116 protein-coding genes, 1 tRNA gene and 1 pseudogene (2 of these 118 cut by a window edge) are annotated in these 115343 nt (G+C 51.5%); 25 read left to right on the top strand and 93 right to left on the bottom strand.

The annotated features are described in order from the left end of the window. Positions 1 to 185, top strand: a pseudogene (locus H3M12_RS08830) (zinc-binding alcohol dehydrogenase family protein); it begins 824 nt to the left of the window's first position. Between the two features lie 43 nt (positions 186 to 228). Here H3M12_RS08830 and rpsU read toward each other — a convergent pair. Beyond that, positions 229 to 417, bottom strand: coding sequence for a 30S ribosomal protein S21 (gene rpsU, locus H3M12_RS08825; RefSeq protein ID WP_024746218.1), 189 nt, complete (start codon positions 415 to 417; stop codon positions 229 to 231). Between the two features lie 179 nt (positions 418 to 596). Between rpsU and H3M12_RS08820 the strand changes: the two genes are divergently transcribed. Beyond that, positions 597 to 1424 (top strand): pyruvate, water dikinase regulatory protein, encoded by an 828-nt coding sequence (locus H3M12_RS08820; RefSeq protein WP_129031497.1) that lies wholly within the window; start codon positions 597 to 599, stop codon positions 1422 to 1424. Between the two features lie 77 nt (positions 1425 to 1501). Here H3M12_RS08820 and H3M12_RS08815 read toward each other — a convergent pair whose 3' ends face one another. From H3M12_RS08815 to hisS, 8 genes are all read right to left on the bottom strand, one after another. Continuing rightward, on the bottom strand, positions 1502 to 2440 hold the full coding sequence (locus H3M12_RS08815; protein ID WP_129031498.1) for a deoxyribonuclease IV: 939 nt from the start codon (positions 2438 to 2440) through the stop codon (positions 1502 to 1504). A 1-nt stretch (position 2441) separates the two neighbouring features. Continuing rightward, positions 2442 to 3665 (bottom strand): CDP-glycerol glycerophosphotransferase family protein, encoded by a 1224-nt coding sequence (locus H3M12_RS08810; RefSeq protein ID WP_182150636.1) that lies wholly within the window; start codon positions 3663 to 3665, stop codon positions 2442 to 2444. A 20-nt stretch (positions 3666 to 3685) separates the two neighbouring features. Then, positions 3686 to 4495 carry an ABC transporter permease gene (locus H3M12_RS08805; RefSeq protein WP_129031500.1) on the bottom strand — a complete coding sequence of 270 codons (810 nt, stop codon included), beginning with the start codon at positions 4493 to 4495 and terminating at the stop codon, positions 3686 to 3688. Between the two features lie 21 nt (positions 4496 to 4516). Then, a complete protein-coding gene (locus tag H3M12_RS08800) occupies positions 4517 to 5680 on the bottom strand; it encodes a CDP-glycerol glycerophosphotransferase family protein (protein WP_182150635.1) in 1164 nt (387 codons plus the stop codon). Positions 5681 to 5874: 194 nt separating this feature from the next. Continuing rightward, a complete protein-coding gene (locus tag H3M12_RS08795) occupies positions 5875 to 6750 on the bottom strand; it encodes a YitT family protein (RefSeq protein ID WP_129031502.1) in 876 nt (291 codons plus the stop codon). 80 nt (positions 6751 to 6830) lie between these two features. After that, positions 6831 to 7358 (bottom strand): peptide-methionine (S)-S-oxide reductase MsrA, encoded by a 528-nt coding sequence (gene msrA / locus H3M12_RS08790; RefSeq protein ID WP_129031503.1) that lies wholly within the window; start codon positions 7356 to 7358, stop codon positions 6831 to 6833. 155 nt (positions 7359 to 7513) lie between these two features. Further along, on the bottom strand, positions 7514 to 9304 hold the full coding sequence (aspS, locus tag H3M12_RS08785) for an aspartate--tRNA ligase (protein ID WP_129031585.1): 1791 nt from the start codon (positions 9302 to 9304) through the stop codon (positions 7514 to 7516). A 25-nt stretch (positions 9305 to 9329) separates the two neighbouring features. Next, positions 9330 to 10625, bottom strand: coding sequence for a histidine--tRNA ligase (gene hisS / locus H3M12_RS08780; RefSeq protein ID WP_129031504.1), 1296 nt, complete (start codon positions 10623 to 10625; stop codon positions 9330 to 9332). A 362-nt stretch (positions 10626 to 10987) separates the two neighbouring features. Here hisS and H3M12_RS08775 point away from each other — a divergent pair, with 362 nt between their 5' ends. Next, positions 10988 to 11839, top strand: coding sequence for an N-acetylmuramoyl-L-alanine amidase (locus H3M12_RS08775; RefSeq protein ID WP_182150634.1), 852 nt, complete (start codon positions 10988 to 10990; stop codon positions 11837 to 11839). A 26-nt stretch (positions 11840 to 11865) separates the two neighbouring features. Then, positions 11866 to 12708: a fructosamine kinase family protein gene (locus H3M12_RS08770; RefSeq protein ID WP_129031506.1), complete on the top strand. Its 843-nt coding sequence runs from the start codon at positions 11866 to 11868 to the stop codon at positions 12706 to 12708. 86 nt (positions 12709 to 12794) lie between these two features. Here H3M12_RS08770 and H3M12_RS08765 read toward each other — a convergent pair whose 3' ends face one another. The 8 genes from H3M12_RS08765 to H3M12_RS08730 form a co-directional block, all read right to left on the bottom strand. After that, a complete protein-coding gene (locus H3M12_RS08765) occupies positions 12795 to 13439 on the bottom strand; it encodes an HAD-IA family hydrolase (RefSeq protein WP_182150633.1) in 645 nt (214 codons plus the stop codon). Positions 13440 to 13498: 59 nt separating this feature from the next. Beyond that, positions 13499 to 13942 carry a D-aminoacyl-tRNA deacylase gene (gene dtd / locus H3M12_RS08760; RefSeq protein ID WP_129031508.1) on the bottom strand — a complete coding sequence of 148 codons (444 nt, stop codon included), beginning with the start codon at positions 13940 to 13942 and terminating at the stop codon, positions 13499 to 13501. Positions 13943 to 13955: 13 nt separating this feature from the next. Next, on the bottom strand, positions 13956 to 16184 hold the full coding sequence (locus tag H3M12_RS08755) for a RelA/SpoT family protein (protein WP_182150632.1): 2229 nt from the start codon (positions 16182 to 16184) through the stop codon (positions 13956 to 13958). 17 nt (positions 16185 to 16201) lie between these two features. Continuing rightward, entirely contained in the window at positions 16202 to 16504 is a 303-nt protein-coding gene (locus H3M12_RS08750) for a hypothetical protein (RefSeq protein ID WP_225423482.1), read from the bottom strand. Positions 16505 to 16602: 98 nt separating this feature from the next. Then, a complete protein-coding gene (locus H3M12_RS08745; protein WP_129031510.1) occupies positions 16603 to 17364 on the bottom strand; it encodes an RsmE family RNA methyltransferase in 762 nt (253 codons plus the stop codon). Positions 17365 to 17367: 3 nt separating this feature from the next. Then, positions 17368 to 18318 carry a 50S ribosomal protein L11 methyltransferase gene (prmA, locus tag H3M12_RS08740; protein WP_129031511.1) on the bottom strand — a complete coding sequence of 317 codons (951 nt, stop codon included), beginning with the start codon at positions 18316 to 18318 and terminating at the stop codon, positions 17368 to 17370. A 95-nt stretch (positions 18319 to 18413) separates the two neighbouring features. Continuing rightward, positions 18414 to 18731, bottom strand: a complete 318-nt coding sequence (locus H3M12_RS08735) for a hypothetical protein (RefSeq protein WP_170954933.1) — start codon at positions 18729 to 18731, stop codon at positions 18414 to 18416. 365 nt (positions 18732 to 19096) lie between these two features. Continuing rightward, positions 19097 to 19357, bottom strand: coding sequence for a hypothetical protein (locus H3M12_RS08730; protein ID WP_129031513.1), 261 nt, complete (start codon positions 19355 to 19357; stop codon positions 19097 to 19099). Positions 19358 to 19614: 257 nt separating this feature from the next. Between H3M12_RS08730 and mscL the strand changes: the two genes are divergently transcribed. The 3 genes from mscL (at position 19615) to H3M12_RS08715 (ending at position 20827) form a co-directional block, all read left to right on the top strand. Next, positions 19615 to 19989 (top strand): large-conductance mechanosensitive channel protein MscL, encoded by a 375-nt coding sequence (gene mscL / locus H3M12_RS08725; protein ID WP_129031514.1) that lies wholly within the window; start codon positions 19615 to 19617, stop codon positions 19987 to 19989. 136 nt (positions 19990 to 20125) lie between these two features. Continuing rightward, entirely contained in the window at positions 20126 to 20488 is a 363-nt protein-coding gene (locus H3M12_RS08720; protein WP_129031515.1) for a hypothetical protein, read from the top strand. A gap of 132 nt (positions 20489 to 20620) precedes the next feature. Continuing rightward, on the top strand, positions 20621 to 20827 hold the full coding sequence (locus H3M12_RS08715; RefSeq protein ID WP_129031516.1) for a hypothetical protein: 207 nt from the start codon (positions 20621 to 20623) through the stop codon (positions 20825 to 20827). A 77-nt stretch (positions 20828 to 20904) separates the two neighbouring features. Here the strand turns inward: H3M12_RS08715 and lepA are convergent, their stop codons facing one another. From lepA to rpsB, 29 genes are all read right to left on the bottom strand, one after another. Beyond that, positions 20905 to 22737: a translation elongation factor 4 gene (gene lepA / locus H3M12_RS08710; RefSeq protein ID WP_129031517.1), complete on the bottom strand. Its 1833-nt coding sequence runs from the start codon at positions 22735 to 22737 to the stop codon at positions 20905 to 20907. 122 nt (positions 22738 to 22859) lie between these two features. Further along, on the bottom strand, positions 22860 to 24149 hold the full coding sequence (dltD, locus tag H3M12_RS08705) for a D-alanyl-lipoteichoic acid biosynthesis protein DltD (protein ID WP_129031518.1): 1290 nt from the start codon (positions 24147 to 24149) through the stop codon (positions 22860 to 22862). A 3-nt stretch (positions 24150 to 24152) separates the two neighbouring features. Next, on the bottom strand, positions 24153 to 24386 hold the full coding sequence (gene dltC, locus H3M12_RS08700) for a D-alanine--poly(phosphoribitol) ligase subunit DltC (protein ID WP_129031519.1): 234 nt from the start codon (positions 24384 to 24386) through the stop codon (positions 24153 to 24155). Between the two features lie 36 nt (positions 24387 to 24422). Then, positions 24423 to 25634 (bottom strand): D-alanyl-lipoteichoic acid biosynthesis protein DltB, encoded by a 1212-nt coding sequence (gene dltB / locus H3M12_RS08695; RefSeq protein ID WP_129031520.1) that lies wholly within the window; start codon positions 25632 to 25634, stop codon positions 24423 to 24425. Then, on the bottom strand, positions 25634 to 27157 hold the full coding sequence (gene dltA, locus H3M12_RS08690; RefSeq protein WP_182150631.1) for a D-alanine--poly(phosphoribitol) ligase subunit DltA: 1524 nt from the start codon (positions 27155 to 27157) through the stop codon (positions 25634 to 25636). Before dltA ends, dltB begins: the two co-directional genes overlap by 1 nt. 41 nt (positions 27158 to 27198) lie before the next feature. Next, entirely contained in the window at positions 27199 to 27348 is a 150-nt protein-coding gene (locus tag H3M12_RS08685; protein WP_129031522.1) for a teichoic acid D-Ala incorporation-associated protein DltX, read from the bottom strand. A 300-nt stretch (positions 27349 to 27648) separates the two neighbouring features. Beyond that, entirely contained in the window at positions 27649 to 28797 is a 1149-nt protein-coding gene (dnaJ, locus tag H3M12_RS08680) for a molecular chaperone DnaJ (RefSeq protein WP_182150630.1), read from the bottom strand. Positions 28798 to 28924: 127 nt separating this feature from the next. Further along, positions 28925 to 30805: a molecular chaperone DnaK gene (dnaK, locus tag H3M12_RS08675; protein WP_129031524.1), complete on the bottom strand. Its 1881-nt coding sequence runs from the start codon at positions 30803 to 30805 to the stop codon at positions 28925 to 28927. A 49-nt stretch (positions 30806 to 30854) separates the two neighbouring features. Further along, complete coding sequence (grpE, locus tag H3M12_RS08670; RefSeq protein ID WP_129031525.1) at positions 30855 to 31466, bottom strand: nucleotide exchange factor GrpE; 612 nt, start codon at positions 31464 to 31466, stop codon at positions 30855 to 30857. 21 nt (positions 31467 to 31487) lie between these two features. After that, entirely contained in the window at positions 31488 to 32525 is a 1038-nt protein-coding gene (gene hrcA / locus H3M12_RS08665; RefSeq protein WP_129031526.1) for a heat-inducible transcriptional repressor HrcA, read from the bottom strand. 162 nt (positions 32526 to 32687) lie between these two features. Continuing rightward, on the bottom strand, positions 32688 to 33641 hold the full coding sequence (ribF, locus tag H3M12_RS08660) for a riboflavin biosynthesis protein RibF (protein WP_129031527.1): 954 nt from the start codon (positions 33639 to 33641) through the stop codon (positions 32688 to 32690). A gap of 26 nt (positions 33642 to 33667) precedes the next feature. Next, entirely contained in the window at positions 33668 to 34588 is a 921-nt protein-coding gene (truB, locus tag H3M12_RS08655) for a tRNA pseudouridine(55) synthase TruB (RefSeq protein WP_129031528.1), read from the bottom strand. Between the two features lie 149 nt (positions 34589 to 34737). After that, positions 34738 to 35094: a 30S ribosome-binding factor RbfA gene (rbfA, locus tag H3M12_RS08650; RefSeq protein ID WP_129031529.1), complete on the bottom strand. Its 357-nt coding sequence runs from the start codon at positions 35092 to 35094 to the stop codon at positions 34738 to 34740. A 19-nt stretch (positions 35095 to 35113) separates the two neighbouring features. Beyond that, positions 35114 to 37492, bottom strand: a complete 2379-nt coding sequence (gene infB, locus H3M12_RS08645; protein WP_129031530.1) for a translation initiation factor IF-2 — start codon at positions 37490 to 37492, stop codon at positions 35114 to 35116. Positions 37493 to 37536: 44 nt separating this feature from the next. Then, the gene (locus H3M12_RS08640; RefSeq protein ID WP_129031531.1) at positions 37537 to 37842 is read right to left on the bottom strand and encodes a L7Ae/L30e/S12e/Gadd45 family ribosomal protein; all 306 of its coding nucleotides are present in this window, start codon (positions 37840 to 37842) and stop codon (positions 37537 to 37539) included. After that, complete coding sequence (rnpM, locus tag H3M12_RS08635; RefSeq protein WP_129031532.1) at positions 37835 to 38131, bottom strand: RNase P modulator RnpM; 297 nt, start codon at positions 38129 to 38131, stop codon at positions 37835 to 37837. The genes H3M12_RS08640 and rnpM overlap by 8 nt, the downstream gene beginning before the upstream one ends. Positions 38132 to 38159: 28 nt before the next feature. After that, a complete protein-coding gene (gene nusA, locus H3M12_RS08630) occupies positions 38160 to 39440 on the bottom strand; it encodes a transcription termination factor NusA (RefSeq protein ID WP_129031533.1) in 1281 nt (426 codons plus the stop codon). A 22-nt stretch (positions 39441 to 39462) separates the two neighbouring features. Continuing rightward, positions 39463 to 39936, bottom strand: a complete 474-nt coding sequence (gene rimP / locus H3M12_RS08625) for a ribosome maturation factor RimP (RefSeq protein ID WP_182150629.1) — start codon at positions 39934 to 39936, stop codon at positions 39463 to 39465. A 127-nt stretch (positions 39937 to 40063) separates the two neighbouring features. Beyond that, a complete protein-coding gene (locus tag H3M12_RS08620; protein WP_129031535.1) occupies positions 40064 to 40336 on the bottom strand; it encodes a hypothetical protein in 273 nt (90 codons plus the stop codon). Between the two features lie 120 nt (positions 40337 to 40456). Further along, positions 40457 to 44803: a PolC-type DNA polymerase III gene (locus tag H3M12_RS08615; protein ID WP_182150628.1), complete on the bottom strand. Its 4347-nt coding sequence runs from the start codon at positions 44801 to 44803 to the stop codon at positions 40457 to 40459. Between the two features lie 74 nt (positions 44804 to 44877). Beyond that, positions 44878 to 46590: a proline--tRNA ligase gene (locus tag H3M12_RS08610; protein WP_182150627.1), complete on the bottom strand. Its 1713-nt coding sequence runs from the start codon at positions 46588 to 46590 to the stop codon at positions 44878 to 44880. A gap of 32 nt (positions 46591 to 46622) precedes the next feature. Then, entirely contained in the window at positions 46623 to 47900 is a 1278-nt protein-coding gene (rseP, locus tag H3M12_RS08605) for an RIP metalloprotease RseP (protein WP_129031538.1), read from the bottom strand. 110 nt (positions 47901 to 48010) lie between these two features. Then, positions 48011 to 48799 carry a phosphatidate cytidylyltransferase gene (locus H3M12_RS08600; RefSeq protein ID WP_129031539.1) on the bottom strand — a complete coding sequence of 263 codons (789 nt, stop codon included), beginning with the start codon at positions 48797 to 48799 and terminating at the stop codon, positions 48011 to 48013. Positions 48800 to 48835: 36 nt separating this feature from the next. Next, positions 48836 to 49612, bottom strand: coding sequence for an isoprenyl transferase (locus H3M12_RS08595; RefSeq protein ID WP_170954934.1), 777 nt, complete (start codon positions 49610 to 49612; stop codon positions 48836 to 48838). A 102-nt stretch (positions 49613 to 49714) separates the two neighbouring features. Then, positions 49715 to 50137, bottom strand: a complete 423-nt coding sequence (locus tag H3M12_RS08590; protein WP_129031541.1) for a hypothetical protein — start codon at positions 50135 to 50137, stop codon at positions 49715 to 49717. A gap of 29 nt (positions 50138 to 50166) precedes the next feature. Further along, positions 50167 to 50724, bottom strand: coding sequence for a ribosome recycling factor (frr, locus tag H3M12_RS08585; protein WP_129031542.1), 558 nt, complete (start codon positions 50722 to 50724; stop codon positions 50167 to 50169). 6 nt (positions 50725 to 50730) lie between these two features. Next, a complete protein-coding gene (gene pyrH / locus H3M12_RS08580) occupies positions 50731 to 51456 on the bottom strand; it encodes a UMP kinase (RefSeq protein ID WP_129031543.1) in 726 nt (241 codons plus the stop codon). A gap of 151 nt (positions 51457 to 51607) precedes the next feature. Then, positions 51608 to 52492 (bottom strand): translation elongation factor Ts, encoded by an 885-nt coding sequence (gene tsf, locus H3M12_RS08575; RefSeq protein WP_129031544.1) that lies wholly within the window; start codon positions 52490 to 52492, stop codon positions 51608 to 51610. 151 nt (positions 52493 to 52643) lie between these two features. Continuing rightward, a complete protein-coding gene (gene rpsB / locus H3M12_RS08570; RefSeq protein ID WP_129031545.1) occupies positions 52644 to 53444 on the bottom strand; it encodes a 30S ribosomal protein S2 in 801 nt (266 codons plus the stop codon). 238 nt (positions 53445 to 53682) lie between these two features. On the opposite strand from rpsB, the gene H3M12_RS08565 reads away from it, so the two are divergent. Continuing rightward, positions 53683 to 54399, top strand: coding sequence for an HAD family hydrolase (locus H3M12_RS08565; protein WP_182150626.1), 717 nt, complete (start codon positions 53683 to 53685; stop codon positions 54397 to 54399). Between the two features lie 71 nt (positions 54400 to 54470). Here H3M12_RS08565 and H3M12_RS08560 read toward each other — a convergent pair whose 3' ends face one another. The 3 genes from H3M12_RS08560 to H3M12_RS08550 all read right to left on the bottom strand — a co-directional run bounded on the left by H3M12_RS08560 (position 54471) and on the right by H3M12_RS08550 (position 56630). Next, a complete protein-coding gene (locus H3M12_RS08560) occupies positions 54471 to 55466 on the bottom strand; it encodes a D-2-hydroxyacid dehydrogenase (protein WP_129031547.1) in 996 nt (331 codons plus the stop codon). A gap of 146 nt (positions 55467 to 55612) precedes the next feature. Continuing rightward, a complete protein-coding gene (locus tag H3M12_RS08555) occupies positions 55613 to 55888 on the bottom strand; it encodes a GIY-YIG nuclease family protein (RefSeq protein WP_129031548.1) in 276 nt (91 codons plus the stop codon). Further along, positions 55878 to 56630 carry a tRNA1(Val) (adenine(37)-N6)-methyltransferase gene (locus tag H3M12_RS08550; protein ID WP_129031549.1) on the bottom strand — a complete coding sequence of 251 codons (753 nt, stop codon included), beginning with the start codon at positions 56628 to 56630 and terminating at the stop codon, positions 55878 to 55880. Before H3M12_RS08550 ends, H3M12_RS08555 begins: the two co-directional genes overlap by 11 nt. Positions 56631 to 56734: 104 nt before the next feature. Here H3M12_RS08550 and H3M12_RS08545 point away from each other — a divergent pair, with 104 nt between their 5' ends. After that, a complete protein-coding gene (locus H3M12_RS08545; protein ID WP_129031550.1) occupies positions 56735 to 57373 on the top strand; it encodes a lysophospholipid acyltransferase family protein in 639 nt (212 codons plus the stop codon). Between the two features lie 46 nt (positions 57374 to 57419). Here the strand turns inward: H3M12_RS08545 and H3M12_RS08540 are convergent, their stop codons facing one another. From H3M12_RS08540 to H3M12_RS08525, 4 genes are all read right to left on the bottom strand, one after another. After that, positions 57420 to 59216: an ABC transporter ATP-binding protein gene (locus H3M12_RS08540; protein ID WP_129031551.1), complete on the bottom strand. Its 1797-nt coding sequence runs from the start codon at positions 59214 to 59216 to the stop codon at positions 57420 to 57422. Beyond that, positions 59206 to 60966 carry an ABC transporter ATP-binding protein gene (locus H3M12_RS08535; protein ID WP_129031552.1) on the bottom strand — a complete coding sequence of 587 codons (1761 nt, stop codon included), beginning with the start codon at positions 60964 to 60966 and terminating at the stop codon, positions 59206 to 59208. Before H3M12_RS08535 ends, H3M12_RS08540 begins: the two co-directional genes overlap by 11 nt. A gap of 136 nt (positions 60967 to 61102) precedes the next feature. Next, positions 61103 to 61339, bottom strand: a complete 237-nt coding sequence (locus H3M12_RS08530) for a YneF family protein (RefSeq protein ID WP_129031553.1) — start codon at positions 61337 to 61339, stop codon at positions 61103 to 61105. 98 nt (positions 61340 to 61437) lie between these two features. Beyond that, positions 61438 to 61686: a DUF896 domain-containing protein gene (locus H3M12_RS08525; protein WP_129031554.1), complete on the bottom strand. Its 249-nt coding sequence runs from the start codon at positions 61684 to 61686 to the stop codon at positions 61438 to 61440. A 184-nt stretch (positions 61687 to 61870) separates the two neighbouring features. Between H3M12_RS08525 and lexA the strand changes: the two genes are divergently transcribed. Further along, complete coding sequence (gene lexA / locus H3M12_RS08520; RefSeq protein WP_129031555.1) at positions 61871 to 62500, top strand: transcriptional repressor LexA; 630 nt, start codon at positions 61871 to 61873, stop codon at positions 62498 to 62500. 71 nt (positions 62501 to 62571) lie between these two features. Here the strand turns inward: lexA and H3M12_RS08515 are convergent, their stop codons facing one another. From H3M12_RS08515 to H3M12_RS08505, 3 genes are all read right to left on the bottom strand, one after another. After that, positions 62572 to 63012 carry a nucleoside 2-deoxyribosyltransferase gene (locus H3M12_RS08515; protein ID WP_129031556.1) on the bottom strand — a complete coding sequence of 147 codons (441 nt, stop codon included), beginning with the start codon at positions 63010 to 63012 and terminating at the stop codon, positions 62572 to 62574. 133 nt (positions 63013 to 63145) lie between these two features. Beyond that, complete coding sequence (locus H3M12_RS08510; RefSeq protein ID WP_129031557.1) at positions 63146 to 64327, bottom strand: hydroxymethylglutaryl-CoA synthase; 1182 nt, start codon at positions 64325 to 64327, stop codon at positions 63146 to 63148. Positions 64328 to 64471: 144 nt separating this feature from the next. Further along, the gene (locus H3M12_RS08505; RefSeq protein WP_129031558.1) at positions 64472 to 65338 is read right to left on the bottom strand and encodes a PPK2 family polyphosphate kinase; all 867 of its coding nucleotides are present in this window, start codon (positions 65336 to 65338) and stop codon (positions 64472 to 64474) included. A gap of 169 nt (positions 65339 to 65507) precedes the next feature. Here H3M12_RS08505 and H3M12_RS08500 point away from each other — a divergent pair, with 169 nt between their 5' ends. The 4 genes from H3M12_RS08500 to H3M12_RS08485 all read left to right on the top strand — a co-directional run bounded on the left by H3M12_RS08500 (position 65508) and on the right by H3M12_RS08485 (position 67505). Further along, complete coding sequence (locus tag H3M12_RS08500) at positions 65508 to 66170, top strand: histidine phosphatase family protein (RefSeq protein WP_129031559.1); 663 nt, start codon at positions 65508 to 65510, stop codon at positions 66168 to 66170. Positions 66171 to 66195: 25 nt separating this feature from the next. Further along, positions 66196 to 66381, top strand: coding sequence for a PspC domain-containing protein (locus H3M12_RS08495; RefSeq protein WP_129031560.1), 186 nt, complete (start codon positions 66196 to 66198; stop codon positions 66379 to 66381). A 135-nt stretch (positions 66382 to 66516) separates the two neighbouring features. After that, entirely contained in the window at positions 66517 to 66969 is a 453-nt protein-coding gene (locus H3M12_RS08490; protein ID WP_129031561.1) for a MarR family winged helix-turn-helix transcriptional regulator, read from the top strand. A gap of 17 nt (positions 66970 to 66986) precedes the next feature. Beyond that, on the top strand, positions 66987 to 67505 hold the full coding sequence (locus H3M12_RS08485; protein WP_129031562.1) for a GNAT family N-acetyltransferase: 519 nt from the start codon (positions 66987 to 66989) through the stop codon (positions 67503 to 67505). Positions 67506 to 67570: 65 nt separating this feature from the next. Here H3M12_RS08485 and gnd read toward each other — a convergent pair whose 3' ends face one another. Then, complete coding sequence (gnd, locus tag H3M12_RS08480; RefSeq protein WP_182150625.1) at positions 67571 to 68473, bottom strand: phosphogluconate dehydrogenase (NAD(+)-dependent, decarboxylating); 903 nt, start codon at positions 68471 to 68473, stop codon at positions 67571 to 67573. A gap of 238 nt (positions 68474 to 68711) precedes the next feature. Between gnd and H3M12_RS08475 the strand changes: the two genes are divergently transcribed. Then, on the top strand, positions 68712 to 69380 hold the full coding sequence (locus tag H3M12_RS08475) for a histidine phosphatase family protein (RefSeq protein ID WP_182150624.1): 669 nt from the start codon (positions 68712 to 68714) through the stop codon (positions 69378 to 69380). A gap of 66 nt (positions 69381 to 69446) precedes the next feature. Here the strand turns inward: H3M12_RS08475 and H3M12_RS08470 are convergent, their stop codons facing one another. Continuing rightward, the gene (locus H3M12_RS08470; RefSeq protein ID WP_129031565.1) at positions 69447 to 70151 is read right to left on the bottom strand and encodes an MIP/aquaporin family protein; all 705 of its coding nucleotides are present in this window, start codon (positions 70149 to 70151) and stop codon (positions 69447 to 69449) included. Between the two features lie 304 nt (positions 70152 to 70455). Beyond that, on the bottom strand, positions 70456 to 71454 hold the full coding sequence (locus tag H3M12_RS08465; RefSeq protein WP_182150575.1) for an IS30 family transposase: 999 nt from the start codon (positions 71452 to 71454) through the stop codon (positions 70456 to 70458). A 213-nt stretch (positions 71455 to 71667) separates the two neighbouring features. Between H3M12_RS08465 and H3M12_RS08460 the strand changes: the two genes are divergently transcribed. After that, positions 71668 to 72108, top strand: coding sequence for a hypothetical protein (locus tag H3M12_RS08460; protein ID WP_129031566.1), 441 nt, complete (start codon positions 71668 to 71670; stop codon positions 72106 to 72108). Positions 72109 to 72765: 657 nt separating this feature from the next. Then, positions 72766 to 72963, top strand: coding sequence for a hypothetical protein (locus H3M12_RS08455; RefSeq protein WP_129031567.1), 198 nt, complete (start codon positions 72766 to 72768; stop codon positions 72961 to 72963). Between the two features lie 269 nt (positions 72964 to 73232). On the opposite strand, the gene H3M12_RS08450 is transcribed toward H3M12_RS08455, so the two are convergent. The 6 genes from H3M12_RS08450 to rnz form a co-directional block, all read right to left on the bottom strand. Beyond that, a tRNA-Ser gene (locus H3M12_RS08450) sits at positions 73233 to 73320 on the bottom strand. A gap of 63 nt (positions 73321 to 73383) precedes the next feature. Beyond that, a complete protein-coding gene (locus H3M12_RS08445; RefSeq protein ID WP_129031568.1) occupies positions 73384 to 73773 on the bottom strand; it encodes a TIR domain-containing protein in 390 nt (129 codons plus the stop codon). 171 nt (positions 73774 to 73944) lie between these two features. Next, positions 73945 to 74463 (bottom strand): adenine phosphoribosyltransferase, encoded by a 519-nt coding sequence (locus H3M12_RS08440; protein WP_129031569.1) that lies wholly within the window; start codon positions 74461 to 74463, stop codon positions 73945 to 73947. Between the two features lie 17 nt (positions 74464 to 74480). Continuing rightward, entirely contained in the window at positions 74481 to 76802 is a 2322-nt protein-coding gene (gene recJ, locus H3M12_RS08435; RefSeq protein WP_182150623.1) for a single-stranded-DNA-specific exonuclease RecJ, read from the bottom strand. A 66-nt stretch (positions 76803 to 76868) separates the two neighbouring features. Next, positions 76869 to 77273, bottom strand: coding sequence for a LapA family protein (locus H3M12_RS08430; RefSeq protein WP_129031571.1), 405 nt, complete (start codon positions 77271 to 77273; stop codon positions 76869 to 76871). Continuing rightward, positions 77270 to 78220 (bottom strand): ribonuclease Z, encoded by a 951-nt coding sequence (gene rnz, locus H3M12_RS08425; RefSeq protein ID WP_129031572.1) that lies wholly within the window; start codon positions 78218 to 78220, stop codon positions 77270 to 77272. Before rnz ends, H3M12_RS08430 begins: the two co-directional genes overlap by 4 nt. Positions 78221 to 78383: 163 nt before the next feature. Between rnz and H3M12_RS08420 the strand changes: the two genes are divergently transcribed. Continuing rightward, a complete protein-coding gene (locus H3M12_RS08420) occupies positions 78384 to 78656 on the top strand; it encodes a hypothetical protein (protein WP_129031573.1) in 273 nt (90 codons plus the stop codon). A gap of 14 nt (positions 78657 to 78670) precedes the next feature. Beyond that, the gene (locus tag H3M12_RS08415) at positions 78671 to 79429 is read left to right on the top strand and encodes a hypothetical protein (RefSeq protein ID WP_129031574.1); all 759 of its coding nucleotides are present in this window, start codon (positions 78671 to 78673) and stop codon (positions 79427 to 79429) included. 110 nt (positions 79430 to 79539) lie between these two features. Here the strand turns inward: H3M12_RS08415 and H3M12_RS08410 are convergent, their stop codons facing one another. Continuing rightward, entirely contained in the window at positions 79540 to 81027 is a 1488-nt protein-coding gene (locus H3M12_RS08410) for an amidase (protein ID WP_182150622.1), read from the bottom strand. A 196-nt stretch (positions 81028 to 81223) separates the two neighbouring features. Between H3M12_RS08410 and H3M12_RS08405 the strand changes: the two genes are divergently transcribed. Continuing rightward, the gene (locus H3M12_RS08405; protein ID WP_129031576.1) at positions 81224 to 82102 is read left to right on the top strand and encodes a transporter substrate-binding domain-containing protein; all 879 of its coding nucleotides are present in this window, start codon (positions 81224 to 81226) and stop codon (positions 82100 to 82102) included. 18 nt (positions 82103 to 82120) lie between these two features. Further along, positions 82121 to 82816: an amino acid ABC transporter permease gene (locus H3M12_RS08400; RefSeq protein ID WP_182150621.1), complete on the top strand. Its 696-nt coding sequence runs from the start codon at positions 82121 to 82123 to the stop codon at positions 82814 to 82816. Between the two features lie 67 nt (positions 82817 to 82883). Here H3M12_RS08400 and obgE read toward each other — a convergent pair whose 3' ends face one another. Together obgE and uvrC are read right to left on the bottom strand one after the other, a co-directional pair. Then, positions 82884 to 84176, bottom strand: a complete 1293-nt coding sequence (obgE, locus tag H3M12_RS08395; protein ID WP_182150620.1) for a GTPase ObgE — start codon at positions 84174 to 84176, stop codon at positions 82884 to 82886. A gap of 84 nt (positions 84177 to 84260) precedes the next feature. Beyond that, entirely contained in the window at positions 84261 to 86081 is a 1821-nt protein-coding gene (gene uvrC, locus H3M12_RS08390; protein ID WP_129031579.1) for an excinuclease ABC subunit UvrC, read from the bottom strand. Positions 86082 to 86229: 148 nt separating this feature from the next. Between uvrC and H3M12_RS08385 the strand changes: the two genes are divergently transcribed. Continuing rightward, entirely contained in the window at positions 86230 to 86412 is a 183-nt protein-coding gene (locus tag H3M12_RS08385) for an SPJ_0845 family protein (RefSeq protein WP_129031580.1), read from the top strand. A 118-nt stretch (positions 86413 to 86530) separates the two neighbouring features. On the opposite strand, the gene H3M12_RS08380 is transcribed toward H3M12_RS08385, so the two are convergent. Both H3M12_RS08380 and yihA read right to left on the bottom strand, forming a co-directional pair. Beyond that, a complete protein-coding gene (locus tag H3M12_RS08380) occupies positions 86531 to 86830 on the bottom strand; it encodes a nucleoside triphosphate pyrophosphohydrolase family protein (protein ID WP_129031581.1) in 300 nt (99 codons plus the stop codon). Between the two features lie 2 nt (positions 86831 to 86832). Further along, a complete protein-coding gene (yihA, locus tag H3M12_RS08375) occupies positions 86833 to 87426 on the bottom strand; it encodes a ribosome biogenesis GTP-binding protein YihA/YsxC (RefSeq protein ID WP_129031582.1) in 594 nt (197 codons plus the stop codon). A gap of 282 nt (positions 87427 to 87708) precedes the next feature. Between yihA and H3M12_RS08370 the strand changes: the two genes are divergently transcribed. Beyond that, complete coding sequence (locus tag H3M12_RS08370) at positions 87709 to 88707, top strand: IS30 family transposase (protein WP_182150575.1); 999 nt, start codon at positions 87709 to 87711, stop codon at positions 88705 to 88707. A 63-nt stretch (positions 88708 to 88770) separates the two neighbouring features. Here H3M12_RS08370 and clpX read toward each other — a convergent pair whose 3' ends face one another. The 6 genes from clpX to rpsO form a co-directional block, all read right to left on the bottom strand. Beyond that, positions 88771 to 90021, bottom strand: coding sequence for an ATP-dependent Clp protease ATP-binding subunit ClpX (clpX, locus tag H3M12_RS08365; RefSeq protein ID WP_182150619.1), 1251 nt, complete (start codon positions 90019 to 90021; stop codon positions 88771 to 88773). Positions 90022 to 90221: 200 nt separating this feature from the next. Continuing rightward, on the bottom strand, positions 90222 to 91529 hold the full coding sequence (tig, locus tag H3M12_RS08360) for a trigger factor (protein WP_129031915.1): 1308 nt from the start codon (positions 91527 to 91529) through the stop codon (positions 90222 to 90224). A gap of 319 nt (positions 91530 to 91848) precedes the next feature. Further along, positions 91849 to 93039, bottom strand: coding sequence for an elongation factor Tu (gene tuf, locus H3M12_RS08355; RefSeq protein WP_182150618.1), 1191 nt, complete (start codon positions 93037 to 93039; stop codon positions 91849 to 91851). 173 nt (positions 93040 to 93212) lie between these two features. Beyond that, on the bottom strand, positions 93213 to 94142 hold the full coding sequence (locus H3M12_RS08350) for a hypothetical protein (RefSeq protein ID WP_129031911.1): 930 nt from the start codon (positions 94140 to 94142) through the stop codon (positions 93213 to 93215). A 154-nt stretch (positions 94143 to 94296) separates the two neighbouring features. Beyond that, entirely contained in the window at positions 94297 to 96144 is a 1848-nt protein-coding gene (locus H3M12_RS08345; protein ID WP_182150617.1) for a ribonuclease J, read from the bottom strand. 208 nt (positions 96145 to 96352) lie between these two features. After that, positions 96353 to 96622: a 30S ribosomal protein S15 gene (rpsO, locus tag H3M12_RS08340; protein ID WP_129031907.1), complete on the bottom strand. Its 270-nt coding sequence runs from the start codon at positions 96620 to 96622 to the stop codon at positions 96353 to 96355. A 278-nt stretch (positions 96623 to 96900) separates the two neighbouring features. Here rpsO and rpsT point away from each other — a divergent pair, with 278 nt between their 5' ends. Then, the gene (gene rpsT / locus H3M12_RS08335) at positions 96901 to 97155 is read left to right on the top strand and encodes a 30S ribosomal protein S20 (protein ID WP_182150616.1); all 255 of its coding nucleotides are present in this window, start codon (positions 96901 to 96903) and stop codon (positions 97153 to 97155) included. Between the two features lie 74 nt (positions 97156 to 97229). Here the strand turns inward: rpsT and holA are convergent, their stop codons facing one another. The 17 genes from holA to pdhA all read right to left on the bottom strand — a co-directional run bounded on the left by holA (position 97230) and on the right by pdhA (position 114702). Next, positions 97230 to 98264, bottom strand: a complete 1035-nt coding sequence (gene holA, locus H3M12_RS08330; RefSeq protein WP_129031903.1) for a DNA polymerase III subunit delta — start codon at positions 98262 to 98264, stop codon at positions 97230 to 97232. After that, positions 98261 to 100525 carry a DNA internalization-related competence protein ComEC/Rec2 gene (locus H3M12_RS08325; protein WP_182150615.1) on the bottom strand — a complete coding sequence of 755 codons (2265 nt, stop codon included), beginning with the start codon at positions 100523 to 100525 and terminating at the stop codon, positions 98261 to 98263. The genes holA and H3M12_RS08325 overlap by 4 nt, the downstream gene beginning before the upstream one ends. Beyond that, complete coding sequence (locus tag H3M12_RS08320) at positions 100522 to 100998, bottom strand: ComE operon protein 2 (RefSeq protein ID WP_129031899.1); 477 nt, start codon at positions 100996 to 100998, stop codon at positions 100522 to 100524. The genes H3M12_RS08325 and H3M12_RS08320 overlap by 4 nt, the downstream gene beginning before the upstream one ends. 46 nt (positions 100999 to 101044) lie before the next feature. Further along, positions 101045 to 101743: a helix-hairpin-helix domain-containing protein gene (locus H3M12_RS08315; RefSeq protein ID WP_129031897.1), complete on the bottom strand. Its 699-nt coding sequence runs from the start codon at positions 101741 to 101743 to the stop codon at positions 101045 to 101047. A 128-nt stretch (positions 101744 to 101871) separates the two neighbouring features. Beyond that, entirely contained in the window at positions 101872 to 102885 is a 1014-nt protein-coding gene (locus H3M12_RS08310; RefSeq protein WP_129031927.1) for a SepM family pheromone-processing serine protease, read from the bottom strand. Positions 102886 to 102932: 47 nt separating this feature from the next. After that, entirely contained in the window at positions 102933 to 103421 is a 489-nt protein-coding gene (gene coaD / locus H3M12_RS08305; RefSeq protein WP_129031895.1) for a pantetheine-phosphate adenylyltransferase, read from the bottom strand. A gap of 2 nt (positions 103422 to 103423) precedes the next feature. Next, positions 103424 to 103981 (bottom strand): 16S rRNA (guanine(966)-N(2))-methyltransferase RsmD, encoded by a 558-nt coding sequence (gene rsmD / locus H3M12_RS08300; protein WP_129031894.1) that lies wholly within the window; start codon positions 103979 to 103981, stop codon positions 103424 to 103426. Beyond that, on the bottom strand, positions 103978 to 104262 hold the full coding sequence (locus H3M12_RS08295) for a YlbG family protein (protein WP_129031892.1): 285 nt from the start codon (positions 104260 to 104262) through the stop codon (positions 103978 to 103980). The genes rsmD and H3M12_RS08295 overlap by 4 nt, the downstream gene beginning before the upstream one ends. A 20-nt stretch (positions 104263 to 104282) precedes the next feature. After that, complete coding sequence (locus H3M12_RS08290; protein ID WP_129031890.1) at positions 104283 to 105437, bottom strand: FtsW/RodA/SpoVE family cell cycle protein; 1155 nt, start codon at positions 105435 to 105437, stop codon at positions 104283 to 104285. A gap of 149 nt (positions 105438 to 105586) precedes the next feature. After that, on the bottom strand, positions 105587 to 107431 hold the full coding sequence (typA, locus tag H3M12_RS08285; RefSeq protein WP_182150614.1) for a translational GTPase TypA: 1845 nt from the start codon (positions 107429 to 107431) through the stop codon (positions 105587 to 105589). A 135-nt stretch (positions 107432 to 107566) separates the two neighbouring features. Continuing rightward, positions 107567 to 108361, bottom strand: coding sequence for an inositol monophosphatase family protein (locus H3M12_RS08280; protein WP_129031886.1), 795 nt, complete (start codon positions 108359 to 108361; stop codon positions 107567 to 107569). Then, positions 108358 to 108657, bottom strand: a complete 300-nt coding sequence (locus H3M12_RS08275; protein ID WP_129031884.1) for a UPF0223 family protein — start codon at positions 108655 to 108657, stop codon at positions 108358 to 108360. The genes H3M12_RS08280 and H3M12_RS08275 overlap by 4 nt, the downstream gene beginning before the upstream one ends. Continuing rightward, positions 108657 to 109562 (bottom strand): Rossmann-fold NAD(P)-binding domain-containing protein, encoded by a 906-nt coding sequence (locus H3M12_RS08270; protein WP_129031882.1) that lies wholly within the window; start codon positions 109560 to 109562, stop codon positions 108657 to 108659. The genes H3M12_RS08275 and H3M12_RS08270 overlap by 1 nt, the downstream gene beginning before the upstream one ends. A 202-nt stretch (positions 109563 to 109764) precedes the next feature. Beyond that, positions 109765 to 111192 (bottom strand): dihydrolipoyl dehydrogenase, encoded by a 1428-nt coding sequence (gene lpdA, locus H3M12_RS08265; RefSeq protein ID WP_129031880.1) that lies wholly within the window; start codon positions 111190 to 111192, stop codon positions 109765 to 109767. A 7-nt stretch (positions 111193 to 111199) separates the two neighbouring features. Continuing rightward, positions 111200 to 112525 (bottom strand): 2-oxo acid dehydrogenase subunit E2, encoded by a 1326-nt coding sequence (locus tag H3M12_RS08260; RefSeq protein WP_182150613.1) that lies wholly within the window; start codon positions 112523 to 112525, stop codon positions 111200 to 111202. An 81-nt stretch (positions 112526 to 112606) separates the two neighbouring features. Further along, the gene (locus H3M12_RS08255) at positions 112607 to 113584 is read right to left on the bottom strand and encodes an alpha-ketoacid dehydrogenase subunit beta (RefSeq protein ID WP_129031877.1); all 978 of its coding nucleotides are present in this window, start codon (positions 113582 to 113584) and stop codon (positions 112607 to 112609) included. Positions 113585 to 113586: 2 nt separating this feature from the next. Beyond that, positions 113587 to 114702 (bottom strand): pyruvate dehydrogenase (acetyl-transferring) E1 component subunit alpha, encoded by a 1116-nt coding sequence (gene pdhA / locus H3M12_RS08250; RefSeq protein ID WP_129031875.1) that lies wholly within the window; start codon positions 114700 to 114702, stop codon positions 113587 to 113589. A gap of 276 nt (positions 114703 to 114978) precedes the next feature. Here pdhA and def point away from each other — a divergent pair, with 276 nt between their 5' ends. Then, positions 114979 to 115343, top strand: the 5' portion of a protein-coding gene (def, locus tag H3M12_RS08245; RefSeq protein ID WP_129031873.1) for a peptide deformylase. 196 nt of this gene lie beyond the right edge of the window; 365 of the gene's 561 nt are visible here — the first part of the coding sequence; the start codon lies at positions 114979 to 114981; its stop codon lies off the right edge, out of view.

Genomic DNA, 115343 nt, shown 5'->3' with positions numbered 1-115343 from the left:
TCGAAACGCCAGACATGGGCAGCCAGCACCAAATCCTAGAACAGATTCGCGCCCTATTAGACACGGGCACGTTGGTCTCCACGCTGACTAAGACGCTGCAACCGATCAACGCCCAAAATGTGATGGCCGCCCACCGGCTATTGAATAACCACCACATGCGCGGCAAGCTAGTCATTCAAAATTAGGTCAGAAAAAAATCCTTGATGCCGAGACATCAAGGATTTTTTATTAGAAACGACGCTTCTTAGCTTTACGCTTCCGCGCTGCTTCTGACTTTAACTTTTTCTTCACACTTGGTTTTTCGTAAAATTCACGCTTACGGTATTCTTGTAAAGTACCGCTACGGGAAACCGTACGTTTGAAGCGCCGAAGAGCGTCGTCAAAAGACTCGTTTTTGCGAACGACTGTCTTTGCCATTTGAAATTCCCTCCCTCCGAGCACAAGTAATGACGCCGGTTAGAATTCTTCTACCAGCGTTACGGTTCTTAACCATTATACATAATCAACCAAACCGCGTCAATAATCCAACTCAATTAATTTGAACCGTTTCCGGGCAACGAGTACACTAAAGGAAACTAACCAGAGGAGGCCCCATTATGGCGCCTATTACTATCTTTATTATCTCCGATTCGTCGGGAGAAACTGCCCTGACCGTGGCCCAAACGGCCGTCTCTCAATTTCCGGCCGTCCACGCGACCTATCAACGGTTTCCGTTCATCCAAACCGATTCCATCCTAGGTGGTATCCTATCCTTAGCCAAGAAACAACACGCCATGCTGTTCCACACCTTGGTGAACCGTAAACTCAGTGACCACGTGAGTCAATTCGCCGAAGACAATCAGTTGCAACACTTCGACTGTATCCAACCGGCCATGAAAATCGTGGCCTCCGCGACGGACTTACAACCCGAGGGCGTCCCCGGCTTGGTCCACAACCTGACCAGCACCTACTTCGACCGCATCGCCGCCATGGAATTTGCGGTCGCCTACGATGATGGTAAGGATCCAACTGGCTTGTTAAAAGCCGACATTGTGATTCTAGGTGTTTCCCGAACATCAAAGACCCCACTATCTTTGTTCTTGGCTAACCGGAACTTACGGGTGGCTAACCTGCCGCTCTCGCCTAAGACCCAATTGCCAGAAGAACTTTGGCAGGTCGACCCGAAACGCATCTTCGGGCTGACCAACCAACCCGATATTCTGCGGCGGATTCGGCGTGAACGGATGATTTCCTACGGGCTCCCCGCGGATGGCGCCTATTCTGATACCCAAAAAATCAGCGAGGAACTGGCCTACGCTAAAAAACTCTACCAAAAAATCGGGTGTTTAGTGATCGACGTGTCCAACAAGTCCATTGAAGAAACGGCCACGCTGATTATGGAGAGTTTGGACTACGACCAGCGGCCGCATCCCCTCGGCGATTAAGTTTAAGCCTATTCCCATCTGAAAGATAAAAGCGAGTGCCCCAAACTGGGGTGCTCGCTTTTTAATCTCTCTAATTTTTAGCGGTCCAAATAAGCCGTAAACGGCCGCTGATCCAAGGCATCGGCTTCCAAATCGGGATTGAAGCGCTGTGCCTTTAACATCGCCACTTCATACCCGTGGGGGTCGGCACCGGTCTTGCGGTCCGGCCCCACTGGTGGGGTCTCCATGATTTTCGGCACCGCCGCTAATTGGGGGTGATGGGCGACGGCGTTTAAGACCGTGAAACCCAACGTCCCGAACCCAATATTGGTGTGGCGGTCCTTATGACTGCCCTGCGGATTCTTCGAGTCGTTCAGATGAACCACCTTGAGCCGGTCTAAGCCCACGACTTGGTCGAACTCCGCCAGGACACCGTCAAAGTCGCTGGCGATGGCGTAACCGGCATCGCTCGTATGGCAAGTGTCAAAACAAACCGATAGCCGGTCGTTGGTCGGCGTTTGGTCGATGATACTGGCCAATTCTTCAAAGGTCCGACCCACTTCGGTCCCCTTGCCCGCCATGGTCTCTAAGGCAATCTGGACGGGTTCGTCGGCCGTCTCCCGAAGAATCTGGTCGAGGCCCTGGGCAATTTGGGCAATCGCCGCTGGGGCACCGGCCCCAACGTGTGCGCCCGGATGCAAGACGATTTGTCGTGCCCCAATCGCGGCTGCCCGGTGGATCTCCGCCGTCAAGAATTCCACGGCAAAGGCAAAGTTTTGCGGCTTTTTGGTGTTACCCAGGTTGACCACGTAAGGAGCGTGGACCACCACCGCGCGTTGGTCATGAGCTGCCATAAAAGCTTTGCCGGCTGGTCCGTTAAGCTTCTCAATGGCCTTACGGCGCGTGTTTTGCGGGGCCCCTGTGTAGACCATAAAGACGTTCTCACCGTTTTTTGCGGCGAGTTGCGCCGAGCCCAATAACATGGCGTCGCCCTTCATACTGACGTGCGAGCCAATCAAGAATTCTGTGTCTGCCATTTTAGTCTTCCTTTCCAGTCTGAATTAACCGCGCGACCCGTTGACTGGCCGTCCCCGTTTCCCAGGCACAGAAGCGGTGGTTAAAGGCCGCTTGCTGGCGGGCATACGCGGGAAAGTTTCCGGCTTGTTGCCAGACGTCCAACTGATCATAGAACGCCCTGGCCGTGGTGACCAAGGGTCCGGGCAACGCCGCGGACTTGTACGCAAAGTAAAAGCCCCGGAGCTGGTCGCGGTAATGGGCCAAATCGTAAGCGAAAAACAATTGCGGCCGGTTGAGGTTGGCAAAATCAAACATTACCGAGGAGTAGTCCGTAATCAAGAGATCCGTGATTAAGTACAAAGAAGCAATGTCGGCTTCCGCAAGCACCGTGACCCGGTCCTCATAACCATCAATATTGACTTGGTCCTTTACTAAGTAATGGGGCCGGATAATCAAATGAGTGCCCTCCGGTACGTGTTGGAAGAACTCACCGAGGTCAAATGGTAACTCGAACCGGTAGACCCCGGGCCGCACGGCGGTATCGTCCCGCCAGGTCGGGGCATAGGTGACGATGGGCCCCGTCACGTCTCCGAGTAGTTGGCGTTTCAAAGTCGCAATGTGCGTTGGGGTATTCGCGGTATACAGCACGTCGTTGCGGGGATACCCAATGGGCAAAAAGTTTCCTTGGTACCCGAAGGCCCGTTTAAAAATCTTTTGAGAATATTGGTTAGGGGCAATCAGGTAATCCCACCGACTGGCTGCTGTCACAAAATCCGTGTGGTACTGGGCTGTAGTGGTCCCTGGCATCGCCACGTGGTCAATATCGACCCCCAATTTTTTCAGCGGCGTCCCGTGCCAGGTTTGAATCGTGGTGGTCCGTCGGTTGGCGTGCCACCAATTCGGCAACCGGGAGTTCAAAACCCAGTATTCCGCCCGGGCCATCAACCAGACCCAGCGCGGGGTGAAGCGTTTGACCAAGCGAATCTCGGGATACTTGGCGTGCAAGGTCGCGTATTCGCGGAGCTTTACACTGAAGTACGCCGTTTGTCGGTACTGCGGGTCGGCCCGGACAAGGGCACGGTAAATGGCCGCTGGATTATCGTTGACGTCCTTACCGTTAAAGCTTTCAAAGATCACTAAGCGTTGCTTAATGGGTAAACAAATAAGCCCACCGTTCAACACGATGAGCCCATAGCGAGCAACGAGCTTTAATGACTGGACCAGGCGTTGTCGACTGTTCGTCATTTTCAGTTGCTCCTTTCAATCTAGATTAAGTCCACGAAACGGGACCGGAACTTGTAATGCAAGTGAGAGCCAAGCAGTAAAACGAAGAACACGAAGGCCCAGAATTCAAGCGTCAGTAAGGGGTTCTCCCAGAACCAACCGGTCCCTAAGAACGACTCCCGGAACCCATTGACCACGTAATAGTACGGGTTGAGTTCCAATAAGTGCACGAATGGTGCCGGAAACGACGTCGTCACGAAGTTGAACAGCACGCCGGACACGTAGAACAACATCCGCATCACGGATTGTAACAGGATGTGGTAGTCACGAACTAACACACTAATACACGAATTAAAAATCCCTAACGCCACTAACAAACAAATCATGGCGAAGAAGTAGTAGATCCACTGGAACCAGGAGACCTTCGGGTAGACGCCGTTCAACAACCCGATAAAGATGGAAAAGACCATCATCGTCCAAAAGGAACTCAGGTTGCTGACCACTTTAATGGTTGGTAACGCGGACACAGGGAACTTCATTTTAGCCACCATATTGACCCGTTGGTAGATACTCTTCGACGCGTCCAACGTGGCTCGATTCATAAAGAACCAGGGTGAAATCCCAATGACCATCCAGGGCAAATAACTGACCCCGTTCAATGGTTGACCATGCTTCAAGCCAACCCCGAAAACTAACCAATAAATTCCGATTTGAATCAACGGGTACAGGTACTCCCACATCAAGCCCAAATAATGGCTTTGATAACTGGCTTGGTCCTCGTAACGAGAAATTCGAAAAATAATCCCCAAGCTTGATACTTGCTCTTTAAATAAGGTCATGACCTCTTTCAAGGCGCTGCACTCCTTTAACTTTTAATCATTACCGCGAGTCGCAGACCCGTGATAACGTGCGACGACCCGGGCGGTCGCCTGACCGTCATTGGCCGTATTCCACTGCTGATTGAAGTGGCGTAGGTCGGTCGTTTGGTCGGCAATAATCGCCGCCGCCAACTCTTGGCTATTCCGCAAAGCCCGACCAGGTAACCAGGACAAAAAGTCAGCTTGAATCCCCGGCTCACGTTGGTAAGCCGACAAATCAAACAAGTAGAACAATAAACTATGGGCGTTGGGTAACAGACTGTAGTCAAACGCCACTGAAGAATAATCCGTCACCAGTGTTTCCGTAACTGTCAGCAATTCCGAAGTGCTGAGCTGATCAGCCACGACCACTTGCGTCCCCAATTGAGCCTGCAACGTCGTGGCCGTCTGGGCTAACGCTGGGTGGAGTTTGACCACCACTTTGGCTTGCGGGTCGGCTGTAAGGGCCTGCGCCAAGTCTTGGGGCGGCGTAAACGTCACCCCGGGTCGATACGTCGGCGCATATAAGATGACTCGGCTCCCCATAAGTTCCGGGGCCACGCGGGCCACCTTAGCGCGGGCTTGCGCAACCCACTGCGGCGATAATAATCGGTCCGAACGTGGGTACCCCAACACCTGCATCCGGTGTGCGGGAACCCGATAACTGCGCGTGAACACTTGGCCCATGGCCGGTGACGCCACCACGTACTCGTCGAAGTGGTCGTAAACGGCCTGAAACCGGCGCTGGTCACTGGCTGAACGCAGCGGTGTGGTCGGGTCTTCCCAGCCAAACTTCTTGATTGCACCGACAGCATGCCAAAGTTGCACGATCCGCATGTTACGCGGATGCGCTAAGCCGCCCAAAAAGGCATAGTAGTTATCACAATACAAGACCCGGGCACGCATTACCCGCGGAATTCCGGTCAATGCAAACCGCAGACCGTCTCGAAACAAAATCGTTCGGACCCCCTGCTGGGCCAAGTACTGGGCACTGGTGGCTTGTTGTGGGCGATAAAATACGATTAACGGCTGGTCAGCCGGTAACGCCGCCTTGACTGCTAGGATAAAGGGCAGGTTATCGTTGAAGCTCAACAGATACACCACCGCATCGCGTCGCCGGTGACACCACAACATGGACACGCACCGGACTAACCATAAATAGAATTCTTTCACATTCATCACCAATATCACTTATTTTTAACAGCCCACAACATCGAAAATTATACCACATCTGCCCGCCGAACCTAGAGAAATTTAAGAAGCTTTAAGAAAGCCAAGCGAGTTTTCCCTCTTTACCGGGCCCAACACCTAACAAACCGGGCCAAGAAGCTATCTTGGACCCGGTTAAGATTGCTGAATTTAAATGTTGTTTTTCACCATTTAGGTTCGTAGAAGTGCCCCAGCACCTTGACGGTATCGGAAATGCTGACGAAGGCCTTTGGGTCGGCTTCTTCCATGGCGACCTCTAAGGCATCCATCTCGTAACGGGTGATCACGGTAAACAGAATCGTTTTTTCATCGTGATGGTAAGCCCCTTCGGCCCCATGGACGATGGTGATTCCTCGCCGCATATGGTTTTGGATACTGTCAATGACCGTCTTGGGCCGGTTAGTAATGACCATGACCTGCATCCGTTGCTGCCGGGTGAAGGTCAAATCAATCACTTTGGCGTTGACGAACAAGCCCAATGCGGAGTAAAACGCGTACGGCCAGCCGTAGACGAAACCGGCACTAATGACGATTAAACTGTTGAACGCCATGTTGATGGTCCCCATACTGCGGCCAGTCTTACGCCGGACCACGATCCCAATGATGTCGAGTCCCCCGGTAGAGATGCTGTTCTTTAGGGTGAACCCAGTCCCGTACCCGTTGACCGCCCCACCAAAAATCGCACAGATAATGGGATCGGTGGTCAAGTGAACGGGCTGGATGATTCGAATCATGACGGACGCAAAGAGCACGCAGATGAAGGTAAAAATCGTAAAGGACTTGCCAATCTGCTTCCACGCCAGGACGAATAGCGGCACGTTAATCAGAAACAACCCCAACGCCGTGGTAATCTGTACCGGTGCGTATCGGCCCGTCAAGGTGTTGATCAATTGGGCCAACCCGGTCGCCCCGGACGAATAGATATGGCCGGGCGTCCAAAAGAAGTTGACCGCAATGGACACCAGAACCCCGTAGAAAAAAGCTACCGAAATTTTAGCCGTATAGGTGTGCCGTTTGAATAGCTGCTGTACATCATCCATGATTTACTCCCCCGACCTCGCTTTTAGGTGTGCTGCGCCGACTGATTAGTTGACTAGTCGTTGTCATATTCACCGCCGGCCTAACCTTGCGTCCAGTGGGCCTGGATAAAGGCGGCCCGACCGCCAGCTTCCTGTTCAGCCATGCGTTGCGGTTGCTTCTTATAGAACTGCTGATGCCGTTCTTCTGCCGGGTAGAAAGATTGGACCACTTGAATCTGGGTCACGATGGGCTGGTCGAACTGTTCGCGGTCCTGCAAGGCCTGCTTGGAGGCTTCCGCGACTTGGCGCTGGGCAGCACTATTCACGAAAATCACCGGCCGGTAATTATCGCCGCGGTCCTGGAACTGTCCTGAAGCATCGGTCGGGTCAGTCTGTTGCCAGTAGAGATCGACCAACTGTCGATAACTGACTTGCTCAGCATCGAACCAAATCTTGACGGCCTCGGTGTGACCAGTCTTACCGGTCTTAACTTGTTCGTAGGTCGGATCAGCCACCGTCCCACCCGTGTAGCCCGACAGGACCCTTTCGATGCCTGGTTGTTCTTCAAAGGGCTGGACCATGCACCAGAAGCAGCCCCCCGCAAACGTTGCGGTTTCTATTTTACTCATCAACATCCCTCGCTTTTTTACTAATGGCTCTATTTAACGGCTTTTAGCCGCAAAGGTCAAGCCGCTTACCCGCTGCGACCGCCAAAAAGGCGTTGAGTGTGCCAATTGACATCACCCAACGCCCCCTTAGCGTTTTTTCATGTAGCTTACTTCAACTATTTTTCGTCGTCGGTATCCAACTTAGCGATTTCTAAGTCTAAATCATCCAGTTGCTTGTCCGTGACGGTACTTGGTGCCTGAGTCATCGGTTCCGTTGCCTTGGAGTTCTTCGGAAAGGCAATGACGTCCCGGATATTGTCGCGCTTAGCCAGTAAGCGGGCAAAGCGGTCGAGTCCGATAGCCAAACCACCGTGAGGCGGGAAACCGTAGTCTAAAGCTTTCAACAGGAAACCAAATTGCTTTTCGGCCCGTTCTGGCGTAAAGCCTAACGCCTTCAGCATCTTCATCTGTAAGTCGCGGGTGTGAATCCGGATGGACCCACCACCGAGTTCCAACCCGTTCAAGATGATGTCGTAACTTTGAGCGTAGGCCTTGTGCGGGTCTTCGCCGTCGTTTAGGTAGTGCGCATCGCCTTCGGCTGGCATCGTGAACGGGTGATGGGCTGGGACCCAGCGCTTCAAATCCACGTCGTAGTCGAACAATGGCCAGTTGACGATCCATAAGAAGGCCCACTTGTTTTGGTCGATCATGTCTTGTTCCTTAGCAATCGCCACTCGCAGGTAACCCAAAGTCTGGGCCACGACGCGTTTGGAATCGGCTGCGAACAATAACAGGTCGCCACTCTTAGCACCCGTAGCTTCAGTGATTTTAGCAAAATCACCATCGTGCTTGAAGAACTTGGCAATTGGTCCACTGAAGCTGTCATCAGTGACCTTCAACCAAGCTAAGCCCTTCGCGCCAAAGCGTTCGATATATTTCGCGTACTTGTCGAGGTCCTTACGGCTGTACAGGTCGGCCCCACCGGGAACGGCGATGGCTTTGACTTGGCCCCCGTTGGCAACGGCCCCGGAGAAGACCTTGAAGTCGGTATCCTTCATGATAGCCGACAAATCTTTCAATTCCATGCCAAACCGTACATCTGGTTGGTCGGTCCCATAACGGGCCATGGAGTCATCCCAGTCCATCCGCGGGAACGGTAAGGTAACGTCAACGTTCAAGGTATCCTTCATGACCTTGGCGATCAAGCCCTCGGTCAGGTCCTGAATCTCTTCGGCGGTTAAGAAGGACGTTTCCAAGTCAATCTGGGTAAATTCCGGTTGCCGGTCTCCCCGCAAGTCTTCGTCTCGGAAGCACCGGGCAATCTGGTAGTACCGGTCAAAACCGGACCCCATCAATAATTGCTTGAAGAGTTGCGGCGATTGCGGCAAGGCGTAGAAGTGACCATGGTAGATTCGAGAAGGCACCAGGTAATCCCGGGCCCCTTCTGGCGTCGACTTGGTCAAATCGGGCGTTTCGATGTCGATAAACCCGTTGTGGTCGAAGTAGCTGTGAACGGATTGCACGATTCGGTTCCGCAGCATGATGCCCTGTTGCATTTCCGGCCGGCGTAAGTCCAAGTAGCGGTATTGCAGCCGCAGGTCATCGGACGCCGTGATACCGTCACGAATATCGAACGGTGGCGTCTTGGCCTTGTTCAAGAGGTTGATGCCCGTGACCCGGACCTCGACCTTTCCGGTACGCATGTCCGGGTTGATTTCCTTTGCGACCCGAGCGACGACGTGACCTTGAATCTCGATCACGTATTCACTCCGCAACTGTTCGGCAACCGCTAAAGCTTCCGGACTGTATTCTTCACTAAAGACCAGTTGGACTAAGCCTTCGCGGTCTCTGAGGTCAACAAAGATCAAGCCCCCCAGGTCGCGGCGCTTTTGCACCCAACCCTTTAAAACAACGGTCTGGTCGAGATATTGCTCGTCGACGAGACCCGCGTACGTGGTCCGTTTCAAATTCTTTTCCATCTAATTTCCCCTCTTATTTGGTGGTAAACCGTTGTGCCACAACGGCTTGAAAATCTTGGTAAATGTCGGCTAGGGGCACGTTGATTTCTTCGCCCGTCGCCATGGCCTTCAAGTTGGCCGTTTGCGTCTCGAGTTCCTTTTCCCCAATCGTTAAGGTGTAACGCGCCGTTAAGCGGTTAGCCGTCTTGAATTGGGCCTTGGGTTTACGTCCCAGGTAATCCCGGTCCGCCGTTAAGCCGGCCGCTCGAATGGCTTGGACCAGCTTCAAGGTCTCAATCGACGTCTGCTCGCCAATGCCCACGACGTACACGTCTAATGGGTGGTTATTCGGGACTGCGACCTGTTCAGCCTGCATCAATAAGACCAGGCGTTCCACGCCCATGCCGAAACCGACTCCCGGCATCTCGGGGCCGCCGAGTTCTTCGACTAAGCCGTTGTAGCGGCCACCGGCCAACACCGTGGTGTAGCCTTCGCCCAAGGCCGGTGAATCGGCCATAATTTCGAAGATGGTGTGGTTGTAGTAGTCCAACCCCCGGACCATGGTTGCATCGACGTCGTAAGCGATGCCTAAAGCATCTAAACTAGCCTTGACCTGGTTAAAATGCGTCGTCGCGTCCGGCGTCAAAAAGTCCAAAATGGACGGTGCGTCGGCCACGATGGCCTGGTCGTGCTTGTCCTTACTGTCTAAGACCCGTAACGGGTTCTTGTGCAGCCGGACCTTGGAATCGTCACTCAAGTCATCGTAGTGGGGTTCCAAGAAGTCGATCAATGCTTGGCGGTAAGCCGCGCGGGTCTCCTGATCCCCCAACGTGTTCAACGCTAAGCGCAGGTGCTTTAAGCCCAGTTTACTAAGTAACGCCATGCCCAAAGCGATGACTTCGACGTCAAGTTCCGGCGCATTACTGCCGAAGGCCTCCACCCCGATTTGGTGAAATTCCCGTTGCCGCCCGGATTGGGGCCGCTCGTAGCGAAACATCGGGCCCATGTAGTAGACCTTGTATGGCTTTTGCGTTTCGGGACCATATAATTTATTTTCTACGAAGGCCCGCACGACACCGGCCGTGCCTTCTGGACGTAAGGACAGGTGTCGGTCGCCCTTATCCTTGAAGTCGTACATTTCCTTGGTGACGATATCGGACGTATCGCCCGATGTCCGGGAGAACACCTCGAAATTTTCAAACATTGGCGTGCGGATCTCGTCGAACCGGTAACGGGCGAACAAATCGCGCGCCGTTTTTTCGACGAACTGCCAGGTTTCAGACGTCCCCGGTAGGATATCTGCCGTCCCTTTTGGCCGTTGGTAACGCATAAACATTCTTCCCTTCCTCAACCGCTAAACAAATAAAAAACGCCCCTGTCAATTGACAAGGGCGCAGGTATGCACGGTACCACCTTTTATTTTTCTCAGCAGGATAACGTTGCAAACGAATGACGCCAAGCGTCACTAGCCTCAAAAGTGTCTTCGCCAGCCCCCGTTAGTCGCTTTCAGCTCCGCGACCTCTCTGCAAGCGGGCATGCCTGCTACTGATCTTTCTCATCGGCTTCTATATTAGATTCTTCTTTAGAATACTGAACCCGCTTGAAAAAGTCAAGGGGCCGCTTTGGGCCGACCTTCGCCGCGGGTCAATCGACGTGGTATAATTGATTCAATTTGAAGCAAGGAGTGCCGCCATGCATTTTAAACCTAAAAACTGGATTGGCTTAATCGTCAGCCTCATCATCTTAATCATCGCGGGAGGCGTCCTGTGGGCGTTTACCCAGCACAACGCGGTCACTGCGACCGTCAACAACCTGCGTCTGCGGGAGGGCCCCGGTCTGACTTACGACGTCACCACCCGGGTCAAAAAAAATAGTCGCCTGACCATCTTAGGCGAAAAGAACAATTGGTACCACGTTCGCGACAGTCATAATCGTTTCGGCTGGGTCGCCAGCTGGTTGGTCGACCACCCCGGTAAGTTAAAGACCGCTACGACCCTCTCCGAAGCGACCATCGTGCTGGACCCCGGCCACGGGGGCAGCGATTCTGGCGCGTTGTCGATCAATCAAAAGCACGACGAAAAGACTTACACCCTTCAGTTGGCCAAACGAGTCGCCGCAAAATTACGGGCTAAAGGGACTCACGTCATCATGACTCGGGACAGTGACAAGAGCGTCAGTCTTGCTGATCGCCCGGCTTTAGCCAACGACAACCAGGCCAGTGCCTTCATCAGTTTCCACTTTGATTCGTCGCCCACCAATAACCTGGCTTCGGGCACCACGACCTACTATTACCACCGGAGCACCTCTTACGCTTTGGCACAGGACATCAATCAAGAGATGAGCGACCTGCCGTTAACCAACCGGGGCATCCGCTTCGGCAACTTCGAGGTCATCCGCGACAATAGCCGCCCGTCATTGCTCCTCGAAATGGGATATATTAATACTAAAAAGGATTTTCGTGAAATCGAATCCGCTAAGTACCAACGGGCCGTGGCGACCCGCGTTGTGGCCGGTCTCACCCAATACTTCAAAACTCAGCATTAATTTAATGAAAGAAGTGCGATTATTTTATGACTTTAACTGCTGATTGGCTCAAACAATTACCGTTACGCCAAGTCACCTCCGCCACCCCCGTTTCCGGGGGCGACATCAACGAAGCCTTTCGCTTGAGCACCCCCGAGGGACCCTACTTTTTGCTGGTCCAACCACGGACTCCAGCAAGTTTCTACCAACACGAAGTTGCCGGCTTAAAGGCGCTAAGTCAGGCCGCTAACGTCCCGGAAGTCTTCGGGACCGGCACCATCGACGGCGACGCCTACCTGCTGATGGAATTTCTAGAGACCGGCCACGGCAGTCAGTACGCGCTGGGCGAAACGGTCGCCCGAGTCCACCACGTGACGGCCCCGCAGTTTGGGTTCGACCAGGATAACGCGGTCGGCAAACTCCCTAAAAATAACCACTGGCAAAGCGACTGGACCACCTTTTATCTTGAGCAACGGCTCGACCCGTTAGTGCAACGGGCCCAAACCCATAACCTGTGGAACGACCGGCGCCAGGCCGGCTACGACCAGGTCCGCCAACACATCATCACCGAAAATAAGGGCCGGGACATCACCCCGTCACTGTTACACGGTGATCTCTGGGCTGGTAACTACCTGTTCACCGCCGACGGCACACCGACCTTGATCGACCCAGACACCCTCTATGGGGACCGTGAGTTTGATTTGGCCATGACCACCATCTTCGGCGGCTTCACCCAGGACTTCTACAAGGGCTATCAAGCCGCGTACCCGTTACCGGCTGGATACGCGGAGCGGTTACCCCACTATCAGTTGTACTACCTATTAGCTCACCTAAACCTCTTCGGTGAAGCATACGGTGGGGCCGTCGATGACCTGTTAGCTCGCGGTTAACCACCACGCCAAACAATCAATCTGAAAACGAAATGGGACCAGCGCACTAATTCGGCGTTGGTCCCATTTTGTTGTGGTTACGGTCCTTAATCGGCCAATAGCCAAGCCTGCAGCTCGGCTAACCGAATGACCCGGACCTCAGATTGACTCTCATCAACAATCAGATGTTCCGGATCGAACAGTGCTCCGGCCATCCCCGCGCGGTGCGCCGCCTGGATATCGAGATTGCGGTCGCCGACCATCAAAGCATCTTGCGGAAGCACGCCGTATTCTTGACACAGCGCATTCAAGCTGGTCGGGTCAGGCTTGCGTGGGTAATCGTCACTAGCGGTCACGGCCCCACTGAACTCGCCCCATAGACCTAAGTCTTTGAGTCGGTCAATGGCCCGCTGGTCGCGGTGGGTAAATAAGAAATTGCGCCCACCGTGCATGGTCACGGTCTGTAAAATGGCCGCGCTACCGGCAAAGGCTGGCGCCGTCGCTAATTTCGGGGCAGCCTGTCGTTGGTACAGGTTGGTCAAGCGATCCTGACTCACCCCGTACTCGGCACTGAACTGCCGCAATGCCGTCCCCATACTGTGTTGCCGCATGGCTTGGTAGATGGCCGGCTGGTCGATTTCAAAGGCGTTCACGCCCGTCTGGGTCAACGCCGTGGTAAACGCCGCGACCATCCCCGGGTAAGTATCGACTAACGTCCCGTCAAAATCCCAAAATAACTGTTGATACCGCATTACTGATGTCCCCCTAAAAAAGGAGCCGGTTTTTGACCGACTCCCGTTTTAATTTTAGTTTAATCGTCCGTGTCGAACCAGATGGTGCACGGTCCGTCGTTGACCAGTGCCACCTGCATATCGGCCCCAAAGACCCCGGTCTCGACCGAAATCCCCGTCGCTGCTAGCTTTTGGTTGAACTCGTCGTACATCGCTTGCGCGTGCTTAGGGTCCCCGGCGCCCACAAAGCTCGGCCGGTTACCCTTCTTGGTGTTGGCGTAAAGTGTGAACTGCGACACCGATAAGATACTGCCGGCAACATCGGTGATGCTGCGATTCATTTTTCCTGCCTGGTCTTCAAAGACCCGCAGATGACTAATCTTATGCACCAAATAATCGACCTGGTCGCTAGTGTCGCTATCTTCGGCACCCACCAACAAGCAGTAGCCCTGGGCAATCGACCCGACGACTTGTTTGTCGATAGTCACGCTGGCTTGAGTGACCCGTTGTAACAAAACTCGCATACTTGCTTCCTTTCTACCGAAACGGTCGCTTGACCACGTAAACATCAGGAATATTTTTAATGTTATCCATAATCCGTTGAAGTTCCCAACGGTTGCGAATCCCCAGACTGACCGAGATAATGACCATCTTATTGTGATCGACCTTGCCGTTGATGGACGTCAGGTCCTTCGTCGAGTTATTGATCATCCGCAACACGTCGTTCAGTAGCCCATTACGATTGTAGCCTTGGACCTGGATATCGGCGTGGTAGTTGGTCCGGTCGCCGTGTTCGTTGCCCCAGCGGACCGGCACGATGCGTTCGCCACTTTCTTCAGCGTGCCGCACGTTCGGGCAGTCCACCCGGTGCACGGAGACCCCGCGCCCCTTGGTGATGTAACCTGTAATCTGGTCGCCAGGAACCGGGGCACAGCAATGACTCAACCGTACCAGCAAATTATCGACGCCTTCGATGACCACGCCGTCAGGCTGCTTCTTACGGTCCTTACGGTCGGCATCGCTATCGCTCTTGATGGACTGGTGCTGCTCCAAGATTTCACGTTCCTCTTGGCGCCGGCGCTCGTCTTCGGCCGCCTGGCGGACGTCATCGGTCAAGCGGTTGACCACTCCCTGGGGTTGCAGATCCCCAAACCCAATCGCGGCCAACAAGTCATCGATATGTTGATAATGCAACTTAGCGGTGACCTTTTCCCCATTTTCCTTCGTCATGATGGTCTTGGGATCGTAGCCGGCTTCACGGATCAACCGTTCGACCATTTCGCGGCCCTGGGTGATGCTTTGTTCCCGGTCTCGCAAACGGAAAAACTGCTTGATTTTATTGCGGGCCCGCCGCGTCGAGACCAGCTTCAACCAGTCCCGGCTCGGGCCAGCAGAACTACTCGAGGTCCGGATATCCACGATGTCGCCGTTTTTAATCTCGTAGTTCAGTGGCACGATTTTACCGTTGATCGTAGCCCCCGTGGTGTGGTGCCCAACTTCCGTATGAATAGCGTAGGCCATATCCAGTGGACCAGCTCCCTTAGGCAACTCGAGCACGTCACCCTTGGGGGTGAACGCGTAAACATGGTCGCCGAACAGTTCGCCCTTGACGCTGTCCATGAAATCTGCCGCGTCATCGGTATCTTCTTGCAGTTCGATGATGTGTTTGAATAGGTTCAGCTTATCACCGGTGTTGGTCTCGTGGACCTTGTCCTTGACACCTTCCTTATAAGCCCAGTGCGCCGCGACCCCGTATTCCGCCACGGCGTGCATTTCCTTAGTCCGAATCTGGACCTCGAGGGGCTTGCCTTCAGGTCCAATGACCGTGGTGTGCAACGACTGGTACATATTCGCCTTCGGCATCGCGATGTAGTCCTTGAACCGGCCAGGCATCGGCTTCCACTGGGAATGGATGGCCCCCAAGACCGCGTAGCAGTCCTTGATGGTGTCCACGATGACCCGAATCGCCAGTAGGTCGTAAATCTGACTGAACTGCTTGTGCTGGTCCTTCATCTTCCGGTAGACCGAGTAGATGTGTTTTGGGCGACCGTAGATTTCGGGCTTTAAATGCAGGTCCTTAATGGATTTTTGGATGACCTTGATGGCCGCTGCGATGTACTGTTCCCGTTGGTCGCGCCGTGAATTCATCAAATGCACGATACGGTAGTACTGTTGCGGGTTCAGATACCGAAACGACACGTCTTCCAGTTCCCACTTGATAGTGCTAATCCCCAAGCGGTCCACCAACGGTGCGTAAATCTCCAGCGTCTCGTTAGCGATCCGCCGCTGCTTATCGGGCCGCAAATGTTGCAAGGTCCGCATGTTATGCAAGCGGTCGGCTAACTTCACAATCATGACCCGAATGTCCTTGGACATGGCCAGCAACAGTTTCCGGTGATTTTCCGCCAACTGTTCCCGGTTAGACTTATATTTGATTTTCCCTAACTTGGTCACGCCATCCACGATCAACGCAACGTCATCCCCGAAGAGTTCCCGCACGTCGCCCAAGGTCACGCCGGTGTCCTCCACGATATCGTGCAGAAAGCCCGCTGAGACGGTCTCGGGGTCCATGTTGAGGTCGGCCAAGATACCGGCCACCTGAATAGGATGCATAATGTAGGGTTCGCCAGATTGCCGCGTTTGGTCGCGGTGCGCAACGGTGGCGAAATGACAGGCTTTGACCACCATTTCGACATGTTGCGCATTCATATATTTACCCACTCTGGCAATTACTTCTTCAGCCGTCCAGACACGTTCTTTGGTCATATTGGACGCCACCACCCTTAATTTTTAGATTCTTCTGCTTGCGCCGTAACCGTCAATCCGTAAGCCAAATAAGACAGGCACAGATAGACCAGTGCGAAGTAGCGCGTGTAACCGGGGAGAAACCCACTCGCCCCGATAAAATAGAACACGGGAAAGACCAGCAGTAGCCACCACGGTCGTTGTCGCGTGGCCACAAAGTGACCTAGCCCAATTGAAACGCCCCCGTTCAAGATTAACAATAGCCCACCGAAACGCCAGACTGGATCCAATCCCAACCCCATTGCTAGGGCTGGTAAGCCCACGCCCACAACTACTCCCATGAGCCAATACCGCCAGCCCAACTTTTCCAGAAATGCCATTGCATTCACCTTTACTCTCTCTATAATTGGACCTATTTTAGCATGTTTTCAAGGGGATTTCACCCTCGTTGCGGACTTTGTAACTCCCAAATGGTCGACGCCGCGGCCAAAAAGTATAATGGCGCCGTTTCCGTCCGTAAGATTCGCGGCCCTAACCCCACCAAAATCGCGTGAGCCGTTTGAGCTTGGGTGACTTCGGCGGGACTGATTCCACCCTCGGGACCGAAGATGGCCAGCACGGTTTGCCCGGCGACGACCCGTTGTAAGTTCGCCGTTAACGCACTGTGTTCGCCCCGCTTAGCGGATTCTTCATAAGCCATTAAGGTGAGGTCGTTAGGGGTCGCCAATACCGCTGCAAGGTTAGGCACGTAAGTCACGGTCGGTCGGACTAAGCGGTGAGATTGTTCAGCCGCCCCGTTAGCGACCTTAGTCAAGCGCGCAACTTTTTTAGCAACTTTCTGGGAATGCCACTTGGCAATCGACCAGTCGGCCCCGTAGAAAATAACCTGTTGGACCCCCATTTCGGTCGCCTTTTGCGCAATCCACTCCGCTTTTTCCTGCTTCGGTAAACCACAAGCGATGATCACGTGCGCGGGCAGTTCGACCGTGGGCGTCACCACCGCCGTCAACCGCACCTCGGCGTGACCGTCGTTCGTGACGCGCAGAAGCTCACCGTGAAACAGGTGGGCCGTCTGATCTACAAATTCAGCCACGTCGCCTACTTGGGCGCGTAAGACCACGACCCAGTGGTGTTGTACCGTCGCCGGTAACGTCACTTGATCCCCGTCCTGTTGGGGCGTCTCTAAGAAATAACGTTGCATCCCTTATTCATCCTCCGTTGGTTTGTGAGCGATGACACCGCGCCAATCCTTCATCTGTAGCACGTTGTCGATGATAAAGCCCTGCTTTTCTTGGGCGGCCACCACAGTATCTAATTTGTCAGCGATAATGCCCGACGTCAAGAAATGGCCCCCGGGTTGGAGGTTCTCCCAGGCTTGTGGCACCAGGGACACGATGATTTCGGCCAAGATGTTGGCCACCACGATGTCGACCGGCTGGTGAATGTCGTTCAATAAATTATTCGGCCGAGCAACCACATCTTTAGCCACTGGATTCAAATCTAAGTTTGTTTTGGCCGAACGCACCGCCACGTCATCTAAGTCGAACGCTTCGACGTGATCCGCCCCTAAAGCTTTAGCCGCAATGCTGAGCACACCCGAACCGGTTCCCACGTCGTAGAGACTTTCCCCACCACGGATGACCGTTTCTAAGGCCATCAACGATAAGATGGTGGTCGGATGGGTCCCGGTCCCAAAGGCCATCCCCGGATCCAGCCGAATGACTTGTTCGCCGGCTTGCACGGGTTCATAGGCTTCCCAGCTCGGCGTAACCGTCAAATAGCGGGTCACTCGTACCGGATGATAATACTTCTGCCAAGCCGTGGCCCAGCTTTCGTCAGCGACCGCCTTGGTGGTCACGGTGCCAGGGGTCGGGTCCAAACCGAACTGGCTTAATTGTGCGACCCGTTGCTTGATGGTGGGAAGAATCTCCGGTACGAAGACCGTTTCCGGATAGTAGGCGGTGATTTCGGCGCCCGTAGTTCGGTGCGGAATCGTGTTGAGATCCACGACCTCACCATACTTACCTGGTTTTAAATTGGCGTAATCGGCGGCGTCATCGATCTTGACCCCACTGGCCCCCGCCTCTTGTAAAATGTTACTAACGGCCTCAACCGCTTCATTAGTCGTCAGCACGCTGACTTCTGTCCACTGCATAACTGAAATGTCCTCCTTAAAAATGAAAAGAGCCGGCGACAATTTCAAGTTGTCGCTGGCTCACCATTAGCCTTTAAAAATTAATGGAACCAACCTTAGACCTTTTCGGCATCGGTCGGATGGTCAGCATTTCGTTGCTCTCGACGGGCAAGATGTGTTTCTAAATAATCCAGCATATCCGCTTCATTTTGAAACACACGGGGATGCTTTTGCTTGTGGAGCCGCAAGTCAATCTCGTTGATTCGCTGGCGTCCAGTCCACGTATGACCATAACGAATGATTACCCGATTATTGAGCGAATTGCGACCGAACTTGAATACGTAGACACTCTCGGGTGCCATTAGCGGTCGAATGTACGACTTTTCGTAACGATAATTATGTTGTCGTAAATATTCTTTGGTTCGACTCAGCATGGTAATCACCTCCTAAATGACAATCTACTTTGGTTTAACCAACGGGAACGACCGTCTTCGGTTGTCGACACTTTAAATTGTATCAATTAAACATAGTAATGGATTTGCCCCTAAAATGCAAGCAATTAGTTTAGGGAAGCCAAAATTCAAGACCGATTTCCGATGAAAACCAGTTTTTACGCCAATTCCGTTTCATGAAACCACTTACATTATAGCATGAGTGATTGAAATTAGAAACTCATAACCCCTAAAAACCTTAAGTTTTCTTGGGATTGATTGGCGACCCCCGATGGCCAAACTAAACGGGACTCCTAACGTTAGTCGCGGAGCCCCACAGAATAGTTTTTCTGATCATTGATTAGCAGTTAGCCAAAAAATTCTGGTTCGTCAAAAGCTTCCTGAGCCAACTCATAAATATCGTCCAGAGACAAAATATCTTCAACCGTTAACATCCGGTAATCCACTTCTTGCTCCCGCACGGCCGTAATCACAGCTAATGGGATCTCCGCAGCAACCGCAATCTCTTGGTTAGTCAAGGGGCTCCCTAAGACACACAAAGCCCGGTCCTCCGCCGCTTCAATGGCCCGCATCTCAGCGTACCAGTTGACTTCTTGTTCTTCTTCCATAACAGTGATTCCCCCTTTATTTAAATCCGTTTATCTTGGTGGCTATCCCCATAATATACCGGATTATGGGCCTGGTGCCTAGTCCTTTCGTGCCCGTCCCGTTAACCTTTTAACGGTCAAATAATTGTGACGTACCAGCCATTTTTATGGGCTTCATCACCGTGGTCCCTCACCATTAGCCCCGCGTTTAGGTTGCATTTTCCCAATAAATCGTCGAAAATTAGGGCAAGTCAACTTAATGAGGAAGGTGTCACACTATGTTTAAAGAATTTAAGGCGTTCGTGGCTCGGGGCAACGTTTTGGACCTCGCCGTTGGGGTCATTATTGGAGCAGCTTTCACCGCCATCGTGAATTCCCTGGTCGAAAATCTGATCAACCCCCTGCTCGGGATGTTCGTTGGCAGTATCGATTTTTCCAACCTGGTCTTAACCGTGGGCCAAGCACACTTTCGTTATGGGGCGTTTATCAACGCCATCATCAATTTCATTATCATCGCCTTCGTAGTCTTCTTGCTGGTCAAAACCATCAATAAGGTCCTGCCAGCCCCTAAGAAGGAAGAAGAAGCGGAGCCAACGGCCGAAGAAAAATACTTACAGGAAATCGTAACGTTGTTAAAGAAAGAGGAGCATTAGGTTTCTGAACCCCCGCAACGACTTCCCCACCCGAAAGCCGTTACCCATTCGACAGTAAAATGCTATACTGTTGTCAGGCTTGCTTTAGGTAAGCGACACAAAATTGTGATATCACTGTCAAAGAGGGTATTCGACCATGCGAGAAGAAAAAGTAACCTTCACCAAAACGGATTGGCAACGCGCCCAGACCGCCGTCTTCAACGAGTACGACCGGTTGATCAAACGACTCCACGTGGAGGGGGTTGATTACACCATCCTCCAAGCCCGGCGAATCGTCATCTATCAAGATTTAATTGAGGAGTGGAAACACGCCGTGCCAACGTTGATGACTGATTTAACCGATAATCCGGCCGCTTTAAGCGTCTTTGATGACCTCGCTACCGATGGTCAAAGCCACCTGCTCGACCGGTGTGCCAAGAAGATGGAGAATTGGCCCGATTATATCCCTTCCCCCCTCACGATTTGGTTAGAGTTGGAAGAGGACGCCACGGCGGAGTAAGTCGATTCACCCTATGCATCCCGTCAATTACCAAAAGTCTGGACCACTCGTCCGGGCTTTTTTGTTTGGCCCCGGCTGTAGAACTTAAACTTTGCTACAATGAACCTAAGATTTATCAGGAGGCAAATAATTATGGACAACCTGATTCAACCAATTTTAGTCAAAGTACGGGCCATTCCCGCGCGCTGGGTCGTCACCTACGATTTGGAAGGCCTCGATGACGGGCAGGCGAAGGCCTTGGCGCAGAAACTCACTCAGGCGGATACCGCCCAAAGCGCCACCTACAAGGTCCGCGGCCACGCACCCCGGTCGTTGACACTTGAGGTGCATAAGCACTGATCTCATCGTACACCAAAAGGCTTATCTCAATTAGCATCATGCCAACTGAGATAAGCCTTATTTGGGATTATTTAAGTTTACTTCGTTTCGTCTTCATCGGTCTTCAACACGGCCATGAAGGCTTCCTGGGGGATTTCAACTTGCCCCACAGCCTTCATCCGTTTCTTACCGGCCTTTTGCTTCTCTAACAGCTTCATCCGCCGAGTCCGGTCCCCTCCATACAGGTGGGCCGTCACGTCCTTGCGATAAGCCTTGATAGTCGTCCGGGCAATGATCTTCGCGCCGATGGCCGCTTGAATCGGAATCTCAAAGTTTTGCCGTGGAATGATGCCCTTCAACCGCGTCGCAATCTCCCGACCGCGCTGGGCCGCAAAGGTCCGGTGGGCAATGAAACTCAAGGCATCCACCTTGTCGCCGTTCAACAACAGGTCGATTTTGACCAGGTCACTTTCCTGATACCCGTTCATCTCATAATCTAAGGACCCGTAACCGCGGGTACTGGACTTTAACTTATCAAAGAAATCGAAAATGATTTCGGACAACGGCATGTTGTAGACGATGTTGACCCGGTAATCGTCCAGGTATTCCATGGTCACGAACTGCCCGCGCCGGTGCTGACATAGCTCCATCACCGCCCCCACGTAGTCGTTGGGGACCATGACGGTCGCCTTAACGATGGGTTCTTCGATGCGCTTGATAGCCGCCGCTTCCGGCATTTCGGACGGGTTTTCGACTTCCTTCATCGTGCCATCCGTCAAGTAGGCATGGTACGTGACCGATGGTGCCGTGGTAATCAAATCCAGGTTGAATTCCCGTTCCAGGCGTTCCTGGACCACGTCCATATGGAGCATCCCCAAGAACCCACACCGGAAGCCAAAACCTAATGCTTGGGAGGATTCTGGTTCAAATTCCAAGGCCGCATCATTTAACTTCAACTTTTCCAAAGCTTCCCGTAAGTCGTTCAACTTGGCATTATCCGTCGGGTAAAGTCCCGCGTAGACCATCGGATTCATTTCCCGGTAGCCCGGTAAGGCCTTAGCCGCCGGGTCGTCAGCATTAGTCACGGTATCCCCGACTCGGGTCTTCGTGATGTCCTTGATAGCCGCCGTGATGTAACCCACATCCCCGGCAATCAAGTAGTCGCGACTTAGAGGTTTGGGCGAGTTCACGCCCACTTCGGTGACTTCATATTCCGTTTCACTGTTCATCATTCGAATCTTGTCACCGGGGCGCACCGTGCCGTCATACAACCGCACGCTCAACACAACGCCGCGATAATCGTCGTAGACCGAGTCAAAGACCAACGCCTTCAACGGCGCGGTCAAATCACCAGTCGGTGCCGGCACCTTGGCCACGATCTGTTCCAAGAGGTCTTCGATACCGATGCCCTGCTTGGCACTGGCCAAAACGGCATCGGAAGCATCCAAGCCAATCACGTCTTCGATTTCTTTTTTGACCTTATCAGGGTTAGCCGATGGCAGATCGATCTTATTGATCACCGGGACGATTTCCAGGTCATCATCGAGGGCCAAGTAGACGTTGGCTAGGGTCTGAGCTTCGACCCCTTGAGCCGCGTCGACGACCAAGACGGCGCCTTCACACGCCGCTAAGCTCCGCGAAACTTCATAGGAGAAGTCCACGTGGCCGGGAGTATCGATCAAGTGAAATTCGTAATCATGACCGTCCTTAGCGTGGTAGGTCAGTTCGACGGCGTTCAGCTTGATGGTGATGCCGCGTTCCCGTTCCAAGTCCATGTTATCCAGGATTTGGTCTTGCATGTCTCGCTTGGCGACCGTATCGGTCATTTCCAAGATCCGGTCCGCGAGGGTCGATTTCCCGTGGTCGATATGGGCCACAATGGAAAAATTCCGAATATATTTTTGATGTTGCGCTAATTTCTCCAAATCCATTTGCGTTCCTACTTTCTTTACCATTTGTCTCGATAATTATACCAACCATCACGGGGAAGTACAAACTTAGGCCCACGCACACAAAAAGGCGACCGACAAGTTGCCGAACGCCTCCCCTGACCCTATTTCGATGTGACCTTATAAGCGGCTAAACGCTCCGGTGGTAACTGTTGCCACTGTTGCGAGTAGAACTTATCGTTAATATTGTAATGTGGCGCTGGTTGGGACTTGGTCAAGAACGGATTGAGTTGTTGATCCACGGCTAACCAGCCGCGCCACCCCAGATGAATCGTATCCGTCATGAAGTACGGCACGTTACCATCGTGGCTCAAATCACAGATGTGCGTGAAACCTTGCGATTCCAATTGGTAGCGAATCTTGCGGTCGAACTGGCGCAACATCGACTTGGATAACCCCGTGTACGCGGACCAGCGGTCATTGACCGGCGGGATGATAAACATCACGTTGGTGTCCAACCGCGCAAATTGATCCAAGACCAGTTGGAAATCCGCAAACTCTGGGGATTGCGTGTAGCTGAGGTTCTTTTGGAAGTTCTTCAGCTTCCCCTTGCGAATCACCTTTTTTAACCGTTGCTTATAAAAGGTATCACTGATGTGGAACCGGTTATTACCCGTTTGGGCTTTCCCCAACTGACCGGCCAGGCGATTCAACGTAGCGTAGGAGTAATGAGTGGGTAACTTCTTCGTTTGTTGCATCACCTTGTTTAGGTTCTGCGACGGCAAGTTAATTCCGGAGAAGAATTGATCTTCTTGCGTCAGCATGTTCATTTTGGCACGCAGGTAAACTTTTTGGTAGTCAGTCAACGACTTCCCAGACGCCACCCGCTGCAACGCCGCGTAAATGAAGTGGTCAGATTGTGCGACCGGCATCTGCAGCAAGCGTTTGGCGGCGTACCGGTCAATGGCATCGTGCCGGTAATGCGACAGCCACTCCGTCGTTTGTAGCTGGGAGTAGTAGAAGCCAAAGGCGTCTTTACGCGTCCCATTTTTGACGAACCACTGCGGTGAAATCACGAAGACTGCCTTTTTATGCCGCAAGTCCCCCTGGATGTTTTGCATCACGAAGAACTGCGTCAGAGATTGCGTGCCCCGTGCCCCCAACAGAAACGGCCGGTAACTCCGGTCGTACTTTTGGGCCAGAACCGACGGGTGCATCGGATCGAACCGCGACCACTCCGATGAGCCAAAGAACGGCACGTAATTTTCTCCGAGTGCGGCCGCCTTGAGTCGTTTACCCTTCAACACATTGGGTGATAAGGAAACGGCTGCTTGACGTTCTTCACCTGCGCTGACGTGCTTAAAGCCGAAAGTAACTGGTGAGACGAATACCGCGAGAACCAGCAGGGCCGCTAAAATAATCGGCCCAAAAATCCGTAGTAGTCGCTTAGCCATTAGTTAGACCAGGCTTTCCACTTTAGTAATGATTTTGTTGGGCGTGTCCCACTCTGACCGCTCAAATTCAGAGACTGGCACACTGATTCCTAACTCGCTTTGTAATTGCAAAAGCAGTTGCACAGATCCCATGGAATCCAGTAAGCCACTATCGAACAAGTTATCGTCCATCGCTCCACTGACATCGTTCCCCGTTAGATCTGCTAAAATTTCTAATACCGTTGCTTGAACATCCATTGTTATTTCCCCCTAAATGAAATTGAAGACTCCGTTTTAATTGGTGAACCAAAGTTGATTCAAGAATCCTGAGAAAATCAGAAAACTAAAGCACACCAGGTTGGCCGTTAAGAAGATGGCGAACCACTGGGTGAACCGGTTATGCGGCACACTCTCACGGTGCTTCTTCTTGTAACGTAACCAGGCATCGTTGATCACTAATGCACAGCCGTGGAACAGGCCGTACGTGATGTAATACCAGGTCACCCCGTGCCAAAACCCCATGACTAACATGTTGATGATGTACGTCACGTTAGCCGTCGTGCGCGGATTTTTGAAGACGCGGTGCTTCATGAACCAAAAGACCAAGCGCATGTAGATAAAGTCCCGGAACCAGAAGGACAACGTGATGTGCCACCGATTCCAGAAATCCTTGATGTTAGGTGAACGCCAAGGTTGCTTAAAGTTCATCGGCGTGGCAATGCCCATCAGATACGAGGTCCCCACAGCAAACAAACTGTACCCCGCAAAATCAAAGAACAAGTAAGCACTGTAGACGTACATGTAGCCTAGAACCGGCCAGGACAGATCCAGGAACCCGCCCCGCGCTTGCATCCCCATTTGGAGCAACCGTGGCAATAAGATTTGCCCGAAGTAATAAGCCAGAATGAACTTGTACAAAAAGCCGACGAAGATGTAGCGCACACCCTTTTGAATCATCCCCAAATAGGTGTCGCGGTCCGGCACCGACCGGTAATCGTGCTCAAAGCGCCGGTAACGGTCGATGGGCCCCGAAGAAATCGTGGGGAAAAAGAGCATAAACTGCAGAAACGTCATAATCTGAAAGTTTTTCAACGTGCCATCGCGCGTCTCCATCATGGTCTGCACGGCCCGAAACGTCAGGTAACTGATCCCCAGAAACCCAATCAACGAGTTCTGCCCGTTTTCCACGGCCGGCGTCACTTTGACGATGGTCAGCGGTAGAATGGCCAGGATGACCATCAGATAGAAAATCGGTCCCGAATTTTTTTGCTTTCGGTAGACGGCATACCCCCAGGTTAGCAACACTTCATACGAAATGTAGACGATCAAAGCCACCCCTTGGGTCCATTTGGGCCCGCCGAAGGTCAGCACCAGAAAGAAGATCGAGATAATCGTTTCGTATAGTCGTGAGCGTCTACCGTATAGCAAGCCAATGACGAGTGGGATGAGCGCCACCCCTAAAATGGCAAAGTAGGTGGGGTTCCCGTACGGTTCAAATGACAGCATCAGTGATTGACCTCGGCAATAATCGATTTAATGTCAACCTTGCCGTTGGGGGTCATCGGTAAGCTGTCCTTGTAAACAAAGCGTTGCGGAATCATGTATTCCATCATGTCGCCGCCTTGTAAGGTTTCCTTAATGGCCTTGGTCAACGCCAACGCCGTCATCTCGTGTTGAATCGGCACCACCCAGGCCACCAGTTGGCTGACCTTATGGTTTTGGTCGTAACGCGGCACCGCGACGCCCACTTGGATATGGTCTTCTTGGGACAGATAGTGGTTCACCTCTTCCAATTCGATCCGGTACCCGTGGAGCTTGATTTGAAAGTCGGTCCGGCCCCGGTACATGAACAAACCATTGTCTAACGCCACGCCCAGGTCCCCGGAACGGTAAACGCGCGTGCCGTGCCAGTCGATAAAGGCGCTAGCCGTCTTGTCTGGATTATGCAGGTACCCCTTAGACATCGATGGACCACTGATCAGAATCTCGCCTTCCGTTCCCGTCGGCACTTCGTTCAAGTGTTCATCAACCACGGTCAACTTGGTGTCTTCCTTGGCATAGCCAATCGGTAACCGCGGGTAATCCGCCAAAATCTGTGGTGTGATTTCGACCTGCGTGACCGCCACCGTCGTTTCCGTTGGCCCGTAAGTGTTGAAGATGCGGGCTTGCGGGAAGCGCTGGTGCAAGTTTTCAGCCGTGGCGTGCGTCAATTCTTCCCCGCAGAACAAGAACCGTTGCAAATCCGGATAATGTTTGCCATCAAAGGTTGGTTCCAGTAAGCAGATGTCCATAAAGGACGGCGTCGAGACCCAAACGTTCAGCCGCATTTGCGGGAGCGTCTCGAAAAGGCCCTTAAAGTTATCGGTCACCTTTTTGGGCAACGCCACTAACGTCCCCCCACTGGCCAAAGTTGGTCCCCAGTCCATCACGGACAAGTCAAACGAGTACGGTGCTTGGGCCAACGTCCGCGGGGCTGCTGGTAAGGCAAAATCATCGCTGAGCATCCAGTTCACGTAGCTCAACAGGTTGGCGTGCGAAATTTGAACGCCCTTCGGTTTTCCCGTCGTGCCGGACGTAAAGATGATGTAGTAGGTCTCATCCCCCGTCACAGCGTGGTCTACCTGATACGTTACCGGTGTTTTAAAAATCGTCCGTAAGCGGTCCAGTGTAATCACCGTGGTGTTCGGTAACTCGGTCGGTAAACTCGCCACCGCGATGACCGCTCCCGGATGGGCAATATAATTAATCGTGGTCAAGCGTTCTAGTGGTGAGTGCGTATCAATCGGCACATAAGCGTGTCCACTCTTGACGACGCCTAAGAACGTCGCCATCATCTCAAAGGTCTGGCCCCCGTAAACTAAGATGGGGGCCTCCCGTGGCAGTTGCAGGGCGTCTATCGCGGCCGCTAAAGCGTCCGATGCGCGTTTCAACGTCGCGTAAGTCTGCGTCTGGCCTAAATCATCGTAAGCTAACCGATCCGGCGTGGTTACTGCCACTTGGTCGATCGCCGTAATTAAATTATCAATCAATCTTTATCCCCCCAAAGAAATTCAATTTTCGTCACGAACCGTTAGAATTCGTTATAGATAAACGTGGTGCTTTGTAACCCACTGTATCCATACAGATAAACTAACGCCATGATGATCGCAAAGTAGAAAACGGTCCAGCCAATGAAGGCCACCACTGGCTGATGCAAAATTGCCAGCCACTTTGTGCGCATGAATTTTCACCCCCAAATTACCCGACTTAATCGTGATGCGATCCCCGTGTCGGTGTCGTTCAGTTACACGATCTGTCCTTCTCCCACGAAGAACGGCGTGTCGGCAACGCCGGGAGTCCCGGTGATTGCTTATGTTTTGAGATTAGCATTGCCCCTGCTTGATTGCAAACGACACCCCCTAACCTTAACAGTTTCTTTTCATTTTTCACGATTTAGTTAATTGTGTAACCAAAAAAAGGCCACTGAACACTTTCAGTGGCCTTGATGGCTGGAACCTAGGAACACTTCCCAGGTCAATCATTAATTATCATTAAACTTGTCGCGCATCTTGTCGAAGAGGTTTCCCTTACCAGTACCCGAAACGGTCTCACCGCTGGCCTTTGCGAAATCGCGCAAGGCGTCGCGTTGACCTTTATTCAGGTTCTTCGGGGTCTGGACCTTGATGGTCACGCGTTCATCACCATTGCTGTTGCCGCGCAAATGTGGCACGCCTTGGCCCCGTAAGCGGAAGGTGGTCCCGCCTTGAGTGCCCGCCGGTACCTTCAGCTTGACTTTACCGTGGACGGTCTTGACCATGATCTCATCGCCCAGCGCCGCTTGCACGAACGAGATGGGTTGGTCGAAGTAGATATCGGTCCCATCCCGCCGGAAGTCCTTGCTAGGCGTGACTTGGAAGATGATGAAGAGGTCGCCATAGCCACCGCCATGGGTCCCCGCTTCACCTTGCCCTTGTAAGCGCATCTGTTGCCCGTCATCGACCCCAGCTGGGATGGTGACTTCAACTTCGTGCTTTTGTTCCTCGTGGCCAGAACCACCACAGGTTGGGCACTTCTCTTTGATTTCTTGCCCCGTGCCGTGGCAGACCGGGCAAGGTTGTTGACTCTGCATACGACCCAGTGGCGTGTTGGTGACCGTCGTCACGTAACCCGAACCGCCACATTCGTGACAGGTGACGGGTGACGTGCCCGGCTTAGCCCCGTTACCACCACAGGTGTGGCATTGGGCTTCACGGGTATAAGTGATGGTGGTCTTCTTACCAAAGATGGCCTCTTCAAAGGTCAGTGTCATTTGGTACTGGAGATCACGACCCGGTCGTGGCGCGTTTGGGTTCCGGCGACCGCCACCCCCAAAGAATTGGTTGAAGATGTCGTCGAAACCGCCACCGCCGAAGCCACCGCCACCAAAACCGCCAGCTTGGCCGCCGCCAAAGCCGCCGAAGCCGCCTTGTGCACCGTCTGCTGATCCATATTGGTCGTAGTTTTGCCGTTTTTGCTGGTCCCCTAATACATCGTAGGCTTCCTGCACTTCCTTAAACTTCTCCGCCGCATCCGGGGCCTTATTCAGGTCCGGGTGGTACTTCTTCGATAGTTTCCGGTAGGCCTTTTTGATTTCATCTTGACTGGCGTCCTTAGCGACGCCCAGTACACCGTATAAGTCCTTTTGCGCCATCGTTTTCCTCCCAATCGAATTCCGATATTAAAAAGCTACTAGTAAGAATAGCATACCTCGAAACAAAAAGCCAAAGCCCTGCGGACTCTGACTTTTTGCCCTAACTTATTGGCCAAGTTGGGTCGGCTTACTTCTTGTTATCGTCGTCGTGAACTTCATGGAAGTCCCCGTCAACGGTCCCGTCGTCCTTACCACCTTGGTTGGCATCGCCGTTAGTGCCTTGCGCACCGGCATCACCAGCCGTACCCTTAGCGTCGCCTTGGGCGTTTTGAGCTTGTTGGTATAACTTGACGGATAGATCCTGGACAATCTTAGTCAAATCATCCTTCTTGGTCTTCATGTCATCGAGGTTGTTCGCTTCTTGGGCCTTCTTTAAGGCATCACGAGCGTCTTGGGCCTTCTTGATTTCGTCATCGGAAACCTTACCCTTAACGTCCTTCAACGTCTTATCGGTCTGGAAGAGTAACTGGTCGACTTCGTTCTTGGTGTCGACTTCTTCCTTACGCTTCTTGTCGGCCGCTTCGTTTTCCTTAGCTTCCTTCATCATCTTTTCGACTTCGTCATCGGACAAGCCATCGGAACTCTTGATGGTAATCTTTTGTTCCTTGTTGGTTCCCGTATCCTTCGCCGAAACGTTCACAATCCCGTTCTTATCGATATCGAACGTGACTTGGATTTGAGGAACTCCCCGTGGGGCAGCTGGAATATCAGTCAGTTGGAAGTTACCCAACGTCTTGTTATCTGCCGCCATTGGCCGTTCACCTTGTAAGACGTGGATATCCACGGCTGGTTGGTTGTCGGCCGCCGTTGAGAAGACTTGTGACTTGCTGGTTGGGATGGTCGTGTTCCGGTCGATCAACTTAGTGAAGACACCACCCATGGTTTCAATCCCTAAGGAAAGTGGCGTGACATCCAAGAGGACAACGTCCTTAACGTCACCGGTGATGACCCCACCTTGGACCGCAGCCCCTAAGGCCACGGCTTCATCAGGGTTGATGGAGTGACTTGGTTCCTTACCCGTCCACTTTTGAACGGCTTCTTGAACGGCTGGAATCCGGGTGGACCCACCGTTTAAGATGACCACGTCAACGTCGGAAGCCTGTAAGTCGGCATCCTTCAAGGCGTTTTCGACTGGGACCCGCGTCTTTTCAACTAAGTCGGCCGTTAATTCGTTGAACTTAGCCCGAGTCAAGGACTTTTCCAAGTGCAGTGGGCCATTCTCGCCAGCGGAAATAAATGGCAAGCTGATTTGCGCTTCCGTAACTCCGGAGAGATCCTTCTTCGCCTTTTCAGCCGCGTCCTTCAACCGTTGTAAAGCCATCTTGTCCTTGGATAAGTCAATGCTATTGTCGTCCTTGAAGCCGGCAATTAACCAGTCCATGATCTTTTGGTCGAAGTCGTCCCCACCTAAGTGAGTATCCCCGTTAGTGGAGAGCACGTCGAAGACGCCATCCCCCAGATCCAAGATGGACACATCAAAGGTCCCACCACCAAGATCATAAACCATGATCTTTTCGTCTTTGTCTTGCTTATCCAAACCGTAAGCCAAAGCCGCAGCGGTTGGTTCGTTGATGATCCGTTTAACGTCTAAGCCAGCGATCTTCCCGGCATCCTTAGTGGCTTGCCGTTGGGCATCGTTGAAGTAGGCAGGGACCGTGATGACGGCCTGGCTGACCGTATCACCAATGTAGTCTTCCGCAAAGGACTTCAAGTGTTGCAAGATCATCGCGGAGATTTGTTCTGGCGTGTAATCCTTACCGTCAACGGTGACCTTGTAGCCAGATTCGCCCATGTGGCTCTTGATGGATGAAATGGTGTTCGGGTTGGTGATGGCTTGGCGCTTAGCCACTTCCCCAACTTGAGTTTCGCCGTCTTTAAACGCAACAACGGATGGCGTCGTCCGGGAGCCTTCCTTGTTCGCGATAATCTTTGGTGCGTTACCTTCTAGAACGGCAACGGCGGAGTTCGTCGTCCCCAAGTCAATTCCAATAATTTTGTTGCTTGCCATCAAAAATTCCCTCTTTTACTGTTAGATTTTTAAAGTTATTGCGCAACGTTTATTGTGCCACGACGACCATAGCCGGTCGTAACACCCGGTCCTTTAACTGATAGCCCTTTTGGAGGACCTGGACCACCGTTTCAGCCGGTTGGTCATCGCTGGCCGGCACCGTCTGGACGGCTTGGTGCAAGGTCGGGTCAAATTTCTGCCCCAGCGCTGCTACTTCAGTCACGTGATTGCGCTTCAGGGCATCTTCCAAGTGATCGTAGGTCATCTGAACACCCTTCTTCAGCCCCTGAGCCGCTTCGTCGGTCGCTTTCACAGCCAACGCGCGTTCGAGGTTGTCAATCACTGGTAAGACGTCCTTAGCCAATTGCTGGCCATCATACTTGATCAGTGTTGCCTGCTCCTTTTCAAAGCGAGTTTGCATATTTTGAATCTCAGCTTCAGCTCTGAGGTACTTGTCCTCCATATCAGCCGCCTTTTTTTGCTCGGCGGCTAGCTGAGTTGCCTGTGGATCAGGCTTCTTAGCGGCTTTTGCCGTTGCTTGTGCATCAGCAGTGGCCTGCTTAGCCTTGTCAGTCGGTGCCGCTGATTGCGATTGGTCCTCAGCCGACGTCGGTTGCTTTGGTTGTTGATCTTCAGCAGATGTTGGTTGCTTATCAGCCACGATAGAACCCCTTCCTTTCCGTTACTCATCATAGTGTCGGTAGTAATCCAGCAATTTCTTGGCGAGCTCCTCGCGGAAAGCCCCCAGCAGACCGATCATCCGCGAATATGGCATCCGCGTCGGCCCTAAAATCGCAATCATGCCCCGACCATGTTGGTTAACATCGTAAGTTGCGGTAATCAGACTATAATACCGCAAAGCATCGTTGGTCATTTCGTTACCGATCTGTACGGAAATGTTATCCCGCGGTTGTCCCAAAACGTCGGCGATGTCGTCGGTCTTATCAATCAACGAATATAACGCCTTGAGCGAATCCACATCGCTGTCCTGGGAGAAGTTCAATAGATTCAATCGGCCACCCACGTAGAAACGCTCCTGCGCCGCCCGGGTCAACACATCGCCAAAGATGTCCAAGAACCCTTGCGGACTTTGCAGATAATGCGTAATCTTCGCGGGAATGTCGGTCTGCAGTTTTTGTAACACTGCCGGGAGCGTCAAACCAACCAACTGGTCGTTGATCAACCGGACGACCGCCTCTAATTGTTCTCCGGTCACCGCTTCAGTAACATCAAACGTTTGATTCTCCACGTCGCCACTATCAGTGACCAAAATCGCCATAATCTGACGGTGACCCAACGGCACTAGCCGAAAGCCACTCAACCGGCTGTCTTTCAGCTCCGGTTTCAACGTAAACGCCGTGTAGCTGGTCAGATTCGATAGAATCGTCGCCGATTGCGAAATGATCTCATCGATCTTGTGAAAATCACCGCCAAGTGACGACTGAATCATGTTTAAGTCATTCGGCCGCAACGGGTCTGGCTTAACCAAGTGATCCACGTAATAGCGATAACCCTCCACCGATGGGATCCGGCCCGAAGACGAATGGGTCTTGCGAATCAGGCCCAATTCCTCTAGCGCCGCCATTTCATTACGAATCGTGGCCGAACTGACGTGAATGGGTAACTGCTTAGCTAGTGCCTTGGATCCCACCGGAACACCACTGTTGGTGAAATCACGGACAACGGCCCGCAAAATCATCATCTGTCTTTCTGACAGCATCACAATCACCCCTTTTTTAGCACTCACAATTTCAAGTGCTAAGACACATATACAATGTAGCAAACTCGCGTTTTTAAGTCAAGAAATCCAACAAGAAATTTAGCAATCTCTTTCGTTAAGTGCTAATTTACGGATTTTTTCCTTCCCAGTACGGTCTGCCGCCTAGTTCTGCTGACCGTGTTGGGCGAAGTAATCCCGGGTGTGGGCTTCGTCTCGCTGCAACTGTGCCACTAACCCTTCGGCACCGTCAAACTTGATTTCCCCCCGCAAGCGATGGTACCACTCGATAGCCACGGACTCACCATAAAGGTTGCCCTGAAAATCTAAGAGGTTCATCTCCACGGTGATCGGCCGGTCGTCACCAAAGGTTACGTTCCGTCCAACTGAGACCATCCCCGGGTACCAAATGGCCCCCACCTTTAAACGGGCGGTGTAGATGCCAATTCCGGGCAGCCACTCGTCTTCGGGAGCCAACACATTCGCCGTGGGGTACCCGATGGTTCGTCCCCGGGCTTCCCCGTGGACGACCAACCCGGTCGTACGGTAAGTATAGCCTAATAAGTCATTGACCGCATCGATATCGCCGTCGCCCATAGCCTGACGAATCCGGGTCGAGCTGACTTTCCCTGTTGCAAGAGTCATTTCGGGAACCGTCTCCACACTAAAACGCCCCTGAGCGTAATCGCTCAAGTTCGCCATCGTCGCGACGTCTTTTTTGCCGTAGGTGTGATCGAAACCCGCCACCGCGACCACCGTGTGAAACGGCACCAAATAGTGGTCAACAAATTCTTGGGGCGTCTGGGCGGCAAATTCACCCGTGTAGTTAACCCAAAAGACCCGGTCAACGCCCAGCCGTTCCAGCTGTTGGAGCTTACGTTTCTCGGGGCTCAAATACTTACGGTCATCGGCTGTCATTGGCCGGTAAACCAACGCGGGATGGTGGTCGTAGGTCAAAACTGCGAGTTTCACCCCGCGTTGTTGGGCCAAGGCCTTGGCTCGCTTGATCACGGCTTGATGCCCCCGGTGGACCCCATCAAAAAAGCCCATGGCTAAAACGACAGGATCTGCCGGAATTTTCTGCGGATCCAAAGGATGATGTATGCGAATAACTTCCATAACCGGCTGTTCTCTCCTTAATGTGCTTAATTCACCGCAAACATTTTGAGCGGTTTATACTGTTGCTTCTCATCTGACCACTGGTACAGACACTTGGTCTCATTTTCGTAGGTCAAAGCCAACACGGGGACCTTAGTTGGGGTTGCTTGGGCCACTTCTTGCGCGCTTAAGAAGACCCCATTTTTGACCAGTTGCCACAGCTTGGCCGACAACGCCACGTGGGGGTAAGCCCGCAACGCGTAATCGATGGGCCGTAAAATGCTGGCGAGGTCATCGGCTTCAACGGCCGCGGCAACCTGGTCTAACGTGACGGCTTGATCGAGCGTAAATCCGCCACTTTTCAGCCGGGTCAAGGTCGCCATCACGGCCGGTACCCCTAATTTACGACCGAGATCGACCGCGAGGGTCCGGACGTAAGTCCCTTTCGAACACCCAATTTCAAAAGCAATCGTCTGGGTTCCCGTGCTGGCGTCAAAGTCGCCGGCACCCGTCAGGGTAAAGTAATCCACCGTGACGGTTCTGGTGGGCCGTTCGACCGTTTCCCCGGCCCGGGCGTACTCGTACAATCGCCGCCCGTGAACCTTCACCGCCGAGTACATCGGCGGGGTCTGCTGGATGGTGCCCGTCAAGGTTTGGGCCGCTTCAGCCACCGCTGCGGCTGTAAACGGCGTGCTTAGTGGTTGACGCGCCACCTCGTCACCGTCCAAATCTTCAGTCGTAGTGGCAACGCCTAACGTCACCTTACCCCGGTAAACTTTGCCGGATGCCATAAGGTACGGCACGACCTTAGTGGCCGTCCCGACACAAATGGGTAAGACCCCATCAACGTTGGGATCCAGCGTACCGCTGTGACCCACGCGTTTGGTTTGTAAAATGTGGCGTAGTTTGGCCACACAGTCGAAGCTAGTCATGCCCCGTTCCTTGTGCAGGGGGATAATTCCGTTCATGAATGGGCCTCCGTTTCTCAAAAAAAAGGCCGGGGACAAAATTCCCCCGGCCCTTGCTTGCATTGCGTTTACATTTTGCGTCTCATTCTCGGGCCGTTGGGAAGCACGCAACTTGGTCACGTGTCGTCCCGTCAGCTCAGCTACGGTCGTTACTCGTGATCTTGACGGTGCAAATCGTTCAAGAGTTCGTCGATGCGACTCCCGTATTGTACAGACTTATCCCGTTCAAAGAAGAGTTCGGGCGTCTTGTAGATACTCAACCGGGACCCCAATTCGGAGCGAATCAGCCCCGTCGCCTTTTTCAGGCCCTGGGCGGTCTTCTCCGCCGACGATGCCTTGTCCGACAAGATACTGTAGTAAACGGTCGCCTCCTGCAGGTCACCCGTGACTTCGACACCCGTCACGGTCACGCCTTCCACGCGCGGATCACGCACCCGTTTGAGGAGAATATCCGTGACCTCGCGTTGTATCTCTTGTTCTAAGCGACCAACTCGATATTGTGCCATTGCGTTGTGCCTCCGTTCGTTATTTAACCGGAACTTCCTTCATGACGTACGCTTCGATCACGTCGTCCACTTTGATGTCGTTGTAGTTTTCAATCGTTAACCCGAGTTCATAACCCTGCTTAACTTCCTTCACGTCATCCTTAAAGCGTTTCAGACTGCCCAGCTTACCTTCGTAGACCACGACGTTATCACGAATCAAGCGGACATCACTGTCGGCCGTAATCTTACCATCAGTGACCATCCCACCGGCAATCGTCCCCACTTTAGAAGCGTGGTAGATTTGCCGAATTTCGACTTGACCAATCACTTGTTCTTCGTAGGTCGGTTCCAGCATCCCCTTCATCGCCGCTTCGATCTCATCGATGGCGTTGTAGATGACGTTGTGCAAGCGGATGTCGACCTTGTCGCTATCGGCTTGGGACCGTGCTTGTGGCGTTGGCCGCACGTTGAACCCGATAATGATGGCGTTCGACGCTTCAGCCAGCGTCACGTCACTTTCGTTGATGGCCCCAACGGCGGAGTGAATGATGTTGACCCGCACGCCAGAAACGTCAATCTTTTGCAAACTGCCCACTAAGGCCTCGACAGATCCTTGGACGTCGGCCTTGATGATGACGTCGACTTCCTTCATTTCGCCTTCCTTTAAGGAATCGAACAGGTTGTCCAACGTGACGTGGTTGGTGTTTTGGCGTTCCTTGACCAAGGCTTCCTTGGCCCGTTCTTCACCAGCAGCCCGCGCCGTTTTTTCGTCGTCGAAGACCACGAACCGGTCCCCGGCTTCGGGCACGTCGCTCAACCCCGTAATCTCAACCGGCGTCGATGGAACTGCCGCCTTGATGGCGCGGCCCCGCTCGTTGGTCATCGTCCGGACCCGGCCAAAGGTATTGCCGACCACAATTGGGTCGCCAACGTGTAAGGTCCCTTGTTGAACCAGTAAGGTCGCTACAGACCCTTTTCCTTGATCCAACCGGGCTTCAATCACAGAACCGGCCCCATTTTGTTCTGGGTTAGCCTTTAATTCCATGACTTCGGACTGCAGTAAAATCATGTCCAACAATTCATCGATGTTCTTGCCGAACTTCGCGGAAATGTTGACGAAGATGGTGTCGCCACCCCAGTCTTCAGGAATCAATTCGTATTCCGTCAATTGTTCCATGACGTGGTTCGGGTTGGCCCCCGGCTTATCGATCTTGTTGACCGCCACGATGATTGGCGTTCCCGCCGCCTTCGCGTGGTGAATGGCTTCGATAGTCTGCGGCATGACCCCATCATCAGCAGCGACCACCAAAATGGTGATGTCGGTGATTTCGGCACCGCGGGCCCGCATTTCAGTAAAGGCCGCGTGTCCTGGGGTATCCAAGAACGTGATCAGCTTATCGTTGTAGTGGACCTGATAAGCCCCGATATCTTGCGTGATCCCACCGGCTTCACCCGCCGTGATGTGCGAGTGCCGTAAGTGGTCCAACAAGGTCGTCTTCCCGTGGTCAACGTGGCCCATGATGGTCACAACTGGGGCCCGAGTTTCTTGATGGTCCTTGTTGGCCATCTCGGCATCAAAGGCCTTGTCGATATCGGAAACGTCGACTTGGACCTTTTCCTTGGCTTCGATGCCGTAGTCTTCGGCCAAAATCTCAATGGTATCCTTATCCAGAGATTGGTTCTGGTTGACCATCACACCCAGCATAAAGAGCTTCTTGACGATTTCGGCTGATGACCGGTGTAACAGCTTCGCTAAGTCTTGGGCATTCATGCCATCGCTATAGAGTAAGACTTCTGGTAAGGCCTTGTTCTTCCGCTCTGGTGCACCCTTGTGGTGGTTCACATCTTTAATCCGTTGGTTCTTCTTGTAACGATTATTATTGTTATTGCGGCGCCGATTATTCCGGTTGTTACGGTTATTGCGTCCGCCCCGGCTATTACGCCGGCCATTATTATTTGTATTATTATTCAAGCTTCCACCAAATCTGCCGGTCCCGGAGTTAGACGTCCCATGATGCTGTCCGGTCTGGCTATTATTATTTTTATTATTGTGTTGTGCATGATGCTGTTGCTGCCCCGTTGTCGCTTGGGACCGCTGTGTTGCGGCAGTCTTCGTCGTTTTTCGGGGAGCTTGGGACTGATGGCGGTCGGTCGCATGATGCGCCGACTGCTGCGCTGCGTGTTGTTGCGCATGAGCGTGGCCCTGTCGATGACCAGTGGTGTGCGCCGGTTTAGCGGGACGACTCGTTTTGGCTTGTGATTGGGGTTGCACAGCAGCCCGTAATTGACGTTCTTCGTTCTCGCCGAGCGTTGACATATGGTTCTTGACCGCGAAGCCTTTTTCCTCAGCCGTTGCGATCAATTTTTTACTGGAGACATTAAGTTCTTTTGCAAGTTCATAAATGCGCTTTTTCCCCATATCATCACTCTCCTTAATAAATTCGATCACGAGAACGTCAATGGTTAGTCAGCAAGTAATTGTTGTAACTTCCGGACGAATCCCGGATCGGTAATAGCAATGACCGTCCGCGCCGACCCAATCGCCGTGCTCAGTTGGTCTTTCGTAAAGGTCTCGTTTAACGCTACCTCATAGCTTGCCGCCTTATCGCGGAACTGTTTTTGGCTACTACTGCCGGCATCACTGGCCAGTAAGACCAGTTTAGCTGACCCGTTGCGAATCGCCGCGAGGACGAACGTTTCACCGGTAATGAGTTTTCCCGCTCGCCGGACGAGGCCTAATAATTGTAACGCACGTTGGGCATTAGTCATGGTCGAATAATTCCCGCCGTGCCTGTTGGTGATCCACGTAGGCAATCAAGTCATCGTAGAACTGGTCGTCGATCTTCACGCCAAAAACGTGGTCAAACGTCCGCTCTTTCTTGGCTTTTTTGGCGACGTCGACGTTCAAACTAATGTAAGCCCCCCGGCCGGATTGCTTCCCAGTCGGGTCCAAACTAACTTCTTGGGCTTGGTTACGCACCACGCGAACCAATTGTTTCTTCGGTGCCATCTCTCCGGTGACGATATCTTTACGCATCGGAATCTTTCGTTGTTTCATGGCTCCAAAACCTCCTTTAAGCTAGGGCCTAGTTGGCCGCGTCGTCATCCTGATCAGTAGTTGCATCATTCGTCGTTGCGGTATCGTCCGCCGCATCGTCGGTAGTTGCCGCAGAATCGGCACCGTCAGTCGCATCCGTTGTCGAAGCAGCCGACGTAACGTCCTCATCCGTTGCCGACGCATCATCAGTCGCGTCGTCGACCGGGGCATCCGTAGCAGAATCATCCGCCGGCGTCGTCTCCGCGTCAGCGTTTTGTTCAGCTTCCATTATAGCAGATGCTTCAGATTCTGATTTAATATCGATCTTATAACCGGTCAACTTGGCGGCCAACCGGGCATTTTGCCCCCGCTTACCGATGGCTAAGGATAACTGATAATCCGGCACAACGACTTCACAAGCCCGTTCGTTATTCGGGTCAAAGATGACGTCCAAGACTTCAGCCGGATTCAACGCATTGGCGATGAACTTAGCTTCGTCATCGGTCCATTCCACGATGTCCATGTTTTCGCCACCGAGTTCGTTCACGATGGTTTGGACCCGTTGTCCCCGGGGACCAACACTAGTTCCCACGGGATCGATGTCGGGGTTGTTCGACCGAACGGCAATTTTAGCGCGGTCGCCAGCTTCGCGGGCAATCGCCATGATTTCCACGGTCCCATCGTAGATTTCTGGTACTTCTTGTTCAAACAGGCGCTTCAGTAAGTCTGAAGCTGTCCGGCTGACGAAGACCTGGGGACCCTTGGTGGCATTTTCCACCCGGGTGACGTAGACCTTGATACGGTCATGAATCCGGTAGGTTTCGTTCGGCATCTGGTCTTGACGGCCCATGACGGCTTCGACCTTCCCCAGATTGACGTAAACGAACCGGGTATCTTGACGTTCAACTTCTCCCGTGACGATTTCGTTTTCATACTGGCTGTATTGGTCGTAGATGATATTACGTTCAGCTTCACGGACCCGTTGCATAATAACCTGTTTAGCCGTTTGCGCGGCAATCCGACCAAAGTTCTTGGGCGTGACCTCAAATTTGATATCGTCGCCTAATTCGTAGCCCTTATTGATTGCTAAAGCTTCGTCTAAGCTAACTTCCAAGCGAGAATCGTAGACCTGATCGACGACCTTCTTCACGGCAAAGACGTGAATGTCTCCCTTGCGTTGGTCAAAGTTGACTTCCACGTTTTGGGCTTGGTCGTAATTGCGCTTGTAGGCGGACACTAAGGCCGCTTCTAGGGCTTCAATCACGATTTCTTTTTTGATACCCTTTTCGGTTTCGAGGACGTCTAGGGCGCCCAGTAGTTCTTTACTCATGTTGTCTTTCGCTCCTTAAAATTTAGAACTTAATGGCTAACCGTGCCTGTGCAATGGCCGTGCGGGGAATCTCAAAGGTCTTGAAACGCCCCTTTAAGTTGACCCGTAAATCCAGTTGCTCGGCAGTCAATTTTTCTAGCGTTCCTTCGTAGACCTTGCTAGGACCAATCTTTTGGTACAAGGATACGTGGATGTATTGCCCGACGGCCCGTTCAAAGTCGGCCGGCTTCTTCAATGGCCGTTCAGCACCCGGCGACGACACTTCCAAGAAATACGCCTGGGGAATCGGATCTGGATCGATGGCATCCAGTTGTTCCGACAATTCATCACTCACGGTCGCACACTCTTCAATGCTAATGCCCACGGGCTTATCAATATAGACGCGTAGATACCAACCCTGACCCTCTTTTACGAATTCCACATCAACCAATTCGAACTGATGACGGGCAACGATTGGTTGAACCAAGTTCGTCACGGTCTCGACGACTGTACTCAAATAAATTCCGCCTCCTATATTTATCCATTAAAAAGAGTGAGCATGGCTGCTCACTCATTTAAAAACGAGTTTAATTACATTCTTAACTTTACTACAGTTACCGGTAGATTGCAACTCTTGCGCCCGTTTACGCACTCGTTCCCAAGACGATGATGAATCCCGCTAACGTAATAAATTCAAACACTAGAAAATCCAACTGGGCCAACTCCAAGTGGCGTAACGCCAAGACCTTCCCTAAGGTCAGGCAAAACGCCACCAGGAAGTACGCAATGACCAGAGCCAGAAACGGGCGTGCAATCACACTAGCCACCAGGCCACAAAAGACGTAACCCGACACGATCAAACAATACCCCAGAAAAAAGATCCAACCATCTGGTAACCGAATAAATTGCTGTAACATGGTGAACACCCGCCTTCGTGATTAACTTGTTCAAGAGTTATTGAACTTCTCAACTTTAGTATATCACGTTTTAAGGGTTTTGAAAGCGTTTACTCACCCGTAAATCCGGCAAATTAAGGGTTACATTAAATCATCGAACAGGCTGAGCTGGTTCTCGTCTGGCAGTCCCTGTAAGACGCCATTCTCAGTCATGAAGTCGATCAACGTCTTGGAGACTTTCCCCCGCTTAGCCAAGTCTTCCTTGGAAATAAACGGCCGGTCGTTTCTAGCAGCCACAATCTGTTTGGCCACGTTCAACCCCAGCCCTGGAGCAGCCCGGAACGGTGCAATCAAGGTGTTACCCTCGATGATCCAGTTGGCCGCATCGGATTTTTCCAAGTCAATCATCTTGAACTCAAAGCCCCGTTCCAGCATTTCGTTAGCCAGTTCGAGCACGGTCAGCAGGTTCTTGTCCTTTGCTGACGCGTCCATCCCCTGGTCATTGATGGCCTTCATGGCTGCTTTGACCGCCGTCTTTCCTTGCGACATGGCCACGACGTCAAAGTCATCGGCCCGCACGGAGAAGTATGCCGCGTAATAAATAATCGGGAAGTAGACCTTGAAGTACGCCACCCGTAACGCCATCAAGACGTAAGCGGCCGCGTGGGCCCGGGGGAACATGTACTTGATCTTCAAACACGAGTCGATGTACCACTCAGGTACGTCGGTGGCCCGCATCTTATCCTGCCACTCGTCCTTGATGCCCCGACCGTGCCGGACCTGTTCCATGATTTGAAACGAGGTTTCGGAGTCCAAGCCGTAGTTGATCAAGTCGGTCATGATGTTATCCCGACACCCGATAACGTTGGCAATCGTCGCCGTGCCGTTTTTAATCAGCTCGTCCGCATTACCTAACCACACATCGGTCCCGTGAGACAACCCGGAAATCTGTAATAGTTGGGAGTAGTTCTGTGGGTGAGTCTGTTCCAACATCCCCCGCACGAACCGGGTCCCAAATTCCGGGACCCCCAGTGTCCCCGTCTTGGATTGAATCTGCTCGGGTGTCACGCCCAGCGAATCTGTCCCGGAGAACAAGGCCATCACGCCTGGATCATCCATGGGAATCGTGGTCGGGTCGACCCCGGACAGGTCTTGCAAGGTCCGGATCATAGTCGGGTCATCGTGTCCCAGAATATCGATTTTCAAGATGTTATCGTGAATCGAATGGAAATCGAAGTGGGTCGTTTGCCAGGCGGCGTTTTGGTCGTCAGCCGGGTACTGGATCGGTGTGAAGTCGTAAATGTCCATGTAGTCCGGCACAACGATAATCCCGGCCGGGTGTTGGCCGGTGGTCCGTTTGACCCCGGTCGCCCCCTTGGCAAGGCGGTCGATTTCGGCCCCACGGAAGGTCTGTTCCGTGTCGCGCTCGTAAGCTTTAACATAGCCGTAAGCCGTCTTGTCGGCCACGGTCCCAATCGTTCCGGCCCGGTACACGTTCTTCTCACCGAACAAAACTTTGGTGTAGTTATGGGCAATCGGTTGGTAGTCCCCAGAGAAGTTCAAATCGATATCGGGGACCTTGTTCCCCTTGAACCCTAAGAAGGTTTCAAACGGGATGTTATGACCGTCACCGATCATCAAGGTACCACACTTCGGGCACTTCTTTTCGGGCAAATCGTAGCCGGAACTATATTCCCCTTTGGTATAGAAGTGCGAATATTGACAGTTCGGACAACGGTAGTGCGGTGGCAACGGGTTGACCTCGGTGATTCCGGTCAGGGTGGCAACCACACTGGACCCCACGGACCCCCGCGACCCAACCAAGTACCCGTCCTTGTTGGACTTGGCAACTAACCGTTGGGCAATCAAATAAATCACGGAGAACCCGTTACCGATAATGGACTTCAACTCCCGGTCGACCCGGTGTTGGACCAGTTCTGGTAAGGGATCCCCGTACCAAGCGTGGGCCGTGGCCATAGTCCGCTCGCGGATTTCGTCTTCGGCACCGGCCATCCGCGGCGTGTACAGTTTGTCTTTTAACGGGTGAATCTCATCGATTTCGTCCGCAATCTTCTGGGTGTTGGTGACCACGATCTCTTGGGCCGTTTGCTCGTCCAAAAATGAGAATTGGTCGAGCATCTCGTTAGTGCTCAAAAACGGCACCGGCGGTAACTCCTGGCGATTCAGCGGGTTAGCGCCCCCCTGCGAATGGATCAAAATCTTCCGGTAAATCGCATCGTTGGGGTTCAAGTAGTGCACATCGCCAGTCGCGACCACTGGCTTTCCCAGCTCGTGACCCAGGTCGATGATATTTTGAATGATTTCGTGGAGGTGGTCTTTATCCGCAATCAAGCCCGAATCCAATAACGGTTGGTAAGCCTGTGGCGGTTGGACTTCCAGGTAATCGTAGTACTTGGCCTTAGCTTCGGCTTCGACCTTTCCCTTTTGCATCATCGCCGTAAAGACTTCGCCTGACGAACAAGCCGAGCCGACGATCAGACCCTCACGGTAGTGTTCGAGAATGCTACGAGGAACCCGCGGTACCCGGTAGAAATAATTCACATTTGATTCGGAGACCAGCTTGAACATGTTCTTCAATCCGGCCTGCGTCTTGGCCAGAATAATGGCGTGACTCGGCCGCGCGTGCTTGTACGCATCGTTATCGGTCATGTGATCATTCAATTGGTCGTGGTACTGGACGTGATAACGTTCCTCGGCGTCCTTCAAGAACAGGTAATTCAGATGACCAGTCGACTCCGCATCGTAAACGGCCCGGTGATGGTGTTCCAAACTGACGTGGAAGCGTTTGGCTAGCGTGTTCAACCGGTAGCTCTTAAGCGTCGGGTACAACCAACGCGCTAGGGTCAGGGTATCAATGATCGGGTTACCAATCTCTGGCATCCCATGCCGCTTATAACCAGTATTCATGAAGCCCACGTCAAACGTGACGTTATGTCCCACGATGATGGCGTCGCCACAGAACTCGCGAAAGGCCGCAAAAACGTCCTTTTCACTCTTAGAGCCGGCCACCATATCGTCGGTGATACTGGTCAGATTCGTGGTCTGTTCGGACAACGGGAAGCCCGGATCGATAAACTCTTCGAACTGGTCAACGACGTTTTTATGTTGCATCTTGACCGCCGACAATTCGATGACCTTATCATAAATGGCGGACAGGCCCGTCGTTTCCACGTCAAAGACCACGTAAGTCGCACCATCTAACGGCGTGTGGGCACTATTATAGCCAATTGGGACCCCATCATCGACCAGGTTAGCTTCGACCCCATACAGCATCTTGACGCCCGCTTTCGAGGCCGCATTAAAGGCAGCGGGAAAACCTTGGACGTCGGCGTGGTCTGTAATGGCCAGTGCGGGCATCCCCCACTTCTTGGCCTGGTCCACAAAATCCCCAATAGGATTAGTCGCGTCCATCTGGCTCATCGTGGTGTGCAGATGGAGTTCCACGCGCTTCTGGTCAGCGGGCGCTGTGTCTCGGCGGCTCGCGTGCTTGACTTGGTTGATGTCGTAGGCGTTCAACGCCAAATCCCGCATGAAGCTGTCTTCCTGGACACTCCCCCGAACCTTGACCCAGTCGCCTTCATTGACCCCAGCGAACTGAGCCTCATCTTCGGCGCCACGGGAAAACTTCTTCACCACGATGGACGAGGTGTAGTCCGTGATCTTTAAGGTCAGCAGTTGCCGACCCGACCGTAACTTCCGGATTTCTTTGTCGAAAATATAACCTTCGACCACTACTGAACGTTCTTCCTGGGTGATGTCGGCCATCTGCATAATTGGTTGATCACCCTTGATGGTCTTCCCAATTTGAGTCGGCCCACTAGCGGGTTGAACCTCACCGCTTTGCTGTTGACTTTGGCGTTTCTGATTGGCCTTTTGAATCGCTGCAGCGGCTTGCTGGGCCAACTGCGCATCGGTCTTTTCCCGTTGGGCCTTAAACTCCTCAATCTTAGCTTGCGATTGAGATTCGTCGACCATCACCTGGATGTTGAATTTGGGGAACCCGGCCTGCCGGTACGTGGCTTCCAATGGCCCCAAGGCCTGGTTCTGCAAAAAGTCCTTGATGACTTCGTTTTTCGCGTACAGCAAAACCCGATTGCCGGCATCTAATTCGGGAACCCGTGATTGGCGCAACTCTTGCACCAGATTGTTAGTCAGTCCACTATTTTGGACCACCCACAACCAGTAATCTCCCAGAGCCCGGTTAGTCAACTGTGCGTCGGTCGTGATGAAACTAGCCGAGACCGTCGCAATATCGTGAAAAGCCACCTGTAATTTTTGGTGGAACGTGACGAACGTTTCGTATGGGAGAATCTGTGGGAACTGTAAGTAAAAATGCCAGCGCCGCGACTTTTCGTGTACGGTCAAACGTTCCAAAGTGGCCGTCTTAAAATTCTCCTGATCAGCCCACTGGCTGAGTCCTAACTGTTGTAATAACTTCTCAAATAAGCTATGCCGATCTTCGTCCACGAGAAAACTCCTTCCTCCTATTTCTGCCGTCGAAAAAAGACCAGCCAACCCGAACTGGTCTTTTCACGGGAAAATTAATCGTTATCCTTGAATAAGATTTCCATGGTGCTGGCCACTTCATCTTTAATGACTTCAACCGTTTCCCCGGTTTTTCGAATCTTGATTTCGACGATTCCTTCGCCAGCCTTTTTACCGACCGTGATGCGCGCCGGAATCCCAATCAAATCGGAATCGGCGAACTTAACGCCCGGCCGTTCCTTGCGGTCATCCACTAAGACCCGGTAACCGGCTGCGGTCAATTGTTTTTCTAAGTCCTGCGACAGTTCCGCCTGTTCGGCCTTTTTCAAGTTGACCGGAATCAGGTGAATGTCATACGGGGCAATGCTACGCGGCCAAACCAGGCCGTTCTCATCAGCATTTTGTTCGGCCACCGCCGACAACAACCGACTGACTCCAATCCCGTAAGAGCCCATGACGACTGGCTTTTGCCGGCCATTCTCATCCAACACCGTAGCGCCTAAGGCCTTGGAATACCGAGTCCCTAACTTAAAGATGTGGCCAATTTCAATCCCCTTAGTAAACTTCAAGACCCCGGCACCATCCGGCGATAAATCGCCTGGTTGAACGGTCCGTAAATCCGCATAGGCGTCGACCCGAAAGTCGCGATCAACGTTGGCATTCGTGTAATGGTGGCCATCTTCGTTCGCCCCAACTGCCACGTTGACCATATCGCCCACGTACTGGTCAGCCAAGATCTTGACGTCATCCCCAACACCGACCGGTCCCAGTGACCCAAAGTTAGCGCCCAAGTATTTCTGGGCGTCTTCAGCCGTGGCCGGGTCCAGGTAGTCGGCATTTAAGTAGTTCTTCAACTTGGTCTCATTGACCTCGTGGTCACCGCGGACCAAGACTAAGACGGGTTGGTCCTTGTTCGCCATGTAGAACATGGTCTTGACCAATGTGTTGGCCTTGACCTGCAAGAAATCGGCCAAGTCATCAATGCTGTGGACCCCCGGCGTGTCAATCTTCTTTAAATCGGCCAACGGCGCGTGGGACTTCTTACTGATGAAGAGGCTCTTGGCCATCTCCAGGTTGGCCGCGTAATCAGACGCGTCGGAATAGACGATGGTGTCTTCACCGACGGGCGCAATCGCGGAGAACTCCTTGGAATCACTGCCGCCCATGGCACCCCCATCACCCACGATAGCCCGGTAGTTCAAGCCGATACGGTTAAAGATGCGTTCATAGGCACCTTCCATTTGATCGTAGATGCGGTCCAGGTCCTCATCATTTAAGGTAAAGGAATACCCATCTTTCATGATAAATTCGCGGCCCCGCAGTAACCCATACCGCGGCCGGTCTTCATCCCGATACTTCGATTGGATTTGATACATGACAAGAGGCAATCGTTTGTACGACTTAACGGCATCCCGCACTAACATGGTGTAGGTCTCTTCGTGCGTTGGCCCCAAGATGAAATCACTATCGTGCCGATTCTTGAATTTAAATAAGTTCGGCCCATAGGTGTCGTAACGGCCAGACTCCTTCCACAAAGAGGCCGGTAAGACTGCCGGCATCAAGGTTTCCACGGCATCAATCTTGGCCATTTCCTCGCGAATAATCGTTTCAATGTTAGTCAAGACCTGATAAGCCAGCGGTAAGTAGGCGTACATCCCCGCCGTGACCTGCCGAATGTACCCGGCCCGCAGCATCATCTGATGGCTGAGGGCTTCCGCATCGTTCGGGACCTCTTTCAAAGTTGGAATGAGTAGTTTAGATTGCTTCATAGTTAAATATTCCCTTCTCGTTACGTCCTAAATCACCGAATAAAGTAGCGTTCGATATCGTTCCAAGTTACCAACAGCATCAGGAGGACCAAAAAGGCCACCCCAACCAAGGTAATCCCTGCTTCCACGTTTTCGGAGAGTGGTTTACGGCGAACGGCTTCAATTAGGTTTAATAATATTTTACCACCATCCAAGGCTGGAATTGGTAATAAATTGACAATCGCTAAGTTGATCGATAAGAAAGCCAAAAAGTTCAAGATACCGACTAGTCCCAACTGGGTGGCCTGAGACGTCGTCGCAAAGATAGCGACCGGCCCGCCCAAGTCGTTTAAACTAAAGTGGCCGGAGACCATGTGCCACAGCGCCCCGAAGAGTAACTTGGTCATGGTCCAAGTCTGGGTAAAACCAGAAACCAAAATGGCACCGATGTTTTTATCCTGCGATTGGGTGATGCCAATCATTCCCACGGTCTTGCCGTTCGACTTTTGGCCCTGCGGCGTGAGCGTGATTTTTTGGGTCTTGCCATTGCGGTTCACGGTCAGTGTGGTCCGCTTATTGGCCCGAGGCTGAATGGCTTCGCTCAAGGCCGTCCAATCTTTGGTCCGCTGGCCTTCAACCGCGAGAATCTTGTCCCCGGTCTTAACGCCCGCCTTTTGAGCAACGGTCACCGGCGACCCGGAGACTTGAATCTGATTGGTCCCGGTGACCACGCCCCCTTGGGCCAACGACATCAACATAAAGGCCACGATTGCCAACAAAATGTTATTCATCGGGCCAGCAAAGTTGGTCATCAACCGGCGCCCTAACGAGGCCGATGGGAACTGGACATCGCGTGGCGCGATTCTTAATTCGGTCCCATCAGATTCAATAATCGTGGCGTCATGCGCTACTGAATAACGTTTAACTGCTGATTCATCCCCGTTTTCGTAGCCTTCGATCCAGAGGTCATTTTCCAAATCTGTTGCCGTGACTTCCAGTGGGATTCCATTGAACAACGTTGATTTCTTGCTAGTATTGATTCGTTCAACGGTACTGTCAGCGCCAACGTATAAGCTCACCGGTGTCCCCGGTTTGAGTTCTTCTTCGTCATCTTCAGCTCCGGCCATCCGCACGTAACCACCCACTGGCAAAAGACGCAACGTATAAGTTGTCCCGTCCTTACCCCGGTGATAAACGAGCTTGGGGCCCATCCCAATCGAAAATTCGCGCACGAGTACGCCACCGCGTTTGGCAAAATAAAAATGGCCAAATTCGTGTACAATCACGAGGATGCCGAAGACAATGATAAAGGCAATAATCGTTGTAATCACAGATTTCGTCCCTTTCTCAGTCCGTAAATTATCCTTGTGTCATCATAAATCGCTGTCTCATAGCATACCCTAGCCCCGGAACCAACGCAAGGCAAGAGCCAACTTCCGATTTAGATTAACCCAAATAGGTGAATGACTGGCAGAACTAACAGTAAACTATCAAACCGGTCCAAAATTCCCCCGTGACCAGGTAAGATCCGGCCAGAATCCTTGACCCCGTAATACCGTTTCAAGGCCGATTCAACCAGGTCACCGAACTGCCCCACGATAGAAAAGAGTAACGTGAGAATGATCATCGTAAAGAGACTGTAATGGCCAATCGGGAAGAACGCCCAGAACACGGAACCAATAATGGTGGCGACTAACGACCCACCAATAGACCCTTCCCAGGTCTTGTTCGGACTGATGTGGGGTGCGAGCTTGTGTCGCCCAAATTTTCGGCCGAGCATGTACGCCCCTGAGTCGGTGGTCCACACGATAAACAACGCGTAAAGCAACGCCACTAAGCTGACGGCCCGCGCCGCGATGAAATAGTGAAAGCCCATCCCGATATAGAGCATACTCAATGTGATGACCCCGGCGTCGTCAAACGAGAACCGGTTGCGGGAAACCACGGTCCGCAACAAGAGCAGCATGACGAACAGGTAGGTGATGTACCACGGGTTCAAGTGCCCCGGTAAATTGGTCCATAAAGTATTGGGCGCAATCACCACCAAGATTCCCAGCCCGGAAATCCAAGCTTCGGGACTGACCAGCAACTTTTTCCGCATCACTAAGACTTCCGACAACGCCACCAACCCTAAGGCGAAGGCTGCGATATCGATCCACACATGACCGGCGATGATAATCGGAATAAAGATGATTAAGGCCACAACCGCCGTAATAACCCGTTGTTTCATAATTTACGCTCCTCAATAAGACAAAATTTAAGTTCGTTACTTCGTTAGCCCACCAAACCGGCGATGCCGTTGTTGATACTGATAGATGGCCTGTTCCAAGGTCGTCTGGTCAAAATCTGGCCAGTGGACCTGCATGAAGACAAATTCACTGTAGGCGACCTGCCATAACATGAAATTCGACAGACGTTCTTCGCCACTGGTCCGAATCAGTAGATCTGGATCCTGTAAGTCGCCTAGACTGGCCGTCATCAACTGTTGGGTAATGTGGTCCTCATCGATATCGGCCGGCTTTAGCGTCCCTGCCTGGACCTGCTGGCCCAACGTCTGCATAGCCGTCGCAATTTCGGCGCGACCGCCATAGTTCAAGGCAAAGTTGAGCACCATGCCCGTACAGTCTTTCGTATCCGCAATGGCGTTGGCCACGGCCGTGCGGGTGGCTTGCGGTAAAGCCTCGGTGTAGCCCATGACCCGCACCCGGATATTATTTTTGACCAAATCAGGCACGAAGGTCCCGAAGAAGTCCACGGGCAACTTCATCAGGTAGTTCACTTCCGCCGTCGGTCGTTTCCAATTTTCGGTCGAAAAGGCATACAACGTCAGCACTTTGACCCCCAGTTGACTGGCTGCCTTGGCCACGGTCTTGACCGTGTTCATACCTTGTTTATGGCCCGCGACCCGCGGCAGATGCCGTTGCTGGGCCCAGCGACCGTTCCCGTCCATAATAATGGCAATGTGGGCGGGGATGTTGTCTTCGTCGAGTTGCGCTTCCGCCACCTCGCCGGTTTGTTGATCTTTATTTAAAAATGAGAACACAGTGCACCTCCATTGCTCTTTACAACCTCTCATCTTAACAAAAAAAGGGCCAGGATACTATCCTAGCCCCGAAATTGAGCGAAAACTTTAGCTTTGCGTTGACTACTCGATTAACCGCCACTCGCCGCGCTTCGCATCGACTAACGTGCCAAAATAGCTCAAGAGGTTGTTGGCGTCATCGGCGCTCACACTCCCCAACATATTTAAGCCTTCGCCAGTCGGAATCGGATCGGATAAATCGGTAATCTCGTTGCCGTTCTCAATCGTTGCCTTCGAGAAAGCGACAATCCAATCGTCCCCAATCAATTGAGTAACCACGAAGAACAGGTTGAAGTCGTCACTGACAAACGCCGGTTGAGCGTAGACCCCGTCTTGGATCTCCTGTAATTCGGCCCCATTGTAGTTTAAGACCGAGACGTTCTCGGCGTTGACCGGGTTATTCAACCGGAACACCATTTTCCCAAATTCTTTAGAACCCGGGGTAATTTCAACGTTATCTTGATCTTGTTGATTGTCTTCTGCCATCATTCAGCACTCCCTATCTAAATTGCCAACTAGTCCGTCAAGACTTCCTTTTCCTTATCCGCCGCAATGTCTTCGACGCCCTTGATGGCCTTGTCGGTTTCCTTTTGCACTTGGTCTTCCAACTGGTGCAGTTGGTCATCGGTGTAATCGCCAGACTTGTGGCCCTTCTTCAGACCGTCCATGGCTTCACGCCGCACATTGCGAACGGCGACTTTACCCTCTTCGGCCGTGGCCTTGACCTGCTTGGCGATTTCCTTACGGCGTTCCTCCGTCAATTGCGGAATGACCAACCGAATGGCCGAGCCATCATTGGACGGCGTGATACCGACGTCGGATTCCAAGATACCCTTTTCGATATTGTCCAGGGCGGACTTATCGAAAGGAGTGATCATCAGGACCCGTGGTTCCGGCACCGTAATAGATGCCACCTGGTTCAACGGTGTCGATTGGCCGTAATAATCGACCATGACCCGACTCAAGATGCTGGCGTTGGCCCGGCCAGCCCGAATCGTGCCTAATTCACGCTTTAAGGCGTCCTCGGCCTTCTTCATTTTACTTGCTGCTGTCGTAATTATCTGATCTGCCATCTGTCTTTACCCCTTACTGTAAACTGTCGTTCCAATGTTGGCCCCTTCAACGACCTTACGAATGTTGCCATCCTCATTGAGGTTGAAGACCACCACCGGAATATCATTATCCATGGAGAACGAACTGGCCGTCGTATCCATGACGTGTAAACCTTTATTGATAATATCCAGTTGCGTCAATTTATCAAACTTGACCGCATTCGGATCCTTCTTCGGATCGGCTGAATAAATGCCGTCCACGCCGTTCTTCGCCATCAAGATGGCGTCGGCGTTAATTTCTGCGGCCCGCAAAGCGGCCGTCGTGTCGGTCGAGAAGTACGGACTCCCCGTCCCTCCGGCAAAGATCACGACCCGTTTCTTTTCTAAGTGGCGAATCGCCTTCCGTCGGATATAAGGTTCGGCAATTTGTCGCATCTCAATCGACGTCTGCACGCGCGTTGGTACCCCAATGGATTCCAAGTTGTCTTGCAGTGCGAGCGCATTCATGATGGTGGCCAGCATCCCGATATAATCGGCCTGAGCCCGTTCCATGCCCATCTGAGAACCCGCAACGCCCCGCCACATGTTGCCACCACCGACAACAATTGCGATTTGGACTCCTAAGTTGTAGACGTCGCGAATTTCCTGAGCAACCGTCTTAATCACTGGTGGGTTGATCCCAAACCCCTTGTCACCGGCGAGGGCCTCACCACTAAGCTTTAACATGATGCGCTGATACTTTACGTCCGCCATTGCGTTTCCTCCTATTGTATTCTGAGAACAATTCTATCATATTCCCAGAGTTAGTGATAGTCGAGAACCGTGAATTCACGCAGTTCCCTTAAAAATCGGCTTATAAGAAAAGCGTAGCCCCCGTGAAGTGGCTACGCTTATTCCTCAAAAATTAACCGTTGATTTGGTCGTTAACTTCCTTGGCCAGGTCAACCGTTGGCTTTTCGATGCCTTCACCAACTTCGTACCGTACAAAGTTTACTAACTTACCGCCCTTGCTAGCCACAAATTGGCCCACAGTTTGGTCGCCATCCTTCACGAATGGTTGGTCAGCTAAGCTGATTTCGGATAAGAACTTGTGTAAACGGCCTTCGACCATCTTTTCGACGATCTTTTCTGGCTTACCTTCGTTCAGAGCTTCTTGCTTCAAAACTTCACGTTCGTGAGCCAACCGATCAGCCGGAATGTCGTCCTTGGAGACGAATTCTGGGTTGATGGCGGCGACGTGCATGGCCACATCCTTAGCCGTTGCTTCATCGGCACCGTCTAAGACCACAACGGCCGCGATTTGACCGCCTTGGTGTAAGTAAGCCCCGAAGACTTGATCGTCGGTCTTCTTGACCACAGCGAACCGACGCAATTGAACGTTTTCGCTGGTGACTTGCGTGGTCTTGATGATGGCGTCGTTCAAGGTTTCGCCATCAGCCGTCTTCAACGCTAAGGCAGCGTCCAAGTCAGCTGGTTGTTGCTTCGCAATGGTATCAGCCACCGTGTCAACTAAGCCGTTGAACGTGTCGTTAGTAGCCACGAAGTCGGTTTCGGAGTTAACTTCGATGATTGCAGCGGTGTTGCCCGCGATTTCTACCTTAGCTAAACCGTTGGCCGCAACGTTGCCACTCTTCTTCTTGGCCTTAGCAATCCCCTTTTCCCGCAGGAAATCGATTGCCTTGTCCATGTCGCCTTCGGAAGCAACTAAAGCCTTCTTCGCGTCCATCATGCCGACTTGCGTCTTATCACGTAATTCTTTAACTTGTGCCGCAGTAATCTTGCTTGCCATGTCTAATGGCCTCCTTTTATCATCAATCACGTTTACACCTAAAAAAGGCTGACTCAATCTCAGGCCATTAACGGTCCTTATTAAGCCAGCCTAAGGTGCTTTAAAGCGTATATTTGGAAAGTCCCGGATTGGGGACCCCGCATTTAATTAATTACTTGTTGTCGCCTTCAACGGCGTTCACGATGTCTTCCATGGGGTTGTCAGACTTAGCCTTATTATCCTTGGCAGCGTCATCCTTCTTAGTGAAAGTCTTTTCGTCAACTTGGTCTTCGCCTTGACGGCCTTCCACAATGGCATCAGCCATCGTTGAAGTGATCAAACGAACAGCCCGGATAGCGTCATCGTTAGATGGAATTACAACATCGATGTCGTCAGGGTCAGTGTTGGTATCAACCATGGCTACGATCGGGATGTTCAACTTTTGGGCTTCGTGGACCGCGATTTGTTCCTTGCGTGGGTCAACGATGAACAAGACGTCTGGTAACTTAGGCATGTCTTCGATACCGCCTAAGAACTGTTCCAACTTGTCTTGGGACTTCTTGAGTAAGGAAACTTCCTTCTTAGGTAAGACGTCAAACGTGCCGTCAGTACCCATCTTCTTCAAGTCCTTCAGACGCTTGATCCGCGTTTGAATGGTTTCCCAGTTCGTCAAAGTTCCACCTAACCAACGGTGGTTAACGTAGAATTGGCCAGCCCGCGTTGCTTCTTCTTCGATGGAGTCTTGTGCTTGCTTCTTAGTCCCTACGAACAGAACGACCGCACCCTTAGATGCTTCCGTCTTCATGTAGTTGTAAGCTGCATCGATTAACTTCACCGTCTTTTGCAAGTCGATGATGTAGATGCCGTTCCGTTCCGTGAAGATGTATTGCTTCATCTTCGGGTTCCAACGACGCGTTTGGTGACCAAAGTGGACACCGGCTTCAAGCAATTGTTTCATTGAAATAACAGCCATGATAAAATGCCTCCAAATAGTTTTTGATTTCCTCCCCCACGCTCAGTTGGTCGCGGAACTCTTAACGAGCACCCCCGCGACCATCACGCGAGGTGTGAATTGGCGCATACGCACCGACAATTATTATACAAAACCCCCACCCTAAACACAAGGTAAAAGAATGAAAACTTTAGAAAAAATTGGCTTTCGCCTAGAGATATGATACACTGCTAGGGAACTTAGACAGGAGGAACTGCACATGATAAAAGCGGTCGTCTTTGATGTTGATGACACGCTCTATGACCAAAAGGCGCCGTTCGTCGCCGCCTTAGCACCCATCATTCAACTACCAACCAGCTTCGATTTGACCCGGACGTTTCAGGCGTACCGGCGGCAAAGTGGTCAACTGACCAAATCCTTTTTGAGCCGTAAAAATATAGCGGAGTGGGAGGTAACTCGCCTCAACACGGCCCTGCACGCACAGGACTTACCACCGGTAACGCCGGAAGCGGCGGCGGCCTTTCAGGACGCTTACACTCATAAACTCCAGCACATCGCACTTTTTCCAGGCTTAGCCACCGTCTTAAACCGACTCAAAGCCCAATATCAGCTGGGCATCATTACTAACGGTCAGACCGATTATCAATTGGCCAAGGTCATGCGCTTGCATATGCAACGTTGGATCGACCGGCAAACGATTCTGACTTCAGAAGAAGCCGGTGTCGCTAAACCGGATCCCCAAATCTTTACCATGATGAATCGACGCTTGAACTTGCGGGCGAGCGAAATCGTCTACGTGGGCGACTGCTACAGCCTGGATATCCGGGCCGCTAAGCAAGCCGGTTGGCAGGCTTTTTGGTTCAACCATCGCAACTTTGAGATTCCGGATGGGGATTGGACACCCGACCAAACCGTGGAAAGTCCAGCTGAGCTTCAGCAACTACTACTCGCGCTGACTGGCGTGGCTCAACTCTAATTGAAACCTAAAGCAGGTCAGGACCGTAACGGTTCTGACCTGCTTTTTTAGTTTATTGAGGAGTCGCCAAATTAAAACGTCACTTCATTATCCGCTTTACCAGTCTCAATCAATTGTCGATTATTATTCAACGCATACTGCACCATATTTTTAACGGCCGTCCGGGTGTAAAAGGCAATGTGGGGACTGACCAAAACGTTATCGCGCTTCATCAAGTTCTTCAAACGTTCGTCCGGAATGTTGTCGAAACTCCCGAAGTCCGTGTTGAAGATGCCAACTTCGTTTTCGTAAACGTCAAGAGCCGCACCGGCGACCTTGCCACTATCGAGCGCCGCAATCAGCGCATCCGTGTCGATCAAGGCCCCCCGGGCTGGGTTCAAGATCCACACACCATCCTTCATCTTCGCAAAGGCGTCCGCGTTCAACATCTTATTGTTGTCCTTGGTTGCCGGTGCGTGCAGGGAGATAACATCCGCTTGGGCGTACAACTCATCCAAGGTGTCCACGTAAATCCCCTGTTTTTCTAATTCCGGATTATGAAAAACATCGTAGGCAATCACCTTGGCCCCAAAACCTTGGTAAATCTTCAAAGCGGCGCGTCCGATCCGCCCCGTGGCCACGATACCGACGGTCATTGAATTCAATTCGTCGGCGATGTCTGGTGCCCACCGCAGGTCACCTTGGGCCTGCTTCCGGTCAAACGTTGGGGTCCGGCGCAATAGGCGCAGTAATTCCGTAACCGTAAATTCCGCAATGGCTGCTGGGGAATAGGCCGGAACGTTAGTGACCTTGAAGCCGTTGCGTTTCACGGCCTCGGCATCCACGTTATCGACCCCCACGTTTCGTAAGGACAGGTTCGTCACGCCATTAGCGGCGAGTTGGTCCAAAACAGCCGCGGTATAAGGTTTCTGTTGATAAACCACTGCTCCGTCATACCCTTTGGCTAAAGCCGCCGTTTCCTCGTCTAACAACGCTGAAACTGCCTTAACCTCGATTCCTTGGGCTTGCGACCACTGGTCTAAGTATGGTCGTTCGTCATCCCGGATTCCATAAGCAATAATTTTCACAGTCGTTTCCTCCTTAAGTAATTTGTCCTTCTATGTGTACCAATGGTTCGCTCCTATCTTACCACAACCGCTTCCAAACGACGCTATCTTCACCTGAACTAGATTGCATGCTAACCAAACATCCCCCACAATCAGCCATGGGGCACCTAACTTTCCAAAGTCACCCCGTGAGCCGCCAGGTATCGTAGTTTTCGTTGTCGCGACTGGTGTTTGAAGGCCCACTCTGCGTGCAAAGCCGCATGTTTCGTGGTAAAGGCTTCTTGGTACAAGACCCGTACCGGCCGGTGGGAACGGGTGTATTTGGCCCCTTTACCGGCCAAATGAGTGGCAAAGCGCTTCGCCACGTTGGTGGTAAAGCCACCGTAAAGCGACCGGTCTGCACATAATAACACGTAAAAATAGTAAGTTTGCTCAATCGCCATATAACAGTCGCCCCACTTCTGCGGTATACTCTCCCGCCGCCGTATACACTAGCAACGGCGCTAAGAATCGAAGACCGCCGGATTTGCCATCCTTGATGGCTTCAACTAAGACCATGTTGGCTTCCTTGCCTGGCTTGGGGTGAACGAGCCGAATCCGCTTGGGTGCCAGTCGGTGGGCTTGCATCAGTTGAAGCAGTTCTAACAGGCGGTCCGGACGATGCACAAAGTAGGCCTTCCCGTTCATCTTCAGTAGATCACTCGTGGTCGCGACCACCGTTTCTAGTGTGGTGGTGATTTCGTGGCGCGCAATGGCCAAATAGCGGTTCGGGTTCTTCTGACTATCCGGTGAATCCGCGAAGTACGGCGGGTTACAAGTCACCACGTCCGTTGAATCTTTGGGGATCCACTGTGTCACATCGGCCAAATCACCCTGGTAGACTGGCATCCGTGCCGTTAAGCCGTTCAGCGCTACACTGCGATTAGCCATATCGGCTAATCGCGGCTGAAGTTCCACCTCGCTAATGGTCCCCTTCGTTTTATGACTCATAAATAACCCCACGGCCCCGTTGCCGGCACACAGATCCACCGTGTGACTACTGGTTTTTAAGGGAAGCCGGGCAAAGTCCGCGAGGAGCACGGCGTCCAGTGAGAATGCAAACACGTCGGGACTTTGAATAATTTGAATGTCCTGACTATACAACTGGTCGACGCGTTCACCCGGACGTAAATTTGGTGCTGTCATTTAAACCCCTCATCCTTTCAAAACATGCGAGATCACTTGCAACGGCGCTCCTTTTTTTGCATACTAGATAAATAGAGTCGCGTTGCGAGAGGAGTGCGTCATACATGTTCTATTCGTTTTTACGCGGTCTGGTTCGCGTCTTACTAGCGATTGTTAACGGCCGCGCAACCTACCTACACCGTGAAGACTTACCAACTGGGCCCTATATCCTGGTGGGGCCACACCGAACCTGGTTTGACCCCGTCTACTTTGCACTGGGCGCCAGTCCCCGGAAATTTAGCTTCATGGCGAAGGAAGAGTTATTCCAAAATCCAATTTTACGATGGATTTTGCGTCATGCCAATGCTTTTCCGGTAAATCGTGATAATCCGGGACCATCGGTGATTAAAACGCCGGTCCGGACTCTGCGTCAGGGCGACCTGTCGCTCATCATTTTCCCGTCTGGTAGTCGGCATTCTGCCGAACTTAAAGGCGGGGCCGCCGTCATCGCCAAGATGGCGAAGGTGCCATTGATCCCAACCGTTTATCAGGGACCGTTAACGTTTAAGCAATTATTTTCCCGGCACCGCGTCACCATCGCTTACGGTAAACCCATTACCATCGATCGCAAGTTAAAGTTAGACGAGGCGGGGCAAGCGCAGATCGAGCAACAAATGCAGCAAGCCTTTGACCAACTCGACCAGGAAATCAACCCAAACTTCCACTACGTCGATGTAACGGGCAAAAAACACAAGCAAGAGTAATCAAAAACGACCGGAGAATCTTCCGGTCGTTTTTTTGTCATCACCATTACTGATGCGCGGCGTTTTGTAATTGAATCATGTCGTAGTAGTAGCCGTGTTGCTGCATCAGACTCGCGTTGGTCCCCCGCTCCACGATGCAGCCCTGATGTAAGACCAGGATCAAATCTGCGTTTTGGATGGTGGACAAGCGGTGTGCGATGGCGACGGTCGTTCGGTTTTCCTGGATACGACTCAAACCGGTCTGAATCATGGTCTCGGTCTCCGTATCTACGTTTGCCGTCGCCTCATCCAAAATCAAAATTTTAGGGTCGGTGACCACAGTTCGAGCAAAGGTAATCAGCTGTCGCTGTCCCGCCGAGTATTCGGTCCCCCGTTCCAGCACGGGCGTGGCGTACTTCTGCGGCAGGCGCTCAATAAAGTCATCGGCTTGGACGAACTTGGCGGCCTGTTCCACCTGGCTATCCGTAATCTGCGGGTTAAACATCCGGATATTACTCTGGATATCCCCGTAAAATAGTTGTGGCTCCTGCAACACTAAGCCCATCTTGGCCCGCAATTCAGCCGCTGGGTAATCCCGGATGTCCCGGTCATCAATGAGTACTTGCCCGCCTTGAAACTCGTAGAAGCGCATCAGTACGTTAATGGTCGAGGTCTTTCCCGACCCAGTTTCACCCACGAGGGCCACTGTCTGGCCGGGTTCCACCACGAACGACACGTCTTTTAACACCGGATGGTCCTGGTCGTAAGCGAAGGTCACGTGCCGAAATTCAACTTTACCGCGCGTAATCTTCGCGTTGGTGTCCGCGTTGGGATTTTGTGCTGGTGCCAGGGTCCGGTCATCGAGGATCCGCATGACCCGGGAACCAGCGACCATCCCGTTTTGAAAATCACTCAAACTATCCATCATTTGACTCATCGGACTATAAAAGTTGTTCAGGTAAGTGATGAACGCGTAGACGACCCCGGCAGCTACAATTTGGTGCATCCCGCGGAGGCCAAAGAGGCCCAAAACGACGACCGTACCTAACGCGTAAAACAGATTAATCATGGGGCTCAAGAGGAGCGAATTGGTCCGAATCATGGCCCGTCGCGTCCCGTAGTAGGCGCGATTGGTCTTTTCAAAGCCCTTCGACATCCGGTGTTCCTGGCGAAATTCTTGAATCACGGTAATCCCGGTAATGGCTTCACTGAGCTTCGTATTCAGCTCACTCAAGCGTTCCCGCATGCGGCGGTAGACTCGAGAACTGAAGCGTTGATAGTACCAAATCACCCAAAATAGAAACGGGATTAAGATTAACGTCGCCAAGGCCACGGTCCAATCGGTCGCCGCCATCGCGGCAAACGATGAAATCACGGCAAAAATCGCTAAAATCAACGTGTTCAGTAACGCCCAGAAATTGGAAAAGGTCATGGTATCGTTCATTAACCGCGATAGAATGGAGCCCCCTGGAGTTTGGTCAAAGTAGCGCATCCCCTTGCCGTGCAAATCGGCAAACATCTTGCGCCGGACACTTTCAAGCATGTACTCGGCACCCATGGTACTCGTGTAATTTTGCCAAAACTGGGTCACGGCTCGCATCACCATCCCCAAGAAATAGAGTCCGGCAAACAGCCACATAATGGCTAGCGTTGCGGAGCCGTTACGCAAATAACGGTCCATGTAGGTTTGCAGTAACCAGGGTAAGAGGACGTTGATACCACTGATAATGGCCGATAAAATCACCGACCCGATAAAGAACCACTTATACGGGGCGGCAAATTTCAGCAAGCGACCGATCACGGTCAGTTGCTCCTTGGTGGTCATACTGTGAGCCCACGCAGATTCATGCGCTTTAACGGCCATTGGACGTTCCTCCTTTCACCCGTGTTTCTAGTTGTTGTTCCGTAAACATCTCGGCGTACCAGCCCTGAGCCGCCATCAAGTCATCGTGGGTCCCCCGTTCAACAATGTGACCGTGGTCTAACACGATGATTTCATCAGCGTTCATCACTGAACTCAACCGGTGCGCCGAAATGATCGTGGTTTTATCGGCTCGTTCGGCGCGTAAGTTGGCCAAGATTTTGGTCTCGGTCTCCGCATCGACGGCGGATAAGGCATCGTCTAAAATCAGAAGTTCCGGATTGATCAATAAGGCCCGGGCAATCGCCAACCGCTGTCGTTGCCCTCCAGACAGAGAGATACCCTCTTCACCGACCTGGGTATCATACCCCTCCGGTAATTGGTCGATTTGATGGGCCAAATCACTCTTTTGAGCCGCCGCCACGACTTCGGCTTGAGTGGCGTTAGCCTTGGCGAAGCGAATATTTTCAAAGACCGTATCGGAAAATAAAAAACTTTCCTGCGGCACGTACCCGATAGCCGGTAGGTAGCTGTCGAGTGCGTAATCTTTGATTGGATGGCCACCGAATTTAATTTCACCGGTGTACTGGTCAAATTCCCGTAAAATCAGCTTCATAATGGTTGATTTTCCGGAACCGACCCGCCCAACGAGACCCAATGTGTGCCCCGCCGCCAGGTCAAAATCGATCTGATGCAAACTGGTCTGCGTGTCGTTGGGGTAATTAAAGGTCGCCACGTGATAATTCAGTGCCCCCCGTGGTCGGGTGGCAATCCCGTCCGTCCGGTCGATAATCTGACTCTTTTGGTCCAGAAGTTCCATGACCCGATCATAACTGGCATTGCCCCGTTCCATAGTATTGAAGAGCATCCCAACCGCAAACATTGGCCACACCATCATCGCCAGGTAGCTAATGAAAGAAACCAAATTTCCAATCGTAATGGTGCCGTGCAGCACAAAGAGGCCCCCTAAGACGATGGTCGCCACGTAAGAAATGGAAATAATCAGCGTGATGGCCGGGTCGAACAACGAATCGAGTCGGTTCACGTGCCGGTTGATGTCGATGGTCCGAGCGATCTGTTGATTATAGTCATCGACATCGGCCTGGTCCTGGCCCAAAGCCTTAATGCCCTTGATACCACTGATACTTTCCTGTGCCTTATTATTCAAGCGCGAAAAAGCCGCCTGGGATTGGCCAAACGCCCGGTGAATCTTTTGCCCCAAAATCCAGGAGACAATCGCCAGGAACGGGAATGGTACCACGGCCAATAACGTCAAACGCCAATTGATCAAGGCCATCATAGCGATCAACTTGGTGCCACCGGTAATGATGGCATCAGCAAACTGCAAGATCCCCCCACCGGCGACCCGTTGGACGGCTTCCAAGTCGTTAGTGGCGTGAGCCATCAAATCTCCGGTGCGGTAACGTTGATAAAAGGTCCGGTCCATGCGCATAAAGTGCTGAAAGAGCCGGTCCCGTAAAAGTTGTTCCAACCGAGCCGCCCCGCCCCAGATGGCCGTTCGCCACATGTACCGACTGCCATACTGGGCTAACGCTGCCCCTGCAACTAGGAGTAAGTCTACGGCCAGCAACGACCCCGTCATGGTACGGCCGTGAATACTATCGACCATGTTCCCGATGATGCGGGGAGGAATGATGGCAATAATGGCTGTTAAGAGCAGGCCGAGGACTCCAATCGTATAGCGCCGCCATTCTAGCCGAAAATACCACATTAGTTTTTTAAAGATTGTCAAGCGGCATCCCTCCTAAGATTAGAATTCAATTAAAATTATATGATGATGGCTCTCATAAGTCTAGCCAACACCCGTAAAAAGGCCATTAAAAAACTCATCGCCCAAAAGTGCTGGCGACGAGTCGGAAGTTGACCGCTTACTTCTTCTTATTGCTGTTACGAGCTTGCTGTTGCATGGCGGTCATCATCTGATGAAGTTTCCGTTGCGACGGCTTCTGTCCCATCTGTAACATCATGACCCGTAATTGGTCTTCGTTAATAGGCGGATTGTCTCTTAAATATTTTTCCATGTATTTGCGCGCCCCGTAGAAACCTGCTAAAGCACCGGCAAGCCCGACGACGATCACAATCAGAATCCAAATTCCAGTTGACAAGACATTTCCCTCCCTTATAAAAGCATTCACTATGTAATTCTACACAACCTGCGAACAAAATAAAAGAGTGAATCTCCAAAAAGACCCACTCTCGTTAGTTAATCGTCCCGTAAGCCCTTATCACGTTGAATGCGGCGAACTTTTTCGGGAGTAACTTCCTTCCCGTTCTTGTCGTAGACCTGCATCATTTCAACCTGACTCCGGAAGCTTTGGCGAAAGAGCTTCAAGTATTGTTGCCGTAAATCGGCACGCTCGGATTTCTCCGCTGCGGTCAGTCCCGTGGACTTGGCTTTGTGGGCCAATTCATTGATGCGCGCCAGCAACGGCGTCATCGCGTCTTCTGCCATGAAACACCCACGCTCCTTTCGTTTAAAGTACGTTATTTGAGTTAAGGTTTCAAAACATCCCTTATCATATCAGGGTTATTTTCAGAATTCAACTGATTTAGCCGAACATCTGTTTGAAAATGACCGCTAGCTATGCTAGAATTGGGGTAAATTCAACTATGACTGACGAACGAGGTGGTACACAATGACTAAAGCTTCTGAAAGTAAACAAATCGCCGTCTTACGGTTTATCTGGGAACGCGTTAACGAGAAGGGTTACCCACCGACCGTTCGTGAAATCGGCGAGGCCGTGGCGCTGTCGTCAACGTCCACGGTCCATGGCCACATCGCCCGCCTAGAAAAAAAGGGCTTCTTGATTAAAGACCCCACGAAACCCCGGGCCCTCGAAGTGACCCCCGCGGGCCTCGAGGAATTAGGCGTGCACGAACAACAAACGCAAATTCCTGTTTTGGGTACCGTCACTGCTGGGACCCCCATTCTAGCGGTCCAGGAAGCCACGGACTATTTCCCGGTTCCCCCAGAATTTGAAAACAGCGAAGATCAGCTCTTCATGCTGACTATCCGGGGCGAGAGTATGATCAACATCGGCATTTTGAATGGTGACCAAGTCATCGTTCGTCGCCAGCAAACCGCAGACAACGGCGATATTGTCATTGCCATGACCGAAGAAAATGAAGCCACGTGCAAGCGTTTCTTTAAGGAAGCTGACCACTACCGGCTCCAACCGGAAAACGACACTATGGCGCCCATCATCTTGAACCAGGTTACCGTCCTGGGTAAAGTCGTTGGCCTGTTCCGCGACGACGTTCACTAACTATCGTTCAACCAAAAGAGTCTGAGAAAATTTTCTCAGACTCTTTTTACGCTCTGTTTTTAATTAACACCTTAAATAACTTCACCTTCATACCGACTGACCGGTAACGTTTCAAAGTCATAAGTTGCCAGGTCTTCGGCTTGTGTCAGGTAAGACTGAGCCCCCTGGGCCAGCATCAAGTTAACGTTATTGTCCTTTTCGTGAAGCAAGACAATTGGTGTTTGGCTGTGGAAAGCGTACCCGATTTCAAAGGCCGTTCCAGAATCTACCTGGTCATCGACAAAATCTGCCAAGGCCACCACAACATCGGCCTGGTCGATCTGATCGATATCCATCTTAAAGGTCCGGTCGCACCATTCAGGCGTCCCCATGGTTACGTCCCGTAATTCGTTCAACCGAGGACTGAAGACCCGGCCCACCTTCGGGTTAGCAGCCAAAGCCTTTTCGGCGCGGCCAATGCGTTCGAGTTGCTCGTCATCAAAAAATGGTCCTGCTAAATAAATGTTGGTCACAATTAATCTCCTCGTTTTCTCTTAAGTGCTTTTTATTATAGCGAAAAAATTAACTTTTAGCGACTATTTTTTCTGAAATGTCCGTTATTTCTTATTAAATTCGTTATGCGGTTCGTCAGTGAGTTCGGCCCCACTAAGCTTCCATTCGGTGCCGATATTGACGCTGTTGATGTTGTCGTCCTGCCAAATAATACGGAGCCGAGTCAGCGCCCACCGCCAATTGGACGTCCTGGCCATTGTTCGGTAACTGTTGTTGGAACAGTTCCTCATATTCGGCCACACTCACCGCACGCCGGTCAGCCAATAACGTCGTCAGCGCGGCATCATCGAAGCCCCGTTGGTAGTCAGGCTGAAGAACGCCACTATAAAATTCACCTTCGGCACCGGAGCCGTAACTGAAACAGCCGATGCGATCACCAGCACGTAAATCCCCATGGCGCCACAACGATAAGAGACTTAGATATAACGACCCGGTATAGAGGTTACCGACATTGCGATTATCCAGTTGACTGGCCTCAAAGGCCGCCGTCAACTCTTGCTGGTGCGCCGCACTGGCTTCGGGGAGGACTTGGCGTAAGCCTTTCCGTCCCATTTTAGTAAAGGGTAAATGAAACGCCAGGGCCGCAAAATCCGCAATCGTTCGCCCCGTCTGCTGCTGATACGCCGTCCAGGTCTGCTTAAAGAAGTCTAAGTACACGTTAGTGGAGTACCGGCCGTCGACCAGGGCTTCGGTCCGATCCAACGGCCGCCAAAAGTCCATTACGTCGGCCGTATGGTAAGCACTCTGCGCATCTAACGCCATGATCTGCGGATCTGCGCTAACCAACATAGCCACGGCACCGCCACCCTGAGTCACTTCACCGGGCGTCCGCAAACCATAACGGGCGATGTCGGCCCCAATTACAAGCACTAAGGCGTCCGGGTGAGCCCGGACGTAATCGGCCGCTAGCTGTAAACCAGCGGTGGCCCCATAGCAGGCCTGTTTCAGTTCAATGGCCCGCGTATCCGCAGCTAGGTTTAATAGGTGCGCCAAATAGACCGCCGTGGCCTTCGAATTATCCACGCCAGATTCTGTCCCGAACAGTACCATTTTAATCCGGGAACGGTCTTCTGGCCGTAAAATCTGGGTTGCCGCGTTGGCTGCCATGGTCACGACATCTTGGGTCGGTGGAATCACCGCTTGTTTATCTTGGCCGATACCCACGTGATACTTCGCCGGATCTTCTCCCCGTGCAAGGGCTAAGTCCGTCATCTCTAAATACAACCGCGGGGTGTAAAACCCTACCCGATCAATTCCCACTTTTAGTTCGGACATCTCGTTCATTTCCTCCTTGCGTACGCAATCATTGAGAACAACTTTACCATTTTCAATGCTGTTTCGGCAAGGTACGAAAATTGTAGGTTACAACTAATAAGTTATTTAATGCTGTTAGACCGCTTTTTGCTAATTACAACCGTATTAGACTTTACCCTTTTCTAACTTTTTTAGTACGTCCAACAACGCTTGGTGTTGAGCCGACGTCACCTGCGGATATTGGGGATTCAATTCTGCTAAATTGTCAGCCAAAATCGTCGCGACTAATAACCGGGCCGTGGGCTTATCGTCGGCCGGAATGATGTACCAGGGCTGCTTCTCCGTGGCTGTATGGGCCAACATCTGGGTATAAGCCGTCTGGTAATCATCCCAGTAACGCCGTTCCTTCAGGTCGGCCGGATCGAACTTCCAGTTTTTTTCCGGTAAGGCCAACCGTTTGGCCAATCGGCTCGTTTGCTCGTTTTTCGACAAGTGTAAAAAGAACTTGTAGGTGACAATTCCTTGATGGCGCAGGTATTGTTCATAATGGCGTAGATCCTTGTAACGCCGCTTAAAGAACTTAGCCGTCACGTCTTCTGCTTGGGTAATCCCTGGTAAATGTTGGCCGACCAAAATTTCCGGGTGCACCCGACTGATCAAGACGTCTTCGTACTGGGAACGATTGAAGATGGCAATTTTTCCTCGTTCGGGTAACGCTTGGTTCACCCGCCATAAAAAGTCGTGTTGCAAGTCGACCGAGGTCGGTTGCTTGAAACTTTCGACCTGCGTCCCCGACGGATTCAAACCACTAAAAACGTGGCGGATCAAACCATCCTTGCCGGCCGTATCCATTCCCTGTAGAATCACGACGACCCCGGTCTGCTTTTGGGCAAACAGCCGTCGTTGCAAATTCTGCAAGTCCGGTAGCGCCCCTTCCCGTTGCTCATCCGCTTTAGCGGCCACCTCATGTGTCGACCACTGTGCCAAATCTAACCCTGGTTGGCCAGTATACCGATACGCTGTTAAATCCATACCACCCATCTCCTTTGCTTCACCATACCATGTTTCGGCCGTCCATTAATCGCATTTCCTTTAGTAAAACGTCTTACGTCCGCACAATGCCAGCAAAACCTTAGCGTTCCAGTAACTGAGTTGCTATACTGAATGTGTACCCTAATGTCGATAAAGAGGAGTCTCAACTATGAAAAAAATTACCGCTTATTTTGTCCGTCACGGCCAAACCATGTTGAACCACTACAATAAGGTTCAGGGGTGGATCGATTCCCCTCTCACCGCTAAGGGACGGGCTGATGCTAAGCGCGCCGGGGAACAACTCAAAAATATCCCTTTTACCGCTGCTTACAGCAGTGACTCTGGCCGCGCCATTGAAACGGCCCATATCGCTCTCCGACAAAATCCTGCTAATATGAACATCGTCCAGTACCAGTACCCCGAATTCCGCGAACAATGCCACGGCTATTTTGAAGGCAACGATCTCAACCAGATGTGGCAGTTCGTTGGTGCGCAAGTCAAATTGACGTCAGAATCCGACGTATTGGGCACGTATGGTCTGGAGAAGGCTCGGGATTTGATTCACCAAGCCGACCTATACGGGGAAGCCGAAGACAACGCGATGTTTTGGAAACGGTTAGACCGCGGTTTCGATAAGCTCCGGGCCAATTCTAAAGACGGCGACGAAGTCCTGGTGGTCTCCCACGGGATGACGATTCGATCCATCATCGATCGTTACGCGCCCGACCTCGATACGGGAGTCGCAACCGCCAACGGGAGTATCACTAAATTAGAGATTACCGATGACGATATTCACGTTGACTTCTTCAACAAGTTAGATTTCCAATCCTAATCCCATTTGAAAGGGGGTCCCTTTGATGAAAAAAATTCACCGGTCTGCTAGCAACCGGTATTTGGCCGGTGTCGTGGGCGGACTCGCCCGCTATTTCGATTGGAACACGACTTTGGCCCGCGTGATCTTCGTAATACTGGCCCTAATGCCGGTCTTTCCCGGAATCTTGGTCTACCTGATCCTCTGGATGGTCATGGGCGACCCGGACTAACTAACAGGGCTGCATGATTCGTTACCTACCACGACGTCCAACTTGGACGTCGTTTTTTTAGCCGCTTTTTGATGTAAATACAACATTATTGTGGTAAACTACGCCTAGTTGATTTTTTGAAAGGTGATGATTTCCATGACCGATGTTCTCCGCGAAATTGGCATGATTGCTCGGGCACTCGATTCGATCAGTAACGTTGAATTCAAGCAATACCAGCTGACTAAGGGGCAGTACCTCTATGTGATTCGCATCGTCGAACACCCCGGCATCATTCAAGAAGACCTAGGCAAATTGATTCTTGTCGACCGCTCCACCGTGATTCGGGCCGTCCAAAAATTAGTTGATCAAGGCTTGGTCGTTAAACGACCGGATCTCACCAACCGTAAGATTCGTCGGCTCTACGCCACCCCAGCGGCCCAGCACATCTATCCGCGTTTGATTGCCGAAAACACTCATTCGACGCAGGTCGCCCTTACTGGCTTAACGCCCGCTGAGCAGCAGACCTTAGCGCAACTCTTACACCGTGCGCGTTTGAACGTCGTGACGGACTGGGAAGGTGTCAAACACGGTCATCCCCGTCATTACTAACAAAGGAGTTTTACCCCATGGCAACCAAACTGATTCATTGCACCCTAGCCGATTTACCTGCCCTACAAACCATCAGTCGCGACACCTTTACCGCGACCTTTGGCGCTCAAAACACCGCCGCCGATTTGGCCGCGTTTCTGGACACTGCTTACTCAACGTCCCAACTCACCCAGGAACTTGCTAATCCTCACTCCCTATTCTTCTTGTTGACTCAGGATGATGCCGTTGTCGGTTACTTGAAGCTCAATACCGGTCCAGCCCAAACAGAAGCCATGGGACCGAATTCCTTAGAGATTGAACGTATCTATCTCCGATCCGCTTTTCAGCATCAGGGGTTGGGTAAGCGGCTCTTTCAAGTGGCCTTAGACCAAGCGCACCGCTTGCAAAAGACCAAGCTGTGGTTGGGCGTGTGGGAACGCAACTTCAACGCTCAAGGGTTCTATCAGCGCTTAGGCTTTCACCAAGTCGGCGCCCATACCTTTACCGTGGGTAGCGACCCGCAGACCGACCTGCTTTACGCCAAGACCCTTGAGTAACCACAAAAAACGCGTCGACCACAATCGTGGCGACGCGTTTTATCATAATCTCATTTAAATGGGCACTAGGCCTTGTCGACCGCATGGCCACCGAAACCATTACGTAAAGCAGAAACCACTTTACCCGTAAAGGTATCGTCTTCCATGGACCGGTAACGCATCATCAAGGAAAGAGCGATGACTGGCGTTGGGACTTGTTGGTCTAAGGATTCTTGTAACGTCCACTTACCTTCACCAGAACTGTGCATCGTTCCGCGGATTTCGTCTAACTTGGCATCCTTAGCAAAGGCTTCTTCAGCCAATTCCATGAGCCATGACCGAACGACGGAGCCAGCGTTCCAAAGACGGGCTACGGCTTCGTTGTCATAGTCAAATTGGCTGTGTTCGAGCACGTCGAAGCCTTCACCGATGGCTTCCATCATCCCGTATTCGATCCCATTGTGGACCATCTTCAGGTAGTGACCAGAACCAGCGGCACCGGTGTATAAGTAACCGTCCTTTTGGGCGATACCTTCAAAGACCGGCTTCAAAGCGGCGTTAAAGGATTCCAAAGAAGTCCCACCGATCATGAAGTTCCCGTTGATCCGGGCACCGGATTGGCCACCAGAAGTCCCACAGTCGAAGAAGTTGATGCCCTTGGCTTCAGCCTTTTCAGCATCTTCAACGGAGTTCTTCCAGAAGGAGTTCCCACCGTCGACGATGTAGTCACCCTTAGCTAACGTATCCGTTAACGTAGCGATCGTGCTTTCGGTTGGCTTACCAGCTGGTAACATCAACCAAACGATTTTTGGTGATGGGAGTTTGCTTAATAGGTCCTCCAAAGACGTGGCCGCTTCGGCACCAAATGAAGCTGCTTGGTCAACGAAGTCTTGGTTCAAATCAAAACCAACAACCTCGTGGTCGTGGTCCATCATGTTTTGGGCCAAGTTCAATCCCATTTTACCTAATCCAACTAATCCAATTTTCATTGTTAAATTCCCTTCCTTGATGAAAAGTCCTAATACCTTATACCTTTATCAAACAAGCACTATTATATGAAAAAGTTTTACACATTTCAAGCCTAAAATATGAAAAAAAGTTACATTTCGCAACTATTTTAGAAAATCCGACAATTAAACCGGTTTCAATCCGGGGACCGTTCAAAAAAAGCAAGCGAACCGTTATAATATGAGTAGCTAATTTTTATCGAGGAGGAATTCGTCACTCATGAAAACCATCACTGTCGATTTGGTCCGCCACGGTCAGACGTTGTTCAACATCTTAGACCGGTTGCAGGGCTGGTCGGATTCACCGTTGACCGCCGCCGGGTTAGAGACTGCCGATGCAACGGGCCAACGCCTGCAAGCCGTTCGTTACGACCACTACTACTCATCCGACTTGAAACGCGCCATCGATACCGCCCACCACGTTATCGCCGCCAACCAATTTAGTCACGCTGAACCCACCCAGTTACCAGACGTTCGGGAAGTCTACTTCGGTTCTTTCGAGGGCGCCGACAATGACTCGTCCTGGATCAAGGCGGCTCAGCCTCTGGGTCTACACACCCAAGCAGAGATTATTAAACAAGCCTCCTTCTCGGCAGCTAGAGACGCGATGCACGCCGCCGACCCACTACACCTATCCGAAGATGGCGCCACCTTCGAACACCGGGTAGACCGGGGCTTAAAGGCCCTCTTAGACCAAAGCCAAGACGGTCAACACCTGCTGGTGGTCACCCACGGCACTTACATCCGTTCTCTGGTCTTTCGGTTCGGCCCACAATTCGATCCGTTGACCGTCTTCCCCGGTAACGGCAGTGTCACCACATTACAACTTCAAAGCGCTACTACTCCCGCTGGCTTCCAAGCGAAAATCACGGCCTATAACCAACAATAATTTTGCAATAGTAAAGGGCTCCGCGACCAATAGATTCGGTCGTGAAGCCCCTTTTATCGTCATCTGCTATTTAATCAGTGTCTGGAGACCCGCGGCCAAGATACCGCCTAGCAGTGGCCCACACATGGGTACCCATGCGTAACTCCACTCCGCACTCCCCCGGTTCGGAACCGGTAAAATGCTGCAGGCCAACCGCGGCCCCCAGTCCCGAGCGGGATTAATGGCGAACCCGGTCGTCGTCCCGAGGCCCATCCCCACGACGGCAATCAGAGTCCCCACGATAAACGGTTTAACCCCTTGGGTGAAGTCCCCCAGGTTTAACAAAATGAAGATGAATGCCCAGGTCGCAATGGTTTCTGATAGGAAGTTGAAAAAGGGGCTCTTGATAGCCGGCCGGGTTGCAAAGATGGCCACGGAATTGCCGTTTTTAGCGGAAGTTGTCTTGAAGTGCGGCCGAAACTGGACGATTACCAGGGCTGCCCCCACAAAGGCCCCTAAGAACTGGCCGACTAGATACGGTACGACCTGGCCCCACGGAAAGTAACCAAAGAGCGCAAAGCCAATGGTTACCGCCGGGTTCAAATGGCCGTCTGAACCCAAGCTGCCTGCAACATAAACGCCCATGGTCACGGCTAAGCCCCAGGCTAAAGAGATAAACGTCCAATCGCTCCCGGTCCCATAGGTCTTCTTTAAGTTGACCCCGGCACACGCACCGGTTCCCAAAACAATCAAAATCAAGGTGCCAAAAAACTCACCAATAAATCCATCCACGTTGACCCACATCCTAAAATTTAGTTAAATTAACGAACTCTTTGGCTAGTGTAGCATAAATCAAAGATAAATATAGCGCTTTCTTTTAAAATTCACGGATCATTGGCTGCTTTTCCTGGTTGGATTATACAATTCAGACTACTCCTCAGCTGCTAACGCATTATTAATCATTTATTGGCCCAAAATTGAATGATTTTGACAAGATAGTTGTGCTAGAGTCCGAACCCTGCTAGGATAGGGTCAATCCAGAAGATAAAGTCGCCCTCCATCCGCGGGAGGGTGGCTTTTTTATGGGGACGAATTGTCAAATCAAGTGTAACTTTTTACCGAAGAAAACTTCAGATGGTGTCTTCCAGCCTAAGACCTTACGGGGGCGATTATTTAAATTCCTGACAAACTTCGCGATATCTTGATCGGTCAGTTCATCAAGGTCAGTTCCTTTGGGAAAATACTCTCGGATGAGACCATTGGTATTTTCGTTGGTCCCACGTTGTTGTGGTGCGTGCGGGTCTGGAAAATAGACTGAGATACCAAGCTCTTTACCGACTTCACGATAACCCGCAAACTCTGTACCTCGGTCTGGTGTAAGCGTACGAACGCGTTTAGGTGTGACTGTATGCAGGAGGTCGATCATCGCTTGGGTCACATTCTTGGCATTCACTTTGGGTACACGCTCAGACAGAAGGTATCGTGACTTACGGTCGACCAGTGACACTAAACCCGAACGCCCGACCTTGCCGCGAACGGTATCGCCTTCCCAATGGCCAAAACGAGTCCGATTCTCACATGAGACTGGTCGTTCATGGACTGATGGGACATTATTAAAACGGCCACGTCGTTCGTTGACAGTTCCTTTAACCTTACGAGTTTTCCCACGATGTCGTAACTTTCGAGCGAATCCTCGAGCCCCATGACTTTTACGTTTAACGCCTAAATTATTTCGTTCAATTCCGCGATAAATCGTGTTGTAGCTGATATGCCAATTACTGGTCTCTAAAGATAAACGACCGGCGATTTGCTCGGGTGACCATTGTCGTTGAAGAATGCAGTGAAGGACAAAGTCGCGTAGCTTTAAATTCTCCAGTACCCTGAGGCGGCGACTCTTTAATCGGCGCTGTTGATAGTTCTGCTGGGCTTTTACGGCGGAATAGGCGCCCCGACCGCCGTTGCGTTTAATTTCTCGTGACACAGTGGCTTTGGAACAACCGATTTGATTGGCAATAACCTGGTAAGTATGGTGTAAAGTTACACCTAACAGTATGCATTCGCGGTCTTTTAAGGTAAGATGTGTATATGGACTCATAGCCTAAGAACTCCTTTAGATGATTGTTATGGTGACTTCATTCTACAGGACTCAGGCTAGGAGTCTATTTTTATTTTCTTACTTGTTGCACTTCAATTGTAAATTCGTCGGCCAAATCAATTGGCTCATCTCTGCTACGTTGCTGCCAAGTAGAAATGACGCTCCCCATGACCATGTTTATTTTCCTCATTCACTTTAAGGAGATGTGCCAGCATGAAAAGACTCATCACCAATCTAGCACTAGTTACAGCTTCGAGCTTTACTTTGCTAGTTGGTCTCACTAGCCCCAGTCAAGCGTCTTCCTGGCATAAAGGGACTCCTAAGGCCTTACGTGGCGACTATTCCTACAACACCTTACGCGATGCCTATGACCACATTGGTTGGATTTCATTTAAAAAGAACACCTACTCTGTGTCCGACCCTTATCCCCTTGGCCATAACTTAGACATTAAGCAAGTACACTACAAAAAGATTGGCCAGTACTATCGCCTAAAGGGAAAAACGTCGCCCATGAAACTGATTCTAAAGGAAACCTACACGGCAGATCAGGTCTTTTACAAACAAGGTAAGCGGCTTAAAAACGTCAGCTACAAAATATTTAAAGCCAAGCGATTTACCCACTACAAAGGATATATCGGTTACTTTTCACCCTAAGTTAAGGCTTAAAATTAAAATCGCTCAAAGGCTTCAGTCATCACTCAATCAGGAACCGATTAACTTTGTCTTCGAATCATAAACTTCATAACATAATAAAATTATTGCTATGTGACGCTTGGCGTTTTATTAGCAAATTATTACTGACAATTCCCCCATAGAATCGATCAAAAAAGTCGTCCCCAGCATTCGGACGACTTTTTTGACTGGTTCTCACTAAATTACTGGCAACATGCTTATTTCCAATGACACCATTTACATTTCGGATAGTGATTGCTTTTGGCCCAGTTCGTACTTACATACTTCTTTGGATGGCGTCTAGCACGATTTAGCCCCCGGCAATGCTTACCATGATGTGCCTTGTGCCCATAATTGACAGCAATCACAACGTTTCGACTAATTGCATTAGCTGTTATCGCCGGTGCCGCAATTTCGCCAACCCCAGCAAAAGTCACCGCAATCAGACCAGATACCAATAACCTTTTCACCATAATTTTCCCCCAAAGCGTCATATTATATTATATTGCAAACTTAATTTTAGCAAATTTGTATAAATTTAAAAAGTAATTTCTGGTATAAATATTTTAATGGTCATGGTTCTTGCTTTTAGCAGACTGAATAACGTAAAATCAACTTATCAAAGGAGGAGAACATAACATGAAATTTGGCTACAGAACCCCTAGTTTCAAGAAGTCTTTAAGTGCCCGGACGACTGGCCGACTCAAGCGGGAAGCCCGCAGCACCATCGACCCAACCTACGGTAAAAAGGGCATGGGCTGGCTCAAAGATCCCGAAAAGGCAGCCTACAATAAGGTCTACCACAAAACGACTAAATCCCTATTTAAGTGGTGGTAAACTAGGATAACCCTTATTTACAAAACACGAATAAGCCACGTTCTCCTGAAGTAAGGCGGCGTGGTTTTCTTTTACAGTGCTTTTCAAAAGTAGTTAACCTGTCACAAAATCGCGACATTAGCTCCTAAATCGAGCCTGATTTTGCGCAAAATTTGCGCAAAATGACTTGATCTTTTCACATTTTTTAGCTTTTTTTCACAAACAAAAGCCCGCCAAATATTAATCTGGCGGGTTCCTTGTTTTATAAAATTCACTAATTTGTGACAATAAGGAGAGTACAGGATTTGAACCTGCGCGCCGGTATTAGCCGGTTCGCCGGATTTCGAGTCCGGTGCATTACCACTCTGCCAACTCTCCATTACTTAATCTATTCTACCAATAATGAATATAAATGCAAGGCTTGTTTGAAAATTCTTTTTATTATTGCGTTAACCCCAACGGGTCAAATGGTGGTACCCAGACCGAATCCGTAGCTAGCAGCGCCATCGGAGCAATGTTAGGCGTATCCAATTTAGTGGCTAACAGCCGTTTATCCCGTTGGGTCGCCTGACTAATTTCCCAATCGGCCCATTGCGATTGCCACGTCTCACGACTGATCATCACCAATAGACGCTGGCTCGCCTTTAAATCAGCTTTGAATTGCCGCCTTAAGCGGGCAGCCTGGTGCGTCTCAAACGCCACGTTAGGCCGCTGATTATGAAATTTTAGGGTGGGGAAATCCCAATGACGACCCGCCCACTGCGTTAATTGCCGTTGAAAGGACTGGGCTAGCGGGTCATCAGCTTGATAACTAATGACTAATTGACTCACAATAATGCCTCCGTTCTTGATTTAACTGGCATTATACGCGGTGAATGTGACAACTCTGTGGCGATTCTGTGTATCCCCGATTAAACTAGTTTACAAAATGAAAAAGTGCGCCTGCGGGTAAACTCCCCAGACGCACTTTACGGTTACCGATGTAAAAATCGGTAGTTGGTTTTAATAAGTCATTAAACTAAAGACATCGTACCCCTGCAACTGGTCGCGACCATGCAGGTCCTTGAGTTCAATCAAGAAAGCCGTGCCGACCACGATACCGCCAAGGTCTTCGACCAGCTTAATCGTGGCCCCAATCGTGCCCCCCGTGGCCAGCAAATCGTCCGTCACCAAGACCCGTTGGCCGGGTTTGATGGCGTCTTGATGCAGGTAAAGCGATGAGGTGCCGTATTCGAGATTGTAGCTCGCCTTGACCGTAGCTCGGGGCAACTTGCCCTCTTTGCGGGCCGGGGCAAAGCCGACGTTCAGTTCATAAGCGACCGGGCACCCAACGATAAACCCACGGGCTTCGGGGCCTACGATCATTTCAACGCCCTTGTCCTTGGCGTACTGCACGATTTGATCAGTCGCCGCGTGAAACGCTTCCCCGTCAGCCATCAGCGGGGAGATGTCGCGGAAGACGACCCCCTTTTCCGGATAATCGGGAACACTTGCAATGTACTTCGTAAAATCAATGGCCATTTTAAAAATTAGCTCCTTTATTTTAAGTCGATAAGTCTCTGGAGACGCTGCGTTAACGCCGCTGAGGGACAAAATAGTAAGTCTTGTTCGGTCTGCATCTGCTGCAACCGTAATTGATAACTCGGGGCCGTCGTCAAATCCTTGTGGGCCGGTTGGGCCACCGCATCCATGATGCCATGGCTAATGGAAATGAACCCACATTCAAAGAAGACCTGAATCATAAAGACTAACTGTGTCCGCGGAATTTGGATAAACGTGCTAAGTTGCGCCAATTGATGACTCACGTCTACGTGTTGGTGTGTTGTAACGAACTTAAATAGTTTAGCATACTCAGCGCGTGATGGCATGCCTAAACGTGAAAGACTTTCTTTCTTGTATAAATAAGCCGTGATTTTAGTCGGTTTCAACTGGGTCAAGGCCGTCGTCAAATCGGTAGTCAGATCCGGACAATCCACCACGTACAGCGCTTGGTCGGCTGCTAACGGGGTTAAGTCTTGGCCCGTGTACAACACCGCTGTAGCATCTGAGGGTAATTGTTGGGCCAGTTGCCGATAAACGTTATCGTGAAAGAATAGGTAGGTCCCTGGGGCTTGGAACATGGCTTGATGGAGTTGGGTCGTCCGTAACGTCACGACCGCGGGGGACGTGGTCTGCAAATCTTTGACCATGACCTGAAGGGAGTGCCGCCCCTGCCACACGTTATCTTCCAAAGTTCCTAATACGGCTACGTTTTGTGCGGCGCCTAAGTCGGCCGCTTGGTCCCCCGCCCCAAATTGAATGGCATTTAACCGGGTCGTTCCCGTCTGCAACTGGAATTTCAAGTGGTCCTGGGTCTTACCAATGGCTTTGACCTGGGTCACCGCTTCCGGTTCAAAGGTAAACAGTGGTTGCGGGTTATCCGTCCCGAATGGGGCCAACTGGAGCAAATCATGGTACAAATCCATCGTGGCTTCTGGAACGGGTAACGTGGCCGCCACGGTGACATCGCTCGGTCCTTGGGCGGCTAAATCTTGAGCCACGGCTTCGGCATCTAAGGCGTCTGCCAGCGCGTCTAGATTGTCCGCTGGGACCGTTAAGCCCACGGCCATGTGATGACCCCCAAAGGCCGTCATCAGGTCACGATGGCCGTCTAACGCCGCAAAGAGGTTAAACGCGGCCACACTTCGGCCGGATCCCTTGGCATGACCATCTTCCGCGACGTTTAACACCAACGTCGGCTTGCCGGTTTGTTCGACGACCTTACTAGCCACGATTCCCAACACCCCTTCGTGCCAGTCGTGACCGCTGATAATCAAGGCCTGCCGATGCTGATGGTGCTCATCTGCCGCTTGGGCCAGGGCCGCGGTACTAATGTCAGCCACTAACTGTTGGCGTTTACGGTTCTCAGTCTCGGTCTGTTGGGCTAACTGTTGAGCCACGTTTTCGTCTAACGTTGTGAGCAGTTCCACAGCGGGGGTCGCATCCTCCATCCGCCCCAAAGCGTTTAGGCGCGGGGCGATGCCAAAACCAATCGACTGTTCCGTAATCGTCGCCGGATCAATTCCCGCCGTTTTCAACAAGGCTTGAATCCCCGGCCGGTCGTCTTGGCGTAACAGGGCCAGACCAAAGTAGACCAAGACCCGATTTTCGTCGACTAGCGGGACCAAGTCGGCGACCGTACCGATAGCGGCCAAATCCAGGACGTCTTGCGGAATCTCGTCGCGTAAAGCTTGAGCGACCTTAAAGGCCACCCCGGCTCCCGATAGGCCGCCAAAGGGGTATTCAGCTCCCGGATAACGGGGATGAATAATGGCGTAAGCATCCGGTAACTTCTCTGGCAACTCGTGATGGTCGGTCACCACTACGTCTACGCCGGCCTCGTTAGCCGCCGCAATCGCGTCGTTACCCGCGACCCCGTTGTCCACCGTTACGAAGAGTTGCGTCCCTGCGGCAATCAACTTCTTGAACGCCGCCACGTTGGGACCATAACCGTCTGTGAACCGGTTAGGAATATAATAGTTCACCTTGGCACCTAATGTGCTTAAGGTCTCATACATGATGGCCGTACTGGTGACCCCATCGGCATCGTAATCTCCGTAGATGGTAATCTGCTGGTCGTCAGAAACGGCCTGCTCGATGCGGTCCATCCCCTTTTGCATATCATGGAGCAGCAACGCATCGTGCAGTTGTTCCGGTCCAGGATGGAGAAACGCTTGGGCCGCCTCCGCCGTCTTGAACCCCCGGTTATATAAGATTTGTGCCACAATTGGTGAGACCCGGGTCGCGTGGGCCAGGTCCTGGGCCGCCGACGTGGGTTGGTCGACGTGGTGATTATTCCAATGGTATTGGGCCGTGATCATTCCCGTCATCCTTTCTAAAAAGACAGGGGCCTGGGACACTTCTTCCCAGACCCGTTAAATTCTTGTTTATTTTTGTGGTGCTTGTTTCGTTGCGGCCAACTGGGTTTGCAAGTCCTTGACTTGAGCTTGCAATGCATGGATCTCTTGATCCTGTTGGCCCGCAGCCTGCTTACCGGTATTTTTGACCCGTTTTTGCAGGCGTTCGTTCTCGTCAGTCAACGATTGGATACGTTCATCGCTACTCTGCTTAAGTTCCTTATAAGCGTGATTATGCCGAAACGCGGTGATCGTCGAAAAAAGAATCATCAGAACGGCCCCAATCAAGATTGAGACCAATAGTAATAAAATCAGCGGCCAATGGACCGTCGCAAACCCAAACGAAACGGGAACCGATTCCACGTTTAAAATCGCAAATACCGCCACAACAATGACCAGTAAAATGGTCGCAATGATCCGCCACTGATTCTTCATACTCTGGAAGCCTCCGTCTTTTTATGAAATGCTACCGGAAATTCATCAAAATCTTTAACGACCCGCGTGTTTTTAAACACGTCGCGGGCTTGATGCTGGAGTTCAGCCGCCATCTTCCCCGTGTACCGCGCGGAAATATGGTTAAGGAGCAACAGTTTCACGTGCGCGCGCTTGGCTAATTCGGCCGCTTGGATGTTGGTCGAATGGTAGTACGCGTGCGCTAACTTGCCCTCACCCTTGGCAAAGGTACTTTCGTGTACCAGCACATCGGCGTCTTGGGCCAATTTCTCTGCGTTCGGCGTTTGCCGCGTATCACCTAAAATGGCCACGACCCGACCCGGTTGCGCGGGTCCTAAGTAATCTTGACCGTTGATGATCCGGCCGTCGGGCAACGTCACGGTCTTCCCCGCTTTAAGCTGGCCGTAAAGCGGGCCGGACGGAATTTGGTCAGCCTGTAACCGGGCGACCATCAGTTCACCAGGATGGTCCTTTTCGACGATTCGATACCCGTAACACGTAATCCGGTGATCGAGATACCGGGCAAAGACCTGAAACTTGTCGTCTTCGAACACTAAGCCTTCACCGGTCAGTTCCTGGTAGTGCAACTTGTAAGCCAGCTTGGTCCCAGTGACCCGCAGACTGACCTCAACGAAGTCCCGAATCCCCTTGGGACCGTAAATCGTCAACGGGGAGTTGCCACCCTGAAACGACCGACTACTGAGCAGCCCCGGCAAACCAAAGATGTGATCGCCGTGCAGGTGGGTAATAAAAATTTTATCGATTTTGCGGGGCTTTAAGGTCGTGCGCAAGATTTGATGTTGCGTGGCCTCCCCAACGTCAAACAACCAGACCGAATTACGTTCGTCCAATAACCGCAACGCCGTACTGGTTACGTTCCGAAACTTCCCGGGTGACCCAGCACCCGTGCCTAAAAATTCAATTTCCATATTTTTTTCGTTCCTATCTAATCGTTTTAAAGTCCGCTCACTATTTTAGGGGATTTCGGCGCAAATCGCAACTTTTGTCTTTTCAACCAGGCCAGGAATATGATTAGGGTTCCCCCACAAAATTCGGTATACTTGAGGAGATTACGGAGGAGGAACGACCCACATGCGCTTAATTGATTTTGACCGGTCGACCATCGACTTAGATCCGCGATTACGCCTCTTTATCGAGGGTCCCACTAATCAGCCAGTCGCCGATTTACAAGTTGCCGACCACCGCCTTTACCTTTTGGTCGGCACGGGGCGAGCCCTCACCTTAGACCAATTCCGGGCCCGGACCCGCCAAATCGTACCGACGACGAGTCTCTTTCTCCCGGGACCGCCACCGCAACGGCTCTACGGTTACCGTTTGATTCCCCAATCATTATTATTGGGGTGAAAGGAGGACGCATCATGCGTCGCTATTCAGCACTACTCGTTTTGGGTCTTAGCCTCTTAACCATCGGGTTGACCGGCTGCCAGCAGAGTTCTCAATCGACCCAAACTAACTTTAAAAAAGCGAGTGAGTCGAGCGAATCCTACCACGCGGCCCAACCCGCTAAATCCACGACTAAGGCAGCATCCTCATCGCAACATTTCGCCCAGGATTTCCACCCTACGTCAGCGCAAACCGAGCGCCACGGCTACGTTAAATCCGGCAACCTGACAAAACGCGGGCAATACACCTACGACCGGGTGGGAACCAAGCAGACCTTAAAGCAAGTCGACCATCCCCAAACGACCCTGAAGAGTGGTGGTTTCACTTATAAATTGACCACCGTGCGGGTGCTGAAAAACGTGGCCCAGACCGCTGATGCCAAGAAAATGGCCGCCCAAGCGCTCAATCTGACCACGCTCAAGAGTCCGTATTACACCCTGCAAGTTAAGTTTACCATCACCAACCACCGGCACCAAGCGTTAACCACCGACGGAATCCAGGCCATTCGGTTAGGCCCCGACCAGGAACTCAACGCCACCAATCAACTCAGTGACGCCAGTGCCGGGCAGACTATCCCCGGAAACGGGCATCTAAACACCTTTGCGACGGGGTTGGCTAGTCAGCAACAAGCCCCGATCATCAAAAAGATCAAGATTGCCTTTGCTGGCGCCTACTCGGCCAAACAAAAACAAGTCATCAAACCTAGCCGTTGGTTAACCATAGCTGTCAACTAAATCGGTCAACCCCCCCAGATAACCTAAGGGGTCGCCCCAGCACGGTACTGCGCTGAGACGACTCCTTAGGTTATTTTTAGCTGAATATCACACATGAAAGCGTTCACCCATTAGGCGAATTTTGTCGGGTGCAAGAACTTAAACCGATCGGCCCGTTCGAACAAGGCCCCGAGTTGGAGTAAAACGGCTTCTTGTCCCTTCGCCGCGTTGAATTGAATCCCCAACGGCAAGCCAGTTGCTGTGATGGCGGTCGGTAAACTAATCGCCGGTTCCCCCGTTAAGTTCGCTAGCTGGGTGAACGGTGACCGGGTCAGCGCCGGCAACCACTGGTCGTATATCAATTGCTTCTGCGCGGCCGGTTTGAGTTCGGTAATGGTCGCCATCTTAGCGGCATCACTAGCAGAAACCAATGAATCCCCTACTTTCGGAGCCGCCCAGGCCGTCGTGGGCGTCAAAATAATCGGATAACGGGCGTGGAGTTGGGCCATCTGCCAGGCGGCCTGGTCCCATTTACTCAGTGCTTGACTGTATTCGGCGGCCGTGGTCTGCCGGCCAGTCTGGTAGAGTGCCCAGGTCAACAGCTCCATGTCGTCTGGCGTCAGTTTCCGCTGTAAAGACGCGGCCAAGTCGCTCATAAAGGCGGCCGTCTCGCCAGCGTTCATGGTGTAATAGCTTTCCATCAAGACGACGCCATCGACAGGCGAGTGAATTTCTTCGACTGGCCAGCCTTGGGCCGTCAAGAATTGCGCAGCATCGCGGACCGCGGCCACGGCATCGGGACTGACCGGCGTTCCCACGGGCGACTCGGTGGTAAAGCCAATCGGCTGGGGGGTTAGCGGTGCCGTTAACTGGGCTTGAAATCCGGGTTGGACCAACGGGGCTTGGAACACGGCCGCTGGTTGTAGGGTCTGCAAGCTATCCAGTAAAGCGGCCGTATCGGCAATCGAGCGAGTCAGGGCAAAATCAATCGCGGCCCCCTGCCAGGAACGCCAATCGCTGGGGCCCACAGGTACGCGTCCCCGAGTCGGTTTCAAGCCAATGGTCCCGGACCATGACGACGGGATCCGAATCGATCCACCACCATCGCTACCGGCCGCAAGCGGCACTAACCCGGCCGCCACACTGGCGCCAGCACCCCCAGATGAGCCACCTGGTTGGTAGTCTAAGTTCCACGGATTATGGGCCGGCCCATACAACTGGGCGTCAGTGATGTTTTTAAACCCAAATTCGGGAAAGTTCGTTTGGCCAATGATGATGAATCCCGCGGCTTGTAAGGCCTGGACAAAAAAGTTGGTCTGCGTCGCCACGTTGTGCGCCAATAATTTGGAGCCACTGGTACTCGACTCCCCCTTGAGCTGTTGACCCAACCCTTTAAGCAACAACGGGACTCCCAAAAAAGGCTGCCCCGTATCGCGTTGGGCCGCCGCTTCGGCAAAGGCACGCTTACGACGCGTGGTAATTACCGCGTTTAGCTCCGGGTTCTGCCGGTCGATTTCGGCATACGCTGCCGTCAACAGTTCCTCGCTTGTCACGTCACCTTGCCGAATGCGCTGAGCCCAGGTCAACGCCGGCGTCCCAATCCAATCTTTGACTGTCATAAAAATGGCCTCCATTTTGTCACCGTAAACTGACCGCGGCTTAGTGTCGCACCTTCGAGCTTGAGGCAGTTTTCACGTGATTTGGTTTTTTATGTAAGTTATTTGCATAGATTAACCATAGCTGGTTGTAAAAGCGTTTTCAACCCCGTATACTGAAAAAGTCTTAAATTTTTACATCGAAAGGACTGAAAATTTGATGAATAAGACAGGAAAATGGTTGGTTTTAGGGTTAGGTTTAGGCATCGTGTTGAGTACGGGACTCGTTGGTTGCGGGAAATCGTCAGCACAAAGCACCAATGCCAAGGTTGCGAACAAGAAAACCTTGATTGTCGCCACTTCGGGGACTTTATACCCCACGTCGTTCCACGATCCCAAGACCAAGAAGCTTACGGGCTTTGACATCGAGGTGGTCCGCGACGTCGCTAAGGGGCTACATAAGAAGGTCGAATTCAAGGAACTCAACGTCGACGGCCAATTGACAGCGGTCAAGACTGGTAAGGCCGACATGGCGGCTAACGACTTTGGCCTATCCAAGGCACGGAAAAAGGATTACACACTCTCGACGACTTATAAGCACTCGTTCAACAGTATCTTGGTCCGCAATAGCGATGATTCCGGTATTCATAGTTGGGCCGACTTGAAGGGTAAGAAATCAGCCGGTGAAGCCGGGACGGGATACCAACGGCTCGCCCAACAGCTGGGCGCTAAACTGGTCAACTACGATAACGTCTCCAACGATGTCTACTTGAAGGACGTCAAAAAAGGGAAGACCGACTTCATCATGAATGACTACTACCTGCAAAAACTGGCGTTGTCCGCCGTCAAAGATAATGGCTTGCACATCGTCAAAAACATGTACTTCACCACCAGCGACGATAGCGGTGGCGTGGGTATCCTAATGAAGAAGAGCAACACCAAGCTCAAACATGAGATTGATCAACAGATTCAAAAGTTATTGAAAGATGGGACCATCAAGAAATTATCCGAAAAATACTACGGTGCGGACGTCACGAAACAGCCGTCAGTCCACATTGACAAGAACTTTACCATCAAGTCCCAGTACAAGGGCCAATAAGCCTAAGGGGGTCGATTTATGTTACATTATTTTTCGATTCCGGGGTTCTTTAACGCGCCTTTAGCTTGGGAATCAATCCCGCAGATCCTCCACGGGTTGCCGATGTCAATCTACCTGACGGCGATTTCCTTTGTGGGATCATTCATTTTAGGATTGTTTTTGACCCTGGCGCAATTGAGCCATTGGCGCCTGCTCCACTGGCTTTCCCGGGCCTACATCTCGTTTATGCGCGGGGTCCCGATATTGGTCGTCCTGTTCATTATCTACTTTGGCTTTGGGGCCAACGCCCTGCCCGCGGCGATTCTGTCGTTTACACTGGTCTCGGCGGCCTTCGTGTCGGAAGTCTTCCGGTCCGCCTTTATGGGCATCGACCACGGCCAGTACGAAGCGGCCTATTCGTTGGGGTTATCCTACCGCAAGGTGATTCACTACATCATCTTACCCCAGGCCTTTCGGATTGGCCTACCTGCGTTGGGCAACATTTTACTCGACATGTTCAAAAACACCTCGTTGGCCGCCATGATCACGGTCTCCGAGATGTTTATGGACGCAAAGATCGTTGCCGGAGCCAATCAGGACTACATGACCATTTACATCACGATTGCCATTTTATATTGGCTCTGTTGCGTCGTGTTGACGGCGGGGCAAAACTGGCTAGAACGCGCCTTCGATTACCAACGCCGCGCTGACCGCGCCCTTCGTCACCAAAGTTAACCTACGCCAAAAAGCACGCCGACCACAAGGGTTGACGTGCTTTTTGGTGTTTTACTGCTACTTTGAGTTACGCTAAATATTCAAAACTAAAGTCGTCGATTTGAACGGTGTCGCCATTCTTGGCGCCTTTATCCCGCAACGCGGCATCGACTCCCATCCCCCGCATTTGCCGAGCAAAACGCAAGAGACTTTCGTCGTGGGTCACGTCGGTCATGCCAAATAACTTCTCCAACTTGTCGCCACTCAAAATCCAAGTGCCATCCGGATCGCGTGTGATCGTAAAGGCCGGCTTTTCCTTGAAGTCGTACTCGGCCGTTTTGACGGTCGCGTCCTTGACCGGGAACTGTGGCGTTTTTGCCAACACTTCCGCGGTCCGTTGCAATAACGGCGTCAACCCATCGTGGGTGATAGTCGAAATGGCAAAGACTTCCGGCGCTTGGGCCAGCAACTTATCCTGAGTTAACTGTTCCTTGAAGTGCGCTAAATTGTCGGCTGCATCTGGCATATCCATCTTGTTGGCCACCACGATTTGGGGCCGCTTCAAGATATCGGGATCGTAAGTCTTGAGTTCCTGGTTGATTTTTTCGAAATCGTCGTAGGGGTCGCGGCCTTCCACGCCACTCATGTCGATGACGTGTAAGATGACCCGTGTCCGTTCGACGTGCCGTAAGAACTGAAAGCCCAGGCCAACCCCTTTGGCGGCTCCTTCGATCAGACCGGGGAGATCCGCCATCACGAAGTCTTGCCCGTCAGCCAACCGGACCATCCCCAAATTCGGGACTAGCGTCGTAAAGTGATACTCCGCAATCTTTGGTTTGGCACTCGTGACCGTGGCCAGCAGAGTGGACTTCCCGACAGACGGGAAACCAACCAAGCCGACATCGGCTAAAACCTTGAGTTCGAGCCGCACTTCGAGTTCCTCGCCGGGTTCACCGTTTTCCGCGATTTCCGGCGCCGGATTCTTGGGCGACGCAAAGTGGATATTGCCCCGACCCCCACGGCCACCATGGGCCACGATAACGGAGTCGCCACTGTGGACTAAATCGCCCACGACGGCGCCGGTCTCGTTATTGATGACGGTGGTACCTTCAGGAACCTGCACGATTAAATCGTCGGCCCCGCGACCAGTCATCGACTTGATGGCCCCGTTGCCCCCGTTTTTGGCCTTGAATTTCCGTTGGTAACGAAAGTCCATCAACGTCCGCAAGCCTTCATCGACCTCAAAGACGACGTTACCGCCCCGGCCACCATCGCCGCCGGCAGGACCGCCATTCGGAACGAATTTTTCTCGCCGGAAGGCAACCATTCCGTTGCCTCCGTTTCCGGCCTTGATATTAATTTTAACTTGATCTACAAACATATTATTTTCCTCATTTTCTTAGGGAGTTCCAGTGACAACGACGTCAACCTCGCTAGGCTAGTATACCGACAAACCCGCGAGTCGTCAAAGTTGACTGGGCGTGTGCGGGCTGGTGATTTCGGTGGACTCTTCGGCTTTCAGTGTGACTAAGATGGTCTGTGCCACGGTCTGGTTGATGCCCAAGGCCTGTAAATCGGCCACGTCCGCCTCACCAATCTTCTTGGTCGAGCCAAAGTGACGTAACAGCTTGTTGCGCGTCTTGGGACCGACGCCCGGAATCGTTTCGAGTTTTGAGCTCAGCGAGTGCTTGGTGTGGACCTGCCGGTGGAAGGTAATCGCAAACCGGTGGACCTCGTCTTGAATTCGCTGGACCAAATAGAAGCCCTGGCTCTTGGGGTCTAGGTGCACGTGTTGGTCGGCGGGCCCAAACAACAGGTCCGCGGTCTTATGGTGGGTATTCTTGACCATCCCAGCAACCGGGATATGCAGGTCTAACTCATCCTCTAAGACCTCCTTGACCGCGTTCATCTGGATGTCGCCCCCATCCATCAAGATAAGGTACGGCATCGGCTTGTGTTCCTTCAGTAACCGCGTGTAGCGCCGCCGAATGACTTCAATGGTGCTAGAGGTTTCGTCCGCGTGGTCCACGGTCCGTAATTTATACTTCCGGTATAACTTTTTGTTGGGTTGGCCATCCACGAAGACGACCATGGCGGAGACCAAATCGGCCCCCTGAATGTGCGAATGGTCAAAGGCCTCAATCTTGTGTCCTGGTGCGATGCCCAACGCATCGGTAATCTCCTTCATCGCACCGGTCGTTTTACTCTCATCGAGTTCCAACAAGCGGAACTTTTCTTCGAGGACTAACCGGGCATTCTTGCCCGCCATTTCGAGCAAATCACGCTTAGTGCCCCGTTGGGGGGTACGGACCGGCACGTGCAGTAAGGCTTCGATCAACTTACCGTCTAGGCTGGCCGGAACCAAAATCTCCCGGGGCAAGACCGTGTTCTTCCGTTGGTAGAACTGGACGATAAAACTAGCCAATTCTTCTTCAGCCGTACTGACCACCGGAAAGAGCCGCTTTTCGCGTTTCATCAACCGCGCTTGCCGGATGAAGAAGATTTGAATCGATAACCAGCCCTTATTCAGGTAAAAGTTGAAAATGTCGCGGGGCGTGTGGTCATGGGAAATGATCTTTTGCTTTTCAACGGTGGCTTCAATGTAGCGAATCTGGTCGCGTAAATCAGCCGCCCGTTCGTAGGCCATATCGGCCGCCGCGGCGTTCATCCGCCGCTTAAGGTCCGCTTCTGCATGGCCCACGTTACCATTCAAGAAGGATTTGATCTTCTTGATTTGCCGGTCATAATCAGCTTCAGGGACCTCTTTGAAGCATGCGCCTAAGCACTGCCCCATGTGGTAGTACAGACACGGCCGGCCTTGATAGCCCGTACACCGACGCAACGGGTAAACCTTTTGTAAAAAGTGGATGGTTTCTTCGGCCGCGTAAACGTTCGGGTACGGCCCAAAGTAAAAACCACCATCCTTTTTGATTTCACTGACCAGCAACAATTGCGGGTCGCGTTCATGGGTAATTTTAATGTAGGGGTACCCCGTCCCCCGCTTTAATTTGATGTTAAAGTACGGTTGATGCTTCTGAATGAGGGTGATTTCGAGTAAAAAGGCTTCCTTATCGGTCGACGTGATGATAGTCTCAAAATCCACGATTTCGCTGACTAACTGGGCCGTTTTGCCCGTATGACTACTCTTAAAGTACGACCGGACCCGGTTCTTCAAATTTTTGGCCTTACCGACGTAAATGATTTGGCTATTTACGTTTTTCATCAGGTAACACCCCGGCTCGCCCGGGAGCAAAGCTAGTTTATGTTCCAGGTATTCCGACGCCACAGTCATCCCTCCATTTCTTAATTTAGCCAATAAATTATAAAGCGAATCCCCGTTCGGCGCAAGCAATCCACCCCCGTCATCAAGCTGTAAAATGACAAATGGCTCCAGTTCTGCTATGATAGCTAAAAAGAAGTTAGGAGGTGGCGGCATGGCACTGAAAGCAAAACGCCAAGATGATTTGGACTCCATGTTCGGTAAGTTTGCCCAAATGGACCCGAAAGACGAGAAGCGGGACAAATTTCTGAAACGCCAAGATGCCCACAAGGATAACAAGCGGGCTAAAGGCCTCACGAAAACCGACCAAGAAAAGATCGACCGGGCCAACCACTAAGTTGGACCGAACATGACCAATAACGAAGGGCCTGAGAAGTTGTCTCAGGCCCTTTTTTCGTCTGTCACCCACCAGGAAACCTCAGTCACGCCTAACTGGCTTGTAGCCGCGTTACGCCCTATTTTTCGGGTTGGTAACCGTTGGGGTACCGGGCGTTCAACCGGTCGATATTACTCTGAGCAACTTCATCAAAATCAATGTCCGCCCATTCAGCAATCTGACTCAAGTACCACAAAACGTCGCCCATTTCTTTGACGATGGCGTCGTGGTCTAAATCCTTCCCATGGAAGGTGTACTTCTTGACCAATTCCACGACCTGACCAGACTCACCAGCCAAGCCTAACGCACAGTTCGTTAAGACCTGTTCGTTGCCATATAACGTTCGGTTCGCTGCTTTTTGATACTCACTAAATTCCACGGTTATTCCTCCCCAAAAGCTTGTTGTTCAATCCACTGCCAAACGGCATCTTTCCCTAATTTCTGTGGTGCTGAAAAGAGAACGATATTGTCCGTCGTCGGCAAGGCCAGCGTCTTTTTAATTTGACTGATGGTTTGATTCCACTTACCACGGGCCACCTTATCACTCTTGGTCGCCACAATCAGCGTTGGCAAGTCGTAGTACGCCAACCACTGATACATCTGTACGTCGGCGGCGGTCGGTGCGTGTCGGGCGTCAATCAACGACACGACCCCTTTTAACTGCTCACGCTGGGTCAAGTAGGTCTCAATCATCGTGCCCCACTTTTCCCGCTCCGTCTTCGACACCTTCGCGTATCCGTAACCCGGGACGTCCACAAAGTAGAGCTGGTCCTCCACGTTATAGAAGTTCAACGTCTGCGTCTTACCCGGTTGGCTCGACGTGCGCGCGTACGAGCGGCGATTGATCAAAACATTGGTCAATGACGACTTCCCCACGTTTGACCGCCCGACCAAGGCGATTTCTGGGTAGCCCGTCGTGGGATACTGACTGGGTTGTACCGCGCTCATGACTAGTTCCACGTGATTAACTTCCATGATTTTGTGCCATCCTCTCCAAAATTATCTTTCATCATTCTAACACACAACGTCGCCGAGCACCGCCCCGTTTTCTGCTGGTCGCTATCTTCAGGTGGCGTTAGTCCCGTCGACACGGGGGTTATCCCTGTCAAAAAGATTCGCCAGTCGGTGCAGCCAGCGCGCCACTGGGGGACGAATTTACAATTGAAGTGCAACAAGTAAGAAAATAAAAATAGACTCCTAGCCTGAGTCCTGTAGAATGAAGTCACCATAACAATCATCTAAAGGAGTTCTTAGGCTATGAGTCCATATACACATCTTACCTTAAAAGACCGCGAATGCATACTGTTAGGTGTAACTTTACACCATACTTACCAGGTTATTGCCAATCAAATCGGTTGTTCCAAAGCCACTGTGTCACGAGAAATTAAACGCAACGGCGGTCGGGGCGCCTATTCCGCCGTAAAAGCCCAGCAGAACTATCAACAGCGCCGATTAAAGAGTCGCCGCCTCAGGGTACTGGAGAATTTAAAGCTACGCGACTTTGTCCTTCACTGCATTCTTCAACGACAATGGTCACCCGAGCAAATCGCCGGTCGTTTATCTTTAGAGACCAGTAATTGGCATATCAGCTACAACACGATTTATCGCGGAATTGAACGAAATAATTTAGGCGTTAAACGTAAAAGTCATGGGGCTCGAGGATTCGCTCGAAAGTTACGACATCGTGGGAAAACTCGTAAGGTTAAAGGAACTGTCAACGAACGACGTGGCCGTTTTAATAATGTCCCATCAGTCCATGAACGACCAGTCTCATGTGAGAATCGGACTCGTTTTGGCCATTGGGAAGGCGATACCGTTCGCGGCAAGGTCGGGCGTTCGGGTTTAGTGTCACTGGTCGACCGTAAGTCACGATACCTTCTGTCTGAGCGTGTACCCAAAGTGAATGCCAAGAATGTGACCCAAGCGATGATCGACCTCCTGCATACAGTCACACCTAAACGCGTTCGTACGCTTACACCAGACCGAGGTACAGAGTTTGCGGGTTATCGTGAAGTCGGTAAAGAGCTTGGTATCTCAGTCTATTTTCCAGACCCGCACGCACCACAACAACGTGGGACCAACGAAAATACCAATGGTCTCATCCGAGAGTATTTTCCCAAAGGAACTGACCTTGATGAACTGACCGATCAAGATATCGCGAAGTTTGTCAGGAATTTAAATAATCGCCCCCGTAAGGTCTTAGGCTGGAAGACACCATCTGAAGTTTTCTTCGGTAAAAAGTTACACTTGATTTGACAATTCGTCGGTTAAAAAAAGGCCAGGGTCGCAACCCTGGTCTTAATTTCTCATCATCTTAAATTATGAGGCCTTTTGGTCTCGCAAAACCAACTCGGGTTCCGCATGTTTCGTCACCGTCTCCGGTGTAATGATGACCTTACCCACGTCTCGACGACTCGGTAAGTCGAACATGGTGTCGCGCATCACATCTTCAATGATTGACCGTAACCCCCGGGCCCCAGTGTTACGGGCAATGGCTAACTTCGCCATTTCCTTTAAGGCCGCTGGTTGGAACTCCAACTGGACGTCATCAATCGCGAGCAACTTCTCGTATTGCTTGACTAATGCGTTCTTCGGTTCGGTCAAAATCCGGACCAGGTCGTTTTCATCGAGTTTTTCGAGAGCCGTTAAGATTGGTAACCGGCCAATGAATTCAGGAATCAACCCAAACTGTAACAGGTCTTCCGGAATCACGTGTTGCATCAAGCTATCGCCGGAATTCAGGACCTTTTGTTCCTTGGTGTCGGCCCCAAAACCAATCGTTTGGTCGCCTAAGCGGCGCTTGACGATATCGTCGATACCATCGAACGCCCCACCCACGATGAACAAGATGTTGGTGGTATCAATCTGAATAAATTCTTGTTGGGGATGCTTCCGGCCACCCTGTGGCGGCACGTTGGCAATCGTCCCTTCCAAAATCTTCAGTAAGGCTTGTTGGACCCCTTCACCAGAGACATCCCGCGTAATCGAGACGTTTTCCGCCTTCTTCGCGATCTTATCGATTTCATCGATGTAGATGATGCCTTTTTCGGCCCGATCCACGTCGTAATCGGCGTTTTGGAGGAGCTTCAAGAGGATATTTTCAACATCTTCACCGACATAACCGGCTTCCGTCAAAGTCGTGGCGTCGGCGATGGCAAATGGCACGTTCAACATTTTGGCTAAACTTTGCGCCAAATACGTCTTCCCGGAACCAGTTGGCCCAATCACGGCAATGTTACTCTTTTGCAGCTCTGGACCGTCATCGTTCTTGGCCATTTCGTTGACCCGCTTATAATGATTATAAACGGCGACCGATAACGTTCGCTTGGCTTCATCCTGACCAATCACGTATTGATCGAGGTTCTTGACAATGTCGGCTGGCGTTGGCACGTCCAACGTGGTTTGCGCATTGTCTTGGCTAAATTCCTCGTCGATGATTTCCTTGCACAGGTCGATACATTCATTACAAATGTAGACGCCCGGACCAGCGACGATTTTTTGTACTTGATCTTGGGTTTTTCCACAAAAAGAGCAGGTCACTGGGCCGTTCGCTTCGGTGTTTTCAAACAATAAACTCACCCTTTCTTTCCGGGCTAACGAGCCCATCTTGCGGTTAGTCAGTCTGACTTATTATCAGACTATCCCGTCATTGATGTACTATACCACAGATAGACGCGTTAGAGAATTAATTCATCTTTACGCGCGCTAAACCAAAAACCGGGACAACTATAATGCGTCGTCCCGGTCAAGTTTGCTAATTAGACTAATGACTAGTCCTTGTCAGCATCCTTCTTCTTGTCTTGCTTTGCGGAATCAGCAATCATATCCACGGCGCTCTTGATGGCGATGTCATGCTTCAGCATATCGTCAGATAACGCACTGCGAACGGCGCTTTCTTCCATGCCGTATTGGCCAGCCAGATCCTTAACTTCGGCCTTGATTTGGTCGTCAGTTGGTTCGATCTTTTCAGCTTCAACAACGGCTTCTAAGACCAAGTTCGTCTTGACCCGCTTTTCGGCACCGTCAGCGAATTGCTTCCGCAAGTCGTCTTCCGTGGTCCCGGTCAGCTGGAAGTACATCTTTGGCTGAATACCTTGTTGTTGCATGTTAGCCAGGTATTGTTCCGTTTGCCGGTCGATGTCGTCCTTGACCATGGCTTCTGGAATATCACCAATTTCGGCGTTGTCAACGGCTTCGCTGATGGCTTCATCTTCGATGGCGTCATGCGCAGCGCTGGTCTTTTGTTCCTTCAGGTGATCCTTGGTCTTAGCCTTCAATTCTTCGAGGCTGTCAACGTCTTCGTCAACGTCCTTAGCGAATTCGTCGTCTAAGTCAGGCAGTTGCTTTTCCTTAACTTCGTGGATCGTAACCTTGAAGGTTGCTTCCTTATCCTGTAAGTCCTTAGCTTGGTAGTCCTTTGGGAACGTGACCTTAACGTCAACGTTCTCACCGGCCTTGTGGCCAACTAATTGTTCTTCGAAGCCTGGGATGAAGGAGTTTGAACCTAATTCCAGGGAGTAGTTGTCCGCTTTACCGCCGTCGAATTGCTTGCCATCAACGTAACCGTCAAAGTCGATCACGACCGTGTCACCATCAGCGGCGGCTTGGTCTTCTTTCAAGACTAATTCAGCTTGTTGTTGACGTTGCTTTTCTAATTCAGCGTCGATGTCCTTTTGGTAAACCCGGGTGTTTTGCTTCGTCACACTCAAGCCCTTGTAGTCACCTAATTTAACTTCTGGTTTAACCGTCACAACGGCCTTTAAAACCCACGCCTTACCCTTGTCCATGGATTCAACGTCCACTTGGGGTTGGTCAACGGGTTCGATAGCCGTTTCCTTGATGGCAGCTTCGTAAGCATCAGGTAAAACGATGTTTAAAGCATCTTGGTACAATGCTTCCTCACCATACATTTGGTTGAAGATTTGACGTGGCACACGGCCCTTACGGAAACCAGGCACAGTCAGGTTCTTCTTGGTGCGTTGGAAAGCTTTGTCTAAGCCTTCTTTGATCTTATCAGGTGCAATTTCAAAGGTTAATTCGCCTTGATTTGCTTCCTTTTTTTCCCACTTTGCAGCCATTGTATTCCCTCCGAAATGAAAGATATTACTATTTACAATTCTAGCAATTGCATACTGTACTAGTGTACCTTAACCGGTGCTAATTGTAAAATGATTTTTGCTGAGAAGCCGTGAATGGCGCGGATTCTCTCGCTTTAAGACCCACCAGAATCAGCATCGCCGGCCCTAAAATGTTACCACTTTCTGGTGACCGCCACAAGCCCTTTGCTGGTCGCAATGAAAACGGTTATGTTCGGCCAACAGATAGCCGTTGATGCAAAAAGGGTGCGAAGCTAAGCTTCGCACCCTTTTTAAGGTACAGCTAATCAAGCAAGCTTAATTAGTCGTCAATTTCCGTAACGGTACCGGCACCAACGGTGTGGCCACCTTCACGAACAGTGAACTTCGTACCCTTTTCAATGGCAGCTGGTTGAATCAGTTCAACAGTGAACGTCACGTTATCACCAGGCATAACCATTTCAACGCCATCAGGCAATTCGATCACACCAGTGATATCAGTGGTGTGGAAGTAGAATTGAGGACGGTAGTTGGAGAAGAATGGCGTATGACGGCCACCTTCTTCTTTGCTCAAGATATAAACTTCACCCTTGAACTTTTCGTGCGTTTGGATCGAACCTGGCTTAGCCAGAACTTGACCACGAACGACTTGTTCACGGTTGATACCCCGTAACAAGGCACCAACGTTGTCTCCGGCTTCACCAAGATCCAACGTCTTCCGGAACATTTCCAGACCAGTAACGGTCGTCTTTAAGATATCGTCATGTAACCCAACGATTTCAACTTCGTCACCAATCTTAACAGTCCCACGGTCGATACGACCGGAAGCAACCGTCCCACGACCAGTGATCGTGAAGACGTCTTCAACAGGCATTAAGAATGGCTTGTCGTTGTCACGTTCTGGCGTTGGGATGTAGTCGTCAACGATGTCCATTAAGTGTAAGATAACCTTTTCTTGTTCTGGGTCGCCTTCAAGAGCCTTCAAAGCGGAACCACGAACAACTGGAATATCATCACCAGGGTAATCGTATTCGGACAACAACTCACGAACTTCCATTTCAACTAAGTCAACCAATTCGTCGTCGTCAACTAAGTCGGTCTTGTTTAAGAAGACCACGATGTAGTTAACACCAACCTGGCGAGCCAGCAAAATGTGTTCACGCGTTTGTGGCATTGGGGCATCGGTTGCGGCAACAACCAAGATGGCACCATCCATTTGAGCGGCACCAGTGATCATGTTCTTGATGTAGTCAGCATGTCCTGGGGCGTCAATGTGGGCGTAGTGACGCTTTTCCGTTTCGTATTCAACGTGGGCGGTGTTGATCGTGATACCACGTTCACGTTCTTCTGGAGCAGCATCGATATCTGCGTAATCTTCGGCCTTAGCTAAACCGCGGTCAGCTAATACCTTAGTGATTGCAGCAGTTAACGTCGTCTTCCCATGGTCAATATGGCCAATAGTACCAATATTTACATGGGGTTTAGTTCTTTCATAATGTTCTTTTTCAGCCATTAATGAAACCCTCCTGTATTTTATCGCAAGAATCCTTAACCTTCAGACGAAAATTAATAACTCTTTGCGTAAAATTATACTACTTCTTCTTTGAAAGGGAAAGCTGGAACCCTCTAAAAAAGAATCCTTGACTAGTATATCTGCTCACCAATTATTTGTAAACTAAAAAATCACTAATTTTCGGGCTTTTCGTGATTTATTGCCAGAAAAAGGGTCTGCAGGTGCTCCCCTAGGCGTTTTTGCCAGGTTAACAGTTGATTTTCCGCTGTCGTTGACAAGGGAGTTTGGGCCGGCCGCCCCACTAAATAATCGACCCAGGCTTCCGGTGCCGTGAAAACTCGTTCCGCAAACGGGTAAACTAACATCAATTGCAAATTGAGCGTTTGCCGAACATTCGCCACTAAACTCGGGTTAGTCTGCGCAAATTCCGCGGTTAAGTACCGAATGGCAGCTTGTGCGGCCGAATTGTCCGTCACTCCCCGGAGTTGCGCCGTTTGCACGTCGTATTGCTGATCGTCGAGCCATTGTAATTTCACGGTCTCATCGATCTGTAACAGATAAAGGTCCTCCAACAACGTCGACCGTAACAAGGGATGGAGGAACGGATCGATCAACAGATAGCGCACCCCGCGTAAAAACTCTGCCAAAGGGAGTTGGTGGGCCCGCGCGATGCGGTGGCGCTGTTCATTCAACGTCGTATCTCCCAGGTGATAGAACTGCTTGGCAATCACCCGTTGCGTCGCGGCGAGCGTCTGCCGTGAGGTTTGTTCGGCCACTTGCACTTGGGCCAAGCCCTGCGCGCGCCAAGCCTGCGCTTGCGGTAAAGCACACCATTGCCGGGCAAAAATGAATTGCTGATTTTTTAGAGCAATCATCAATCGATGATCGAACCAGCTTTGGTCCACCAAATAAGCAGCGTCGTTTTCGGCCGCAATCTGCTCAGCCGCCAAGAATTGTTCATCCCGATAGAGACTCAGGGCCAAATACCGATTCAGTTCGGCCGTCTGGTGAGCCTGATAGAGCGTCGTAAACGCGGCACTGGCCTGTGACCATTGCTGGTTATGAAAGGCCAGTAAGGCCCGTTGAAATTGTAACGAATCCATAAAAGCACCCCCGCTTTTCTCAATTGTCACGAAAAGGGACCCGCCTCCCATACAGAAAGGCTGGTCCACTTAACGGGGTGCGTTCCCGTGAGCGGCCCGCACCGTTATATTATATAGGAACAAAATCAGTTTAGTCTAAACTTCGCTTAATGGCTTAAGCCTTAGTGTCTGGTTTGGTAGCTGCCGCGTGTCGTCGATGCCGATGCGCTTTAGTCTTAGCCTTAGCGGGCTTCTGCGTGGCCTTAGTGTCGGCCTTCTTCCCCTTGGTTTGATGGCCCTTAGGGGCTTCCTTAGCCGCCGCTCCTTTGGCCGCTTTCTTCTTGCCAGTCCGGCGATGGTGCTGGTTGACTTCCATGATGACTGGTAAGATGACTGGCCGCCGATGAGTCTGCTCGAACAGGTAGTGACTCAAGTGTTCCCGGACATCTTGCTTCAAGTGGCCCCAATCAAACTCCTTGTTGTCCAAGTTGTTTTGAACCGCCTTGCAGATGATATCGGAACTTTCCTGCATCAGGTCCTTGTTAGCTTTCACGTAAACAAACCCGCGTGACGTAATTTTCGGTGCTGCGACAATTTGTTTCTTCTTACGATCGATAGTGACCACGGCGATGAAGATTCCATCGTCGGCCAACACTTTCCGGTCCCGCAAGACGATGTTCCCGATGTCCCCGACGCCAATCCCATCAATCATGGTATCACTCACGTCGATACTATCTCCTAGGGTGAACTCACCCTTTTGATAGGTCATGACATCGCCTTTCGCCAGGATAAAGATGTGGTCCGCCGCCATCCCCAACTCCAGTGCCGCTTGGGCATGGGCATTCAGTAACCGGTACTCACCCTGGATAGGGACTAAGTACTTGGGCTTCATCAAGTTCAACATCAGTTGTAGGTCACGTTTATAAGCATGACCCGACGAGTTCAATTCATCGGAGATCGCCTTGACTTCACCACCGGCGCGGTAAACCATGTCGCGCGTCTGGGCCACCGTGGTGTCCATGGCATGTGAAGGGGTAGTCACGATGTAGACCAAATCACCAGGCTGAATCGTCAGTTGCTTGTCTTGCTTGTTGGCCATCCGCTGAATAGCTTTGATGGGCTCGCCCGTCTTCCCCGTCTGGAGAATGACGATTTCGTCGGGTCGTAAATCGGCTAACTGGTCCGTCGTGACTAGCAGGTCATCATCAAAGGATAGCTTGCCTAATTTCATGGCCGTATGGACGATTTTTTCCAGGTCTTGGCCCGTCAAGTACACTTTCCGGCCGGTCTGCTTGGCCGCATCTAAAATCTGCTGAATCCGCAGAATGTTTGACGCCACACAGGCGACCACGATACGGCCGTCCCGATAATGGAAGGTCTCTTCGATCGATTCGGCCAGCTCTTGTTCGGAGGTGTTCATCTTCGGGTTCTCCGCGTTAGCCGAGTCACTCAACAGCGTTAAGACGCCATTTTGCCCAATGGCCCCTAAGCGGGCATAATCGGTCTGGTAACCTGGCTTGGCCGTTTGGTCGAACTTGAAATCCCCAGTGTAGACGATTTGGCCTTCGTCGGTCTTCAAATCGACCCCTAAGGACTCCGGAATCGAGTGAGTCGTGGCAAAGAAGGACACGACCACGTCACCAAAATCGATTTCTGTCTTTTCGTCGACCACGTGAAAATCATCGTAGTCTTTAATCTTTGGTTGGGCCGCCACGTCAATCTTGGCCAACGCAATGGTCATCTCGGACCCGAACACGGGGACGTTGAACTCACTTAAAAAGTAAGGCAGTGCCCCAATTGCGTCGGCGTGACCGTGCGTCAAGAAGACCGCCACGATGCGGTCCTTATTTTCTCGTAAGTAACTCCAATCTGGAATCACCACGTCAATTCCGAGCAGTTCATTTTCCGGGTACTTCAATCCGCAGTCCAAAATATAAATTCCGCCGTTAACATCCACGGCGTACATGTTCTTCCCGTTCTCGCGAACTCCGCCAAACGGGACGATCTTAATCTTTGTGCTCATAAGTTCACCTCAAGTGTCTTTTTCTGTAATTTAGGTCAATCTCTAACTAATGAGATTGTTAGTCGGTATGGATACCGAATTTCGTCCGTAGCTAAACTTATCTCATTCTACCATACTTTAACCAATTACAGAACCAAGTTGGCAAGCCCGCGGCAAAACAAAAGGTCCATCCCCCAATTGGAGAACGGACCTTTGCGGTATGGGTCGATTAACGACGCAGACCTAAGCTCTTGATTAATTCACGGTAACGTTGAACGTCAGTCTTCCGTAAGTAAGCTAACAAGTTACGACGGTGACCGATCTTCTTCATCAAGCCGCGTTGGGAATGGAAGTCCTTCCGGTGCGCTTGCATATGCTTGTTGATTTCGTTGATGTCAGCGGTTAAAACGGCAACTTGAACTTCCGTTGAACCCGTGTCACCTTCGTGACGAGCGTATTGCTTGATGATATCGTTCTTTTGCGTTTGACTAATAGCCATGGTAAATTACCACCCTTTCAAATAAGTGCCCCAAACTGAGTAAGTCGTCGGTGGCCGCCGACAAACTAAGTTAAGGGTTTGTGCTCTTCACACAGTCTCTAATCATACTGGAATCTCCCCCAAAACGCAAGGACTTTACCATCACTTACCTATCAAGTAAAATTGCTTTACAATAATCCGGCGTAGCTATTGCATTCACCCCCAGGGTTCTGTATAATGACATACGTTGAAATTAAGATTTCCGGTCCTCGGATTTCTCATTCGGAGGTGAAATTTTCATGCCAATTATCAAATCTGCTATCGAACGTGCCAAGACTAACGTTAAGGCTAACCAACGCAACTCCGCACAATTAAGCACGATGCGGACGGCTGTTAAGCGGTTCGAACAAGCTAAGACTGCCGGTGCTGACAACGTGGAAGACTTATTCCGCCAAGCAAGTGCTGCCGTTGACAAAGCTGCTTCCAGGGGCTTGATCAAGCGGAACAAGGCTTCCCGTGACAAGTCACGGATGGCTGCTCGTTTAGCTAAGTAAATCTAAAACATCTTTCGATGATGTTTAAAAAAGGTCGAGACAATCCTGTCTCGGCCTTTTTAGCTTATCTAGGTTTAAACGGTTGCTCGACTACCAGCAAATTGGGTCATGAACAGTGAGAAGAGCAGCTCTGGATCCAGAGCCGTCGACTTCATCTGGCGCTCGACCTTAAAGAGTCCCAAATACGCCCGGTTCAAATCGGCCAGTTTGAAACGACGGTGCGTCTGTAACGCCAACTTGACCCGGTATGGGTGGACCTTGAGGGTGCTCGCTAATTGCCCCTGACTATACCCTTGTTGGGCCAAGACCTTAGTCTGAATCAGTAAGCGAAATTGGCCCTGCAAGATAGCATTGATCCGTAACGGTTCTTCCTTTGCTTGCAGCAGCTCCCGGTAAAGAGCAACTGCCCCCACCGTGTTCTTAGCCAAAACGCGGTTGACCAGATCAAACACGTTTTGCGTCAAGGTTTGCCGCACCAACCCCTGGATTGCCGCCAATTGAATCTCGGTTTGCGGGTGGGTAAACAACTCCAGTTTGGTTTGTTCCGCCATCATCAAGGTTAAATCGGCATCGGTCCGTTGAATCAGCTCATTCAACGCGGCCGGTTCAATGGTGTAACCGTCTCGCTTCAATTGCGCTTGAAAGTATTGGCGTACCTGCCGCTCCGCAAAATTGCCTAACTCGATGGTCGTGGCCACCTTTTTTAACTGCTTCACGATTTTTTTACGCCCGTCCAACTTGGGGTACGGGGCGAAGAACACTAACACTGTACTGTCCATAGGGCGGTCCAAGTAGCGCTGTAAACTGGCCAGGTCGTGATCAACTTTGCTTTTCTTGGTTTCCCCCGTGAGGAACACGGGATCATCCAAACAAACGACCCGCCGTTCCCCGAAAAACGGGGCAGCCATGGCATCATCGAGTCCCACCGCCAGCGGCACGGTCTCCAGGTCATAACTGGCGTAGTTCATGGTCCGCTCTTCAGCAGGGACCAGTTGCTTGAACGCCGATTTTAACCGCCGTTGAAAGTAATCCATTTGGCCTAAAATCAGATAGACCGGTGCCGACGCTTGTCCCGCGGCCAGTTGTTTCAATAAATCCGTAATCGTCACGATCGAAAATCCCCTTCTAAGTTCAATTTCGTTTGCCACGTGCCATGGTGGCCACGATAAACGTACCGGATCATCCCCTGTTGTTGGGTATTGACCCAGGGCACCTGTGCTTGTTGCAACGTCGCGATGGTTTCGGGGCTAGGGTGCCCGTAACGGTTATGGCGCCCCGCCGAAATGACGGCCAACCGTGGCCGGAGTTGGGCCACAAATTCGGGACTAGTTGCCGTATTACTCCCGTGATGGCCTAATTTTAACACATCGGCTCGCAATTCAGGATGAGCCGCCATGATTTTCCGTTCCCCCACTTGGTCCAAATCTCCCATAAACAAGAAATTCAACCCACCGAAGGTCCCTTGCAGCGCCAACGACCCTGGATTATCGGCCGGCATCACCGTAAACGGATGATGGACGACCAGTGGACCGGGAGTCCCCACTTGAACTGCGGTCACTTTCAATCCGGGATAGTGCGCTACAGTCCGTTGCCAGGCTGCTTCTTGCACCATCCCCACCGAGGCCCAGACCTGATCGACCTGAAAATTTTTTAGGATAGCGGGTAAGTCCCCAATATGATCGGCATCATGGTGGGTCAGATACAAGTCGTTGATACGGGTAATTCCCCGACTTTTGAGATAAGCAACACTGGTTTTTTCAGCCCCATACGTCACGGGCGTTTTCGGCGCCCAAGCCGGCTGGGGAAAGGCCAGGCGACCACCTACGTCAATCAGCATAACACGTCGGTTAAAGGGCTCCCGGATCAACAAGCTATCCCCCTGCCCGACATCAAAGTAGGCAACTTCACCGTGGAGGGGCCAGTGAATCCAACCAAACGCCAACAAGTAACTGGTCAGCAATCCCATCAGCCAGCGGCGGCAGGTCGCGGGTGGCCGACTCAACACCCACCAAGTACCGAGGTACCACCCCCAAGCCACCAACCAAAAGGGCTTGCCAAAGGCCACGTTCCCCGGAAGACTAGCTAATCGGCGTAGGCTCGCATCAAGAGTCGCCAAGCCCGTCGCACAGGTCGTCGCCACCTCTGGCCACCACCGCGCACTAATTGTGCCAATGACGGTCAACGGTAATAAAACGGTGGGGAACAGTGGAACGACCACCCAATTAGCCAGCAACGTCAAACTATGCCACTGAAAAAGCCCCGTCAAAAGACTGGGTAACCCCAACAGCGTCAGGCCAATTTCGCGCCAATGCAAGGGTTCCGCTGCCAGTAGAATCAGCGCTAACGATAACCCATAGCTCAACTGGCCACCTAGTTCGAAGAGAAGACCTGGATTGACCCATAACCCCACTAGTAACGCCCAAGTCCAGGCCGTGAGTGGTGAAACGGACTGGTGGCATCGCCGGCCAGCTAACTGGAAACCGCGCATCCAGCAGGCCCGTAAGACCCCACTGCCGCCACCGGCTAAGATGGCGTATCCCGGTAAGCCTAACAATAACACCCATTCCCACCATTCTCGGGGTAGCCGCGCGTGGATCAGACCCCACTCGGCAACGGCTAAGACTAACGCCACGTGCAATCCCGAGATAGCAAAGAGATGAATCAAGCCCAGCTGTTGCATCCCCGCTAGTTCTTGGGGACTATCACTAGCTCGTTTACCAGGAAATAGGCCTAGCGCATAGATCCGTAAGGCACCTGGTAGCCGCTCACAGTATTGAATCAAACGACTACGCAGGCCATGCCAATTATCCTGCCACCAAGTCAAGCCGTGACCGGTCGTCGGTTGAATGGTCATAGCCCCCGCTTTCAACGTGTTGGCGATGCCGCGGTGACCCCAATAAGCGGCCGCATCGAACTGGTTAAAATTAGGGGCGGCTAGCAGCCCCGCTTGTTGGCCACTGATACGCCATAAAGTTGGCCGCGTCAAATGAGTCAAGCGCCGCAGTTCGGCCGCCGAACGTAGCGTACCGTGGACCAAGACCCGTTCACCACTAGGTTTCTGACCAATCACCGTGTAACCACTGCCATAAACGACCGGACTATCTGGCTGCACGCGCAGAGTTGTGGTCACGGTTTGTGGCTGCGCCACCGGATACCGTCGCCGAGATAGCTGAGTCGCTTGCCAGCTAAACCAAGTCCCAAACACTAGGTATAAGACTACCACCACCCACCAAGTAACGACCGACCTTAACGCCCAGATACGACTCAGAATCAGAATTAATAACGCCGCGCCGCCCCATAAATGGCCCCCGAACATCACACTCAACGCGACTACGGGGAGACTGGCGAGAAACCAGTGGGCCGCGGTCATTGTTCTGGTTGCTTAGCTAGGAGTTGACTCAAGACCTGTGGATCTACCGTGACTTGTTGCACGGCCACGTGTTTCAATTTCAATAACTTTTGTGCATACGGGTCATTATGGTAGTTACGTAGGTAAGTGATCTTCTTGATGCCCGCCTGTAACAACATCTTGGTGCACTGTAGACACGGGAAATCGGTCACGTAGACCTCCGCGCCGTCCGTGGCTTCCCCGAACTTAGCACACTGCAAGACCGCGTTCATCTCGGCGTGAATCGTCCGAACACAGTGACCGTCCACTAAGTAACAGCCCTGGTCTAAACAGTGGTCGTCACCCGAGACTGACCCGTTGTAGCCCCCGGCAATCATCCGCCGGTCCCGGACTAAAACGGCCCCGACAGAGAGGCGTTGACAGGTACTGCGGGTGGCAATCACCAATGCCTGTAACATAAAGTACTGATCCCACGGAATTCGTTCTTGTTTCACATTCGTTGCCCCATTTCTACATATTATTGGTCTAGTATACCACGCGTTAAGTCGTCAATTGGTCCTGCAAATGCGCCACCGTTTTCTCCCCAAAGCCCGCCACCTGGGTCAAATCACTGACCGATTTAAAGTCACCATGCTCATTACGATAATCCACAATTTTTTGGGCTTTTTTGGCACCAACACCGGTCAACTGTTGTAAATCGGCAACCGTGGCAGTGTTTAAATTGACGACGGGCGTACTCGAACTGGCGGCGCCAGCACTGGTTCCGGTAGCTGCACCACCATCAGTTGGGCTGGCATTAGTGGCGGGCGTTTTCTCACCCTTCAACGGGATATACAACTGTTGCTGGTCCACCAACCGCGTGGCTAAGTTAATTCGTTTCCGGTCCGCTCGCGCCACTAATCCCCCGGCAGTCTTGAGTGCATCGGCTACCCGCATTCCCTGGGAAAATTGGTACAATCCCGGTCGTTTGACTGCTCCCTGGACATCGACAAACACCCGGGTGTCGTGGCTCACCGTACTGGCCTTCGAAATGCCCGTAGCTCCGGAACTCAGCGTCTGCCGCGATGTCACTAACGCCGAATTCGTGGTGGCCGGCGGTGGTGTTCCCGTAGCCACCGAAGTCGCTTCCGGTCGCAACAGCATCCAGCCTAGTCCGATCAGCACCACGACGCCCATGCTCCCAACTATGAGCTGAACACGCCGCGGCAGTTGTGCTAGCCATTCCCAAATCACTTGCATCCCTTTGCACCTCCTGGTTATAGTTCTAACTCCGAAAGGCGTTCCTAAATTTTTGCCGTCAGCTAAAAAAACCAACCTAGCCGTTCCGGGACATCCCGAAAAGCCAGGTTGGCTAACTCACCTTTGGCCTAAGACTTAGGGTGAGTCTGTAAGTAATGGAGTGCGTCCTTAAAGGAACGGACCGGGACGACCTTCATATTTGGTGCATTCTTTTTTGCCGTTTTCTTAGCAAGTTGATAATTCGTTTGGTGGTTTTCCTCATACTTCAAAACCGTCTTAGTGGGCTTTACGTACGGGGCAAAGAATATCGTGGCTCCCGCTCGTTTGGCGGCAATGACCTTTTTATCGATTCCACCAATCTCACCAACATTGCCGTGACTATCAACGGTCCCCGTCCCGGCGATTTTACGGCCATGCCGGAGATTTTCACCGGTCAATTGTTGGTAGATCTGTAGGCTGAACATCAAGCCACCTGATGGTCCCCCAATATTACCGGGATCGACGGTCACCTTGGGTTTGGCTTGCACCTTGACATTATCGGTCAAGGTAATCCCAATCCCCGCCTTACCCGTTGAAAGCTTCATGAGTTTGGCAGTCGTTTTTTTCGTCTTGCCCTGGTGGCGATAAGTGACCGTTAGTTTCTGGTGGACCTTTTGGCGTTGAATGTAGTGTTGATAGCCCGTCATGCTATTAAAGTGGTGGCCGTTGACCTTAGTCACCGTATCTCCCACCGCTAAATGCCCTTTAAAGGGCGAATTAGCCGCTACACTCAGAACATAGATCCCGAGGTACTTGCGGGTCACCGGCCGCTTAGCCGCCTTGTAAGCCGTGTAAATGGACTCGTTAATCGCACTCTGCATATAAAAGTCCTGGACTTTGTCATAAGTGGCATTGCTTGCTCCTCCGGTCACACTAGAAGCGGGTTCAATTGAGTAGTAAGACTTCAACTTGGCGTACAGGTAGCTTACCGGACGCGCTTGCGCCACGGTCACCGAAGTAATCATGAACTTCCCCTTTTGTTTGTCCTGATGATGTGGCATGGTCACAAAGGCCTTCAAATCATCGGCTTCACCGGGACCTTCGATGTAGCGGGGCAACGGAAGCATAAAGAAAGCCAAAATAGCCGCCACCGCCACCAGCATCCCCACGAACTGGGTCCACTGCTGGCGCGTCACACGTCGTAATCGTTTCACTTTGTGTCACTTCCCAACCGCTGCGCCAGGGCCTTGGCGACCGGTGCCGGCACCAGGGTGGTCAAGTCACCCCCGAACTTGGCGACTTCGCGTAAGAGACTGGACGACACAAACTGGTACTTTGCATCAGCCATCAAGCAGACCGTTTCAATCTTAGGGTCCAAATGGCGGTTCATCCCCGCAATGCCCCGTTCGTATTCAAAATCGGTGCTAGTCCGCAACCCGCGAATCAGGACCGTGGCGTGCAACTGATGCATGAACGCCACGGTCAGTCCGCTTTCGACCTGTACCGTCACGTTGGGAAGCGTTTGGATGCTTTGTTGGATGAAGGCTACCCGCTCACTGGGCGTAAAGACCCCTTTTTTGGAGGTGTTTTGCCCCACCACGACGACCAACTGGTCAAACAAGTGGCTCGCCCGAATGATCAAATCCAAGTGGCCGTTAGTTAGGGGATCAAAGCTCCCCGGAAATACTGCAACCGTCATCGCTAACTCCCTTCCACAGCGTAAATCGTCAAAACTGTAATGCCATAATTTCGTTGTTCCACAAAAGTGAATCCCGGAATCTCCTCCGGTAATTGAGCGTTTTGGTCGGTCTCACAGACCACCCGGGCCGTCGCCGTTAATAACCCCAGCTCTTTAAGTTGAGCCATTTGAGCGACGATTTTTTGCTGCGCGTAAGGAGGGTCAAAGAAGACCAGATCGAAGTGTTCACCCCGTTTGGCCAGTGCCGTGACAGCCCGATTGGCATCGCGCTTCAAGATTTCAAAGCGCTCGGGCACCTTAGTCACCGCCACGTTCGCTTGAATCGTCTGAATCGCGGCGTACTGCCGGTCAATCAAAACGGCCCGGTCAATTCCCCGAGAGACTGCTTCGATACTCAGCCCACCGGAGCCTGCAAAGAGATCAAGGCTTTGACCACCCGAAAAATAAGGCCCGATAATGTTGAACATGGCCTCTTTGACTTTATCAGTGGTGGGACGCGTGGCCCGTCCCGGAACGGCCTTCAAACGGCGGCCCCCAAAATCACCGGCAACAATTCTCATTCGTCATCATCCTCTGTTTCCGTCGCAACAGTTGGTTTCTCAACCCCGTTGAACGTTTCTTTAATCTTCGGTCGGTCAGACGGCACGACCCGTTTCACGAACCGTAAATGTTGTAGTTGGTCCACCAGGTCAGTAACCTGGTCTTGATCGACATATAACACGACGTAACGCATCTTTTTAGACACGTACATCACCGTGCCGTAACGTTTTAACTGCCGCGTCTGTTTTAAGCTGTACGTATACACGATTAAACTTTGCCGTGGCTGAATTTCAAATGCCATGTTACTCGTTCCCCTCTCTACTAATGGGTCGCGCGGTAATACTTTTGCCGCGCACTAATATTCAACACCAAGCCCATCACTAAGGCCAACGTCCAGGTACTGGACCCCCCGTAACTAATGAATGGGAAAGTGACCCCGGTAATCGGCAATAACCCCAAGACACCCCCTAGATTGAAGAGCGTTTGGACGGTCAAATACGTTGCTGCACCGTAGCAGATCAAGCCATAATACGTTGAATTACTGCGGACCCCGATCAACACCGTACGGGTAATCATCAAGAAAAGAACTGCGATGACGATTAACGCCACAATGAGCCCTAATTCTTCGGCTAAGATAGCCATAATAAAGTCGGTGTTGGGTTCGGGTAAGTACCCGGTCTTTTGGATACTATTACCCCAGCCAACGCCAAAGATTCCCCCATTGCTTAAGGCATAGTAGGAATTAACCAGTTGTTGCCCGACCGATTGAGAATGGGCAAATGGGTTCGTAAAGGCCACGATACGTTGTAACTGATACGAATCTTTGGCGAACCCACTTTCCGACAGTTTGACCAGTAAAGGAAAGATAACCCCTACGACCAGTAAGATTCCTCCGGTCATGAGTCCGGTTGCCCACTTCCAATTAATGCCACTCGCCAAAGCTAGTACCATGACGATACAAGCGTTGATGGTCATCCCCCCAATATCCGGTTGGACAAAAATTAACGCTAAGATGGCGATACAAATCAGCAGTGGCCGCCGCATCGACAAATACCAGCCCTCCGTTTCAATCTCTGTTTGACGGTTGGCAATCGCGTTGGCCAGCCAAACAATCAGGTAAAATTTCACAAATTCCGCAGGTTGTAGGCTGATGGGCCCTAAATGATACCACCCAGCAGCCCCGTTGATGGTTTGACCCACCAGTAATAAGCCCCCTAATGACACAAAAGCGGCGATACTCAGTATCCGCAGCACATTGCGATCACGAAGCTTCTGCAAATTGAGCGCCATCATAAAGGTGATTACCAGTAATCCCAGGATGACGTAAAGCGTTTGTTTTAATAAGTAACTGGTTGGACTCCCCCCGTTTTGCGTCCCAATATCCGCACTGGCCGAGTAGACCATGACGATGCCTAACACGCTCAGTCCGAGATAGGGGACTAGGAGCCAGTAGTCCAAATATTTTAATTTTCGCATACTGTCGTTCGCCCCAAGCCTGCCGTTAAATCGGCAATCGAATGCTTATATTATAGCATAGACGTTCACTGAGTTTCAGGCCTAAAGAAAAGGAAGACCGCGGCGGTTTCCCGTGCAGTCTTCCCCGTAAAATTTTAGTTAAGTTTTACTTATTTGTTGTTTCCGTGGCGCATCTTCTTAGCGGTCTTTTCACGTTCGCTAGTGTTCAAGATTTGCTTCCGCAGACGAACATGTTCTGGAGTGATTTCACAGTATTCATCTTCGTTGATGAATTCCAGTGACTCTTCCAAAGACATCTTCAATGGCGTCTTAACCTTGGCAATATCTTCAGAACCAGCGGCCCGGACGTTGGTTTGGTTCCGGCCACGCGTGATGTTGACGGAGATGTCGTTATCCCGGCTGTTTTGGCCGATGATCATCCCTTCGTAAACTTCAGTACCTGGATCAGTGAAGATGATTCCCCGGTCTTGAACGGCCATGATAGCGTAAGTCGTCACTTTACCAGAGTTGATGGAAACCAGCGTCCCGTTACGACGACCTGGGTTCCAGTTCTTGATGACTGGCATGTACTTGGAGAACGTGTGGTTCATAATCCCGTAACCCCGGGTCATGGACAAGAAGTCGGTCGAGTAACCAATCAACCCACGCGTTGGGGCCAAGAAGGTCAACCGCGTTTGACCGTTACCAACGGCTTCCATGTTCTTCATTTCACCCTTCCGCTTGGAAAGAGAGTCGATGATGGAACCGGTGTATTCATCCGGCGTATCGATTTGCACGGATTCAAATGGTTCGCAACGGGTGTTGTCAATCGTCTTGTAGATAACTTCTGGACGGGAAGCTTGTAATTCGTAACCTTCACGCCGCATGGTTTCAATCAAGATGGACAAATGCAATTCCCCACGGCCGGAAACGATCCAAGCACCTGGGTCTTCCGTGTCGTCAACTCGTAAGGACACGTCGGTATGCAATTCCCGCTTTAAGCGTTCTTCGATTTGACGTGACGTCACGAATTTCCCTTCGCGGCCCGCAAATGGTGAGTCGTTGGTCCGGAAAGTCATCTTCAAAGTTGGTTCGTCAATCCGCAATAATGGGAGTGGTTCCAAGTGATCTGGATCCACAACGGTTTCCCCAACGTTGATGTCTTCCATCCCGGAAACAGCAATCAAGTCCCCGGCTTTCGCTTCGTTGATTTCCAAGCGCTTCAAGCCAAAGTAACCAAATAGCTTCGTAACCCGGAAGTTTTGTTGCGACCCGTCCAGCTTCATAACCGTAACGTGGTCCCCAACTTTAATCTTCCCCCGGAAAATCCGGCCAATGCCGACCCGACCAACGAAATCGTTGTAGTCCAACATCGCAACTTGGAATTGTAACGGTTCATCAGCATTATCCAGTGGTGCTGGAATATTCTTAATAATAGTGTCAAAAATTGGTTTCATGGTGTGTTCTTGGGTCGATAAGTCTGGGTCGTAACTGGACGTCCCGTTCATGGCCGAAGCGTAAACAACGGGGAAGTCCAATTGGTCTTCGTCAGCACCCAGTTCAATAAAGAGATCCAGAACTTCATCGACAACTTCAGAAGGCCGGGCACCTGGACGGTCAACCTTGTTGATGACCACGATTGGGGTCAAGTGTTGATCCAAAGCCTTCTTCAGAACGAACCGGGTCTGCGGCATCGTTCCTTCGTAGGCATCGACAACCAACAAAACGCCATCAACCATACGCATGATCCGTTCAACTTCACCACCAAAGTCGGCGTGTCCTGGGGTATCCAAGATGTTGATTTGCTTGTCGCCGTAGCGTACCGCCGTGTTCTTGGACAGGATCGTGATTCCCCGTTCCCGTTCAATGGCGTTGGAGTCTAAGGCCCGGTCCTCAATCGAAGCGTGGGAATCCAACGTGTCGGATTGTTTCAGCATTTCGTTAACCAACGTCGTCTTCCCGTGGTCAACGTGGGCAATGATGGCAATGTTACGGATATCATCTCTGGTTTTCAAGTGTATTTCTTCCTTTCGTACTTGTTGAATTAGATGGTTCTTGGCGAACTTACAGAGCAAGTACGCCCTATTGTAGCGCCATTTACCGGTAAAGTCCAACCGTACCGGCTGTCGCATAAAAAAACTGTGACCAAGTCACAGTGAGACGTCATCTTCTTCAATTTGGAGAATATCACGTTGCGCTTGTTTTGTCGCTACTAGTACAAGATTAGATGATAGCATATCAAGCGGCTGTCCGTCAATAGTCGACATCTGAACCCCCAGCGTATTGAGCAGAATTTGCCCCGCGGCAAAGTCCCACGGTTTCAGGTGCGAAATGTACCCTAAAGTCTTGCCCACCATAACATTAATCATTTCAATTCCGGCACTGCCGTAAATCCGCATCCCCGCACTGGCGTGGACGATGGCCTGCATGTGAGCCACATCGTGAATCACTAACGGTGAACTCATGCCGATCAGTCCGTCGCTCAAGGCTAAGTCAGCCGGGGCAGTCAGTTGCATCTCGTTGGCCCAGACACCGCCTAATTGCGGCCCACCCCGGTATAAGACATCCTTCATGACGTCATAGATAAACCCGAGTTGCCCCACGCCATCCTGATAGATGCCAATCATCATGGCAAAGTTATCCCGTTGCTTCACAAAATTCATCGTTCCATCGATGGGATCCACAATCCAAAGCCGACCGGTCGTCGACGTCACGTGGTCACCAAACCCCTCTTCACCCAAAACCTGGGCTTGCGGGTCCAATTGCCGAATCCCTTGAATCAAGAATTGCTCGTTCCCCTTATCCACGTTGGTAACCAAATCTTTCCGACTGGTCTTTTCGTCGATGGTCAACGCCCGTTGCATTTGGGTCAATACCCGTTGTCGGGATTGTTGCAAAAGTGCCACCACTTGGGCACTCAAGTCTTGCCAATTTAAGTCACTCATTTTTGTGATCCTTTCATTTTAATGGTAGCCGTCGTGGCTTGGCGTGCTGCCTGTATCGTCCGGTAAATACTATAGCCTGAAACCGCCTGAAAATCGCGGTCAAGTTGCTTTTCCTCAAACTTCTGGGGGACGACCGTCTGGAAGTCCCGGTATGCCGTTAGTAAGTCAGCCACGGCCACCCCTTTCCCCCGTTCGTAAGCAGCTTCCACGTCCTGGTACAGCTGTGTCACCTTAATGATATCAGCCGTTGACCAGTCCGGTTGCAGGGGGTACTCGTAATTCATTGCTTGTGCCATTAATTTTCCTCCGTTTGTTGGCCTTCAATCTGACCAATGTCATCCTGGATTGCGGCTACACAAGCAGCGTAGTCTTGCTGCTCGTCTTCCGACAACGCTAACTTCGGCAGCGGCTTCCACCCGTCAGCCGAGACCAGCACCGGGGTCGCCGTGGCGTAAGTCGGCGTTTCTGGTTGTGGGTGCGCGACGGGCACGATCACGGGATGACCCATCAAGACCGACCGCAAGATGCGAATCAACACCATGAACCGTAGTGTCGTCTGTGGCGCCGCAGCTTCCCGCTGTAACCAGCTTCCCATTTTTCCCAGGTCATCCGCCCCAAATTTAGCATCGGCGTTAGCCAGATACATCAAAATGGGCGTTGGCCCAACATAGGTTCGACTCCACGCTGCAATGGGAGTCGCTGAACGACCAATGACGGTAGTTTGAATCGCCCGTGGTCCCACGCCTAACCGTTCGGCCAACCGACAAGTCAACAAGCGGGTCAGTGGGTAAGTCCCCAAGCCCAAGATTTGGTGTGGCGCTGCCCCCGAATACTTCCACGCAAAGTAAGTAAATAAGTCATCGTGTTCCCCTGCAAAGATTAACTGCCCCTGAAATCCGTTCTCCAAAATTCGGTTCGTTACCCGCCGCAAATTGGCCACTCGCGTTACCAGTGGCTGTTCCGTCACCGTTTGATCGAGTAAAATCAGCCAACTTGCCTGCGCATAATCGGTATTGGTCCCCACCCGGATCGACAGCTGCGGGCACAATGCGCTCGCGACTACCAACGCCTGGTACTGGGGCGTATCGTCCGTGTGTTCCGGTAAAATCACGCAATCAATTGGTAGATCCGCCATCAGTAGTTGATGTAAAAACTGATTGGTCTGCGTTAACTCCCCTTGAATGAGTAATGTCGGTTTCATTGACAAGCCTCCATTTGGATTTCTGAAATTAAGTCATACCATCATTATAGGGGAAGCCCCCTGGATAGCAAGGTTAAATCTGTTCCTCGTTGCGCCACTTTGGCGGGGAAAAACAACTGCCAAGCGCGGCATGACCAACACCAAAAAGGGATTCGGCTTTAGCCCCGAATCCCTTTTAAAAGTTATGACTGCAACAGTCGATTTACAGATGTGTTGGGTAACCCAAAGCAATATCGGCTGCTTCTTGAATCGGTTCGTTCAGCGTTGGGTGCGGGTGAATCGTCAAGGCGACGTCCTCGATATTCATCCCACCATTAACGATCAACGATAACTCACCAGCCATGGTGCTGGCTTCTGGGCCAACGACTTGTGACCCAACGATGTTTTGGTTGTCATCGTCCGTGTAAACGAAGCGAACAAAGCCTTCTGGTTGATCCAGTGAAACCGCCCGCGCGTTACCGGCAAACGGGAACTTCGCCGTCTTCACGGCAATCCCCTTGTCCTTGGCTTCGGCGGCCGTCATACCGACCGTGGCTAATTCGGGATCCGCGAAGCAGACCGCCGGAACACTGACGTAATCGTTGGCGACCTTCTTGCCGGCAATGGCACCGGCAGCAGTCTTGCCTTCGAAGAACGCCTTGTGGGCCAGCGCTGGACCGGCGACAATGTCACCGACCGCGAAGATGTGTTCGGAATCGGTCCGGCCTTGGTTATCAACTTGAACCAAGCCATGGTCATCCAACTTGACCTTCGTGTACTCCAGGCCCAGGTTGTCGGTGTTTGCCCGCCGACCAACGGTGACCATGCAGTAGTCCGCTTTGATCGTAGATTCCTTGCCATCGACTGAATAGGTCACAGAGACGCTCTTGTCATCTTGTGAGGAGCTCTTCGCCATCGCGTTCGTGATGACGTCGACACCCTTCTTCTTCAAGTTCTTCAAGACAACGGCGACCATGTCTTTTTCAAAGTTAGGCAGAATGGACTTCGTTCCTTCAATGATAGTGACGTGAGACCCTAAGCTGGCGTAAGCCCCCGCTAATTCGGTCCCCACGTAGCCACCACCGATAACGACGAATTCCTTAGGGATTTCTGGTAACCCTAAGCCGCCAGTGGAGTCGATGACCCGGCCTTCAAACTTGAAGCCCGGAATTTCAATCGGATGACTGCCGGATGCAATAATCAAGTTATTGTATTCGAACGTTTGTCCGGTATCCGTCGACATGAATTGCTTCTCACCGGTTGGCATGACCCGCAACTGCGTGTCACTCAAGAAGACAGCTTCCCCGTTAACCACGTCAACGTGGTGCTTCTTCAACAGCATGTTGACCCCGCCGGTCATCCGATCGACGACTTTATGCTGCTTCCAATCTTGGGTCTTCTTAAAATCAATCGTGGCTGGTTTCGTCGTAATGCCGTAAGGGTCACCATTATTTGCTGCTTCTAACCGGTGGCCCGCTTGAATCAAAGCCTTGGAAGGAACACAGCCAACGTTTAAGCATACCCCACCAACGGTGTCAGATTTTTCGACCAGCGTGACCTTTTGGCCTAATTCTGATGCCCGAATTGCAGCAACGTAACCGCCGGGGCCGGCACCAATAATGACGGTATCCTTTTTTTCAACATCTGCCATATTTCGATCATCCTTCCATTAACAGCATTTCTGGATCATGCAGCAATGCGTTCATTTCGTTCAAAATATTTTGTGCTAACGCACCATCAATCAACCGGTGATCGTAACTCAAGGAGAGCTTCATCATCCGGCCAACTACGATGTCACCATCGTCATTGACAACGGGTTCCTTTTCAATCCGGCCAACCCCTAAGATAGCGACTTCAGGTTGGTTAATGACTGGCGTGAACCAGCCGCCACCAATGGACCCAACGTTACTGATGGTAATAGACCCACCAGCCATGGATGCCGGTGACAACTTGTTGTCGTAGGCCGCTTGACTATTTTCGGAGATTTCCTTAGCAATCTCGAACATGCCCTTGGAATCTGCGCTCTTAATATTTGGAACGTACAGTCCGTGGTCCGTGTTCGTTGCAATCCCGATGTTGTAGTAGTGCTTGTAGACGATTTCTTGCGTCGTGTCGTCAATCGAGGCGTTAAGTTCTGGGAAGTCCTTCATGACAGCAACTAAAGCCTTCACGATGTACGGCAAGAAGGTCAAGTGGATGTCCTTATCAGCGGCAGCCTGCTTGTACTTCTTCCGGTTAGCCATCAGCTTAGACACTTCAACTTCATCAAATGAGGTGACGTGTGGCGCAATGTCCTTGGATGACCGCATGCTCTTGGCAATGATCTTCCGCATTGCGGACATTGGTTCACGGGTCTCCAAATCTGGACGATCAGGTTGCCATGGTTTGATTGGCCCACCAGTAGCGCTCTTGCCAGCTGGTGCGGCTTCGGCTTCGGCTCCGCCTGCGGCAGCTGCAGGTGCAGCTGCACCATTGAAGTTGTCGATATCAGCCTTTAAGACCTGGCCGTGGTTCCCAGTTGGGGTAACCTGGGTAATATCGATATCTTTATCACGGGCATACTGCCGAACGGATGGCATCGCCATCACTAACTTGTTCGGATCTGAAGCCGCCGGGACACCAGTTGCTGCGGCCGGTGCGGCTGCAGGTGCTGGCGCAGCTGACTCTTCGGCTGGCGCGGCGTCTTCAGCCGGTGCAGCGTCTTCCTTTGCGTCGCCACCCTTACCTAAATCAGGTGGAGTGTCTGAGCCATCATCAATCACAATCAGCGGGTCGCCGATTTCAACGGTGTCACCTTCTTGGGCAACAATTTGTGAAATGGTCCCGTCAACAGGCGATGGCAGTTCCGAAACCGACTTGTCGTTTTGGATTTCGACTAACGTATCGTCTTCCTTAACTTGGTCGCCTTCTTTAACTAGCCATGAAGAAATTTCGCCTTCGGCCATTCCTTCACCAAGCTCTGGGAGTTTGAACGTATAAGCCATGGGAAAACTTCCTTTCTTTCATCATAATGCAGGATGTCTCCCACATCGTTTTTTTAATGTTTTTAGTGAAACAGATTAATTTTAGTAGTTCACAATGTCGCGGGCTTTGGCTTCGATGTCATCCGCATTTGGAATCCAATCGTTTTCAGCCTGAGCAAATGGGTAAACGCTATCGGGAGCCGCAACCCGGCCGATTGGCGCATCCAACGACATAATCTTTTCTTCGGCAATGTCGGACGCAACGGTTGCCCCGACCCCGGCCATCTTTTGGGCTTCTTGCACCACAACGACCTTGTGGGTCTTGTCGATGGAAGCAAAGATGGTGTCGGTGTCGATTGGGGATAAGGAGCGTAAGTCAATGACTTCAGCATCGATATTGTCCTTAGCCAAAGCATCGGCTGCCTTTAAGGATTCGTTGACTTCGGCACTGTAAGCCACAATCGTCAAGTCTTTTCCTTCACGAACAACCTTTGCGGAATCTAGCGGAACCGTGTACTTGTCATCTGGAACTTCGTCCTTCATCGAACGGTAAAGTTTCAGATTTTCCAAGAAGAGCACCGGATCGTCGCTTTCGACCGCGGAAATGACCATGCCCTTCGCATCGTATGGGTTAGCTGGGGTTACGACCCGCAGACCTGGCGTGCTAACAAAGTAATTTTCCAGGTTATCCGCGTGCATTTCAGCCGTGTGCGTCCCGCCACCGAATGGCGTCCGGATAGTAACTGGGAAGTTCTTCGTCCCACCAAACCGGTAGTGGTCCCGAGCTAATTGGCCAACAATCCCATCCATGGCTTCGAACGTGAACCCCATGAATTGGATTTCTGGGATTGGCCGCCAGCCGGTTAAGGATAACCCAATCGCTAAGCCAATGATTCCTGATTCAGCCAGTGGTGTATCGAAGACCCGGTCTTCACCGTACTTGTCTTGTAAGTCGACAGTCGTCCGGAACACACCACCGTTTTTACCAACATCTTCACCGAAGATCAAGGTTTTAGGATCGTCATTCAACACTTGATCCAGTCCAGAAGTGATCGCTTTAATGTACGTCATTTTAGCCATGATTACTTCGACTCCTTTGCTTCAAATTCTGCAATTTGCTTCTTCACACTTGGAGTAGGAACATTGTAAGTCCACTTCAGGAAGTCAGAAACCTTTTGTGCTGGTGCTGCTTCGGCATCCTTCATCGCTTCCTTGAAGTCGTCCTTATATTGTTCGACTAACTTGTCTTCTTGGTCTTGAGACCAAAGTTTCTTGTCGGTCAAGACTTTGCGCATCCGAATTAATGGATCGGCGTCAAACCATGGCTTTTCTTCTTCTTTAGTCCGGTAACGTGATGGGTCATCACCCGCTGAGGAGTGCGCGCCGTAACGGTAAGTCAAGGTTTCAATCACGACTGGTCCGTTGCCGGCAGCGGCAAATTCCCGGGCAGCCTTCGAGACTTCGTGAACCGCCACGATATCCATCCCGTCAACTTGGACGGAAGGAACACCCATAGCAACGGCCTTTTGGGCTAAGGTTTCCGCCGCCGTTTGCTTGTAACGGGGAACGGAAATCGCCCAACCGTTGTTTTGAACGAAGAAGACTGCTGGTGCTTGGAAGGCACTGGCGAAGTTAACCCCTTCATACCAGTCACCTTGTGACGTCCCACCGTCACCAGTGTAAACAAAGGCAACGCGGTCCTTGTCTTCATTCTTCTTGATACCTAAAGCAACGCCCGCGGTTTCAACGTATTGCGCCCCAATGATGATTTGTGGGAACAACATGTTCTTGTTTTCATGAATGTTGCCTTCAACGTGGCCCTTGGACCATAAGAATCCTTTGGCAACAGTTGTGCCGTGTTGAATCATTTGCGGTAAATCACGGTAAGCAGGTGCTAAGAAATCTTGTTCCTTAAAGGCAGTGACACTACCCATTTCACTTGCTTCCTCACCGGCAGTTGGCGCGTAGAAACCTAAACGGCCTTGACGCGAAAAGTTCATGGTTTGTTCGTGTAATGTTCGTTCCCAAACCATCTTCTTCATGAAGTCAACCAGTTGGTCATCTGAATATTTCGCCAAGGTGTCTGGATCAACAACCTTTCCTTCCCGGTCAATAACTTGAATCGGGTGCTTGTAAGGATCGGCCATCGTAGCTTTGATTTTGGCAAAGTCTACAATTTGTTTGCTTCCATTAGCCATAAGTAACACTTTCCTTTCACTTGATATGAAATTGTTAACTAAAGGTGAGTCAACGTTGCGTTTCCTGACTACGCTTATACAGTACCATCTTTTCATAAATCTTGCAAGCCCTTTCATTACGGATAATTGGGCTTTCCCTCGTCAATTGGCGTTGAAACCAGCGATTTCGGTTTTTGTAATTTTTTTGCAAGCGAAACCGTTTTCTTTTCATTTCATTTTTATAAGTAACTATGATAAAATAATGGTAGTTATGATTAATTTTCGGAGGTAATGTCCTTGTTTTTAATGAAAGATATCGTCCGTGACGAGGATCCTGTTTTACGCCAGGAAGCAGCCGACGTCAGCTTTCCCCTGTCTGAAGCGGACCAACAACTGGCTAAAGACTTAATGGAATACCTAGTCGTTTCCCAAGATCCAGAACAATGTAAGAAGTACGGCCTCCGAGCTGGTGTCGGCTTGGCCGCCCCACAAGTTGGTGTTTCCAAGAAGATGGCTTCCGTCTTGGTCCCGGCTGCTGAAGAAGGTGGCAAATCGCCCTTCACCGACGTCATCATTAATCCCGTAATCATCTCGGAATCCGTTCAAAATGGTGCGTTGACCGAAGGTGAAGGTTGCCTGTCCGTAGATAAAGACGTGCCAGG

This window comes from Levilactobacillus suantsaii (assembly GCF_014069315.1).
GTDB lineage: Bacteria > Bacillota > Bacilli > Lactobacillales > Lactobacillaceae > Levilactobacillus > Levilactobacillus suantsaii.
The sequence above is the reverse complement of the archived record's forward strand: the minus strand, read 5'-3'. Positions and strand labels throughout refer to the sequence as shown.

Bases quoted from the DNA above. Each gene is read 5' to 3' on its own strand.
- truB (WP_129031528.1), bottom strand. From the start codon at position 34,588: ATGAACGGAATTATCCCCCTGCACAAGGAACGGGGCATGACTAGCTTC.
- lexA (WP_129031555.1), top strand. From the start codon at position 61,871: ATGACTAAAGCTTCTGAAAGTAAACAAATCGCCGTCTTACGGTTTATC.
- H3M12_RS08385 (WP_129031580.1), top strand. From the start codon at position 86,230: ATGGCACTGAAAGCAAAACGCCAAGATGATTTGGACTCCATGTTCGGT.
- lepA (WP_129031517.1), bottom strand. From the start codon at position 22,737: ATGGATTTGGAGAAATTAGCGCAACATCAAAAATATATTCGGAATTTT.
- hisS (WP_129031504.1), bottom strand. From the start codon at position 10,625: ATGCGTTACCAACGGCCAAAAGGGACGGCAGATATCCTACCGGGGACG.
- H3M12_RS08405 (WP_129031576.1), top strand. From the start codon at position 81,224: ATGAATAAGACAGGAAAATGGTTGGTTTTAGGGTTAGGTTTAGGCATC.
- H3M12_RS08775 (WP_182150634.1), top strand. From the start codon at position 10,988: ATGCATTTTAAACCTAAAAACTGGATTGGCTTAATCGTCAGCCTCATC.
- rnpM (WP_129031532.1), bottom strand. From the start codon at position 38,131: ATGAAACAACGAAAGATTCCGATGCGTAAAGATATCGTCACCGGAGAG.
- dnaK (WP_129031524.1), bottom strand. From the start codon at position 30,805: ATGGCAAGCAACAAAATTATTGGAATTGACTTGGGGACGACGAACTCC.
- rpsT (WP_182150616.1), top strand. From the start codon at position 96,901: ATGCCAATTATCAAATCTGCTATCGAACGTGCCAAGACTAACGTTAAG.
- H3M12_RS08500 (WP_129031559.1), top strand. From the start codon at position 65,508: ATGAAAAAAATTACCGCTTATTTTGTCCGTCACGGCCAAACCATGTTG.
- H3M12_RS08730 (WP_129031513.1), bottom strand. From the start codon at position 19,357: ATGGAAGAAGAACAAGAAGTCAACTGGTACGCTGAGATGCGGGCCATT.
- H3M12_RS08465 (WP_182150575.1), bottom strand. From the start codon at position 71,454: ATGAGTCCATATACACATCTTACCTTAAAAGACCGCGAATGCATACTG.
- ribF (WP_129031527.1), bottom strand. From the start codon at position 33,641: ATGGAAGTTATTCGCATACATCATCCTTTGGATCCGCAGAAAATTCCG.
- H3M12_RS08685 (WP_129031522.1), bottom strand. From the start codon at position 27,348: ATGCGCACAAAGTGGCTGGCAATTTTGCATCAGCCAGTGGTGGCCTTC.
- H3M12_RS08410 (WP_182150622.1), bottom strand. From the start codon at position 81,027: ATGACAGTCAAAGATTGGATTGGGACGCCGGCGTTGACCTGGGCTCAG.
- H3M12_RS08550 (WP_129031549.1), bottom strand. From the start codon at position 56,630: ATGACAGCACCAAATTTACGTCCGGGTGAACGCGTCGACCAGTTGTAT.
- rpsU (WP_024746218.1), bottom strand. From the start codon at position 417: ATGGCAAAGACAGTCGTTCGCAAAAACGAGTCTTTTGACGACGCTCTT.
- H3M12_RS08620 (WP_129031535.1), bottom strand. From the start codon at position 40,336: ATGTTACAGCAATTTATTCGGTTACCAGATGGTTGGATCTTTTTTCTG.
- rnz (WP_129031572.1), bottom strand. From the start codon at position 78,220: ATGGAAATTGAATTTTTAGGCACGGGTGCTGGGTCACCCGGGAAGTTT.
- yihA (WP_129031582.1), bottom strand. From the start codon at position 87,426: ATGGAAGTTAATCACGTGGAACTAGTCATGAGCGCGGTACAACCCAGT.
- tuf (WP_182150618.1), bottom strand. From the start codon at position 93,039: ATGGCTGAAAAAGAACATTATGAAAGAACTAAACCCCATGTAAATATT.
- H3M12_RS08495 (WP_129031560.1), top strand. From the start codon at position 66,196: ATGAAAAAAATTCACCGGTCTGCTAGCAACCGGTATTTGGCCGGTGTC.
- infB (WP_129031530.1), bottom strand. From the start codon at position 37,492: ATGGGGAAAAAGCGCATTTATGAACTTGCAAAAGAACTTAATGTCTCC.
- H3M12_RS08770 (WP_129031506.1), top strand. From the start codon at position 11,866: ATGACTTTAACTGCTGATTGGCTCAAACAATTACCGTTACGCCAAGTC.
- prmA (WP_129031511.1), bottom strand. From the start codon at position 18,318: ATGCAGTGGACAGAAGTCAGCGTGCTGACGACTAATGAAGCGGTTGAG.
- H3M12_RS08555 (WP_129031548.1), bottom strand. From the start codon at position 55,888: ATGGCGATTGAGCAAACTTACTATTTTTACGTGTTATTATGTGCAGAC.
- lpdA (WP_129031880.1), bottom strand. From the start codon at position 111,192: ATGGCAGATGTTGAAAAAAAGGATACCGTCATTATTGGTGCCGGCCCC.
- H3M12_RS08795 (WP_129031502.1), bottom strand. From the start codon at position 6,750: ATGGATGATGTACAGCAGCTATTCAAACGGCACACCTATACGGCTAAA.
- H3M12_RS08735 (WP_170954933.1), bottom strand. From the start codon at position 18,731: ATGCTGAGTCGAACCAAAGAATATTTACGACAACATAATTATCGTTAC.
- dltB (WP_129031520.1), bottom strand. From the start codon at position 25,634: ATGCTGTCATTTGAACCGTACGGGAACCCCACCTACTTTGCCATTTTA.
- H3M12_RS08475 (WP_182150624.1), top strand. From the start codon at position 68,712: ATGAAAACCATCACTGTCGATTTGGTCCGCCACGGTCAGACGTTGTTC.
- H3M12_RS08420 (WP_129031573.1), top strand. From the start codon at position 78,384: ATGCGCTTAATTGATTTTGACCGGTCGACCATCGACTTAGATCCGCGA.
- H3M12_RS08345 (WP_182150617.1), bottom strand. From the start codon at position 96,144: ATGAGCACAAAGATTAAGATCGTCCCGTTTGGCGGAGTTCGCGAGAAC.
- hrcA (WP_129031526.1), bottom strand. From the start codon at position 32,525: ATGCTGTCAGAAAGACAGATGATGATTTTGCGGGCCGTTGTCCGTGAT.
- H3M12_RS08545 (WP_129031550.1), top strand. From the start codon at position 56,735: ATGTTCTATTCGTTTTTACGCGGTCTGGTTCGCGTCTTACTAGCGATT.
- recJ (WP_182150623.1), bottom strand. From the start codon at position 76,802: ATGATCACGGCCCAATACCATTGGAATAATCACCACGTCGACCAACCC.
- H3M12_RS08260 (WP_182150613.1), bottom strand. From the start codon at position 112,525: ATGGCTTATACGTTCAAACTCCCAGAGCTTGGTGAAGGAATGGCCGAA.
- frr (WP_129031542.1), bottom strand. From the start codon at position 50,724: ATGGCAGATCAGATAATTACGACAGCAGCAAGTAAAATGAAGAAGGCC.
- tig (WP_129031915.1), bottom strand. From the start codon at position 91,529: ATGGCTGCAAAGTGGGAAAAAAAGGAAGCAAATCAAGGCGAATTAACC.
- dltC (WP_129031519.1), bottom strand. From the start codon at position 24,386: ATGGATGTTCAAGCAACGGTATTAGAAATTTTAGCAGATCTAACGGGG.
- H3M12_RS08290 (WP_129031890.1), bottom strand. From the start codon at position 105,437: ATGCGAAAATTAAAATATTTGGACTACTGGCTCCTAGTCCCCTATCTC.
- H3M12_RS08275 (WP_129031884.1), bottom strand. From the start codon at position 108,657: ATGGCACAAGCAATGAATTACGAGTACCCCCTGCAACCGGACTGGTCA.
- H3M12_RS08295 (WP_129031892.1), bottom strand. From the start codon at position 104,262: ATGGCATTTGAAATTCAGCCACGGCAAAGTTTAATCGTGTATACGTAC.
- rpsB (WP_129031545.1), bottom strand. From the start codon at position 53,444: ATGGCTGTTATTTCAATGAAACAATTGCTTGAAGCCGGTGTCCACTTT.
- H3M12_RS08610 (WP_182150627.1), bottom strand. From the start codon at position 46,590: ATGAAGCAATCTAAACTACTCATTCCAACTTTGAAAGAGGTCCCGAAC.
- nusA (WP_129031533.1), bottom strand. From the start codon at position 39,440: ATGAGTAAAGAACTACTGGGCGCCCTAGACGTCCTCGAAACCGAAAAG.
- H3M12_RS08310 (WP_129031927.1), bottom strand. From the start codon at position 102,885: ATGCTGGTGGCGGTGGCGGCTATTTTGGCTTTCTTTATGCTTCCGTTG.
- H3M12_RS08590 (WP_129031541.1), bottom strand. From the start codon at position 50,137: ATGGCAGAAGACAATCAACAAGATCAAGATAACGTTGAAATTACCCCG.
- H3M12_RS08460 (WP_129031566.1), top strand. From the start codon at position 71,668: ATGAAAAGACTCATCACCAATCTAGCACTAGTTACAGCTTCGAGCTTT.
- H3M12_RS08485 (WP_129031562.1), top strand. From the start codon at position 66,987: ATGGCAACCAAACTGATTCATTGCACCCTAGCCGATTTACCTGCCCTA.
- H3M12_RS08750 (WP_225423482.1), bottom strand. From the start codon at position 16,504: ATGGGAGTAGTTGTGGGCGTGGGCTTACCAGCCCTAGCAATGGGGTTG.
- H3M12_RS08745 (WP_129031510.1), bottom strand. From the start codon at position 17,364: ATGCAACGTTATTTCTTAGAGACGCCCCAACAGGACGGGGATCAAGTG.
- dnaJ (WP_182150630.1), bottom strand. From the start codon at position 28,797: ATGGCGCAAAAGGACTTATACGGTGTACTGGGCGTCGCTAAGGACGCC.
- H3M12_RS08540 (WP_129031551.1), bottom strand. From the start codon at position 59,216: ATGGCCGTTAAAGCGCATGAATCTGCGTGGGCTCACAGTATGACCACC.
- H3M12_RS08280 (WP_129031886.1), bottom strand. From the start codon at position 108,361: ATGAGTGACTTAAATTGGCAAGACTTGAGTGCCCAAGTGGTGGCACTT.
- H3M12_RS08565 (WP_182150626.1), top strand. From the start codon at position 53,683: ATGATAAAAGCGGTCGTCTTTGATGTTGATGACACGCTCTATGACCAA.
- H3M12_RS08820 (WP_129031497.1), top strand. From the start codon at position 597: ATGGCGCCTATTACTATCTTTATTATCTCCGATTCGTCGGGAGAAACT.
- H3M12_RS08525 (WP_129031554.1), bottom strand. From the start codon at position 61,686: ATGGCAGAAGACGCGATGACGCCGTTGCTGGCGCGCATCAATGAATTG.
- H3M12_RS08350 (WP_129031911.1), bottom strand. From the start codon at position 94,142: ATGGATTCGTTACAATTTCAACGGGCCTTACTGGCCTTTCATAACCAG.
- H3M12_RS08430 (WP_129031571.1), bottom strand. From the start codon at position 77,273: ATGAAGAATCAGTGGCGGATCATTGCGACCATTTTACTGGTCATTGTT.
- H3M12_RS08315 (WP_129031897.1), bottom strand. From the start codon at position 101,743: ATGCAAGTGATTTGGGAATGGCTAGCACAACTGCCGCGGCGTGTTCAG.
- H3M12_RS08720 (WP_129031515.1), top strand. From the start codon at position 20,126: ATGCGAGAAGAAAAAGTAACCTTCACCAAAACGGATTGGCAACGCGCC.
- H3M12_RS08270 (WP_129031882.1), bottom strand. From the start codon at position 109,562: ATGAAACCGACATTACTCATTCAAGGGGAGTTAACGCAGACCAATCAG.
- coaD (WP_129031895.1), bottom strand. From the start codon at position 103,421: ATGACGGTTGCAGTATTTCCGGGGAGCTTTGATCCCCTAACTAACGGC.
- H3M12_RS08455 (WP_129031567.1), top strand. From the start codon at position 72,766: ATGAAATTTGGCTACAGAACCCCTAGTTTCAAGAAGTCTTTAAGTGCC.
- H3M12_RS08370 (WP_182150575.1), top strand. From the start codon at position 87,709: ATGAGTCCATATACACATCTTACCTTAAAAGACCGCGAATGCATACTG.
- dltD (WP_129031518.1), bottom strand. From the start codon at position 24,149: ATGGCTAAGCGACTACTACGGATTTTTGGGCCGATTATTTTAGCGGCC.
- H3M12_RS08640 (WP_129031531.1), bottom strand. From the start codon at position 37,842: ATGACTAATGCCCAACGTGCGTTACAATTATTAGGCCTCGTCCGGCGA.
- pyrH (WP_129031543.1), bottom strand. From the start codon at position 51,456: ATGGCGGACGTAAAGTATCAGCGCATCATGTTAAAGCTTAGTGGTGAG.
- pdhA (WP_129031875.1), bottom strand. From the start codon at position 114,702: ATGGCTAATGGAAGCAAACAAATTGTAGACTTTGCCAAAATCAAAGCT.
- H3M12_RS08510 (WP_129031557.1), bottom strand. From the start codon at position 64,327: ATGTCCGAACTAAAAGTGGGAATTGATCGGGTAGGGTTTTACACCCCG.
- H3M12_RS08715 (WP_129031516.1), top strand. From the start codon at position 20,621: ATGGACAACCTGATTCAACCAATTTTAGTCAAAGTACGGGCCATTCCC.
- dtd (WP_129031508.1), bottom strand. From the start codon at position 13,942: ATGCGAGTTTTGTTACAACGGGTCACTCAAGCCAGCGTGACTATCGAC.
- H3M12_RS08490 (WP_129031561.1), top strand. From the start codon at position 66,517: ATGACCGATGTTCTCCGCGAAATTGGCATGATTGCTCGGGCACTCGAT.
- rbfA (WP_129031529.1), bottom strand. From the start codon at position 35,094: ATGGCACAATATCGAGTTGGTCGCTTAGAACAAGAGATACAACGCGAG.
- H3M12_RS08810 (WP_182150636.1), bottom strand. From the start codon at position 3,665: ATGACGAACAGTCGACAACGCCTGGTCCAGTCATTAAAGCTCGTTGCT.
- H3M12_RS08325 (WP_182150615.1), bottom strand. From the start codon at position 100,525: ATGACCGCGGCCCACTGGTTTCTCGCCAGTCTCCCCGTAGTCGCGTTG.
- H3M12_RS08415 (WP_129031574.1), top strand. From the start codon at position 78,671: ATGCGTCGCTATTCAGCACTACTCGTTTTGGGTCTTAGCCTCTTAACC.
- mscL (WP_129031514.1), top strand. From the start codon at position 19,615: ATGTTTAAAGAATTTAAGGCGTTCGTGGCTCGGGGCAACGTTTTGGAC.
- rsmD (WP_129031894.1), bottom strand. From the start codon at position 103,981: ATGAGAATTGTTGCCGGTGATTTTGGGGGCCGCCGTTTGAAGGCCGTT.
- H3M12_RS08755 (WP_182150632.1), bottom strand. From the start codon at position 16,184: ATGACCAAAGAACGTGTCTGGACGGCTGAAGAAGTAATTGCCAGAGTG.
- H3M12_RS08600 (WP_129031539.1), bottom strand. From the start codon at position 48,799: ATGAAACAACGGGTTATTACGGCGGTTGTGGCCTTAATCATCTTTATT.
- H3M12_RS08765 (WP_182150633.1), bottom strand. From the start codon at position 13,439: ATGCGGTATCAACAGTTATTTTGGGATTTTGACGGGACGTTAGTCGAT.
- H3M12_RS08505 (WP_129031558.1), bottom strand. From the start codon at position 65,338: ATGGATTTAACAGCGTATCGGTATACTGGCCAACCAGGGTTAGATTTG.
- rpsO (WP_129031907.1), bottom strand. From the start codon at position 96,622: ATGGCTATTAGTCAAACGCAAAAGAACGATATCATCAAGCAATACGCT.
- H3M12_RS08440 (WP_129031569.1), bottom strand. From the start codon at position 74,463: ATGGCCATTGATTTTACGAAGTACATTGCAAGTGTTCCCGATTATCCG.
- H3M12_RS08800 (WP_182150635.1), bottom strand. From the start codon at position 5,680: ATGAATGTGAAAGAATTCTATTTATGGTTAGTCCGGTGCGTGTCCATG.
- tsf (WP_129031544.1), bottom strand. From the start codon at position 52,492: ATGGCAAGCAAGATTACTGCGGCACAAGTTAAAGAATTACGTGATAAG.
- H3M12_RS08815 (WP_129031498.1), bottom strand. From the start codon at position 2,440: ATGGCAGACACAGAATTCTTGATTGGCTCGCACGTCAGTATGAAGGGC.
- obgE (WP_182150620.1), bottom strand. From the start codon at position 84,176: ATGTTTGTAGATCAAGTTAAAATTAATATCAAGGCCGGAAACGGAGGC.
- H3M12_RS08255 (WP_129031877.1), bottom strand. From the start codon at position 113,584: ATGGCTAAAATGACGTACATTAAAGCGATCACTTCTGGACTGGATCAA.
- msrA (WP_129031503.1), bottom strand. From the start codon at position 7,358: ATGAGTAAAATAGAAACCGCAACGTTTGCGGGGGGCTGCTTCTGGTGC.
- H3M12_RS08400 (WP_182150621.1), top strand. From the start codon at position 82,121: ATGTTACATTATTTTTCGATTCCGGGGTTCTTTAACGCGCCTTTAGCT.
- gnd (WP_182150625.1), bottom strand. From the start codon at position 68,473: ATGAAAATTGGATTAGTTGGATTAGGTAAAATGGGATTGAACTTGGCC.